Origin of the sequence: Flavobacterium hydatis (assembly GCF_000737695.1) — a bacterium.
Taxonomy (GTDB): Bacteria; Bacteroidota; Bacteroidia; order Flavobacteriales; family Flavobacteriaceae; genus Flavobacterium; species Flavobacterium hydatis.
On sequence record NZ_JPRM01000018.1, the window covers coordinates 1 to 94,684 of the forward strand.

Annotated in this window: 88 protein-coding genes; 30 read left to right on the forward strand and 58 right to left on the reverse strand. The window is 32.9% G+C overall.

The genetic code is table 11. The features are described 5' to 3' along the window. Positions 1–32: 32 nt before the first annotated feature. The 17 genes from IW20_RS12385 to IW20_RS12465 form a co-directional block, all read right to left on the reverse strand. Complete coding sequence (locus tag IW20_RS12385; protein WP_035622672.1) at positions 33–596, reverse strand: YdeI/OmpD-associated family protein; 564 nt, start codon at positions 594–596, stop codon at positions 33–35. After that, positions 597–1,052, reverse strand: a complete 456-nt coding sequence (locus IW20_RS12390) for an SRPBCC domain-containing protein (protein WP_035622675.1) — start codon at positions 1,050–1,052, stop codon at positions 597–599. A 143-nt stretch (positions 1,053–1,195) separates the two neighbouring features. Then, positions 1,196–1,891 (reverse strand): alpha/beta hydrolase, encoded by a 696-nt coding sequence (locus tag IW20_RS12395; protein ID WP_035622678.1) that lies wholly within the window; start codon positions 1,889–1,891, stop codon positions 1,196–1,198. A gap of 67 nt (positions 1,892–1,958) precedes the next feature. Next, positions 1,959–2,432 (reverse strand): hypothetical protein, encoded by a 474-nt coding sequence (locus IW20_RS12400; protein WP_035622682.1) that lies wholly within the window; start codon positions 2,430–2,432, stop codon positions 1,959–1,961. Between the two features lie 44 nt (positions 2,433–2,476). Further along, the gene (locus tag IW20_RS12405; RefSeq protein WP_035622684.1) at positions 2,477–2,986 is read right to left on the reverse strand and encodes a DinB family protein; all 510 of its coding nucleotides are present in this window, start codon (positions 2,984–2,986) and stop codon (positions 2,477–2,479) included. A gap of 25 nt (positions 2,987–3,011) precedes the next feature. Continuing rightward, positions 3,012–3,398: a VOC family protein gene (locus IW20_RS12410; protein WP_035622687.1), complete on the reverse strand. Its 387-nt coding sequence runs from the start codon at positions 3,396–3,398 to the stop codon at positions 3,012–3,014. Positions 3,399–3,491: 93 nt separating this feature from the next. Continuing rightward, the gene (locus tag IW20_RS12415; RefSeq protein WP_035622690.1) at positions 3,492–3,701 is read right to left on the reverse strand and encodes a hypothetical protein; all 210 of its coding nucleotides are present in this window, start codon (positions 3,699–3,701) and stop codon (positions 3,492–3,494) included. Positions 3,702–3,932: 231 nt separating this feature from the next. Beyond that, the gene (locus tag IW20_RS12420) at positions 3,933–4,310 is read right to left on the reverse strand and encodes a DoxX family protein (protein WP_035622693.1); all 378 of its coding nucleotides are present in this window, start codon (positions 4,308–4,310) and stop codon (positions 3,933–3,935) included. A gap of 435 nt (positions 4,311–4,745) precedes the next feature. Further along, the gene (locus IW20_RS12425; protein ID WP_035622695.1) at positions 4,746–5,480 is read right to left on the reverse strand and encodes a GNAT family N-acetyltransferase; all 735 of its coding nucleotides are present in this window, start codon (positions 5,478–5,480) and stop codon (positions 4,746–4,748) included. 74 nt (positions 5,481–5,554) lie between these two features. Further along, positions 5,555–6,160, reverse strand: a complete 606-nt coding sequence (locus tag IW20_RS12430) for a Crp/Fnr family transcriptional regulator (RefSeq protein ID WP_035622697.1) — start codon at positions 6,158–6,160, stop codon at positions 5,555–5,557. 489 nt (positions 6,161–6,649) lie between these two features. Beyond that, a complete protein-coding gene (locus tag IW20_RS25350) occupies positions 6,650–7,036 on the reverse strand; it encodes a hypothetical protein (RefSeq protein WP_051885725.1) in 387 nt (128 codons plus the stop codon). A 315-nt stretch (positions 7,037–7,351) separates the two neighbouring features. Next, positions 7,352–7,786: a hypothetical protein gene (locus tag IW20_RS12440; RefSeq protein ID WP_131494830.1), complete on the reverse strand. Its 435-nt coding sequence runs from the start codon at positions 7,784–7,786 to the stop codon at positions 7,352–7,354. A gap of 347 nt (positions 7,787–8,133) precedes the next feature. Next, positions 8,134–9,552: a TolC family protein gene (locus tag IW20_RS12445; RefSeq protein WP_035622857.1), complete on the reverse strand. Its 1,419-nt coding sequence runs from the start codon at positions 9,550–9,552 to the stop codon at positions 8,134–8,136. A 131-nt stretch (positions 9,553–9,683) separates the two neighbouring features. Continuing rightward, entirely contained in the window at positions 9,684–12,845 is a 3,162-nt protein-coding gene (locus IW20_RS12450) for an efflux RND transporter permease subunit (protein ID WP_035622700.1), read from the reverse strand. Between the two features lie 10 nt (positions 12,846–12,855). Next, a complete protein-coding gene (locus IW20_RS12455; protein WP_035622858.1) occupies positions 12,856–13,998 on the reverse strand; it encodes an efflux RND transporter periplasmic adaptor subunit in 1,143 nt (380 codons plus the stop codon). Positions 13,999–14,424: 426 nt separating this feature from the next. Next, positions 14,425–15,018 (reverse strand): TetR/AcrR family transcriptional regulator, encoded by a 594-nt coding sequence (locus tag IW20_RS12460; RefSeq protein WP_035622703.1) that lies wholly within the window; start codon positions 15,016–15,018, stop codon positions 14,425–14,427. A gap of 505 nt (positions 15,019–15,523) precedes the next feature. Further along, complete coding sequence (locus IW20_RS12465) at positions 15,524–16,441, reverse strand: ketopantoate reductase family protein (RefSeq protein WP_035622707.1); 918 nt, start codon at positions 16,439–16,441, stop codon at positions 15,524–15,526. A gap of 101 nt (positions 16,442–16,542) precedes the next feature. On the opposite strand from IW20_RS12465, the gene IW20_RS12470 reads away from it, so the two are divergent. After that, positions 16,543–17,376: a helix-turn-helix domain-containing protein gene (locus IW20_RS12470; RefSeq protein ID WP_035622710.1), complete on the forward strand. Its 834-nt coding sequence runs from the start codon at positions 16,543–16,545 to the stop codon at positions 17,374–17,376. A gap of 291 nt (positions 17,377–17,667) precedes the next feature. Here IW20_RS12470 and IW20_RS12475 read toward each other — a convergent pair whose 3' ends face one another. The 5 genes from IW20_RS12475 to IW20_RS12495 all read right to left on the reverse strand — a co-directional run bounded on the left by IW20_RS12475 (position 17,668) and on the right by IW20_RS12495 (position 25,350). Further along, positions 17,668–20,781 (reverse strand): efflux RND transporter permease subunit, encoded by a 3,114-nt coding sequence (locus tag IW20_RS12475; RefSeq protein WP_035622712.1) that lies wholly within the window; start codon positions 20,779–20,781, stop codon positions 17,668–17,670. A 38-nt stretch (positions 20,782–20,819) separates the two neighbouring features. Further along, positions 20,820–21,908, reverse strand: coding sequence for an efflux RND transporter periplasmic adaptor subunit (locus IW20_RS12480; RefSeq protein ID WP_035622714.1), 1,089 nt, complete (start codon positions 21,906–21,908; stop codon positions 20,820–20,822). A 26-nt stretch (positions 21,909–21,934) separates the two neighbouring features. Next, complete coding sequence (locus IW20_RS12485; RefSeq protein WP_035622716.1) at positions 21,935–23,221, reverse strand: TolC family protein; 1,287 nt, start codon at positions 23,219–23,221, stop codon at positions 21,935–21,937. 96 nt (positions 23,222–23,317) lie between these two features. Then, the gene (locus IW20_RS12490) at positions 23,318–24,676 is read right to left on the reverse strand and encodes a sensor histidine kinase (protein ID WP_035622718.1); all 1,359 of its coding nucleotides are present in this window, start codon (positions 24,674–24,676) and stop codon (positions 23,318–23,320) included. A gap of 2 nt (positions 24,677–24,678) precedes the next feature. Next, entirely contained in the window at positions 24,679–25,350 is a 672-nt protein-coding gene (locus tag IW20_RS12495; protein ID WP_035622722.1) for a response regulator transcription factor, read from the reverse strand. Positions 25,351–25,716: 366 nt separating this feature from the next. Here IW20_RS12495 and IW20_RS12500 point away from each other — a divergent pair, with 366 nt between their 5' ends. Beyond that, positions 25,717–26,553 carry a sulfite exporter TauE/SafE family protein gene (locus tag IW20_RS12500; RefSeq protein WP_035622725.1) on the forward strand — a complete coding sequence of 279 codons (837 nt, stop codon included), beginning with the start codon at positions 25,717–25,719 and terminating at the stop codon, positions 26,551–26,553. Beyond that, on the forward strand, positions 26,540–26,947 hold the full coding sequence (locus IW20_RS12505; protein ID WP_081912479.1) for a DUF1634 domain-containing protein: 408 nt from the start codon (positions 26,540–26,542) through the stop codon (positions 26,945–26,947). The genes IW20_RS12500 and IW20_RS12505 overlap by 14 nt, the downstream gene beginning before the upstream one ends. Before the next feature lie 41 nt (positions 26,948–26,988). Here IW20_RS12505 and IW20_RS12510 read toward each other — a convergent pair whose 3' ends face one another. From IW20_RS12510 to IW20_RS12555, 10 genes are all read right to left on the reverse strand, one after another. Continuing rightward, positions 26,989–27,501, reverse strand: a complete 513-nt coding sequence (locus IW20_RS12510; protein WP_123869562.1) for a hypothetical protein — start codon at positions 27,499–27,501, stop codon at positions 26,989–26,991. After that, the gene (locus IW20_RS12515) at positions 27,498–28,205 is read right to left on the reverse strand and encodes a DUF4328 domain-containing protein (protein ID WP_051885730.1); all 708 of its coding nucleotides are present in this window, start codon (positions 28,203–28,205) and stop codon (positions 27,498–27,500) included. The genes IW20_RS12510 and IW20_RS12515 overlap by 4 nt, the downstream gene beginning before the upstream one ends. A 388-nt stretch (positions 28,206–28,593) precedes the next feature. Next, entirely contained in the window at positions 28,594–28,986 is a 393-nt protein-coding gene (locus IW20_RS12520) for a VOC family protein (protein WP_035622730.1), read from the reverse strand. Positions 28,987–29,348: 362 nt separating this feature from the next. Next, positions 29,349–30,368 carry a TQO small subunit DoxD gene (locus tag IW20_RS12525; protein WP_035622734.1) on the reverse strand — a complete coding sequence of 340 codons (1,020 nt, stop codon included), beginning with the start codon at positions 30,366–30,368 and terminating at the stop codon, positions 29,349–29,351. Positions 30,369–30,423: 55 nt separating this feature from the next. After that, complete coding sequence (locus tag IW20_RS12530) at positions 30,424–30,804, reverse strand: hypothetical protein (RefSeq protein ID WP_035622737.1); 381 nt, start codon at positions 30,802–30,804, stop codon at positions 30,424–30,426. Between the two features lie 253 nt (positions 30,805–31,057). Further along, positions 31,058–31,468, reverse strand: a complete 411-nt coding sequence (locus IW20_RS12535; protein WP_035622738.1) for a hypothetical protein — start codon at positions 31,466–31,468, stop codon at positions 31,058–31,060. A gap of 54 nt (positions 31,469–31,522) precedes the next feature. Continuing rightward, complete coding sequence (locus tag IW20_RS12540; protein WP_035622739.1) at positions 31,523–31,978, reverse strand: hypothetical protein; 456 nt, start codon at positions 31,976–31,978, stop codon at positions 31,523–31,525. A 28-nt stretch (positions 31,979–32,006) separates the two neighbouring features. Then, on the reverse strand, positions 32,007–32,555 hold the full coding sequence (locus IW20_RS12545) for a DUF2199 domain-containing protein (protein WP_081912480.1): 549 nt from the start codon (positions 32,553–32,555) through the stop codon (positions 32,007–32,009). A gap of 37 nt (positions 32,556–32,592) precedes the next feature. After that, a complete protein-coding gene (locus tag IW20_RS12550) occupies positions 32,593–33,090 on the reverse strand; it encodes a hypothetical protein (RefSeq protein ID WP_035622740.1) in 498 nt (165 codons plus the stop codon). After that, positions 33,080–33,520 carry a hypothetical protein gene (locus tag IW20_RS12555; RefSeq protein ID WP_035622742.1) on the reverse strand — a complete coding sequence of 147 codons (441 nt, stop codon included), beginning with the start codon at positions 33,518–33,520 and terminating at the stop codon, positions 33,080–33,082. The genes IW20_RS12550 and IW20_RS12555 overlap by 11 nt, the downstream gene beginning before the upstream one ends. Before the next feature lie 212 nt (positions 33,521–33,732). Here IW20_RS12555 and IW20_RS12560 point away from each other — a divergent pair, with 212 nt between their 5' ends. From IW20_RS12560 to IW20_RS12580, 5 genes are read left to right on the forward strand one after another with little or no spacing between them, the layout of a single operon-like run. Then, entirely contained in the window at positions 33,733–34,749 is a 1,017-nt protein-coding gene (locus IW20_RS12560; protein ID WP_035622744.1) for a YncE family protein, read from the forward strand. 34 nt (positions 34,750–34,783) lie between these two features. Beyond that, the gene (locus tag IW20_RS12565) at positions 34,784–36,019 is read left to right on the forward strand and encodes a TolC family protein (RefSeq protein ID WP_051885732.1); all 1,236 of its coding nucleotides are present in this window, start codon (positions 34,784–34,786) and stop codon (positions 36,017–36,019) included. After that, positions 35,988–36,938 carry an efflux RND transporter periplasmic adaptor subunit gene (locus tag IW20_RS12570; RefSeq protein WP_051885733.1) on the forward strand — a complete coding sequence of 317 codons (951 nt, stop codon included), beginning with the start codon at positions 35,988–35,990 and terminating at the stop codon, positions 36,936–36,938. Before IW20_RS12565 ends, IW20_RS12570 begins: the two co-directional genes overlap by 32 nt. A gap of 5 nt (positions 36,939–36,943) precedes the next feature. After that, a complete protein-coding gene (locus IW20_RS12575; protein WP_035622750.1) occupies positions 36,944–39,991 on the forward strand; it encodes an efflux RND transporter permease subunit in 3,048 nt (1,015 codons plus the stop codon). A gap of 56 nt (positions 39,992–40,047) precedes the next feature. Beyond that, complete coding sequence (locus IW20_RS12580; RefSeq protein ID WP_035622751.1) at positions 40,048–40,806, forward strand: phosphatase PAP2 family protein; 759 nt, start codon at positions 40,048–40,050, stop codon at positions 40,804–40,806. A gap of 372 nt (positions 40,807–41,178) precedes the next feature. On the opposite strand, the gene IW20_RS12585 is transcribed toward IW20_RS12580, so the two are convergent. Further along, positions 41,179–42,009 (reverse strand): helix-turn-helix domain-containing protein, encoded by an 831-nt coding sequence (locus IW20_RS12585; RefSeq protein ID WP_035622754.1) that lies wholly within the window; start codon positions 42,007–42,009, stop codon positions 41,179–41,181. A gap of 152 nt (positions 42,010–42,161) precedes the next feature. Between IW20_RS12585 and IW20_RS12590 the strand changes: the two genes are divergently transcribed. The 7 genes from IW20_RS12590 (at position 42,162) to IW20_RS12620 (ending at position 48,989) form a co-directional block, all read left to right on the forward strand. Next, positions 42,162–42,764 (forward strand): TetR/AcrR family transcriptional regulator, encoded by a 603-nt coding sequence (locus tag IW20_RS12590; protein WP_035622757.1) that lies wholly within the window; start codon positions 42,162–42,164, stop codon positions 42,762–42,764. A 65-nt stretch (positions 42,765–42,829) separates the two neighbouring features. Then, a complete protein-coding gene (locus IW20_RS12595; protein ID WP_035622760.1) occupies positions 42,830–44,095 on the forward strand; it encodes a TolC family protein in 1,266 nt (421 codons plus the stop codon). Positions 44,096–44,103: 8 nt separating this feature from the next. Continuing rightward, positions 44,104–44,997: an HlyD family secretion protein gene (locus IW20_RS12600; protein WP_035622763.1), complete on the forward strand. Its 894-nt coding sequence runs from the start codon at positions 44,104–44,106 to the stop codon at positions 44,995–44,997. Beyond that, positions 44,997–45,905, forward strand: a complete 909-nt coding sequence (locus IW20_RS12605; protein ID WP_035622765.1) for an ABC transporter ATP-binding protein — start codon at positions 44,997–44,999, stop codon at positions 45,903–45,905. Before IW20_RS12600 ends, IW20_RS12605 begins: the two co-directional genes overlap by 1 nt. 75 nt (positions 45,906–45,980) lie before the next feature. Continuing rightward, a complete protein-coding gene (locus tag IW20_RS12610) occupies positions 45,981–46,721 on the forward strand; it encodes an ABC transporter ATP-binding protein (RefSeq protein ID WP_081912482.1) in 741 nt (246 codons plus the stop codon). A 46-nt stretch (positions 46,722–46,767) separates the two neighbouring features. Beyond that, positions 46,768–47,874: an ABC transporter permease gene (locus tag IW20_RS12615; RefSeq protein WP_035622768.1), complete on the forward strand. Its 1,107-nt coding sequence runs from the start codon at positions 46,768–46,770 to the stop codon at positions 47,872–47,874. After that, on the forward strand, positions 47,871–48,989 hold the full coding sequence (locus IW20_RS12620) for an ABC transporter permease (RefSeq protein ID WP_035622771.1): 1,119 nt from the start codon (positions 47,871–47,873) through the stop codon (positions 48,987–48,989). The genes IW20_RS12615 and IW20_RS12620 overlap by 4 nt, the downstream gene beginning before the upstream one ends. A gap of 88 nt (positions 48,990–49,077) precedes the next feature. Here IW20_RS12620 and IW20_RS12625 read toward each other — a convergent pair whose 3' ends face one another. The 6 genes from IW20_RS12625 to IW20_RS12650 form a co-directional block, all read right to left on the reverse strand. Continuing rightward, positions 49,078–49,959, reverse strand: coding sequence for a diacylglycerol/lipid kinase family protein (locus IW20_RS12625; protein WP_035622774.1), 882 nt, complete (start codon positions 49,957–49,959; stop codon positions 49,078–49,080). An 85-nt stretch (positions 49,960–50,044) separates the two neighbouring features. After that, a complete protein-coding gene (locus tag IW20_RS12630) occupies positions 50,045–52,459 on the reverse strand; it encodes an outer membrane beta-barrel family protein (RefSeq protein ID WP_035622777.1) in 2,415 nt (804 codons plus the stop codon). A 175-nt stretch (positions 52,460–52,634) separates the two neighbouring features. Beyond that, a complete protein-coding gene (locus tag IW20_RS12635) occupies positions 52,635–53,063 on the reverse strand; it encodes a PepSY-like domain-containing protein (protein WP_051885735.1) in 429 nt (142 codons plus the stop codon). A 71-nt stretch (positions 53,064–53,134) separates the two neighbouring features. Continuing rightward, positions 53,135–54,397: a sensor histidine kinase gene (locus tag IW20_RS12640; protein ID WP_035622780.1), complete on the reverse strand. Its 1,263-nt coding sequence runs from the start codon at positions 54,395–54,397 to the stop codon at positions 53,135–53,137. Then, positions 54,390–55,067 carry a response regulator transcription factor gene (locus IW20_RS12645; protein WP_035622782.1) on the reverse strand — a complete coding sequence of 226 codons (678 nt, stop codon included), beginning with the start codon at positions 55,065–55,067 and terminating at the stop codon, positions 54,390–54,392. Before IW20_RS12645 ends, IW20_RS12640 begins: the two co-directional genes overlap by 8 nt. Positions 55,068–55,432: 365 nt before the next feature. Next, positions 55,433–55,987 (reverse strand): hypothetical protein, encoded by a 555-nt coding sequence (locus IW20_RS12650; RefSeq protein ID WP_051885738.1) that lies wholly within the window; start codon positions 55,985–55,987, stop codon positions 55,433–55,435. 427 nt (positions 55,988–56,414) lie between these two features. Between IW20_RS12650 and IW20_RS12655 the strand changes: the two genes are divergently transcribed. The 5 genes from IW20_RS12655 to IW20_RS12675 all read left to right on the forward strand — a co-directional run bounded on the left by IW20_RS12655 (position 56,415) and on the right by IW20_RS12675 (position 64,437). After that, positions 56,415–57,032, forward strand: coding sequence for an outer membrane beta-barrel protein (locus tag IW20_RS12655; protein ID WP_035622785.1), 618 nt, complete (start codon positions 56,415–56,417; stop codon positions 57,030–57,032). Between the two features lie 242 nt (positions 57,033–57,274). After that, on the forward strand, positions 57,275–58,921 hold the full coding sequence (locus tag IW20_RS12660) for a DUF6377 domain-containing protein (RefSeq protein ID WP_051885741.1): 1,647 nt from the start codon (positions 57,275–57,277) through the stop codon (positions 58,919–58,921). Between the two features lie 209 nt (positions 58,922–59,130). Next, on the forward strand, positions 59,131–61,347 hold the full coding sequence (locus tag IW20_RS12665; protein WP_035622788.1) for a glycoside hydrolase family 3 C-terminal domain-containing protein: 2,217 nt from the start codon (positions 59,131–59,133) through the stop codon (positions 61,345–61,347). Positions 61,348–61,687: 340 nt separating this feature from the next. Next, a complete protein-coding gene (locus IW20_RS12670; RefSeq protein ID WP_051885742.1) occupies positions 61,688–63,145 on the forward strand; it encodes a DUF1254 domain-containing protein in 1,458 nt (485 codons plus the stop codon). A 32-nt stretch (positions 63,146–63,177) separates the two neighbouring features. Beyond that, a complete protein-coding gene (locus IW20_RS12675) occupies positions 63,178–64,437 on the forward strand; it encodes a BamA/TamA family outer membrane protein (protein WP_035622790.1) in 1,260 nt (419 codons plus the stop codon). A 271-nt stretch (positions 64,438–64,708) separates the two neighbouring features. Here IW20_RS12675 and IW20_RS12680 read toward each other — a convergent pair whose 3' ends face one another. Continuing rightward, positions 64,709–65,017, reverse strand: a complete 309-nt coding sequence (locus tag IW20_RS12680; RefSeq protein WP_035622793.1) for a hypothetical protein — start codon at positions 65,015–65,017, stop codon at positions 64,709–64,711. 162 nt (positions 65,018–65,179) lie between these two features. Between IW20_RS12680 and IW20_RS12685 the strand changes: the two genes are divergently transcribed. Both IW20_RS12685 and IW20_RS12690 read left to right on the forward strand, forming a co-directional pair. Next, complete coding sequence (locus IW20_RS12685; RefSeq protein ID WP_035622795.1) at positions 65,180–65,752, forward strand: Crp/Fnr family transcriptional regulator; 573 nt, start codon at positions 65,180–65,182, stop codon at positions 65,750–65,752. Positions 65,753–65,813: 61 nt separating this feature from the next. Continuing rightward, positions 65,814–66,602 carry an SDR family NAD(P)-dependent oxidoreductase gene (locus IW20_RS12690; RefSeq protein ID WP_035622797.1) on the forward strand — a complete coding sequence of 263 codons (789 nt, stop codon included), beginning with the start codon at positions 65,814–65,816 and terminating at the stop codon, positions 66,600–66,602. A 126-nt stretch (positions 66,603–66,728) separates the two neighbouring features. On the opposite strand, the gene IW20_RS12695 is transcribed toward IW20_RS12690, so the two are convergent. Continuing rightward, entirely contained in the window at positions 66,729–67,481 is a 753-nt protein-coding gene (locus IW20_RS12695) for a porin family protein (RefSeq protein ID WP_035622876.1), read from the reverse strand. Positions 67,482–67,675: 194 nt separating this feature from the next. On the opposite strand from IW20_RS12695, the gene IW20_RS12700 reads away from it, so the two are divergent. Continuing rightward, positions 67,676–69,934 (forward strand): acyl-CoA dehydrogenase family protein, encoded by a 2,259-nt coding sequence (locus tag IW20_RS12700; protein ID WP_035622798.1) that lies wholly within the window; start codon positions 67,676–67,678, stop codon positions 69,932–69,934. Between the two features lie 420 nt (positions 69,935–70,354). On the opposite strand, the gene IW20_RS12705 is transcribed toward IW20_RS12700, so the two are convergent. The 3 genes from IW20_RS12705 to IW20_RS12715 form a co-directional block, all read right to left on the reverse strand. Continuing rightward, complete coding sequence (locus tag IW20_RS12705; protein ID WP_035622800.1) at positions 70,355–70,840, reverse strand: acyl-CoA thioesterase; 486 nt, start codon at positions 70,838–70,840, stop codon at positions 70,355–70,357. 53 nt (positions 70,841–70,893) lie between these two features. Then, the gene (locus IW20_RS12710; protein ID WP_035622802.1) at positions 70,894–71,475 is read right to left on the reverse strand and encodes a TetR/AcrR family transcriptional regulator; all 582 of its coding nucleotides are present in this window, start codon (positions 71,473–71,475) and stop codon (positions 70,894–70,896) included. Positions 71,476–71,913: 438 nt separating this feature from the next. Then, entirely contained in the window at positions 71,914–73,335 is a 1,422-nt protein-coding gene (locus IW20_RS12715; RefSeq protein WP_035622805.1) for an aminotransferase-like domain-containing protein, read from the reverse strand. 106 nt (positions 73,336–73,441) lie between these two features. On the opposite strand from IW20_RS12715, the gene IW20_RS12720 reads away from it, so the two are divergent. Then, entirely contained in the window at positions 73,442–74,356 is a 915-nt protein-coding gene (locus tag IW20_RS12720) for an EamA family transporter (protein ID WP_035622807.1), read from the forward strand. A 1-nt stretch (position 74,357) separates the two neighbouring features. Here IW20_RS12720 and IW20_RS12725 read toward each other — a convergent pair whose 3' ends face one another. The 7 genes from IW20_RS12725 to IW20_RS12755 all read right to left on the reverse strand — a co-directional run bounded on the left by IW20_RS12725 (position 74,358) and on the right by IW20_RS12755 (position 81,008). Then, a complete protein-coding gene (locus IW20_RS12725; RefSeq protein WP_035622810.1) occupies positions 74,358–74,813 on the reverse strand; it encodes a DoxX family protein in 456 nt (151 codons plus the stop codon). 5 nt (positions 74,814–74,818) lie between these two features. Beyond that, positions 74,819–76,099, reverse strand: a complete 1,281-nt coding sequence (locus tag IW20_RS12730) for an acetyl-CoA C-acetyltransferase (RefSeq protein ID WP_035622813.1) — start codon at positions 76,097–76,099, stop codon at positions 74,819–74,821. Positions 76,100–76,260: 161 nt separating this feature from the next. After that, positions 76,261–76,998 carry a DsbA family oxidoreductase gene (locus IW20_RS12735; protein WP_051885743.1) on the reverse strand — a complete coding sequence of 246 codons (738 nt, stop codon included), beginning with the start codon at positions 76,996–76,998 and terminating at the stop codon, positions 76,261–76,263. Positions 76,999–77,564: 566 nt separating this feature from the next. Then, positions 77,565–78,671, reverse strand: a complete 1,107-nt coding sequence (locus IW20_RS12740) for an NADH:flavin oxidoreductase (RefSeq protein WP_035622881.1) — start codon at positions 78,669–78,671, stop codon at positions 77,565–77,567. A 13-nt stretch (positions 78,672–78,684) separates the two neighbouring features. Further along, positions 78,685–78,984 carry an ArsR/SmtB family transcription factor gene (locus IW20_RS12745; RefSeq protein WP_035622815.1) on the reverse strand — a complete coding sequence of 100 codons (300 nt, stop codon included), beginning with the start codon at positions 78,982–78,984 and terminating at the stop codon, positions 78,685–78,687. Positions 78,985–79,533: 549 nt separating this feature from the next. Further along, a complete protein-coding gene (locus IW20_RS12750) occupies positions 79,534–80,247 on the reverse strand; it encodes an AAA family ATPase (protein ID WP_035622818.1) in 714 nt (237 codons plus the stop codon). A gap of 29 nt (positions 80,248–80,276) precedes the next feature. Next, positions 80,277–81,008 (reverse strand): YggS family pyridoxal phosphate-dependent enzyme, encoded by a 732-nt coding sequence (locus IW20_RS12755; protein ID WP_035622821.1) that lies wholly within the window; start codon positions 81,006–81,008, stop codon positions 80,277–80,279. 452 nt (positions 81,009–81,460) lie between these two features. Here IW20_RS12755 and IW20_RS12760 point away from each other — a divergent pair, with 452 nt between their 5' ends. The 5 genes from IW20_RS12760 to IW20_RS12780 all read left to right on the forward strand — a co-directional run bounded on the left by IW20_RS12760 (position 81,461) and on the right by IW20_RS12780 (position 85,738). After that, positions 81,461–82,057 carry a TetR/AcrR family transcriptional regulator gene (locus IW20_RS12760; RefSeq protein WP_035622825.1) on the forward strand — a complete coding sequence of 199 codons (597 nt, stop codon included), beginning with the start codon at positions 81,461–81,463 and terminating at the stop codon, positions 82,055–82,057. A 9-nt stretch (positions 82,058–82,066) separates the two neighbouring features. Beyond that, positions 82,067–82,294, forward strand: coding sequence for a hypothetical protein (locus IW20_RS12765; protein WP_035622828.1), 228 nt, complete (start codon positions 82,067–82,069; stop codon positions 82,292–82,294). 20 nt (positions 82,295–82,314) lie between these two features. Further along, positions 82,315–83,595, forward strand: a complete 1,281-nt coding sequence (locus IW20_RS12770; RefSeq protein ID WP_035622830.1) for an MFS transporter — start codon at positions 82,315–82,317, stop codon at positions 83,593–83,595. Between the two features lie 229 nt (positions 83,596–83,824). Then, entirely contained in the window at positions 83,825–84,547 is a 723-nt protein-coding gene (locus IW20_RS12775; RefSeq protein WP_035622884.1) for a helix-turn-helix domain-containing protein, read from the forward strand. A gap of 30 nt (positions 84,548–84,577) precedes the next feature. Then, positions 84,578–85,738, forward strand: a complete 1,161-nt coding sequence (locus tag IW20_RS12780) for an FAD-dependent oxidoreductase (protein WP_035622833.1) — start codon at positions 84,578–84,580, stop codon at positions 85,736–85,738. A 240-nt stretch (positions 85,739–85,978) separates the two neighbouring features. Here IW20_RS12780 and nadB read toward each other — a convergent pair whose 3' ends face one another. The 5 genes from nadB to IW20_RS12805 all read right to left on the reverse strand — a co-directional run bounded on the left by nadB (position 85,979) and on the right by IW20_RS12805 (position 91,814). Continuing rightward, the gene (gene nadB, locus IW20_RS12785) at positions 85,979–87,502 is read right to left on the reverse strand and encodes an L-aspartate oxidase (RefSeq protein ID WP_035622836.1); all 1,524 of its coding nucleotides are present in this window, start codon (positions 87,500–87,502) and stop codon (positions 85,979–85,981) included. Between the two features lie 18 nt (positions 87,503–87,520). Continuing rightward, positions 87,521–88,453, reverse strand: a complete 933-nt coding sequence (nadA, locus tag IW20_RS12790; RefSeq protein ID WP_035622839.1) for a quinolinate synthase NadA — start codon at positions 88,451–88,453, stop codon at positions 87,521–87,523. Positions 88,454–88,889: 436 nt separating this feature from the next. Next, a complete protein-coding gene (locus tag IW20_RS12795; protein ID WP_035622841.1) occupies positions 88,890–89,516 on the reverse strand; it encodes an MCP four helix bundle domain-containing protein in 627 nt (208 codons plus the stop codon). A gap of 379 nt (positions 89,517–89,895) precedes the next feature. Continuing rightward, positions 89,896–90,651: a metallophosphoesterase family protein gene (locus IW20_RS12800; RefSeq protein WP_035622843.1), complete on the reverse strand. Its 756-nt coding sequence runs from the start codon at positions 90,649–90,651 to the stop codon at positions 89,896–89,898. After that, a complete protein-coding gene (locus tag IW20_RS12805) occupies positions 90,648–91,814 on the reverse strand; it encodes an MFS transporter (protein WP_035622845.1) in 1,167 nt (388 codons plus the stop codon). The genes IW20_RS12800 and IW20_RS12805 overlap by 4 nt, the downstream gene beginning before the upstream one ends. 83 nt (positions 91,815–91,897) lie before the next feature. Between IW20_RS12805 and IW20_RS12810 the strand changes: the two genes are divergently transcribed. After that, positions 91,898–92,737, forward strand: coding sequence for an AraC family transcriptional regulator (locus tag IW20_RS12810; protein WP_035622848.1), 840 nt, complete (start codon positions 91,898–91,900; stop codon positions 92,735–92,737). Positions 92,738–92,844: 107 nt separating this feature from the next. Here the strand turns inward: IW20_RS12810 and IW20_RS12815 are convergent, their stop codons facing one another. Both IW20_RS12815 and IW20_RS12820 read right to left on the reverse strand, forming a co-directional pair. Continuing rightward, a complete protein-coding gene (locus IW20_RS12815) occupies positions 92,845–93,405 on the reverse strand; it encodes a DUF2911 domain-containing protein (RefSeq protein WP_035622887.1) in 561 nt (186 codons plus the stop codon). A gap of 441 nt (positions 93,406–93,846) precedes the next feature. Next, on the reverse strand, positions 93,847–94,659 hold the full coding sequence (locus tag IW20_RS12820; RefSeq protein WP_035622851.1) for an SDR family oxidoreductase: 813 nt from the start codon (positions 94,657–94,659) through the stop codon (positions 93,847–93,849). Between the last annotated feature and the right edge of the window lie 25 nt (positions 94,660–94,684).

The window sequence follows — 94,684 nt, forward strand, 5'->3', positions numbered from 1 at the left end:
GTGTTATACAATTTGATAATTGTTTTTAGCAATTAATATTTCCATTTATTTTTAGATTCGGCGCTATCAGCAATAAGTTCGTTTAGGCGTTTTATTCTTGTAGCTTCTTGTTTCGCGCTCATAACCCAGTTTTTAGATACTTTTTTATAAGAAGGAGCAAGGGATTGAAAGAAATTCCATGCTTTTTCATTGGCTTTAAAAATTTTCTCAAACTCTTCGGAGAAATGAACTTCTTCAATTTCGTGCGTATAAATTCTAGATTTATCTTCTTTGCGTAATTTAAAAATGGCAATGCCTGCGGGTTGCATTAATCCTTGTTTAGTTAAATCTTCGACTTTCTTAATATTTATTGCACTCCAAATACTTGTAGTTTTTCGGGGTGTAAAACGTATAGAATAACTATCGGTATCAACAGATCTGCGAACGCCATCAATCCAGCCAAAACAAATTGCTTCATCTACAGATTGTGACCATGTCATGCTAGGTTTATTACTATTTACTTTATAAAAACCAACTAATAATTCGGTTTTGAGTTGATGATTTTGGATTAACCACTGTCTAAATTCAGATTGATTTTCAAAAAATATTGGAACCATTTAATTTTCTTCTACGAGTTTTTTTATTTCTACCAAAATCGGATTCCATCCTTCTCCATTGTTCAGAGCCTCACAATATCTTCTTTGTCCATCTGCAACTGTTGCGTAATCGCCTTGAGAAACATTCAGAATTGTTTTTCCGTTATTATCGGCTAATTCATACGTTACATTCAGGTAATTTTCTGGAATATCGGCAATAGTAGAATTCGGATCAAAAGTAGAATAAATAAGTTTCTTATTCGGTTCAATATTTAAAATATGTCCTTTTACAAAAACTAAGTCCTGACCTTCATAATTGGCTTGCCAAAGAAGTTCGCTTCCTATTTCCCAATTAGACAACGCTTCACAACCAAACATATAAATTTTTGTTTTTTCAGGATTTGTCAATGCATCCCAAACCTTACTGGCTGGAGCATTTATTTCGATACTATTGTTAACTGTTAATTGGTTTGCCATGATTATTTTGTTTTAGTTTGTTCTTTCTGTAAAAAAAAAAAAAACACATAGGAACATAAATTAAACTATGTCACTATGTGTTAATACAAATAATTAAACAGGTTACTTATTTACTTTAAGTAGAATAAAGAACCGTTATATGATTATTCAACAGCTTTTGCAGCTTCCAGAATTAGTTCTAAAACTCCTTTTGGATGTGAAGCCAAAGAAGCATGACTTGCATCTAAATGAATTATTTTTTTAGGATTCATTCTGTTAGCCATTTCTATTTGAGTTGCTGGCGGAATCATATGATCGTTATTAGATACTTGATACCAACTTGGTTTTGTTTTCCAGGCAGGTTCTCCAGATTCTGCTCCAAAGCAACTACCATGAATAGGTTTTTGTGCCAAAGCCATTGTTAATGTATCTTTTTCGTTTAAATCCTGACAGAAGCTTTTGTGATACTCGTCATATTTAATCCATAAAAAACCTTTACTATCTGGGTAAATACTTGCTCCACCTGATGGTTGCTCTCTTCGTCCGAATATACCACCTAAACTTTCGCCTTTATCTGGTGCAAATGCCGCAATATAAACTAAACCTACTACTTTATCATGATGTCCTGCACCGCTTATTACAGAACCTCCGTAAGAATGTCCTACTAATAATACTTTACCATCCTGAGCATCGATTAAATCCTTTGTTTTCTGAATATCATCATCTAGTGATGTTAATGGATTTTGTACACTTCGCACTTTATATCCTTCTTTATGCAAAGCTGGAATAATATGTTGCCAATGTGAGCCATCGCCCCAAGCACCATGAACTAATACAATGTTTAAATCTTTTGTTGCCATGATAATAATTTTAAATTAATGTTATTTGTTTTTAAAGGATAAGTTTTATTTCATTGAGGCTTTACATTTATCGATTTGCTGTGTATGAGTAGTATTTCTTTGTAATAAACGCTATAGGAATCCCGATGCAAAAAATCAATATTAGTATTGATAATAGTAACGGAAAGTCTAAATTTTTGGCGGGTAAAATAGGAAATACTATAGGAAGAACAATTAGGTTCATTATAATCCAGACAAAAATGCCATATACTACTCCAGAGAGTAAGGCATTATTTTTTAAAAACGAGATATAGGGGTAAACTTTAAAATAGATTAAAGCAAAGGTGGTAGCAATTATAAAATGAAATAGGAGTCCGTAGAATGCCATTTTTGGATCGCCCGAGTAGGCTTCTTGTTTAAATACACCACTAGCAATAGATTGTAGAATTTTAAGAGCAGTAGTTTTTTGTAAAATAACGGCATAAATAAGAATAGGGGTAATAATATCTAATGTGCCAGCAACTAAACCTGATAATAAAACTGTTCCAACTTTTGATTTCATGTAAATGACTGTTTATGTTTAGTGCTTGTAATTACTTATTAAATTTATTTTTTTGTTACCTCCTGATAAATTGTATTTAACTGTTTTATATGTCTTTCTATATGAATAAGAGAAAAATTAATCCATTCATAAATTGTGAATTTCCCAAATGTTGGAATCTCAGAATTGAGACATGTTAAAGTTAAATCATAAGTTCCGGATACATGCAATAATTCTTCTTCAATTTTTTGTAAAGATAAAGTTAGCAAATTTTTATTATATTTTTTATCCAATGGAATTATGAATTCTGGAGATTGCATTTTTATAGTAAAGTTTAGAAAAAGAGCTGCAATATCTTTTACTTTTTCATCTGGTTCCCGAGTTGTTTTTTCAGTTGGACCACTACACATTTCGGGATAACCTGAACTTGCCAGTATAAGGTGTTGTACAACTTGCCCTGCTGTCCAGCTTCCTTCATAAGGAACCGTGTTTAATTCCGTTTCAGAAAGTGACGAAATTATTTTATAGAGCTGTTCAAATGTTTCAGTGATTTTTTTTTGAAGTCTTGTTTTCATTTTTTGATTAATTTAAAGGTTGTGTTTATTGCTTATTTACAGATGTTATCCACCATATATTACCAAACGGGTCGGTTACGCCACAAGTTCTGCCATAATCCTGATTGCTTAATTCCATTAAAGATATTGCACCCTGATCTAGCGCTTTTTTATAGGTTTCGTCGGCATTGTCTACATAAACAAATAAGTTTGCTGTTTGTGGTTTCCAATCTTTGGTTGCATCAGTAAACATTATTGTGCTTCCCCCAATTGTAATCTCTGAGTGTCTTACTTTTTCTCCATCTTCATATAATTTATGCATACTTGTTATTAATTGTGCATCAAAAACATTTTTTGTAAAGTCTATAAATTGTAATGCTCCATTTAGCATTAAATAAGGCATTACAGCTTGATGTGTTATTGGGATTTCCATTTTTTCTATAATTTAAAGTTTAATAATAGAATAAAATTACAATATTTAATGTTTTTAAAATATTAAAAATCAGTTATTTATGGTATTTGTGTCTCACGGAAGTACCTCACAATGATATCCATAAGAATTGAGTAGTTCGATTATTTTTGCATTTGAAATTTTCTGATCATGAATACGCAAAATTTTATCACAATCTTCTAAATCAAAATTTATATTGCCATTAGGAAAATACTCAAGAAGTTTTGAAACAATCATCTTAGATTGCTCCACTTCTTGAACATTTGTTTTGAAAACTTCTATCATAGGTTTTCTGATTTTAAACTATAACGTATTGATTGTTAGTTTATTTTTGGACTTTATATTAAAATATTAGTCTGGTTTTAATTCTATCTAATTCTATCTAATTCTTTGCGAAAGGAACGCGGATTAAACAGATTCGCTATCGCGAAAACACAGATTAAACGGATTTTCCATTTATTATTTTTAAAAATCCGTATCATCCGCGTTCCTTTATAGACAAATAGATTTATGCATTTAATGAGATGCTTTGTAACTCAATAATTTGTGATAGCTTGTGTATGAGAGTATCAAAATTACCAAAAAGATTAATGGGAAGAATACTTGAAAGCCAATTCCGTCGACAGCATAATGACTTATCGATGCAAATATAAAGTCGAATGCGAAACCTGCATAAGCCCATTCTTTAAAACGATTAGGAATTGTTGGGATTATTAATAGCAGTACGCCACAGATTTTAAACACTACCAATGCATTCCCGAAATACTCAGGATATCCTAAATGTCTGATTCCTTCTTTGGCTAGTTCGGTTTGTGAAGTTAGGGCTGGCATAACTCCTTCAAATAAAAAAATGATAATAGTTGTGACCCAGAAAATAATTTTAGTTGATTTCATTTTGTTAGTTTTTTAAGTGGTTATTAATTACTTATACAAACTTACAGCTGTTCTTTTTGTTATTAAATACGTATTTGCGACTATTTTAGGGGCGTATGCGACAATCGTTTTTTTTATGCTATTAAGGTTTTTTACCATTAAGAGATTAAGAAAATTAACCGCAAAGGACACAAAGATTTGCGCAAAGTTCATAAAGTTTAGACAAGCTAATATTCATAATATTGTCTTTCTGAGGAACAGCAGCATCTTCACCAGAAACTCCCTAATCTTTATCGAGCTACTAGCGGAGACCCTTCCTGCGTCAGGGTGACGAAAATGAGAGTAAATGAGGGTAAAAAAGATAAAAGAATTCGTTTAAATCCGCGTTATCAGCGTGCCATTTCTTATAGCTCTTAAACTTTGTGAACTTTGCGTAAATCTTTGCGACCCTTGCGGTTAAACTAAAATGTAATTTTTTATAATAAACAAGTCTTCAAAGCCAAGTTTAGTGTAGATCCCTTTTCCCATTACAGAAGCTTGTAGTAATGCATATTCGGCTTTTAAATCTATAGCAATATTGAGTGCATATTTCATGATTTCTTCGGCAAATCCTTTTCTTCTCATTTCGGGGATTACGCCTACGCCATGAATTCCGACGTTGTCTTCGGTTTGGAATAGCATAAAAGTTCCTATTGGTTGGTTTCGGTAACTAACCAAATGAAATTGTACTTCGTTATAATTATGTATTAGAATCTCTTTACTAATTACATAACCAAATGCATTAGGATATAAATCAGACCAGATTTTTGCTTCTTCGGCTTTCCAAATACGTTTAAATTCTAGGATATTTTGTAGCTCAAATGGTTTGTCTAGTTTTAAAGACATTGCGACTTGTTCGGTTTTTTTGACCAAACCTTTGGTTTCTAGTATTTCATTAGAATTTGTTCCGTAGATATTCCAATACGGAATCACCAAATTTGGATTGGCTTTTAGCGTTTCAATTGCTTTTTCGGCACTATCTAATGTCAGGTCTTGATTAAACCACAATTTGTTTGGCCAACCTAAATTTTCTATTTTGCAATATTCGTAAGTATCTTTTTTATGGTTCGATTGAAAAGGTGTTCCTACTGTTTTCCATAAACGGGTAAGATTACTAATATTGTCTGCGATTAAGTTTGCGTTCTTTTTCATTTCGATATTATTTATAGCGGAATATTAAACAAAGATAAGTCTAGCGTTTTACTTGAATCTTTACATATGTTGATTTAGCTATTTTTATCTAAACTTTTCCGTATTCGGCTTAATTGCGTTGGTGTAATTCCTAAGTGTGATGCTATATGGAGTAGGGGAATTCGATGCGAAATATCTGGATGTTTGGCTAAAAGATCAAGGTATCTTTCGGTTGCATTTTGCATTACCAATGCTATTTCTCTTTGTTCTTTTTCGATTACCCAATTTTTTTCGAGATAAGCGATATAGTAGTTTTTTAAATCATCATTTTGGTTAATTAGTTCTCTGTATTTCTTGTAGTTTATAGCGATGAGAATACAATCTTCTAATGCTTCGATGGTAAAACTTGAAGGTGTTTGTTGTAATAACGAAACTTTTGAACCTGCAAAATAACCTTCAAGGAATATATTCTTATTATAAATGTTTCCTTCTTTATCGGTGATATAAGCTCTTAATGCTCCTTTGCATATAAAATGGATTTCTCTGGCAATCTGTCCGTTTCTTAAAAGGATTTCTCCTTTTTTTAAGAGTTGGAATTCAACGATGTTTTCTATTAATTCCCAAGATGCTCCTGTAATCGGTGCATAGCTTTGGAATTTTAATTTTAGTTCGTTGAGGTATTTATTTTTATTGATTGTCATTTTGTAATTTTTTCGACTTATCAAAAATAAGGAAATAAAATGGCTTGTGTGTAAATGGTACGCGGATGAAACTGATTCGCTATCGCGAAAGCGCGGATTTATACGGATTTTTTGTTTTTGATAATTGTATAATTAGAATGCACACCGGTTACTGAAGTTTTGAATTGCCTCCAGCTTTAGCTGGAGTTTAAAGAATTGATATTATAAAGGGCTTTAGCCAAAATAACTATTGTTTTGGCTAAAGCCACTCTATATTACCCTGTATCCCTCCAGCTAAAGCTGGAGGCAATTCAAAAATGAGATTGCAATTCGAGTAAGCTATCATTAGCAGTACGAAGTCAGGAGACTTCGTACTGCTAATGAGTAGAGTGTTATGAATCGGGATAGAAATATTTTGTTTGTCTCAATCTTGCGCGACCTTTGTCAAAGTTTTTTTAACTTTGACAAAGGTTTCATGCTGTGTGAAGTAAGGAGACTTTGAACAGTCAATTAGTATTTCGCTTTTTTTGCTTCCAGTTTTCTCCATTGTGCGATTGAAATAATATCACCAGAAACGACTTCATTTACATAGATATCATCGCAGTTTTTTTTATTTACATAAAAAATATAATAGGTTTCCCAACGCAATTCACCATTATAGCCTGTGGCTACTTCAAAAAAAGCTTTGTTTTTAATGATCTTTTCATCAGTCATATAGGAGACTCCTTTTGTGTGGTTTGAAATGGAATCTATATATTTTTGTTGTAATTGAACTTCTTTTAATTTCGAAATTGTTTGTATTGCTAAATCTTCGGTTCCGCAATTAGAAATCTTTTTATTTTGGGAAATACAGTTTATAAAAATTAAGCAAAAAAGCAAGTTGTAGATGAGTTTCATATTGGTTATTGTTTATTAATAACTACAAAAATATATTTTATTATCTGATTTAGTAGCTTTCATTTCTTTTGAATTTTGCTTTTTAGCCCTGATGGGAACGGCATCCTTTTTCTGGCTTCTTTAGCCAGGAAAAGATATAGTGTACAGCAGGTTGACCTTTGTCAAAGTTAAAAAAACTTTGACAAAGGTTTACATATTCAAAGTCATTTTGATCTCTTTAGAATGCATAGCAAAGAAATTCTTAGAAGAGATGGGATTTGTAAACATTCGCGCAATTTGTCATAAATAACTATTTGTATTTAATTATCTTAATAATTATAAATCTGAAAAATATTGAAAATATGACTTTCCAGGATTTATGACTTTACAGGTAATAATCTTATTGGATTTATCTTTTCTATAAACTTCAAGTATTTCTGCCTTTTTTACAATAATATCTCCAACTTTAATTGTTTCTTTAAGTTTATATTCATCTTCACAATAATTATTATAAAAAAAAATATTTGGACTGTAATATATTTTTGTCCCCCTCCCTTCATAAATCTTTTCTACTTCTGCAGTAAAATTTTTATTATAAAATTCGAGATGTTTCTGATAAAGTTCTTTTTTCGAATTGTAAATATTAAATCCAAATATAAAAGCTATTAATACTAATACAAAAAGAGTTATTGCTTTTTTCATGTTTTTATTTATTATACCATTTACCAGTTCCATGCTGTGTGAAGTTCCCTGACTTTGTATCTGGTCCAATTTTTATGTATTGTTGTTAATGTGAAATTGAATTCTTCGTTTCACGGGTCGACAAAAATACGGATAAAAATATCAGATAAATGTATGTGAAAAATCCGCATTAATCTGCGTTTTCGCGATAGCGAATCCGTGTCATCTGCGTACCATATAAGCATAATATTTTTTATGAAAACGAGTGCTCTAGCCCTGATGGAAACGGCATCCTTTTTCTGGCTTCTTTAGCCAGGAAAAGATATAGTGTACAGCAGGAAATAGCTCCTTATTCTGCTTAAATTTTGGATAATAAAAAAACGCTGCAAAACCTAAGTCTTACAGCGTTTCCGCCTCAAATTAATAATAAAACCTTATTATTTCCATCCTCCGCCAAGTGCGCGATATAATTCGGTATTGGCAGTTAATTGTTCGCGTTTGATGTTGGCTAGTTCTAACTCGCTTTGTAATATATTAGCTTGTGCTGTAATTACTTCGAGATAGTCTGCCATTCCGTTTTTAAACAACATAGTCGAGTTGGTTATCGCTTGTTGTAACGTTTTTACGCGTTCTTTAAGAAAGAATTGTTGTCTTTCTAATTTTTCTATTTTTACTAATGCGTCTGATACTTCGCTTACGGCAACGAGTACCGATTGGCGGAAGTTTAATACTGCTTTTTCTCTTTCGGCTTTGGCAATATTATATTGTGTTCTTATCTTTTTGCTGTTTAGTAATGGTTGTGTTAATCCGCCTATGGCTGTTCCGAATAATGAAGCTGGTATGTTGAACCAATTGCTTGTTTCGAATGAATTTAACCCCCCGTTGGCTGTAATTTTAAGCGATGGATATAGGTTTGCTTTTGTAATTCCTACGCTTGCATTTGCTTTTACCAATGCTAGTTCAGCACTTTTTACATCGGGTCTTTGTCTTACTAATGCCGACGGTATTCCTGCTGTTAAGTTTTCTTTTAGCGCAATTGAATTTAGCGTGATTGTTCTTTCTTTAGAGCTTGGGAATGTACCTGTTAATACGCTTAATGCATTTTCTTGTATTGCTATGTTTTGTTCTAACAATGGAATTAATTGTGCGGCAATTAGCTTTTGTGCTTCTGATTGCTGAATGGCTAATGAGGTTACTTGTCCTGCATCGTATTTTAACTTGATGATGAAGGTTGTGCTGTCATTTAATTTCAGGTTCTTTTTGGCAATTTCTAATTGTGAATCTAGCATTAATAGGTTGTAATATCCTTTGGAAACATTAGAAACTATTGTTGTTTGCAATGCTTTTTTTACTTCTTCGGACTGAAGATATCCTGCATAGGCGCTTTTTTTCTGACTACGGATTTTACCCCAAATATCTGCTTCCCATGATAGTCCGATTCCTGCCGAATAATCTTCGATATGGTTGGTTTGTAAGGCCTGACTTAGGTTATGCCCCATAAAACTATTTTCGGACGGACGGTTGGTACTTGCATTTACAAGCAGGTTTAGCTCTGGAATATTTCCCCATTTTGCCTGCGTTAATTGATATTGTGCTATTTCAATATTTTTGGTTGCGATTTGCAAATCATTATTTTTTGTAATGGCACTGTCTATCAGTTTTACGATGTCTTTCTCTGTAAAGAAACTTTTCCATTCCAAATTGGCAATACTTGTTGTATCGCTTGAAGCGGATGCATTCCTGAAAGTATCAGGAAATGCATCTTTTGGAACTTCGATATCCTTCGAGACTTTACAGGATATGAATGTTGTGATTAAAAGGACCGCCACAACTGTTTTGGTTATATAATTTTTCATTTTATATGGTATCATTAATTTTTTTGACATTTATCTTCTGGCGCTTCAAGTACTTTTGAAACTTTCCAGGATATTAATGCGAAGACAACAAATATTGTTATCAGAACTGATGTTATATAATTTTCCATTTTTTATTTTTCTTCGTTATGAATTACGGCTAATGATTTTCCAGAAACCTTTTCTTGTAAATGTTGGAATACGATAAATAAAACTGGGATGATTAATACCCCTAGGATTACTCCCGAAATCATTCCGCCGGCTGCACCTATACTAATCGAGTGGTTACCTTTGGCAGATGGTCCTGTGGCGCTCATCATCGGGATTAACCCTACAACAAATGCTAGTGATGTCATGATGATTGGTCGTAGTCTTAGTTTTGCTGCTTCTATCGATGCTGCTACTAATGATTTCCCTGATTTTCGTCGCTGTGAGGCAAACTCAACAATAAGAATCGCATTTTTGGCCAGTAATCCTATAAGCATGACTAGGGCAACTTGTACGTAAATATTGTTTTCGATTCCTGTTAATCCGATTGCTACAAATACTCCAAAGATCCCTACTGGTATTGATAGTATTACTGCCAATGGCAAGATGTAGCTCTCATACTGTGCAGCAAGTAGGAAGTAAATGAACACTAGACATAATAGGAATATCGTTGTGGATTGTCCTCCTGAAGAAATTTCCTCACGCGTTTGTCCTGAGAATTCATAACTATATCCTGCTGGCAATTGTTGGGCAGCAACTTCTTCGATTGCTTTAATCGCATCTCCGGAACTAAATCCTGGTTTTGGGATTGCATTTATCGAAATCGAGTTGAATAAATTATATCTCGATGCTGTTTCGGAACCATAAATACGGGTTAGTTTTACTAAGGTATTTATAGGAACCATTCCGCCATTTTTGTTTTTTACAAATACGTTATTTATAGATGATGGTTCGGCTCTGTCGGCAATATCTGCTTGTACTACAACTCTGTAATATTTACCAAATCGGTTAAAATCGGATGCTTGTGCGCTACCAAAATAGGCTTGCATGGTTTGTAAAATGTCTTTTACGTTTACGCCCAATTGGTCTGCTTTTTCATCATTAATATCCAATTGTAATTGTGGATAATCGGCTTTGAAGGTTGTAAAGGCTACTGCAATTTCTGGACGTTTCATTAACTCGCCAATAAAGGTTTGTGAAATTCCGCTAAATTTATCTAGTTTACCACCTGTTTTGTCTTGCAACATCATATCCAATGCTTCTACGTTACTGAAACCAGGAACGGTTGGGAAACTAAATACAAAGAAACTACCTGCTGAAATGGCACCTAATTTTCCTTGTACATCGGCCATAATTTGGTCAATATTCTTAATTGCTCCACGTTCTTCATTTGGTTTAAGCAATACAAATATAACTGCCGATGATGGACTTGTTGAGTTCGTTAACAAGTTAAAACCTGAAATTGCTGTTACAAATCGTGATGCGTCTAATCCTCTTAACGTATTTTCGGCTTCGGTCATTACTTTCTGAGTTCCATCTAATGATGTTCCTGATGGTGTGTTTACCGCAATGGCAATAAAACCTTGATCTTCTGTTGGGATAAATCCTGCAGGAGTAGTTTTTACCATTAATATTGTTGCTGCTGTTATTACTGCCAATCCTCCTAAACTAACCCATTTGTTGCGTATTAAGAATCTTAAACTACCTACGTAACGGTTTGTTAGGGAATTAAAACTTTTGTTGAATCCTGTAAAGAATTTTTCTTTGAATCCTTTTTTAGCTTCTGGATTATCTCCTTGTCCTGCATGGTTATCTTTTAGGAATAAGGCTGCTAGGGCAGGGCTTAATGTTAATGCATTTACTGCCGAGATTACAATTGCAATTGCCATTGTAAAGGCAAACTGACGATAGAAAACTCCTGTTGAACCCTCCATAAAACCTACAGGCAAGAAAACAGCTGCCATTACTAATGTAATAGAGATAATTGCTCCAGTGATTTCGTGCATCGCCTCGTTTGTTGCCACTTTTGGTGATAAATGTTTGTGTTCCATTTTGGCATGCACCGCCTCGACGACGACGATCGCATCATCGACAACAATACCAATGGCTAAGATTAAAGCAAATAGGGTTAATAAGTTTATCGAAAAGCCAAATAGCTGCATGAAAAAGAACGTACCTAAAATTGCCACAGGAACTGCAATTGCTGGAATTAATGTTGATCTAAAATCTTGCAAGAAGATAAATACTACAATAAATACTAGTATAAATGCCTCTATCAATGTGTGTTTTACCTGATCGATAGATTGATCTAACGAAACTTTTGTGCTATAAAAAACATTTTGTTTTATTCCGGCTGGGAAATTTTTAGCCGATTTCTCCATCAGTTTATTAATGGCTACCTGAATGTCATTAGAGTTTGAACCTGCTAACTGAATGATTCCAATTACAACTCCTTTTTTACCATTTAAACGAGTTAAACTGTTGTAGGAGTAAGCTCCAAGTTCTACTCTTGCTACATCTTTTAAACGTAGTATTGATCCATCTGCGTTTGCACGTATAGCAATATTTTCATATTCTTCGGGCTTGGTAAGTTTTCCTTTGTATTTAATTACGTATTCGAAAACTTCTTTACTTCGCTCTCCAAATTTACCTGGCGCTGCCTCTAAACTTTTGTCTTGTATGGCTTTCATTACCTCATTTGGGGTAACTTGGTAAGTAGACATTTGTGTTGGGTTTAACCAAACACGCATAGAATAATCTCTTACGCCACCAAATATACTTGCAGATCCGACTCCTGGAATACGTTTTATTTCTGGGATAATATTAATTTGGGCGTAATTGGCAACAAATGTTTGGTCATATTTAGCTTCGTCTTCGGTATATAAACCAATACCCATGATAAAACTATTTTGTTGTTTGGCAGTGGTTACACCTTGCTGAACAACTTCTGTAGGTAATTGACTTGTTGCTTGTGCAACTCTATTCTGAACGTTTACGGCTGCTTGATCTGCATCTGTACCCAACTTAAAGAAAACTGTAATGGCTAGAGTACCGTCATTACTGGCTGTTGAGCTCATGTAAGTCATGTTCTCGACACCATTTATAGACTCTTCTAGTGATGGCGCTACGGAACGCAAAACGGTTTCTGCGCTCGCTCCTGGATATACTGCCGTTACCAAAACCGATGGTGGCGCAATATCAGGAAACTGTTGTAGGGGTAATTTTGTAAGTCCAAGTACACCCAATATCACCAACAAAATGGAGATAACAGTTGCCAGTACAGGTCTTTGTATGAATATTTTGAACATTTTCGTTTAATTATTTTTTGTTAATTACTTGGGCAACTTTAGCAACCGATTTTTCTGGCTGAATCACTTGTCCTTCCTGAAGTTTGTCGATACCACTCAATACGATTTGATCACCAGATTTCACACCATCTTTAATAAGATAATCTGTTCCGGTTTTACCAATAATCGTGATTGGCATTTTGTTTACCTTGTTTCCTTTGTTTAGTGTATAAACAAAAACTTTATCCTGCATTTCGATAGTAGCAGATTGCGGAACCAGGATAGCATCGTCATGCTGAATCCCTAAACGTATTTTTCCTGTATTTCCTGAACGTAATGTTCCGTTTGCATTAGGGAAAGTTGCTCTAAGTGTGATTGCTCCTGTGTTTTTATCAAATTGTCCATCGACCATATCGATTTTTCCTAATTGGGCGTATGCATTTCCATCGGCAAGTATTAAAGAAACAGGAGGTAAGTTTTTTATCTTATCGCCAATTGTATTTCCTGAATATTGAGATTTAAAGTTGATGAAATCTGTTTCTCCTAATGAGAAATAGGCATATACTTGGTGTACATCTGAAAGTTTGGTTAATGGCTCAACATCTGTTGCAGAAACTAAACTTCCTTGTTTTTTAGGTAATCTTCCGATGTAACCATTTACAGGTGCGGTGATTGTAGTATAGCTTAAATTAATTCTGGCAGACTCTACCATTGCTTTTGCTTGCTCAATATTTGAAGCTGCAATTCTGTGAGAAGCTTTTGCCGTTTTTAATTGATAATCTGATACAACTTTGTTTTGTACAAGTGGTGTTAGTTTGTCAATTTCTAATTGAGTGTTTATTAATGCTGCTTCAGCACCGTGAAGGTTTGCTAGCGCATTGTTAAGTTGCTCGCGGAAAGGGCGTTCGTTTATTTTAAATAATGATTGTCCTTTAGAAACATAAGCACCCTCATCTACAAAAACTCGGTCTAGGTTACCGCTTACTTGTGGGCGAATTTCTACATCAATAGTTCCTTGTATTGATGCTGGATATTCAGAATCTGTGGTAGCTTCAGTATTTTTAATTGCAAGCACTGGTAATAATGGGGCTGCAGGAGCAGGTGCTTGAGCCTTATCTGCACATCCTATTGCAACTAAGGCAAGAAGGATACTGGTTAAGATTACTTTTTTCATTTTAGTTTTAATTTTAATTTGTTGGACATTTGAGTTATTTGTATTCTGATTGGGGTTTGTATTATTTTGATTCACTTTTAATAGTATTAAATTTTCTAACGTTGTTAAGTAATAAGTTGTAAAAATCCATATAATTATTCCTCCCAGTTATATGATACTATAATTGGTATTAAATTATTTATCACTGTTAAGTGAAGTGGCAAAAAAAATCAATTTATCCTTCGTCTCTTTTATGAGCGACTATTAATTGAAGATTGTGGTATTAATTACTGTATTAAATTTTCTAACGTTGTTAAGTAGAATGTTAAAAAAAACTTTATTGGTTTTTCTTTGATTCGGCTTAGAATAATAATGGAGTAATTAAATTTGGTTCAAAATTACTACATTAAATTATTTATCAGCGTTAAGTGAGCATTAAATTTTTTTTTAACGTATGGATTTTATGATTCCACCAATAGCATCTTTTAAGATTTGTGTATTGATTGTTTCTAAAACTTCACTTTTGTTAATGATATTGATTGAAATTAATCCGTGAATAACAGAAAAGAAAGTAAAATATTTTTGTTTTATTACTTCTTCAGTTGGTTTGCTATCTTTCATTATTTCGGCAATAACAGCAACAAATAATTTGTAAGGTGCTTCAGAAGCCGAACATCGTTCGTTACAACAAGTCATCTGCACTCCAAACATTAACTGATACATTTCGGTATCGGTAAATGCAAAATCCCAATATGCCATCCACATTGCTTCAAGCTGTTCTTCAGGATTATCGTATTTGTTTCTAGCTTTTTCTAGTTCAATAGTTAACTTTACAAAACCTCTACCTGTTAGTTCTTGTAATATTGCTTCTTTGTTAGAAAAGTATTCATAAATGATTGGGGCAGTATATTCAATCTTATCAGCGATTTTTCGCATACTAAGACCTTGCCAACCTTCATCTTTTACAATAGTACAGGCAGCATCCAGAATGTTCTTTCTGGTCTCTTCTTTTTGTCTTAAAATTCGATCTTTGCTTGCCATTTTTATAAAGTATTAAATTGTTTAACACCGTTAGGCAAATGTATGGCTATTTTTGAGATTACAAAATAAATCTTTCATAGTTTTTTTTTATCGTATGATAAGTAATTTTTAAAGTTGTTGTTTTTAGTGAGGAAATATGAGGGAAATGGGGGAGTTGTTTCGATAAATTTCGCAAAGGTTCACAAAGAAAAAAGTACAAAGAGGCGCAAAATCTTTTAAACGCAAAGGATACAAGGAGGTAACGCAAAGTTCGCGAAGCTTAAAAATCTGTTTTTGTCCGTGTTTTCACTTTAGTGAATCCGCTTTATCCGCGTTACATTATAGACAATCTTTGGTGAGCTACTCGTGGAGATCCTTCGACTCCGCTCAGGAAGACAAAATTGTAGATAAAAACTTTGCGTCTCTCTGTGCTTTTTTCTTTGTGTCCCTTTGTGAAATAGATTCTAATACCTACAAGGTCAAAAAAGACCTTGCAGGAAATCATTCTTCGCGAAATAACTTTACCTTACGAAATAATTTTTTCGTTTACACTTTCGTAAAAAGGCGTTAGGATTCCGTGTTTCTCGCAATTTTCGATAACGTAATCTACTAAGAATTGTTTCTCGGTTTGATTGTTGTTTTCAAAATCTAATTGTAATGATGATTTAGATTCAAACGGAAATTTAGTCAATAAGTCTTTTGAGGTTTCTATATCTTCTTTCGTCAAGCTGATATTGTTTTTGCTGGCAAGCGACTGAATTTCAATCATCATACCTTCTAGAGTATGCATTAGGTTTTTATCTTCAAGTAATTGACCAAAAGAAACATTGTAAGCTGAAGTTATTCCTGCAACAGGCGCAACAAATAGATATTTCTTCCAAAGTATCTGGTTGATGTTGTCTACATAAGTAATGTCTAAACCTCCAGTGGCTAATAAATCTATAAGCCATTTGTTTTCTTTTTCTCCTCCTACGAAAATCTTTCCTGGACCACCAACGTGCTGAACATGTCCTGTTTTTTTCACATTAGAAGCAACATAAATACAACCTTCCATGATTTGCCCAAGTTCTGGTAAAGTCTCGCGAACGATTTCTCTAGCATTTACAACATTCTGCAAAGTAATTATAATAGTATCTGCACTTATACAATCTTTGTAAGTTGCCAATATTTCGTTTACAGAGTATGATTTACTGGTGATTATCAATACATCCAGGATTCCGATTTCAGTTGGGTTATCTGATACTAAATCAGGGAATATCGTTTCTTTTGTACCTTTAGATTCAAATATTAATCCTTCATCCTGAATGGCATTTTTGGTTTCGCCTCTGCAAATGAATATAATTTTAGTATTAGTGTCTTTATATTTCTTTGCCAATGGAGCGCCTACAAATCCGCCGATTCCACCTATTCCAAGGATTCCTATTTTTATAGTATTTGATTTCATCTTTTAGTAATTTTCGTTATAAGTTAGTGATGCAAAGTAAATAGGTTCGTATTCATTAATTGATGTAAAAATATCGGTTATATTTGTATAATTTAAGGATTATGAAAGACACTTTTTTTATATATAAAGATTTCGAAATTTACTCTGTCGAAGAATTAACTTGGAAGAAAGAAGTGCACAGGCATAATTTCTTTGAACTTTTATATATCGAATATGGTACAGGAAACCACATCTTAAATTCGATTCATCATAATTATAAAGAGCACGATATTTATTTGCTTACGCCAAAGGACTATCATTCTTTTAAAACATTAGCTCCTACAAAGTTTCATTGTTTGCGTTTCTTGCCTAATTTTTTTTCGAATAAAAAAGAAATTGAAGAAATAGAGAAGTTGTTTTATTACCATAATCTACTCAACGGAAATTTGATTTTTCTGGAAGATGATAAAGCTTTCTGCGAATTGGTTATTTTAAAAATATTAGATGAAGTAGCAAAGCAAAAAGGGCAGAACGAGATTATTATCAAGAGTTTGATGATGTCGCTTATTCAGATAATACGAAGGAATGCGAGTATAAACGAAGGCAATTTAAACATCCAAGCCACCGAGGTTTTAAAGATAGATACTATTTTGAGTTACATTCGTTCGAATATTGCAAATCCGCATTTGCTAAAGAAAAAAGAAATGGCAAGTCACTTTAATGTTTCTATAAATTACATTGGTGAATATTTTAAAAATCATCTAAATATTACTTTAAGAGATTATATTGAACAAACGAAACTGAAGGTGGTAACTGAAAAATTGAGCAAAAGTAATCTGACTTTTTCCGAGATTAGTAATGATTTAGGGTTTATCGATAGTAGCCATTTTAATAAATTCATCATGCGAAGTACAGGAATTTCTCCATCTGAATTTAGGAAGAGGTTGAGTGTTTAGGGGGTAAAGGTACAAAGGTGCAGAGGAACAAAGGTTTTTTGTAGAGGCGCACCGCAGTGCGTCTTTAGCATATAGTAAAGGAACGCGGATGATACGGATTTCCTAAAGGAAAGACGCGGATAAAAACTGATTTTTAAAATAATATAACTAAAAAAATAGTTTTTATCCGCGTTTTCGCCTAAGCGAATCTGTTTCATCTGCGTTCCATTTTTAGATAATCTAGGCAACTCAAAAACGAGATAAAAAAAACACCTTTAAACATTAAGCTTAAAGGTGTTTTTGAAATTTTATTTATTCTGATTCAGATTCTGTGCTGCTAGGATCTTTTTTGCGATATACCAGATAAAATACTTGTGGTAATACGGTTAAAGATAATATCATACAGGTTATTAATCCTCCTACAATCATAATTGCTAAAGGTTTCTGTACTTCTGATCCCATTCCTGTAGACAATGCTGCAGGTAATAATCCTAGGGATCCCATAAGTGCAATCATAACAATTGGACGAATTCGGGCGTAAATACCATTTGATATTGCATCTTTTAAGTGCATCTTGGCCTTCATATTTTCCTTTATGATTCCGATGAGGACAATACTATCAATTGCGCTGACTCCAAAGAGTATAATAAAACCTATTCCTGCCGATATACCAAATACAGTTCCGGTAATCCATAATGATAAGAACCCACCAATAAAGGCATAAGGCATTGCGCTTATAGCAACCATAGTGTCTTTAAAATTACCAAAGTTGAAATACAACAGACATAAAATCAAGATTAATACAACAGGTACAATCATAGCCAATTGTTTAGAAGCTCTTTCTTTACTTTCAAATTCTCCTGCCCATTTCATTATATTTTCCTTAGGTAGTTTAACCTCAGCAGCAACTTTTTTCTGTGCTTCATCAATTGTACTTCCTAAATCTCGTCCTTCGATACTAAAACCTACAGCAATGTAACGACTGTTTCCTTCACGATAGATGAATGTTGGCCCAGTTTTATACTCTACGGTAGCGATTTCTTTTAAAGGAACTTTTTTACCATTCATAGTCGGAATCAGGATATCTTCAATTTTCTCTTTCGAGTCACGATATTCTTTTTCGAATCGTAATGTAATATCAAATATCTTTTCGTCATCATAAAACTTGGTTGCTGCTTGTCCTCCAATTGTCATTCGGATTACCGCTTGCGCATCGGCTGTTGTTATAGCATAACGCGCCATTTTTTCGTCATCAAGTTGAATTCTTAATTCTGGTAATCCTATGTTTTTGTAAACATTGATATCTTCAATTCCTCTCACATCTTTGATAGATTTGGCAACTTTTGCAGCCATTTCTTCTAGTTGGAAAAGGTCATTTCCAAAAATCTTTATTACAAGCGGACTTTTTACACCTGCAACATATTCTTCGACATTATCTTGAATTGGCTGACTAAATCCAAAACCAATTCCGGGATATACATCGAGTTCTTTCTTAATCTCGGCGATTAGCTCTTCTTTGCTAATATTACGTTTCCATTCATCTTGATGTAATAATTCTATGTGTAATTCTATATTAAAGAATCCTGTTGGATCTGTACCATCATTAGGTCGTCCTGTTTGGGTAAGTACAAATTTCACCTCTTCAAATTTCCTTATTTTGGCTTTCATTTCTTTGGTTAACCTAACAGATTCATCAAGATTGATACTATTAGGCAAAGTTGCTCTTACGTAAATCGCTCCTTCGTTTAGCTTAGGAATAAATTCTGAACCATAAAATGCAAATTTTGCACAACATACAGCAAGTAATATTAAGAAACCATATAATGTTGCTTTACGATTACGTGTACTCCATTTAAATAACTTAAATAGGTTTTCTCTAAAGAAACGCGAAATCATATTCTCTTTCTCAACTATGTTTTTGGTCAACATTACTTTGCACATTGCTGGTACATAAGTAAGTGACAAAATCAAAGATCCTAATAGCGCATAACTTAAAGTAAAGGCTAGGGGAGAGAACATTTTTCCTTCCACTTTCGTGAAAGAGAAAATAGGCAATAGTGCTACAATCAAAATAATTAGTGCAAAGAATATATAAGTAGCTACACTACCCACACTTCTTTTTATAAGCCCCATTTTGCTCATACTATTAAAGCGTTCCATTCCCACTTTATGGGCTTTCTTTTCGAGGGACACAAAGACTTGCTCGACAATTACCAACGTTCCTTCTAGCAGAAGTCCAAAATCCAGAGCTCCCATAGATATTAAGTTGGCTGGTAATCCCTGAATACGCAGCATTATAATCGCAAACAAGAATGAAAGCGGAATAACTGATGCCACAATCAATGAGGTACGCCAGTTGTAAAGGAAAATAAACACAATTAGTGATACAAGTAATATCCCCTCGATAAGGTTTTTTGTAACTGTTTTTACTGTTGTATCTACTAATTTGGTACGGTCTATAAACGGAATAATTTTTACATTATCAGGAAGTACTCTTTCATTAAGTTCAACTAAACGATCCTTAAGTCTTTTTATAACTTCACCCGGATTTTCTCCACGTAACATAACTACAATGCCTTCTACAACATCGTCATCACCATCTAAACCTACTTGTCCTAATCTAGGTTTGGCTGAGATACTTACTTCGGCTACGTGTTTTACTAATATTGGCGATGAGCCTTTGGTTTCGATAAGGATATTACCAATGTCTTCTACTTTATTAATAAGACCAACTCCACGCACTACATAAGCCTGATCACCACGTTGTATAACATCTCCACCTACGTTTACGTTACTTTTAGAAACGGCTTCGTAAACATCTAATGCTGATAGGTTGTAATTTTCTAGCTGTGTAGGGTTAATTTTTATTTCGAAGATTTTCTCTTCTCCACCAAAACTTACCACATCGGCAACACCTGGCACAGATATTAGTTCTCTTTCGATTACCCAATCCTGAATGGCTTTTATTTCCTTTATAGGTAAATCACTTTTTATAACATATCTAAATATTTCTCCTGTTGCTCCGGATGGTGGTTCGATTTCTACATCGGCTCCTTCTGGTAAATCTAATCCGTTAAGGCGATTTGAGGCATATTGTTGTGCGTAAAAATCTTCGACATCATCATCAAATAATACGGTTACAACCGATAATCCGAAAAGCGAAATAGAACGTACTTCTGCTTTTTTAGGTATCGTATTCATTTGCTTGGAAATAGGAAGTGTGATAAATTTCTCTACTTCTTCGGCACTTCTTCCTGGCCATTGGGTAATTATTCTTGCCCGAGTATTGGTTACATCAGGAAAAGCTTCTATGGGGGTATGGATATAGCTTACTATACCAGCGACTAGTAGTACTGCTGTCAGGAAAAAAACTATAAGGGAGTTTTTTAGCGAGAAAGCGACTAAGCCTTGTACAAATTTTTTCATGTCTTGTATGGGTGTTTATCCGTTTTTATGGATGGTACTTAGTTTTTTAATCTTTCGTGTATTAACAGGTGGTTTTTAGTAATAATCATTTCACCTTCTTTAACCCCTTTATCAAAATAAATCCAGTTGTTATTTTTTATAGTAGGATTGATTTCTCTGGTTTCGATTGTACAATCATCTTTATAGATTAATATATAATCACGATTATTATCAAAAATGGCTGCTTTTGCAGGAACAGCTGCCAGCATTTCGCCACCTAAACTTTTATCGATAATGATATCTGCAGTCATTCCTGGTTTTAATTTTAAGTTCTTGTTTTCCATAACAATTCTAGCTTTAAGCACATGTTCATCGGCATCGAAAACTTTGGCAAGCATGGTAATTTTTCCTTTAAAGATTTCACCAGGATACGCAGGTGTAGTAACATCTACAAGCATATTCTCAGTAACATTTTTTAGGTTACTGGTATAAACATTTACCAATACCCAAATTTCTTTTAAGTCAGATATAGTAAAAAGAGGTTCGCTTCCTTCCGTTATTTGCATTCCTGGGCTAATGTTTTTAGCCACTACATAACCTTCTGTTGGTGCTTTTATCTGAAAAACGGCTCTTTCGCTACTAGCGCTAAACATAGCAAGATTTGCTCTTACGTTTTCAAGAGATGATTTTAAAACATCCAATTCGCTTTGCGCTTGCATTAAATCTTTTTGTGAAGCAATACCATCATCAAACATTGATTTTGTAGCTTGTAGTTGGCGTTGAGCAACAGATAATTGTGATTGTAATGATTTACTTTCTGATTGCATACCGTTAAGTTCTGTACTTTTTATCTCGGCAAGTACTTGCCCTTTTTTCACATAATCCCCCAACGAAAATGTAGTTTTGGTTATAATTCCTTCTACAAGGCTATTAAACTGCACTACATGATCGTTGTTATAGGTTATGTTTCCAGTAAGATTTATGGATTCACTAACGGCACGTTTTTGTACTGGCTCGATAGTGATTTTTTCTTTTAAGTCTTTGTCAATACAAAATTTTTCTTCTTTTGTATCTTTAATTGCTTCCTTTTTGCCACATCCGTAAACGAGCATTAATCCAAGTATAGGGAGTAAAATAAGTTTTTTCATTGTTATTATCTTTAAATAATTTGGGTTTAATTAATTTCCTGTCCTGCTATATAGCGCAGTTCTTCAAGGTTTTTATTAAGGTCTTTTTTAGAGTTTAATAGTATCGATTTGTTCTCTAAATAAGCATCTACAAAATCAAGGTATTCTAGCATACTTGTGTTTCGTTGCATGAAGTTTTTGCGGTAACTTTCTAATAGCTTTTCTAAATCTCCTTCATAAGCAGCATCTACGCTATCGTGTAGTTTTTTGGTAACTATTAAATCTTCATAGGCTTGTAATACTTCGGCTTGAACGCTTATCGTTTTCTCGTCGGTAAGTAATTTACCTTGTTCGATAGCTATTTTGGCAGCTTTTATATTTCCTTGATTTCTATTAAAAAATGGAAGATCAAGTGAGAATCCAACACCAACAAAATCATTCATCAAACTGGCACCACGGTCATAGCTAACGCCAAGGGTAACATCTGGTGTGCGCATTGCTTTTTCGTATTTGTACTTATTATCGTTATACTCATTTCCTAGTTTAAGGACTTTCATATCGGGTCTATTTTCTACAGCCGACGCCATAAGATTCCCTAGGTTTATATTGTCGATGTTTTTATTATCAGGAAGAAAACCATCTTCGGTAAGTTTGATGTAACTTGTTGCAGGAAGATTCATAAGAACTTTAAGTTCTTTTTGCAATGAGTTGTTTTCTTTTTTAAGATCACTAATCTCTTTTAAGAATTGTAGTTCGGTTGCTTTTAGCCTTATATATTCGCCTTTGCCAACATTTCCTTGTGCAACTTGATTACTATAAGCCTTAAGCAATGTTTGCATAGATGAAAGTTGTTTCTGGTAAACAGCTTCTTGAGCTTGTACAAGTTGTAAATCGGTAAGATTGCCTCTAAATTCGATTTTCAGATTGCGCAAAAAGGTTTTAAAGTATTCTTTGGCGATATCTACGCCCACTTTTTCCATGGCAATTAACTTTTTTCGTTTCCCAGCCGTTTGGATAAGTTGTTCTAGCTCAGCAGTTACTTGTGATGTAGTTCCGAAATTCCCCCATAATGGTGGTAACTCTTGAGCGGTAGCATTGTTCCAAAGATTTATCTCGCCAATAGTAAGAGTAGGGTTAGGCCATAATTTTGCCTGAATAACCTGAGCATCGGCAACGTCGATGTTCAGTTTTTCAGAAATAAGAGAAATATTCTTTTCCAGAAACAAAGCCTCGGCCTGTGGTCGGGAAAGAACAATCGTATCGTTTATTGTTGCAGTTTGTGCCACACCTTTGTGCGATACAATAACGAGTAGGGTTAAAATTATACGTTTCAAATTAAGTTATTTTAAGATGATGCAAAGCTACTTGCGCCATATTAAACGATAATTTGATGTATGTTATAAAGAGATTAGAGCAACATTAGAAAACGATTAGAGTGGCGGAAATAACAATGTAACCGTTGTGCCTACGTCTTTTTTTGAAGTAATTGTAAAATGAATGTTGTTTTGCTTAAAGATAATATTAGCAAGCGAAAGCCCAACGCCGCTACCTTTTATATTATTTACATTTTTGCCTCTGTAAAAAGTTTGTTTGATAAATTTTAAGTCGTCTTCGCTAATACCAGTTCCGTGGTCCTCGATTACTATTTTTAATTGATCTTCTTGTTGTAACAAACTTATTTTTATAGGATTGCCATTTGAGTATTTCACGGCATTTTCGATAATATTGTACAGAGCGATTTTTATTTCGTTACTATTTCCTCTTATCGAAAGTAGTTTGTCATTCTCAATCTCTAGTGCAATTCGTATTTGAGAACCTTTTAATTGATATACATCTGGCAATTGGTCGTTAATATCCCAAACCAATTCATCGACTCTAAAGATTTCATTAAGCTCTGTATTATCTCTTAATCCCGAAAGCATCATAAGAGTATTCAGCGTATCTTCTATCTGATAAACATTTTCTAATACTTTTTCGGACATTTCTTTATATTCGGCACTTGTTCTTTCTTTTTGAGCAAACACTTCAAGATTTCCAGATATAGCAGTTAATGGCGTTTTAAATTCGTGAGAAACATAATTAATGAAGTTTTTCTGGATTACAAATGTATCCGATAATCGCTTAAATAAGTTATTATAGGTTTCTATAAGTTCTTGTATTTCATCCTTGGTATTAGGAGAAATAATTTGCCTGTCTAGAGATGAAGCTTCGATTTCATTTACCTGATTTACAATGTTTTTTATAGGGCTGTATGCAAGATTGGATAGTTTGCGACTTACCATATATATTATAAATAGTCCGATGATTAAAACCAAAATCATGATAATAAGTAATCGGTTTGTAATAGTCTTGAATTCGACATCGTTTTTCTTGACAAAAACAACAAAATCTCCTTGATTGTCATGGTAATAACTCCCGAAATAAAAATGATGATTTGATTTAAAACTCAGCTTTCTATTTTTTCGGATATAATCCAGTTTTTCAGTGTTTATGTTTATGTCATTTTGTTTGTCGCCGTATACAATCTGATTTTCTTTGTTATAAACACGAGTCACTATTTCCAGAGAGTTTTCTCTGAATTGCTGTCCGATAATTAAATGTTGATTTTCGGGCAATTCATCTTTCTCTAAATAGAAAATACCAGTTAGCAAACACGTTTTTTGAAGTTCATTATACATTATCTTTTCTGAATAGCTGTAAAAAGAAAGGTATGTTATAATCGAAGCAATTATAAATACAATGCTAAACGTGAAAGAGGATATTAATGTAAATCGGTTACGTATTTTCATGGTTATTCTTTAATCATATATCCCGTTCCTTTTATGGTATGGATAAATTTATGGTTTTGCTCAATTTTGTTCCTTAAATAAGAAATATATACATCGACAACATTGGTGTTATTATCATAATTAATTCCCCAAACAGCATTTAATATTTGGGTTCTGGACATTACTTTATTTCTGTTTTCTAATAAAAATAATAGTAGTTTGTATTCTCTTGGCGATAAATCGATAGGTTGGTCATTCTCGGTAACTTTATGTTCCTCGGGATTTATGGTTAAGCTCCCACAAGTATATAATGTTTCGACTTTATCGTAGTTAAATTTTGTTCTTCGCGTAAGCGCATTAACTCTCGAGATTAATTCCTGAAAATGAAAGGGTTTTACGAGATAATCATCGGCACCAGAATCTAATGCATTTACTTTATCATCGGTATTACTAAGTGCGCTAAGCATTAATATGGGAGTATGAATTTTTTTGAAACGCATTAATTTAGTCAACTGAATACCGTCAATACCCGGAAGCATAATATCCATTAAGATAATATCCCAAGTGTTGTCTTGTATCAAGTCACGGGCAATCTCGCCAGTTTCGGCAAGATGCACGGTAAAATTGTTTTCTTCTAACCCTTTTACTATAAATTCGCTTATGCGTTTATCGTCCTCAATGAGTAAAACATTCATATAATAGTAGTTTCTTGTATTTATTCTAATTACAAAGATTGCGTTAAGATGGGACGCGGATAACGCTGATTTACTAACGTAAAGACGCGGAAAAAAAACTGATTTTTTAAATTATGTAAAGATGAAAATCTGTGTTTTTCCATGTTTCCGCTTTGGCGAATCCGCGTTATCCGCGTTTCATTTTAGACAACGCTTCTCATAAGTCATTTTAAAATGATTATCAAAAATAACACTTAATTACGGGAATCTACTATTAAAACGGAAGGTTATAAAACGGAACAGGGTATTTTAATATTTTGTTATGAAACAGAAATCTGAAATAATTAATATCAATTCGTAAATTAGCGGCGATATAAATACATTCGGATGACAGTACTTACATTTACCCTGATTATGCTTTTTGGTGCTTTTTTAGCAGGTTTCATAGGTTCATTATCAGGTTTAGGCGGCGGAATAATAATTATACCATTATTAACAGTCATTCTGGGAGTCGACATACATTACGCCATTGGTGCGGCTCTTGTTTCGGTAATTGCAACTTCATCTGGTTCTGCCGCAGCTTATGTAAGGGAAGGAATTACCAATATGCGTTTGGGAATTTTCCTCGAGATAGCAACTACTATTGGGGCTGTTGGAGGCGCATTACTTTCTACAATTGCACCAACTTCTTTTATCGCCGTTTTATTCGGACTTACATTAATCTTTTCGGCTATTAATTCTTTAAGAAAAAAAGAAGAACATATTGTTTTAGAATCAAGTCCATTAGCAAAAAAACTACATCTGGAAGGAACTTATCCTTCGCACGATGGTGAGGTTATTAGCTACGGAACTAAAAACGTTGTTGGCGGATTTAGTATGATGGGAATTGCTGGTATGATGTCGGGATTGCTAGGGATAGGTTCTGGTGCTTTTAAGGTAATTGCAATGGATAATATTATGCGAATTCCGTTTAAGGTTTCTACTACAACTAGTAATTTTATGATGGGAGTTACAGCAATGGCAAGTTCTGTAATATATATCCAAAAAGGGTATATAGAACCAGGAATATGTATGCCAGTTGTTATAGGTGTATTATTTGGAGCTATGGCTGGAGCCAAAGTATTAGTAAAAACAAATCCTAAAAAGCTTCGTATCTTTTTTGCCTGTCTGATTTTTGTACTTGCAATAAATATGATTTATAACGGAATTAATGGAAAAATCTAAGGTTATGACACATGAAAAATTTGGAGAAAAAGATTTTCAGACCATTATAGGTAATTTATTGCGCTACGGAGTATGGGTTTCTTTATCGGTAGCTTTTATTGGCGGAATTGTTTATTTGATGCATCACGGCAATGATATCGAAGATTATTCGGTATTTAAAGAAAACGACAGAAATATCTTCGAAGTAATTACAGCGATTTATAACGGAGTTATTCAGGGAAACGGAGAATCGATAATATTTTTTGGAGTAATACTACTTTTTCTTACCCCAGTATTGCGTGTATTATTGTCGCTATTTTCTTTTTTACTAGAAAAAGATTATCTGTATGTAGTAATCACTTTAATTGTAATTTTTATAATTCTGGTAAGTGTTTCATTAGGGTTTTCTCATTGATGGTTGAGGTGGAGTAGATGAACTGAATATAGATATAAAACTTACTTCGCAATTTCAATTTTAAGTAATTCATTATCGATTTTTCGATATGTTATTCGAACTTTTAATCCATTTTTTATAATATCGTCATTGGTATTGCTATAGGTATTAAAACGCCCCAATAGTTGATTACTATAACTAAATTTTACGGAGTCAACGTTAAAAGATTCATAAGTAATGGAAGCAAGTTTTTTTTGTACGAATGTGCGATTAAAGTTAGAAAGCACACCTTCGACTTTTCCAACTTGTTCAGAAGCTAAACTTTCACGAATTCTCTCATCACTATTATCTATTGTATAGAGTTTTAAATAAATGAGTATAAAACTTGATAGAACAAATAAAAAACCGATTGACCATAATAGAATGGATTTTTCGTAGTCTTCATTTTGCTTTTTTAGTTTTTTTATTAGAAGCCAAACTATCATTGTGATGATTGCTATATATAGAAATACATCAAATGTTTTAATTGAGTTTGATGGTAAATCTAATACAGACCAATAGGTATAATAATTCAAGATAACTCAAGATTTGATTCAACTAAAGGTTCTGTAGTTTTAAATTGTTTCTCGTTATTTTCTACTTCAACAAGTAATGGTTCCACACTTGAATAATTTTTAATAATTTTTACAGTAATTAAAGCGAGAGAAATTCCGATAATATTTGATACTATACTTGCAATTGTGATATTAATTAACTCTCCAATACTATTTGCCGGGTATCTATAAATAATTTGTCCTAATATGTTATTTACAATCCAAAGTGTCCACCATGGAGTTAATAAACTGGTTGTAAAATTATCACTGACTTTTATCCCTTTTTCTATCAAAAAAGATTTTGTTTCTTCATACAATTCCCTCATTATTTGTACAGGTCTGTAAAGAGAAATAATTGGGACAAACCAACTTCCTGCAGCCCAACCTTCAGAATGAGATAAATATTCGACTTTTAAGTGAAGATTATAGTAGGCACGCCTAAACCATTGGATAAAAGTTACTGCAGAAATAATATAAACAATCAAATATATGTATGCAATAGTTTGTTCTGTAGTATCATTTGCAATTGCTTCATCTGTAGTTATAGAACCCCCATTTATAGCAGTTTGTAGTAAATTATATTGAAAACATTTAGAAATTAATGCTACTAATTCAATTGCCATAACAATCCATATTAATAGCATTGCATTTTTAGCTCTTTGTCCGTTAGGTCTTAATTCTTCCATTTCTCTATAATTTCCGTTTTGCTTTTTAGCGCAGCGAATATATTCTTTTTTGTACTATAATTACTAATTAAATTTATTTGATATTCAAATTTATGTTTTGGAATAGTTTGATTTTAGATAATCTTGTCATTCTGATGAAAGAAGAATCTCCGTAAGAAACTATATAACCTTTGTCGAGCTACTTGATGAGACCCTTCCTTCGTCAGGGTGACAAGTTTGAGGCTGTTTTGAGATTAATTGATATAACACATTACAAACATTGCCTACGGTTTCAACCGTAGGAGTGTAATGTATAATCGCAATTGGTATCACACGGTTGAAACCGTAAGCTATGGCCTCATGCCTTTGTGTTTATTTTTGATAAATAAGATTTCTTTGTTACTAATATCTATCCCATTGGCGTACAAACCTCAATCAAGAAACCATCGATATCTCTGATATAAGCAACAGTTTGTTCCCAAGGTTTTTGTTTTGCTTCTTGCAAAATAGTAGCGCCAGCTTCTTTAGATTTTATAAGAATTTCATTTACATTATCGGTTATAAAACCCAATTCGGTAGCAAAAGGTTTATTGGCTAAATCACTTTCGATAAAACCGTCTTTTAAATTAGAATTAGCCAATTCTTTTGAAGCAAATGAAATTGTAGTTTCTCCTGTACTAAGTTCTCCGTAATCATTTTCGGGAGTCACAAATTTTCTCGTAAAACCAAATGCATTTTCATAAAATGAAATAGATTTACTTACGTCGTTAACGTATAATATTGTATAGCCGAATTTTACCATTTTTGAGTTTGTTTAATTATTTGTTTTTATAATAACGTGTTAGTAGTATAACTCATTAAATTTTATTAAACACATAGAAACATAGGTTTCATGCGTAAAATAGAACTCAAAAAGAAATACATTTCCTTCACATAGCTAGCTCTAACTCTGTATTTTTTAAATAAGTGAAACGTTTTTTTTGAGAAAACAAAATCTATGTTTCTATGTGTTGAAATTAATTATAAATAGCAGATTTATTATTAATAATCTCAATATTTATAAAATTAAAAGGTTCGACGAAATAGAAGCAAAGTATTTTGTATTGAACGAAAATACAAATAAAAACAAGCTCCTATCTCGCCAAACCTAAAATTATTTACATATTAATTTGCTACTTTACTCGTCCATTCTGTTCCGCTAATATCGGTGAGAGTTAACGTGTAATTGGTGTTTTTTTGCAATTGATAATTCGTTAAATCAATATTCAAGATTGCTTTCGCGCCAAGCGGAATTATTAAACTGTGTTTGCCAGGTTTTACTTTGGTGACATATTTGTTGGCTATATCTTTTTTAGGGAATTTAGCTAAATTTTCGCCTTTAAAATCGAAGATTATTTCTCCTTGCTCATTTTTTAGCTGAATACCAATTAAAAACGAACCGTAAACATCAACGCCTTCTGTGCGATATATCTGGAATTGTAAAGCTTCATTTTTTATAGTTGCGTCGCTAATTTCGACTTTTGGTTTTACCGATTTGTTATGCAGTTTTCCGAATACTCCACCATGAAAATATTGGTTAGTATACAGAGTAAGCGAGAATATAAGTAGGGAAATAACAAGAACTACGGGTTTAAGATTGGTAATAGGAAGACTTCCTGAACCAAGCCAAGAGAACCATTTTGTTTTGGTGAATGCATAATTCTTGTTCATGAAATAATTGTCTAGAGAATATGAACCGCTTCCGCTTAAAAATAGCGTAAAACCACAAGCAATTCCTAATACACCAATTTGCCATTCGTCTAAACAAGTGGTGCCTATCCAACCAGAGCCTAGCAAAATACCCATGGCCAAACTAAAGACTCCAACACTCATTAATCGGGTAAAGAATCCTAACATAATTAGTAATCCTACAATGGCTTCGATAATGGTAAAACTAACCATAGACCACCAAAGGGCTTCTGGATTTGTAACTAAGTATTCGATTATAGGTTTTATTCCTAAGGCATTCGGGAGGAAATGATTGAATTTTTCGCCAATATATCCTGCTTCATCTTGAATTAATTTGTTCTCGAGAATTAATCTTCGCCAGAAAGCCGAGAAGTATGTCCAGCCAATAACTAGCCTAATAGAAAGCGTAAAAAGACCAGCCAAATTGTATGACTGATTCGAATGAATATTTTTCATAAGTGTATATTTTAATTTTAAAAAACGATTGTAAATAAAATGCGACTGTTCTGGATTATGCCAAATCGGATTTTAATCGTTTATACAAAATATACAAAGGGGGAGTGTTTACAGCAGCTACATTTATATAAATGTGTTTTTTGTGTAATGCTGTTGCTAATAAAATTTGATTTTGAGAAACAGAAACTGGTAAAACAGGAATTTGTTTCTGGAGTTTGGTAACGCTACTTTCAGACTGATTAACGCTCGATTCTTGTACTTCGCAATAAGAAACTCCTGTTTGGGTAGTTTGGTTCTTATTAAGCGTCTGGAAGTATTCTAAATCAAAAACAGAAAACAAAGAACTTTTTACCGAACACGGAGCAAGTGCAAATACTACTGCAAGTAGTATCACGACAAGTCGTATGTTTTTTCGGTAGGTTCTTTTATTTTTCATATTTTTCAAAGATATGCTTTTGTTTTGCTTTTTTATGAATAGAGGAATATTTTGTTGGATTGCTTCTTGCTAAAGCATAATATTATTAAGTAAAAAACTCTTTAAATACTGTACTGAATATATCTCTCGCAAAGACGCAAAGACACAGAGAAATTATGGGTAATTTGGCGACTTGGTGTCTTTGCGTGAAAAAAATTACTCCGAAAATTTAATGGCATTGACTTAAAACTTAAAGTAATCCAAAAGATTTTTTTTATAATTGGGTTTCATGAAAAAGTAAATATCCATTTTTTAAATCTACAAAATAAATTGAACTTATGTCATTTGGAGATGAAAAAGCAGTGAAACCTATTTTTGGTTTAAACCAAGAAGGGGCATCATTTGGTAAATCAATTTCTGAGGTGTGAACTTTTAAATCATTTATTTTGATGAATTCCTCTATCCATTCCTGAGTTGCATACAGTTCCATATACATTTTATATTCTAGTGTAAAATGAGCAGATTGCCAATATTGCCCTTTAAGAATCTTCACATCCTTTTCGGGTTCGCGCCCTGACCATAATTGATATACTTCATTTGGGTCATCGGAATTCTTCTCTATACAAGAAGTAAACAGAAAGGAGAATAGAATAATTGCAATATAAAATGAACGACTTGATTTCATGGAGCTAGTTTATATATTGTTATTTTATTGAATCGCCTTAAAATTACTTTTTGATTAATTAAATGACTTACAATTTGTGAATGTATTTTTCACTTCTAATTCCTTTCTAAACTCTGTAGGTAATATTAACTTTATTTCGCAAAAATCCTTAACCTCATACAATTGTGTATCAGGATTTAATATAATAGCTTTTGAGGAAGAATAATCAGAATTATAAAACCATACATTAGCTTGTTCATCTACGTATAAGCACCAATAATGGTAAGGACTAAAGGTTTTATTTAATTCTTGTTGAAATAATATTTTATTATGAAAGTCTGTTATTGCAAATATTATAGATTCATCCTTAAATTGCTTTAAGACTATTTTTTTAGTTTTAAGATCTCGTTGAAAAACAGAATATATTCCTGGTTTATTGATGAATCCTGATTTAATCTGTTGTCTTTTTAGTTCGGATTCATTGCATGATACAAAGAGTAGAAATATTAGAAATAAGAGGATTCTTTTCATTTATTTAATTAAAATTTTTCTCAGATAATTATAGATTATGCGATTCTCTCAATATATTCTCAACCATCTCTTTAGCTTTTTCTAATGTTATTCCGTTTTCTTGGTCGATAGTTAGCGGATGATTTTCTTCGATACATTTAATCTCAGGGATAAATCCGAGTTCTTGTTCGATGGCAATTGTTTTTAAGCTTAACGTTTCTCCGTAATTAGGAACCATGGTTTGTAACCAACCGAAATAAGGTTCTTGTTTGGTTCGGTTTTCGTCTTCCCATAAATTTATTCTGATTTCAAAATTCTCAGGGCTTATAGATGTCCAGATATCAAATGCAAAATCTTCATAATGGTCAATTATCGGAATTGTTAATCTGCCACGGTGAAAAAAATATGTATCATCGATAACACATAAACTTTCTTCGAGTTGAATTCTTTGTTCTCTTTCTTCTGGAGGAACAGAGAAATAATAGTCAGGATAATCGGAACCAAAACAAAGCGGAAGCTCATTGTAAACAACATCACAACATTCGCATTTATAAGCTGTTTTGTTTGTTTCGGGATTTAAAAAGGGGATTAATTTCAATTTGTATGCTGTTAAGTTTTATTATGTTTAAAGAATATTAGCGTTTTTCAATTGATAAAGGTTTTGGCTTTGTTTGATAATAGCTAAAAATCTCTTTTATTTCATTTTTAGTTAAAATTTTGCAATCAACTGTAGCTATAGCTTCTTTCTCATCCATCATTGAACGCATTAAGATTAATTGGAAAACTTCTGTTTTTTTATTTAGTGTAATTTCATTTCCTTCTTTTGAAATAAATTTTTCATAAGCATCCAGCATTTCCATCCAAATATTAATTTCGTTATCTGGATTTCTATCCCGTTTAAAATTTGTTATGGTTTCTTCTAAACTTATAGGCAACACATCAGCAAGGGAAGATTGAATTTTTTTTATTTTTTCAATCTGTTCTTCAGTTAATTCATTATGAACTATTGGGCCTAGTTGTATTTTACTAGGATCAATTTCCTGAACTTCATTTTCTTTTTTAGGTTTACAAGAATAAAATATCGTTGCAATTATTATTAGCGTTAATGCTAGTAGAATAAGTTTAGAATTCATATCGGGTTTTACTATTTATATTTGCTCTTAATCTTGTAACAGTATTGATCGCTCTTATCAATCCAATTGCAGCTTTTCCTGTCTCCATCTGAAAATTTTGTTCTTCACCATAAATATCTACAATTCGGAACATCGATAATTCAGGTTTATTTATTCGTCCTTTAAAATCTCCAAAAATTATATCGTCAATATCATCAAAATTAACTTCATGCAAAATTTCTCCTTCTTTTTCTAAAATTCGACGAGTTGTGATAATTGTTTTTGCTTTAGGAGTTTCAACTTCAAAAATAGGCAATTCATTATCCTCAAATGAAAAAGTATCATTTTTTAAATCGGTTGAAACTTTAGAATAAATCCACTCCTCAGGATTCATTACAGACCGATTTATTGCAGCTATTGTACGTTGTCTTATGGAGCTGTCTTTTTTCATTTTAAAAAATTACCTAATGGTACTATTATGATTAGCACTTAGCGAAGATATTAATTAAAAAGATAGGAGAGTTTCTGAAAAATACAGAATTTATTCAAAATTGAATGTGAAATTTGTAGTACATTTAAGTAAAGTTAAGATAGTCTGATAGTTAAGCAGAGTGTCTGAATTGATTAAATGGTTCTTTTTTATTCATCTAATTTTATTTAAAAATGAAAAACACCTTTCTTTTATTGATTCTGGCATTTAGTATTTCTAAAGTATGTGCTCAAAAATTCGAATTATCAAAAACAATTCCTGTTGCTGGCGATGGAGGTTGGGATTACCTTGCTGTTGATGAGGTTGCGCAACATTTGTTTGTTTCTCATGGCAATGTAGTAAATGTTATCGATTTAAAATCGGATAAAACGATTGCTACAATTCCAGATACAAAAGGTGTACACGGAATTGCAATAGCCAATAATCTGAATAAAGCTTTTATAACCGATGGTAAAGATAATGCGGTTACGATTATCAATCTTACAACATTTGAGTTTATCGAAAAAGTAAAAATTGAAGGCGTTAAACCCGATGCTGTTTTATACGACCAATTTTCTAATAAAGTTTTTGTTTATAATGCCAAAAGTAATGATGCGACAGTTCTGGATGCTACTACAAATAAAATAATCAAGACTATTCCGCTAGACGGAAATCCTGAATTTTCGGTGACAAATAACAAGGGTTTGGTTTATGTAAATATTGAAGACAAAAGCCTCATACAGGTTATCGATACCAAAACGCTTAAAGTTGTACATACATGGAATATCGCTCCAGGCGAAGAACCAACAGGATTAGCATTTGATACTGTTAATAATAGATTATTCTCTGTTTGTGCCAACAAATTATTAATTGTTACAGATGCTATTACAGGAAAAATAATAAAAAAACTTCCTATAGGAGATGGGGCCGATGGTGTTGCATTTGATGCTAATAAAAAACTCATTTTTAGCTCTAACGGCGAAGGAACGCTTACCGTTATTAAAGAAGACAGTAAAGATGCTTTTTCGGTATTAGAAACCGTTAAAACACAAAAAGGCGCCAGAACAATTGCATTGAATAAAACTACAGGACAGTTGTATATGACTACAGCCGATTATGGAAAAACTCCCGAGGCAACAAAAGAGAACCCTAATCCTCGTCCTGCAATAATGCCAGATTCTTTTAGAGTTTTGGTAATGAAACAAATATAAAAAGAACGAACCTTTTTTTTGAAACATTCAGAAGATGAAATTCAAGATTTTTTTTATACTTTTTTTGTTTTGTGTGAAATCCTTTTCGCAAGAAAAAAACTTGCAATATTTTATCGAAAAAGGGCAGAAGAATTCGCCTTTGCTTAATGATTATCAAAACCAGATAAAGTCGGCTACGATTGATAGTCTGGTAAACAGAGCAACTTATAAACCTCAATTATCAGGAAATCTTAATGCGAGTTATGCGCCAATTATTAATGGGTATGGTTATGATACAGCTTTAAGCAACGGACAAACTGTTTCGGCACTTGTTGGTTTTAACCAAAAAATAATAGGAAAGAACAGGATTAGTTCGCAAGGAGAATCATTTAAGTTAATAAAAGACGCTTTGGTTTTGAACAGAAAGATTGCTATTAAAGATTTAAACAAAGCAATTACTGCACAATATATAACAGCATCTGGTACAGCGGTGCAAATTAAGTATTACCAAAAATTAACCTCACTATTAAAAGAGGAAGAAGCGGTTCTTAAAAAACTAGCACAAAACTCGATTTACAAGCAAACGGATTATTTAATCTTTAATGCTACGGTAAAACAACAGGAATTGGCCACTTTGCAGCTTAAACAACAATATCAGAATGACTTGGCTATGCTTAATTATCTTTCGGGCGAAACAGATACTAGTTTGGTAAATCTTCAATTTCCAGTAATTACAATTAATACATTAGAGGATAAGGGAGAAGTTTTCTTTCAGCAATTTAAAACCGATAGTTTAAAAGTTCAGAATGCAAATACATTGATTGATAATAATTATAAACCATCATTATCCTTACTTGGAGATGCGGGTTATAATTCGAGTTTTGCGTATCAGGCGTATAAAAATTTTGGAGTAGGTGTTGGTTTAGGATTATCAATTCCTATTTATGATGGGAATCAGAGGGATTTGCAACACCAAAAAAATGAAGCTGCTCTGGAAACTATCAAAGGATATAAAAGCAATTTTGAAAGGCAATATACGCAACAGCTTTTTATGCTTAACCAAAAGCTTAATCAGACTATTGAAACGGCCAATGTATTACATTCTCAACTTTTGGTTGCCGAAGCATTGATAGAAGCTAATAAGAAATTATTGCTAACGGGTGATGCTCAAATAACGGAGTATATTATTGCTTTGGGTAATCTTATTGCTATTCAGGATGGGATAGCACAGAATAATGTAAGCAAGCTACAAATTATCAATGAAATTAATTACTGGAAATCTAATGAATAGAAATATGCGAAACGCCTTTATATACCTCGTATTGCTCTCGGTTGTTTTTGTTTCTTGTAACAAAAAGACTGAAACAGAAAAACCTATAGAAACTAGTGTTCCTGTAACAATAACACATATTGATACAACTGCTATAGAAAGTTTTATTGATCTGAATGCAACAACAACCTATTTGATAAAAAACACCATAAAATCGAATGCAACGGGATATATAGAGCTTGTAAACGTAGTTTCTAACGATTATGTAAAGAACGGACAGGTTTTATTCTCGCTAAAAACCCGTGAAGCAAAAGTGCTGGGAAATACCATAAATAAAATTGATGCAAGTTTAAATTTTGGAAAGGCAATAGTACTCAGAGCAACTTCTGATGGATATGTAAATGCAGTAAATGTTCAAAAAGGAGATTATGTTCAGGACGGAGATCCATTGGCAGTAATTAATGATGCAAAGAGTTTTTCGATAGAATTGAGCCTTCCGTATGAACTCATAAAGTATGTTCCGATTAATAAAGTATTAAATGCTTTTTTGCCAGACGGCACAATTATTCCGACCAGAGTAGAGAAGTTTATGCCAACTGTAGATCCCGCCTCTCAGACTCAAAACGTGATTTTGAAATGTGTTAATAAGCAAAACATTCCAGAGAATCTGATAGTAAAAATAAGAATCGATAAAACCGTTGCCAAGAAAACAATAAGCCTACCAAAATCGGCTGTTTTAAGTGATGAAACCGAAACTGATTTTTGGATTATGAAGATGATAAATAATACCACTGCCGTAAGAGTTCCTATAAAAAAAGGAATTGAAGCAGGTAATAAAATTGAGATTTTATCGCCAAATCTTGAGTCTGGTGATAAGATTTTGCTAACGGGTAATTATGGTGTTGCCGATACAATAAAGGTTAAAATCTTAAATAAATAATTATTATGCTGCCTTTTTTTGCCAGACATAAAAACGGATTAAGTACTATAATCTTCCTGATTATTTTGGGAGGGATATTTTCGTATTCTAAAATTCAAACAGGATTATTCCCTGAAATTACGTTTCCGAAAATAAAAATTATTGCAGATGCTGGACAACAACCAGTAGATAAAATGATGATTACGGTTACTAAACCACTTGAAAATGCGGTTAAAAAAGTACAGGATTTAAAAACAGTAAGAAGCACAACTAGTAGAGGAAGTTGTGAGATATCGGCATTTATGAATGGTAATACCGATATCGATTTGAGTAAAACGAGAATCGAGGCACAAATAAATCAGATAAGAAACGATTTACCGCCAGATTTACAAGTTACGGTCGAAAAAATGAATCCTTCGATACTTCCTGTAATTGGTTATGCTATCGAAAGTAAAGATCGTTCGCCTATAGATTTAAAAAAAATAGCCAATTATACCGTAAAACCTTTTCTTTCTCAGATAGAAGGAATTAGTGAAGTAAGGATTGTAGGAGGAAAAGAAAAGGAATATTGGTTATCTCTCGATTTTGATAAAATGAGCGCTTTTGGCATTACGCCAGCCATGGTAACGCAGGTAATGAGCGAAACTAATTTTATAAAATCTAATGGGTATTTGTCTGATTATCATTATTTGTACCTTACTATTACCGATGCACAACTAGACAAAAAAGATGAACTAGAGAATCTTGTTATTCGTAATAACAGTAAAGGAATTGTAACGCTCAAAGATATTTGTACGGTCGAAATAAGAGAAGCCAAAGAATATATAAAGGTGAATGCAAATGGCAAGGAAAGTATTCTTGTAGCAGTGATAAAACAGCCAGACGCAAATCTTATTACGGTTTCGGACGCTATGAACGAGAAGCTAACAGAATTAAAAAAGATTCTGCCAAAAGATGTTATCATTAAACCCTTTTATGAGCAAGCTAATTTTGTTAACGACGCTGTTAAGAGCGTAACCGATAGTTTATTAATAGGACTATTTCTTGCCATCATTGTTGCTATTTTGTTCTTGAAATCGGTAAAAGCCAGCGCAACTATTTTAATTACAATTCCCGTAACGCTCGGATTAACATTAATTGTTTTGCACATAACAGGGCAAACATTTAATATTATGACACTTGGTGCTATTGCAGCAGCTTTAGGATTAATTATAGATGATGCTATTGTGGTTGTAGAGCAAATACACCGTACACATGAGGAACATCCCGGAGAACCTACAATTACGCTATTGCAAAAAGCTATAAATTATCTATTCCCAGCAATGTTAGGTTCATCGATAAGTACGATTGTAATTTTCTTTCCATTTGTGTTAATGAGTGGTGTAGCAGGTGCATATTTTAAAGTATTAACCGATACAATGATTATCACGCTTGTATGTTCATTTCTTGTTACATGGTTATTACTGCCAGTTATTTATTTGTTATTATCCAAAAAAGAATCTGTAGGTGTAGAGTCGACGGAATCTATTCATGAAGTTAAAACTCAAAATTGGGTTTCCTATTTTATTGGTAAACCTATTATAAGTTTTGTTTTTTGTTTTATCCTTATTTTATCGGGAGTTTTAATTCTGCCTAATCTGGAAACTGGTTTCTTGCCCGAAATGGATGAGGGAAGTATAGTTATGGATTATCAATCGCCTCCGGGAACATCGCTGGAAGAAACAGACAGAATGCTTAGAGAAGTCGAGAAGATAATAATAAAGAACCCAAATGTTCAGGCTTATAGCCGCCGTACAGGAACTCAGATGGGATTTTTTATTACCGAACCCAATAATGGCGATTACTTAATTCAGCTAAAAAAAGACAGAAATAAAACTAGTAATGAAGTCATAGACGAAATAAGAGCAGATGTAGAGCTAACTCAACCAGCTTTGCGTATCGATTTTGGACAAGTGATAGGGGATATGTTAGGAGATTTAATGAGTTCAGTTTCTCCTATCGAAGTTAAAATATTTGGTAGCAACCAAAAAGATTTACAAAGAATAGCGCATCAGGTTGCCAGTATTGTAGAAAAAACAAAAGGAACTGCCGATGTCTTTGACGGAAAAATTCTTGCTGGCCCAAGTATTAATATTGTACCCAATTATTCTAAATTGGCTCAATTTGGGATTACTCCAGCCGATTTACAGTTTCAGATGCAAACGGCTTTAGAAGGTAATGTTATAGGTGGCTTGCTAGAAAATGAACAAGTAACACCAATACGATTAATCTACAAAAGCTCTGAAAAAAGAAGTCTCGATGAGGTAAAAAGAACCCAATTGTTTTTGCCAAACGGTCAGTTTGTTCCTATTACAAGTTTAGTAACAATTACTGCAGAAAAAGGAAGCTCGGAGATAGAAAGAGAAAACCTTCAGATGATGAGTGTCGTTACCGGAAGACTAGACAATAAAGACTTAGGAACTGTAATGAAAGAAATACAGAGCAAAGTAACCAATGAAGTTAAACTTCCGCAGGGATATTATATTGAGTATGGAGGTGCTTACAAAGATCAGCAACAATCGTTTAAAGAATTATTACTGATTTTAATTACATCGTCATTTTTAGTTTTTGGTGTTATTCTGTTTCTTTTCAGAGATTTCAGAGCGGCATTAGTTATCCTTTTCATTTCGGTATTAGGAATTACAGGGAGTTATTTATTGCTCTTTATATCAAATGTTCCGCTGAATGTAGGGAGCTATACAGGAATAATCATGATAGTTGGAATAATTAGCGAAAACGCCATTTTTACCTTCTTGCAATTCAAGGAAACTTATAAACTCACAAAAGATATTAATAACTCCCTTGTTTATTCTATCTCTACAAGATTACGACCCAAATTAATGACGGCTATTGGGGCTATTATTGCTTTATTACCATTAGCAATAGGTATAGGAACAGGCTCAGAGTTGCACCAACCTCTTGCAATAGCAGTTATCGGGGGCTTTATTGTAGCATTGCCTTTATTGCTAATTGTATTACCTAGTTTGCTAGCGTTGATTTATAGAAACCCTAACCATCTTAAACATTTATCATGATATAAAATTACGCTTGTTTGTTACTCGTGTATTATTAACTTATAATTTTAAAAAAAATGCTAAAAATCATTCTATTTTCATTGTTGAGCGTTATAACTCTTAAAGCTCAAAATACTGTAAAAGATACCGTAACTGTGAAAAATGATACGGTTCAGAACTTAAAATTCAATTATAAACAACTAATCATTCCAGGTGTTTTAATTGGTTATGGGCTTATAGGGCTTGAAAGTGATTACCTAAAAGGTTTTAACTCCCAAATTCATGATGAAGTCAATGAGGATATTGATAGAAGAATAACTATTGATGATTTTTCTCAATATGCTCCGGCAGTTTCTGTTTATGCATTGAATGGGTTAGGTATTAAAGGAAAGAATAATTTAAAAGACAGGACAATAATCTTAGGAACATCTTATGTTATTATGACAGCAACCGTATTGGCTTTAAAATCTATTACAAAGGTTGAAAGACCAGACGGAAGTTCGAATAATTCATTTCCTTCGGGACATACAGCAACTGCTTTTGCGGGAGCCGAATTCTTGTATCAGGAATATAAGGATAAATCAATCTGGTACGGAATTGCTGGATATGCTGTAGCAACAGGAACAGGAATATTCAGGATGGTAAACGACAGACACTGGCTTACAGACGTTGCAGCAGGAGCAGGAATAGGTATCCTGAGTACAAAAATAGCATATTGGGTAAGTCCTTATGTAACTAAGAAAATTTTTGGCGAAAGAGAAAAAAGAGTTACTTCGGTAATTACACCTTTTTATAATGGTAACCAAATAGGATTTGGGTTTGCAATGGGGTTTTAAGACATAGATTTATTTAAAGCCATATAAGTAATTTAAGGAAATATAAGTTTTTGCAAAAGCATTATTTAAATGGACTTACATAACTTATATGGTTAACTTTTTGACCTAGTTTTATGAGTTTATGATTCTTATAAAAAATTAATGCAAAAATAGCGCGGCTCTATTTTTGCATTTTTCTCAATCTACTGGTTTTCTGGTCTATTATGAGGTTAAATTTGTTTCCGTTTTTTCTAAATCAGATTTAAGATCATCCTAAATAAGACTGTAATTACTGTTACAAGCATACTGATTGGGATTATGAAATATGGGAATTATCTAACAAAAATATCTAGTTGGATCTTTCTAAAATTGTAAAAATGTAACCCTAAGTAATTATATATACAACCAATTAATATTTCCGTCTTCATGAGCCGTTATTCTGTTGAAGAATGACTTAGGAGTAAAGCCAGTTATAGATTTAAAATCTTTGATAAGATGCGATTGGTCAAAAAAATCAAGCTGATAAGTCATATCCGAAAAATTATTCTTTGTACGCATATTCATTTGTTGGTGCATTGCCTGTCGAAACCTTATAATTTTGCGGAGTTCAGATGGTGTTTTGCCAATATGTATTTCAAAATGTTTACATAATGTTTTGCGGCTTATTTTGTATTTATCGGCAAGATCTTTAATTGTATAATTCCCTTCAGTATTCTGCATATCTTTAAGGATTGACCCTAAAAAAGGGTGACTAAATCCTTTGAATTTACTAATGAAATACTGCTCTAATTTTTTTATTTTCTCTTCTGCCAAAACAGTATTCATAATATCCGACATCGATGCACTAAAATCACTAAAAGGATTAAAGTAAGAGAACGATTTTCCGTTATAAAAGTTGAGGTTTTTTTCTAAAAAAGCATTTAAACCTAATGGCTTAAAGCTAATCGTAATTTCATGAATATATCCCGGAATGTTAATTTCTATAGGTTTTGTATACCCACATATAAGCGTGGCTAATAGCGTATTATTGATATTTTTACCAACGGTTAGTTTATTCTTTTCGAATATAAATTCAGGAAATTGATTAATTGAAACTATAGAGTTTACGTAAGGAAATGTATAATAGCTTACGTTTTCTGTATCTGGACTTTTCTTGAGGATATAAAAATAATCGATATAGTTTTGCAATAATTTACTTTGAGGAATGAAAAGTTTCAGATCCATAATTGCAATGAAATAATAATTGGTTATAAGTTGATTTAGCTTTCAAATATAATGAAAAAAGCAGAGCATATTTTTTTTGTTTTTAATCATTTGATTAAATCTAATGTTTAAATAAAAAAATATTTTTATCTTTATACAACATTCGCAAAATTATGGCATCAAAAAGTAAAGACGCAAGCACAGAAGAAAAAATCAAAGAGGCAGCAAGAATAGTATTTACCCAAAAAGGATATTCGGCTACACGTACTCGTGATATAGCCGAAGAAGCAGGGATAAATCTGGCGCTTTTAAATTATTATTTTAGAAGCAAAGAGAAACTTTTTGAACTTGTAATGGCAGAAAAAGTAGGGGAGTTATTTGGCGTAATTGCTCCTATTGTAAATAACGAGAAAACATCTCTTGACGAAAAAGTTATCCTAATTGTCGATGCATATATTACAATGTTAAGTCAAAATCCTGGTTTGCCTTTATTTGTTTTAAGTGAGATAAGAAACAATCCAGAGCATTTTGGAAACAGAATGCAAGGGGGAAGATTACTGACAGAATCTTTCTTTGTAAAGCAACTTGTTGAAAAAAAAGCAGACATACATCCTTTACATTTTGTTGTAAACATCTTATCGATGTCGATTTTTCCGTTTATAGCAAAACCAGTTTTGGAGTCAGCAGGAGTTATGACAGTTAACGAATTAAGAGATTTTACAGAAGAAAGAAAAATATTGATCGTAAAATGGTTTAAAGCTATGATAGATTCGTAGCTATTTTTTTGACTCAATTTTAATAAGATGAATAGAATGAAATAATAAATATTAAAATTTTGAATATGAAAAGGTTAATTATAGTTATACTGGTTTTTTTTCCTGTATTTCATTTTTATGCACAGCAAAACGATAAGTTATTACGACTTCAGGATTGTTATGCATTGGCAGAAGAAAATTATCCATTATCCAAAAAAAGAGATTTGATTGCAAAAAGCAGCGAATTTACGATTGATAATATTGCTAAAGGATATTATCCTCGATTTGATGTTTTTGGTCAGGCAACCTACCAATCAGATGTTACAAAACTCCCCATTAGTTTGCCGGGTATTGATGCTCCAATTTTAAATAAAGATCAATATCGCGCTTACGCAGAAGTAAATCAGCTAGTTTATGATGGCGGAGCTTTAAAACAACAAAAAGAAATTGTCGAGAAACAAACTAAAGTTTCAGAACAACAGCTCAAAGTCGATTTATATGCTGTAAAGCAACGTATAACCGAACTTTATTTTGGAATATTAGTTTTTGATGAACAATTGAACCAGAATGATTTACTCAAGAACGATATTAATATAGGTATTAAAACTGTACAGGCACAACTTGTTAACGGAACAGCTTACAGAAGTAGTCTTGATTTGCTTAAAGCAGAATATTTAAAAGTAGATCAAATGGCAATAGGGATTCGCAATTACAAAAAAGCCTATCTCGATATGCTCGGACTTTTTATCAATTTAGCATTAACTCCAAACACACAATTAGAAACTCCCGAAAACATTGTGAATTCAATCGAAATAAATCGACCTGAACTTGAACTTTTTAAATACAGAAACGAAAGTTTAGAGTTAGGAAAAAAGACAATTGAGATTGGAAATTTACCTAAGTTTAATTTTTTCCTACAAGGAGGTTATGGTAATCCGGGACTTAATATGCTGCAAGTGGGTTGGGAATCGTATTATATTGGCGGTGTACGACTCAATTGGTCTTTGACAGGTTTATATACAGATAAAAAGCAAAAACAAATTATAGATATTAATAAAGAACAACTAGAAGTAGATAAAGAAGTTTTCCTTTTTAATACCAATCAATCCATTAAACAACAAAGCGCAGAGATAACCAAGTTAGAAGAATATCTAGTTTCGGATAATGAGATTATAAGGCTTAGAAATAATGTAAAAAAAGCAGCTTTGGCTCAATTAGATAATGGAGTAATTGATTCCAGCGATTATTTGCGTGAGGTAAATGAAGAAAATGCTGCAACGCAAAATAAAATTATTCATGAAACAGATTTGCTTTTGGCAAAATACAGACAAAAATTAATAACTGGTAATTAATCATAAAGATGAAAAAAATAGTATTTATAATAATAGCAGCCTTCTCAATTTCATGTTCTAGTACTAAAGATGAATTTGATGCAACAGGAACTTTTGAAGCCGTAGAAACTATTATTCCTGCCGAAGCTACAGGAATAATCAAAGATTTAAAAGTCGAAGAAGGAAATGCTCTAAAAGAAGGTCAGGTTGTAGGTTATATCGATACCATACAACTTTCGCTTAAGCGAGAACAATTAATAGCACAAATTAAAGCAACACAAAGCAAAAAGCCAGATATTAATTCGCAATTAGATGTATATAGAGAACAACTAAAACAAGCTAAGATAGACGAACAGCGTATGCAGAATTTGGTTAAAGCAGATGCTGCAACACGTAAACAACTAGATGATGCAACGACCAAAGTAGCAGTAATTCAGAAACAAATTAATGCATTACAAAAACAATTGGATATTAATACCACAGGAATTGATGATGAAACTCAGACGTTAAAAGTTCAGGTGAGCCAGATAAAAGACCAATTAGCCAAATCTAAAATTGTAAACAAAACCAACGGAACTGTATTAACAAAATATGCCGAGATAGGAGAGATGGCAACTATTGGTAAACCATTGTATAAAATTGCAGATTTATCTACAATAATTCTGAGAGTTTATATTACGGGAGATCAATTGCCAGGTGTAAAACTAAATGATAAAGTAAAAGTTTTTGTAGATGCAACAAATAAAACCTATAAAGAATATAGCGGTATTATAGAATGGATTAGTGATAAAGCCGAGTTTACACCAAAAACAATCCAGACTAAAGACGAACGTGCTAATCTTGTTTATGCTGTAAAGGTGAGAGTGAAGAATGACGGATATCTAAAAATAGGCATGTATGGCGAAATAAAACTTTCAAAATAATGGAATCTGTAATTGTAAAAAATATTACAAAAACGTACGGAAAAGAAAAAAAAATAGCCGTAGATAATGTTTCATTTTCTGTAAACAAAGGGGAACTTTTTGGATTAATAGGACCTGATGGTGCCGGAAAAACCAGTATTTTCAGAATCATGACTACGCTTTTATTGGCAGATAATGGTTCCGTTTCTATTGATGGGCTTGATGTGGTAAAAGATTTTAAATCAATAAGAAATACAATTGGTTATATGCCCGGAAAATTCTCTTTATATCAGGATTTAACCGTTGAGGAAAACCTAAATTTTTTCGCCACATTATTCGGAACCACGATTCAGGAAAATTATGATCTGATAAAAGAGATTTATGTTCAAATCGAACCTTTTAAAACCCGAAGAGCAGGGAAATTATCAGGCGGAATGAAACAAAAGCTGGCTTTGTGCTGTGCTTTAATTCATAAACCAAATGTTTTGTTTCTGGATGAACCCACAACAGGAGTTGATCCCGTATCTAGAAAAGAATTTTGGGAAATGCTGAAAAAATTAAAACAACAGGATATAACGATAATAGTTTCTACGCCTTATATGGACGAAGCTAATCTTTGCGATCGCATTGCTTTGATTCAGGACGGAAAAATACTTTCTATCGATACCCCAGAGAAAATAATCGAGAATTATCCTGATGCGCTTTTTGCCATTAAAGCTGATAAAATGTATCCGCTTTTGCAAGCTTTGGCATTATATCCTAACCGATTAACAAGTTATGCTTTTGGAGAATTTGCTCATTTTTCTTTTCAGGGAAAACCAAATCAATCAGATTTATTGCAGTTTCTGGAAAACAAAGGAATTAAAAACATAGAGATAAAAGAAGCAGCCGTAACGATTGAAGATAGTTTTATTAAATTATTGAGTTGAGAATTTGCCTAACGTCAAGCTTTGTCAAAGTTCAAAACTTTGACAAAGCTTAATCCAACGGTTAAAAAACATTTTATGAGCGAAAAAGTAATTTCATGTAAAGGATTAACCAAGCGATTTGGAGATTTTATCGCCGTAGATTCAATCACTTTTGAGGTTGAAAAAGGGGAAATTTTCGGTTTTTTGGGTGCAAATGGAGCAGGGAAAACTACAGCGATGCGAATGTTGTGTGGTTTGTCTATTCCAACATCTGGCGAAGCAAAAATTGCTGGTTTTGATGTATATAAAGAAACCGAGAAAATAAAGAAAAGTATAGGATATATGAGCCAGAAATTCTCCTTGTATGATGATTTAACCGTACAGGAAAATATTACTTTTTTTGCTGGAATTTATGGGTTGGGCGACAAAGCCATTAAAGAGAATAGTGCTGCACTTTTAAAACAATTAGGCATGGAAGATCAGGCTAACAAAAGAGTTAGTTCGCTCCCGTTAGGATGGAAACAAAAACTAGCATTTTCGACAGCTATAATCCATAAACCCGAAATTGTATTTCTTGATGAACCAACTGGAGGTGTAGATCCTGTAACGCGCAGACAATTCTGGGATTTAATTTATGAAGCATCAGGAAACGGAATCACCATTTTTGTAACCACACATTATATGGACGAAGCCGAATATTGTAATCGGGTTTCGATCATGGTCGATGGCAGGGTAGAAGCACTAGACACGCCAACTAATTTAAAAAAGCAATTTGGTGTAGAAACGATGGATGAGGTGTTTTATCATCTTGCCAGAGAAGCAAAACGAGGAGAATAGAATACCTGTTAGGATAACAATAGTTTTAAGAAAATATAATCTGAATATGAAACAGTTTTTAACATTCGTAAAAAAGGAATTTTTGCACGTACTGCGTGACAGGAAAACATTACTGATTCTATTTGGGATGCCAGTTGTACAGATTCTTATTTTTGGTTTTGCATTGACAAATGAAGTGAAAAACTCCAAAATTGTAGTGGTAGATTATGCTAAAGATATTGCTTCGCAGAAAATAATTGCTAAAATAGAAGCCAGTCGATATTTTGAAATTACAAAAAGCCTTGCAGGAAGTAAGGAACTCGAAGCAGCATTTAAAAGTGGCGATATAAAAATGGCAATTGTATTTCCAGAAGGATTTAACAATCAATTATTACATCAGAATAAAGCACAAATTCAGGTTATAGCAGATGCATCAGACCCAAATAATGCCACAACATTAACCAATTATGTTTCGTCGATTATAAACGATTATCAGGCACAATTAAATCAAACAAATCCTATTCCGTATCAAATTAAACCCGAAGTAAAAATGCTGTATAATCCGCAGCTAAAAGGAGCTCCAAATTTTGTTCCAGGAGTTATGGCTTTGGTTTTAATGTTGGTTTGCGTTATGATGACTGCAATTTCTATAGTAAAAGAAAAAGAAATGGGTACAATGGAAATTCTTTTGGTTTCGCCATTTAAACCCATTATGGTAATACTTTCTAAAGCAGTTCCTTATTTGTTACTTTCGATGATAAATGTAGTTTCTATTTTGTTGTTAAGCGTCTTTGTTCTCGATTTACCAATTGCGGGAAGTATACTTTTGCTTTTTGCCGAGAGCACTTTATTCATTATAACCTGCTTGACATTAGGAATTTTTATTTCGGTTAAAACCGATTCACAACAAACCGCAATGCTCATTTCGTTATTAGGAATGCTTTTGCCAACATTACTTTTTAGCGGATTTATGTTTCCTATAGAGAATATGCCACTTCCGTTGCAATGGTTTTCAAATATTGTACCTTCTAAATGGTATTATATCATCGTAAAGGGAATTATGATAAAAGGATTGGGATTTTCGTATGTATGGAAAGAGACTTTAATTCTTCTCGGAATTACTGTTTTCTTATTGATAATAAGCCTAAAAAGCTTTAAAATACGTTTGTCATGAGAATCATCAAATTTTTGCTCATAAAAGAGTTCAAACAGATATTTCGTAATCGTGCTATTTTAGCTGTTATTATGGTAATGCCCGTTATGCAACTTATTATTTTGCCACTTGCCGCTAATTATGAAATTAAAAATATTAATCTGGCAGTTGTCGATAATGATCGTTCGGACTATTCCAGAGATTTAATTAATCATGTAGTTGCTTCGGGATATTTTAAATTAAGAAGCTATAATGATTCCTATAAACAGGCTTTTACACAAATAGAAGATGACAATGCCGATTTAATTCTGGAAATTCCTCGTGGATTTGAGCAGGATTTAATACGCGAGAATAAACAACAGCTTTTTATTGGCGTAAATGCCATAAACGGAACAAAAGCGGGTTTAGGAGCTGGATATATTAATGATATTATAAGAGAATATAATAACGGAATACGAAAAAAGTTGAATGTTCCTGGAAGTTTTAATGCCATTCCTGTAATAGAAATTACATCATCAAACTGGTACAATGTGCATTTAAATTACAGACTATTTATGGTTCCCGGAATCTTAGCTATTCTTGTTACGCTTGTAGGAGGTTTTCTTTCGGCATTAAATATCGTAAAAGAAAAAGAAGCTGGAACTATTGAGCAAATCAATGTTTCTCCTGTCAAAAAATATCATTTTATTTTAGGAAAATTAATTCCGTTCTGGATTTTGGGTAATGTAGTTTTTACGCTGGGATTATTGGTAGGTTGGATTTTTTACGGAATTGTTCCTTTAGGAAATATAGCTGTTTTGTATGCTTTTGTATCGGTTTATCTTTTGGCCATTTTAGGTTTTGGTTTATTAATTTCGACTATATGCGAAACCCAGCAACAAGCTATGTTAATCATGTTCTTTTTTGTAATGATATTTGTTTTAATGGGAGGATTATTTACACCAATAGATAGTATGCCAGATTGGGCAAAAACAGCTTCGAAGTTTAACCCGATAAGTTATTTTATCGATGTAATGCGAATGGTTATTATAAAAGGAAGCGGGTTTAGAGATATCCAGAAACACATTTTAATTATAATCGGGTTTGCCGTTGTACTAAACACTGCAGCTATTTTTAATTATAGAAAAACTTCTTAAAGCAAAAAAAATCTATTACAAAGTCTTAAACTTTATAATAGATTTTATTGAGATAATATAAGCTATTTTAGTGTTTATACTTAATTTTCTAGTCAGTAATAACAGTAAGCCCGTTTTTAATGATAGATACTTTAATACTATTGGTTTTAATAGTATAAGATTCACCATCTATTTGCGCATCCAGAGATGTTGCCGTAGGAACCTCTATAGTTAAGTCTTGTATTAATGTATGTTGGGCTTTTTTAAATTTTTCGACAGTATTACGTAATACATGATATCCAAGTGTCATTTTTTCTAGAAATGATAATTGCGGAACCACAATCATATCCAACCAGCCGTCATTAAGACTTGCCTTTGGCGTTAAGCTCATATTATAACCCATCTCGTTAGAGTTTGAAATAAATAGTAAAAACGGGTTGGCAATTATCTCTTTATTATCAAAAGATAGTTTTGTTTCCTGTGTTTTAAATTCAAAACTAGACGATAATGCCGCTTTTACATAAGCAATAAGCGTACGTTTTCCTGATTGCTCATATTTTTTTATAATCATCGAATCTATTCCGATTCCTGTATTACTAAAGAAATAATGCTCATTTATTTTACCTACATCTATAGTCGAAACGGTTCCTTTGCGAATGATTTCGATTGCTTTTTCAAATTTTCTTGGAATATTTAAGTTAGATGCCAAGCCATTTCCTGAACCAACAGGTATAATTCCTAATTTTATAGTAGTACCAATAAGGCAAGAAGCAACTTCGTTTATAGTACCATCACCACCACAAGCCACAATATAGTTTGGATTATTGGCTACAGCCGCTTTCGTTAGTTCGATAGCATGTTTCTTGCGGTTTGTATAATCAATTTCGATTTTAAATTCAGAAGCAGGGAAAGAATTTCTTAAAAAAGCTTCTGTAATATTGTGTTTACCATTGCCTGAAATTGGGTTAACTATAAAGTGGATATATGTCATTATTTATTTTAATTTTTTTGTAAAAAAACAGTCTGCAATCTAGCATTTTTATATAAAATGGTAAATCAAATTTTGAATTATAATTTTAAAATTTATAGCTGTAACCAAATCGTACTACTTGTGTTTCGTAGTAGTCCCTGCTGTTATAACTAAAACCATCACCTTGAATCTCTTTTTTGATTACAAGCGTATTTAAGATATCTGTTGCATTAAGAAAAACTTCGCCTTTTCCTTTTTGAACCGTCTTTTTAACTCCTAAATCTATAGAGAAACGAGAATTTATCTTTCCTTGCGGAATGATATCAGGGGCCAAATATACGGCAGATAATTGACCACTCATGGTTTTATTTAACTGAAAAGTATTATTCCACTTTACATTTCCAGAAATAATCTGTTGTCTTTTGCCAAAATAGGTCGTTGGTACAGGATATAAATTGGTTACAGTAAATGCTTCAATATCGTTTTGATAAGCGTTTCCGTTTAAGTTAAAAGTATACCAAGAGTTAACTTCTTTAGAATATACTACTTCAATTCCTGTTGATGAACTTCTGCCTGCATTCTGGAAAACATTATAAATAAGGTTACTATCTGGCACAGTGGTGGCAATACGGCTAATAGTACCGTTTACAAAACGATGATAAAGTGATGTAAACAAGTAACCTTTATTAATGGTTGCTTTATATCCTAGCTCAAAAGCACTTGTAAATTGTGGTTTTAGCGCAGGATTCCCCACTTTTATAATTTCGGCATCGTCGTATTTAGGAAAAATTCTAATATCTACTTCACTTGGTCTGTCGACTCTACGATTATAAAAAGCGGTTAATTTATTCTTGTCATTTATTTTATAACCAAATCGTAGGCTAGGGAAGGGTTGTGTATAATCGTATCCATCGCTTTTGTAAGTAGGATGATTGGGGTTTACGTCATATTGTAACTTAACGTATTCTACACGAAGACCAACTTCGGCTTCAATTTTATTATTCTCGAATATATAGTTTCCGTACAATGCAGGAATAATTTCTTTGTACGTTGCCCAGCCACCAGCATCTGGATCTAGTGGAGAATTTACACCAGGATAAAATTGCATATTGGTAGGGATTTCTCTGTTTCGGAATTTTAGTCCAGTTTCAAAACGACCATATTTTAATGGCTGAATATAATCAACATTAATATCGATTACTTTTTCATCAGATAAGAGTTTAAAAGAATCTTTTCCTGTAAAGGTGGGCATAATATTATCAAAGAAATATTTCTCGTCTTCTCTATGATAAGTATAATTTATTCCTGCGTTTAATTTATGACCAGCTTCTTTAAACTTATGTTGGTAAGATGCCGATACCATTGCGGTTGTTTTTAACTCATCTTCTAGAAATTGCCATAGGCGTAAACGTTGCGAATAGTCTTGGTTAAAAAAAGGTTCATCGCCATTATCGATAATCTTTTCGCTCCCAAACATACCCGATATAGCAAATGTATTTTGCTCATTATAGTTCCAGTCCAATCCTATTTTAATAGTGGTAAAATGAGTATCACGATTTCTTTTTGTTTGCTGGTTTATAACTGTACCATCATCATAAGTTCGGGTTACAAACTCATTTTTATTAAGTGTTTCGGTATATAAATAATCAGCTTGCAAATAAGCGTTTATTTTGTTCTTTCGATAGTTTAGCGATAGCGAAGGATTAATCTTTGGCGTAACCTGGTATTGAGGCCTTATGGTTGGCAAATTGGCTTTGCGTTCCCATAAAGAACCATATCCAGATGCAATACCTACTTTACCATTAAAACCTTCTTGTTTATTTTTTTTGTAAATGATATTAATGATTCCTCCATTACCATTTGCATCAAATTTAGCCGAAGGATTATTTATAATCTCTATTTTTTCGATTGCCGATGCAGGAATGTTATCCAATCCCGATTGATTACCAAAACCAGTTAATGCCGTTTGCTTCCCATCTATAAGAACCATTACTTTGTCATTACCTCTCAATTGTACTTTTCCGTCTTGTACTGTAACACCGGGAAGACTTTGCATAGATTGCAAAACCGAACCACCACTTTGGGTAATATTATCGGCTACCGAGAATACTTTTTTATCCATCTTAGCTGATACTTCATCCGTTTTAGATGTGGCAATAATCACCTCATTAAGCGTGTTTATATCTTCTTCGAGTTCAATATTTGGCACAACCAAAAATTCCGATAACGAGCCTACAAATAAAGATTGTGTTTTGGTTTTATATCCTATAAAAGTAATTTCTAGTGTATAATTGCCAGAGGAAACATTCGAAAACGTAAAACGACCTTCGTCATTACTAACTGTTCCTGCAACGAACGCCTGATTTTTGGATGATTTTAAAACAATATTTACATAAGGAATAGATGTTTTTAAACCCTTATCCTTGATTATTCCAGATATGGTGACCGTCTTGGTCTGTGCAGTTGCCTTTGAAACTATAAGCATAGCCAAAGTAAGTAACATAATTATTCTTGCTTTCATATTATATTTTGTTCAGTGATTTGTTGCCTAAAAAATAGGCAAATGGATTCCTTTGCTAGTTATAGGCGATTACACTATATAGCATTTGTAAATTCTTTTTAAAATGTGTTTCAGCTAAAAAAATGTATCTGTATTTTGGGATTTTGATACAATCTTTATATGAAAGGTGTAGGGTTTATTCGTCGATTTCTTTTACAAAATTTCCTTTATGATCAAAGATTATATCCTTTTTATAAATTTCGACTTCAAAATATACTTTTCCGTTAGGTTCAGTGATTTTGGAGAAGTCTCTAATTTTTTTACGACGGTAATTAACCTTAACGTATGGTAAAATGCTATCAGGTAATTCGTCTTCAGAGATTTGAGTTTCGGTTTGAAGTAAATTTCCAGAACTATCTATTAAGGCTGATTGTTCCTTATTATCGATAATAAATGAAACTTCGTAATTTTCCTTTTCTTTTTCCCATTTCAGATTTTTTGCATCTGGGAATTTAATTATAGCAGTCGATTTTACAATTCCAGGAACATCTTTTATGTCTAAATCCTGTGCTATTGCAAAAGCCGAAATTAGTAGTGCAAATAGCGTTAGTACTGAGGTTTTCATATTTTTTTGTTTTTAGATTGATGAATATCTAGGGCAAAATTAGTCGTGGAATCTGTAGGAAGTTTGAATTTTTAGAATTTAACGGTAAAACTGTGTAAATTATTTTCGAATGCATAATCTATTTTCCAACGGCTTATCTCGGTAATTTTTTTTATAATTGCCATTCCTAGTCCGTTACCTTGCGAAGAAGGATTAGATTTAGAAAAGCGATTGAATAATTTATCTACAACCAATGGGGTTTCCTGACCTGTATTTAAAAACGTTATAGAATCGCCAGTAATTATAATACTGATTTCACCATTTTTTATATTGTGTCTAATTGCGTTAAGAAACAAATTATTAATAAGTACTTCAGTTAGCGATGGATTTCCTTCAATTTTTAGTTTTTCGGTATATTCGATAACAATGTTGAGGTTTTTGGCTTTAGCTTGTTCTGTAAAAAAATCAAGATGTTTTTTTAAATACTCATTTATAACGATGGGTTGTTTGTCGAGATAATTTCCGTTTTCAATTTTAGATAATAACAAAAGATTTTTATTTAGACGATTAAGTCTGGAAACATCTTTGTTTAGAGAACTTAAAACCCTTGATTGTTCTTCGGTTACGTCAAGCTGAAAAAGAGTGTCAATTTTTGTCTGAAAAAGAGCCAAAGGTGTTTGTAACTCATGTGCAGCATTCTCTACAAATTCTCTCTGGTTGTTATAAATATCGATGTTTTTTTCGATAAGACGATTAAGACTTTTATTAAGACGGTTAAATTCCTCTACGTCGGTATCCATAAAATGAGGCGTCTTATTTTTATCTATTTCAAATCCCTGAATTTGGTCTAATGTATCATAAAATGGTTTCCAAAGCTTTCTTGACGAAATTTTAGTGATAATTAATATGCCTAGAAGTAAAATGATAATTACTACCAAAAATAACATGGCGATACTTACAATTAAATCTTCTTTTTCTATTAGGTTAATTCTGCCTACATAAGTATACGGTTTGCCTTTTATTAATATTGGAGTATTTAATTCTCTATAAGGTTCGTTTTCGTCTTCGAGTTCATCAAAGTACACTTTTTCAAAAATAGTGTCTTTAGGAACGATATGATTAGAGAAAATCTGTACGTTTCGGTTGTATTTATTCCATAAAGCGATGTCTTTAGCATCAAATTTAGGCAATTCGTTTTTTAAGAATTCATCTCTGTGTAAAACCAGAGTTTCGTCGGTTTCTTCGATATACAATCGCTCTGTAATGTAGTAAAAAACAGGAACAGATATTAACAGCACAAAAACTGAAAATATCAAAAAAGTGGTCGTTGTTTTATTTAAAAGTTTCTTATTCATTGTCCCATTTATATCCTAAACCATACACCGTTTTTATATAATCGCCACTTCCTGCGTTGTTTAGTTTCTTTTTTAAGTTTTTTATATGAGCATAAACAAAATCATGATTATCAAGCATATCTGCCATATCTCCCGAAAGATGTTCAGCAATAGCACCTTTAGATAATACCTTGGTTTCATTACCAATTAAAAACAGTAACAAGTCAATTTCTTTTTTTGTAATGTCTAGTTTAGTATTGTTTACAGTGACAGTTTTAGAGAGAATATCAATAACAATTTCATTAAAGATAACATTATTGTTTCCCTTAAAGTTTTTACGTCTAATAAGTGCCTGAATTCGAACTAGTAATTCTGATAAATGAAATGGTTTTGTCAAATAATCATCCGCTCCAAGGTTAAAACCTTCAATTCGTGTATCCAATGTTTCTTTGGCAGAAATAATGATAACACCTTCGGTTTTATTTCTTTTTTTTAACTCTTTTAAAATGTCAAATCCATCGCCATCAGGAAGCATCAAGTCTAATAATACACAATCGTAATCATAAGAATTGATTTTATCAAGAGCATCTTTATAAGTTCCAGAGGATTCACAATGAATACCATTGGGCTTAAAGTAGCTTTTAATACTAGCTGCTATTTCTAATTCGTCTTCTATTATCAAAATTTTCATACCGCAATTTACTAATTCAATTTTGAATGAAATCTGAATTTATGAATATGCTTGATTTTTAATAATGAAAACAACTCTGAATTTTAAGAAAATATCGAGTTGGATTTTATTAATTATTTAGAATATATAAAGTATTTATGAGATATAAATCTATTAAAGTTTTAGTTTCAATAAATTCATTTAATATAATTAATTTAGTATTGCATTAAAAGTTTAAGTAATTACTGATAAAAGGTAGTCTGATAGCTTTTTGTGCTAAAAAATATATCTTTAATTTATTTAAAACAAACATAGATTAGAATCCAGAAAAATATATTTTTAGCTAAATAATAATCTATGTTTATTTGTATAAAATGTATTGTTATTTAATATTCTTTTACATCGGCTATTAAAAAAGATTTGCCTGATTGAATCACTTTTATATCTCTTTTATAACTTGTTTTAAAAGTAAGATCTTTAATTATGGTCTCAAATACATAGCCTTTATCTTTGGATATATATAATAATTTGCAGCTAGATACTTTTATTTTTCCATAATCCTGTGTTGGTATAAGAAAACCATTCATACCGACATATTTAGTATCGAATTTATTTTTCCATTTTTTCTTAAATGACTCTTCTGTTAGCCCATTATCATACTCGATATTTATGGCATCACTTTTATACTGAGCATAAGTTTTGGTTGTCATATCACTCATTTCATAAGTATCTTTATTAAAATTAGTTTCAATGGTTTTTATCAACCAATTTTTAGCATTTTCCTGATTTTGATTTTCTGTTTTTTGCTTATTAGCCGCATTATTTATTGTGGCATTTGATGGAGATATTAAGCCTTTATTAGACTGTGCATTCCCATTTTGAATTATTGCTAATGTTGATGCTAAGATGAAAGAAAATTTTAGCGCATTAAATTTGTGCATTATGTAGTTGTTTTTAGATTGTTGTAACGGTTTTATTAAAAAAAGTATTCTTTTTATTATTTATTTTTCTGTAATGTTCTGCAATAGATTCCAAAAAATTCTGAAAGTTAAATTCTCTTCATCTACTGCAAATATTGACTTGAGCGGATTAATATCGAGTCAAAAAAACTAAGTTATAAATTAATAAGACTTTTTGGGATAAAACAAGAATTATATTTCTGTTTAATTAATCAGAAAGAAATAATTATTTAAAGCGAATGTTTTTAGTTGTTATTTTTAAATTTGATACGAACTACGTTCCATTTTTAAAAATGAAACATACTTATTTGAGAAAAATAGGCTAAATGAAAAAGTAAGATTAATTTTAGATTTACAATTTTAATTGTCCCCAACGGATTTACATTTAATAATCAAAAAATCAAAAATTATGAAACATTTCAGTCTATTGTTTGTTGTCTTTTTAGTATCAATGGGGGTGAAAGCCCAGGATGCAAACTCTCTTTCTCTTAACTTATACGGAGGATATACTTTCTCTGATAAGGTATCGTATTATAATACCTCCGGAGATGTAGGAGATGGATTTGAATATGGAGCTGGTTTGGAGTATTTTGTTACAAAGAACGCTTCTATCGAATTAAAATATTTAAGACAAGAGGTTGATTTACCTATATATTATTTAGGAAATCAAATTAATGCTGGTGATGATAAAAGTTCTTTTAACTTTATTATTGGTGAAGGAACTTATTATTTCGACACTGGTTCTTCTAATGTTTCCCCTTATTTAGGAGGAGGTCTTGGAGTTGGTATCGTTAACATACCGCGAAATGGTAGTGATACTAATTTTGCATGGGATATTAAAGCTGGTGTAAAACTAAGAACAAGTTCATTGTTATCAGTAAACCTAAATGCCTACTTACAATCTATGAGTGCTGCCGTAGGAAATAGTTATTATTGGACGTATTATTTTGGACCAGTAGGTGTAACTGATTATGTAGCTACTTATCAGTTCGGGTTAGGAGCTGTATTTAGCTTTAACTTCAAATAAGGAACTTTACTTTTATAAGATAAGTCAAAAGCATCCATGATTGGATGCTTTTTTTGTTTATAGATTAGACTTAACCGCAAAGTGAGCAAAGATTTACGCTAAGCTCGCAAAGTTTCTCAGTACCTTAGAACCTTAGTTTCTTAGAACCTTATAAAGAATGAGCCTTATAAAGAAAGAACCTTTAAATTTAATTACACTTTACTATCTTTGGCTATCATAATTATTTATATCTAAAAACGGTTTTGAAAAATACTCTTCTGTTTCTTTTCTTTATTATTGTATGCTATCCTGCTTATGCAGGAAACAAAGCCGATTCGGTGTTTGTAAAATTAAATTTAGCATTAAAGAACAAGCAGAAATATGTTGAGTTAAAAGAAGAGCGAATAGCTAATTTCAAAAAGATAAAATCGACTGATTTAACCGATTATCAAGAGTATAATTATAACAAAAGTTTATATAAAGAGTACCAGAAATTCAACTCAGATTCGGCTATTTTTTATGTAAAAAAGAATCTTAAGATTGCCAGCGAACTACACAAAAAAGATTTAGAAGAAACGGCTCAATTGCAATTAGCAAATTTATATTCCTCTTCGGGAAGATATCGCGAGTCTGAAGAAATCTTAAAAAGTATAAACAAAAAGCAATTATCACCACAATTACTTCCGGATTACTATGAAGGATATCGAGAGTTTTTCTCGCATTATTCGACCAATAGTTATAACCCGATGTATGTAGAACAGGTTGTAAAGTATCGCGATTCGTTATTAGCAATACTAGATCCACAATCGCTGAAATACAAAATCAATCTGGCAGAAAAGAATATTTCTGAAGGAAAAATTGATAGTACAGAGAAAGATTTGATAAAATTATTGCAAGAAACAAATGATGACAATCCGCAATATGCCATGATTGCTTATCTTTTGGGAAGCATCAATAAAAAGAAAGAGAATCTAGAATTAAAGAAAATATACTACGCAATTTCTGCTACTGCAGATTTAAAAAACTCTATAAAAGACAACGCTTCTATACAAGAATTGGCATTGGTTTATTATGAATTAGGCGATGTAGATACCGCTTATAAATTAACAAGATCAGCTATCGAAGATGCTATTTTTTGTAATGTACAATTTCGAACCTTACAAATGTCCGAAGTATATTCGATTATCAATACTGCCTATTTAGAGAAAGAAGCCAAAAGCAAAAACCAATTGCAATTGTATCTTTTATTTATAAGTCTGCTTTCTATTTTTCTTGTTGTGGCAGTTATCTATGTTTACAAACAGATGAAAAGAGTTTCCAGAATTAAAGAAGAACTTTCTAAAACAAGCGAAGAACTGGTTAAACTAAACGCAGATATTAGTAAAACGAATAACCAACTACAAGAAAGAAACGCTCAATTATCTGAATCTAATCATATTAAAGAAGAATATATTGCACATTTTTTTAGCCTTTGTTCTACTTACATTAATAAATTAGAGAACTATCGTATTACCTTAAACAAGAAGGCTACCGCCAAACAGTTTGATGAGTTGTATAAAATTTTAAAATCAACCACTTTGGTCGATAATGAACTCGAGGAGTTATACAAAAACTTTGATACTATCTTTTTAAATCTATATCCCACTTTCGTGAAAGACTTTAATTCTTTGCTTATAAAGGAAGAACAGATTGTACTTAAACAAGGTGAATTATTAAATACCGAACTACGAATTTTTGCATTAATACGTTTAGGAATTAATGATAGTGTAAAAATTGCTGCCTTCCTACGCTACTCTTTAAGCACGATTTATAATTACCGAACAAGAGCAAGAAATAAGGCTGCTGTTTCTCGTAATGAATTCGAAGAAATGGTTATGAAAATCGGTCTAATTGCGATTAAAACACAATAATTCATTTCAAATTCACTACTTTTTTTGCTGGGTTTTAATTATTAATCTTTTGATTAATAATAACTTATATTTTTAAGGAACTACTTTTGCATAATAAGACTTCTGATGTATACTATAACGTTTTAGTTTTACAATATTAATTATAGGAATCTTATTTAAGATTAACTAGAATTTAAGTTTAGTCTTTATATTAAAATAAATAAGTAGTTATGTTTAGAAACATTAAAGCAGTTGTTGTTTTGCTTTTATTAGGTTCATTCGGAATGAATGCACAAAATAAAGTGCCAGTTTATCTAGATGATAAAAAGCCAATTCAGGAACGTGTAGAAGATGCGCTTGCAAGAATGACCGTTGAAGAAAAAGTAGCAATGGTTCATGCACAATCAAAATTTAGTTCGCCTGGAGTAGCACGTTTAGGAATTCCTGATTTCTGGATGACCGATGGACCTCATGGTATTCGTCCAGAAGTTTTATGGGATGAATGGGATCAAGCAGGATGGACAAACGATTCTTGTATTGCATTTCCTGCGCTTACAGCTCTTGCTGCAACATGGAACAAAGAAATGTCTGCATTATACGGAAAATCAATAGGAGAGGAAGCACGTTACCGCAACAAAACAGTTTTGTTAGGACCAGGAGTAAATATTTACAGATCTCCTCTTAATGGACGTAACTTTGAATACATGGGCGAAGACCCGTTCTTGGCTTCAAAAATGGTTGTACCTTACATAAAAGGAGTTCAGCAAAACGGAGTTGCAGCTTGTGTAAAACATTTTGCATTAAACAATCAGGAAACAAATCGCCATACAGTAAACGTAAATGTTGATGATCGTGCTTTGTACGAAATCTATTTGCCAGCATTTAAAGCAGCAGTTCAAGAAGGTGATGCTTGGACAATTATGGGATCTTATAATAAATACAAAGGTCAACCTAACTGTCATAATGAGTATTTGCTAAACGATATTCTTAGAGGAGAATGGGGCTTTAAAGGAGCTGTAGTTGCCGATTGGGGAGGAGTTAGCGATACACGTCAGGCAATTACAAATGGTTTGGACATGGAATTCGGAACTTGGACAAATGGTTTATCTGCAGGAACAAGTAATGCTTATGATAACTATTATTTGGCAAAACCATACCTTAATTTAATCAAATCTGGACAAGTAGGAACTAAAGAATTAGATCAAAAAGTACGTAACATACTTAGATTAGCTTTCCTTACTACAATGGATAGAAACAAACCTTATGGATCTTTTGGTACTGAAGAGCACGGTCTTGCAGGTCGTAAAATTGCCGAAGAAGGAATTGTTTTATTGCAAAACAAAAACAATATATTGCCAATAAACCTTAACAAAACTAAGAAAATTGCAGTTATTGGAGAGAATGCTATTAAGATGATGACAGTAGGTGGTGGAAGTTCATCACTTAAAGCAAAATATGAAATTTCTCCATTAGATGGTTTAAAGAAAAGAGTTGGAACTCAAGCTGAAGTTATTTATGCTCGTGGATATGTAGGCGATGCCGAAAGTAGTTATAACGGAGTTGCTTCTGGACAAGATTTATCAGAAAAACGTTCGGCAGAACAATTATTAGCAGAAGCTATAGATGTAGCTAAAAAAGCCGATATTGTATTGTTTATTGGTGGATTAAACAAAAGTAATCATCAAGACGCAGAAGGTGTAGATCGTTTATCTTTAGATCTTCCGTATAACCAAGATAAAATTGTAACCGAGTTACTTAAAGCAAATAAAAACCTTGTGTTTGTAAATATTTCAGGAAACGCAGTAGCAATGCCATGGGTAAATGAAGTACCAGGAATTGTACAAGGATGGTTTTTAGGTTCTGAAACAGGAAATGCTTTAGCATCAATTTTAGTTGGAGATACTAATCCATCTGGAAAATTACCATTTACTTTCCCAGTAAAATTAAAAGATAATGGAGCGCACGCTTTAGGAGAATTTCCTGGAGGACCAGAAGTTACTTATAACGAAAGCATTTTTGTAGGATATCGTTGGGCAGACAAACAAAAGGTAAAACCACTTTTCAGCTTTGGTCACGGATTGAGTTATACTACTTTTCAATACGGAAATGTTACCGCTAGCGCGAAAGAAATAACGGCTGCCGATAAAATTACATTTACTGTAAAAGTGAAAAATACTGGAACTAAAGATGGTTCAGAAACAGTTCAGTTATACATAAGTGATTTAAAATCTTCTTTACCACGTCCTATCAAAGAATTGAAAGGATTTGAGAAAGTAAGCTTAAAAGCTGGAGAAGAAAAAATAGTTTCAATTACAGTAGATAAAGCAGCTTTAAGCTTTTTCGACCCTGTTAAACATGACTGGGTTGCAGAACCTGGTGATTTTGAAGCATTAATTGGAGCTTCTTCTACAGATATTAAAACGAAAGTGAAATTTAAATTAAAATAGTTCACTAAAGATGCTTTTGAAGCTTAATAGTTAGGGCTTCAATGGTTGGTTAGTTAGTTTGCATGATCCCGATTACTTTATGTAATCGGGATTTTTTTATGTCTAAATTCACTAAGTCTGTTTCATATTTTAAAATGCAACACAGTTCGCAAGTTTAAATAGGATAGGTTAAAAAGTAAAATTAATTTTAAGGTTTGAGAATTTAATTATAAAACGTAACTTGTAAGAAAATTTTTAATTTGTTTTGGTTGACTCCAAAATTTATTTAATAATTGATGTTTCGAGAATATTTATTAATTACAAAGTATATAATTTTGCTTTGTATTAAATTCCAAAACGTATGAAAAACTTTACTATTGCCTTTTTTACAATTTGTCTATTTATAGGATGTAAAAAAGAGGAAAAAAAAGAAAACAAAGCAAAAGAAACAGTTGCTGTTGCTGACGATAATACTATTATTGAAGCAGCCGAAGCAGCCTATTTATATGGCTTACCATTAGTTATAATGGATCTTACCCGCAGACAATCAACCAATACAGAACTACCCACTAGTACAGGAGCACCGATGAACCAGTTTAGCCATAAATCAGTATTTCCTGATGCATCTCTTAAAAGTGGTTTATATCCTAATGCCGACACGTATTCATCATCGGCTTGGATAGATTTGCGCAAAGAACCTTTGGTGCTTTCAGTTCCAGATACATACGGGAGATATTATCAACTTTCGATGGAGGATGCTTACACAAATATTTTTTCGTCATTGGGCAAAAGAACTACAGGAACAAATGCAGCAAATTATTTAATTACAGGTCCAAAATCTAATGAACCAGTTCCAATAGGAATGCAGGAAATTAAATCACCGACCAATATGGTTCGCATTATTAGCAAAATCCAGATGAATAGTTATGCCGACGGGCTAAAGGTTTACAAACTACAACGCCAATACAAGCTTATACCTTTAAGCAGTTGGGCTACAGATTATATTGTACCAATGGGAAAAATTGATTCATCGGTACCAAAAGGAGCACCAAATGAAATTGTTTCGAAATTTCCTATCGGAGAGTTTTTTAATTATGTAAACCAGTTAATGGCTAATAACCCACCAAAAGATATAGATGCCGAAACAATAAAAAGATTTGCTATTATAGGAATTAAACCCGGAGCCAAATTCAATTTAAGTTCTTTTAATAGTTCAGTACAAGCTGCATTAAGAGGAATTCCAGACAAAATACTCGGCGAACTTAATAAAGCTGTAACTACGCCTCCAAAATTAGAAAATGGATGGAGTGTTATAGATACAAAAATAGGCGCATTTGGAACCGATTATAAGCGTAGAGCAGAGGTTTCATATTCAGGATTAGAAATTACGCTTCCACAAGATTTAATTTATTCTTTTTCTGCAATTGATGAGGAAGGCGAAAAACTCAATGGTGCTAATAAATACACCATTCATTTTAACAAAGATCAAATTCCGCCAACAAATGCTTTCTGGTCATTAACAGCTTATGATGCTAAAGGAGCATTTGCAACTGGTAATCCTATGAATCGCTTTACGATAGGAAATCGTGATCAGTTAATTAGGAATGCAGATGGTTCAATAGATATCTATTTTCAGAGATCCTATCCAGGCAAAATAAGAGAAAGTAATTGGCTGCCAGTATCATCAGGAGATTTTAATATCGTATTACGCGTATATTCTCCAAACGAACAAATGCTAAAAGGAAATTGGGAAATACCAGCAATTAAAAAAATAGTACCAATTGCACCAGCAGTTGAAACAGTAGCAATGATAGAATAAATTAGTTTTTACGAACAAAACAATAATTTTATATGTATCAATACTTTAGCAAGAAAAATTACTTTACTAAAGCTGCAATAATATTGTTGGTTATGTTCATGCAAAATAATGTGATTGCTCAAAACGAAAAAGCTATTTGCGAACCCAAAACATTCTTTGATTTATTTGCAAAGAAAGATACACTTAAGGCTCCAAAGCCTGCTAAAAACAGTTTTTTTATAATCCTTCCAGTAATTGGCTCACAGCCAGCTACTGGATTTGTGTTTGGGGGAGTTGCCCAATATACATTTAAAGGTAAAGAGGCACAGGATAAGTATTCGGTTGTGAATTTAGGAGTAACCTATACCACAAAAAAACAATTACTTATTAATGCAAAAAATAGTGTTTTATTAAAAGAGAATAAAATATATCTAAGCGGGGATTATAGATTATACCTATTTTCTCAACCCAATTACGGATTAGGAACGTCAATTATTCCTGGTAATAATCAAGATCCTGATTTTGATATTGATGCAATAGCGCAACCAATGGATTACAATTATTTTAAATTCCATCAGGCAATGTCATGGGAAGTAAAAAAGAATTTTTATGTAGGTGCAGGAATCGATATTGATTGGTATGCCGCAATAAAAGATAAAGATTTAGATGTTGCCAATGAACAATATACTTATCACTATAATTATAATCTAAAAAATGGTTTTGATGATTTAGAATATTTTGTAAATGGTTTTAGTTTAAATCTTGTGTATGATTCCAGAGATAATCAGGTTAATGCAACGCATGGAATATTTGCTAATTTAAATTATCGAATGAATCCTGATTTATTCAATAATCAGCGAAATAGTACAGTTTTATATACAGAGTACAGACAATTTATCCCATTAAGTAAAACAAATGAACGCTATGTTTTGGCCTTTTGGACATATGGTCAATTTGTAACAAGCGGAAAAGTTCCATACCTAAATTTACCCGCAATAGGTTGGGATCAGCGTAACCGAAGTGGGGAAGGATATACACAAGGATTATTCAGAGGATCTAACTTAGTGTATTTATCAACCGAGTTTAGGTTCCCTCTTTCCTGCAACCAAATGTTTAGTGGAACTGTATTTACAAATTTTACAACAGCAAGTAATTCAGAGACTAATGAAAAGCTTTTTCAATACGTACAACCAGCTGTAGGCATTGGTTTACGCATTTTGATAGATAAAGCAACCCGCACAAACCTTATCGTCGATTATGCTTGGGGACGAAAATCAAAAGGATTTTATCTTAATGCAGGAGAAACGTTTTAATTGATAATTGACAATTAATAGTTGACAATTGATAATTTAGGATTGCCTGCGCTAGTGCGAGCGTCCCGCTCGTACCCATTAAGAAATAATCTAAATTTGATTGTGTTCACGAGCGGGACGCTCGCGCTAGCTTTGGAAAGAAAGGAGCACGGCAACTTCCACAAAGCATTTCCCTCAAAACCTTAGCAACTTAGTATCTTAGAATCTTAGTATCTTAGAAAAAACCTTAGTACCTCAGAGCCTTTGTAACTTTGAACCTAAGAAAAAAAAACTACTTTATCTTCACAGGAATTGGTCCGCCACTAGAAACATAACCACCACCAACTTTATCAATATTTACATCGACCTTATTGTTAACATTCACGTTTAAATTTGGAGCGCAGGATTTAATATTTACATCAATAGTTCCATTTGCATTTACAGGAACTAATCCATAATTTTTGGTAGATAGTACATTAAGATTATCATTTTTCTCAACAGCATAAGCTTTAGGAATTAGGTCTACATTTTGTAAAGTTAAAATAGTCAGACATACAGCAATTACAGTTAAAATGAATTTAGTATAAAAATCAGTTTTCATAATTTTAAGGTTTAATTGATTTAGTGATACTAAGATATTCTATTTTCTGGTTGAAAGAAATTATTTTATATCAATCAATTTATTCTTGTTAGGCAGGATAATCCTTTAACTCAGAAAGAGTTTGTAGCTTTGCATAAACTCATTAAACTAACAAAATTTACAATGCATACTAAACTACTTGAACTTGTGGAGACTATTATTACCATCGACAAATCAGATGAGATATTGGTCGAAAGTTTTTTTGAGTCTATAAGTTGCAGTAAAGGTGAAATCTTAGAAAAAGAGAACAAGGTTGCTCAATATCTATATTTTATTAATTCAGGTTTTATCAGAGTTTTTTATAACCAAAATGGAGATCAGGTTACGACACATATTAATTGTCCTTCAGGGTTTATTACTTCCTTTAATAGTTTTGTAACAGGAATTACAGCATTAGATAATATTGAATGTATTACTGCATGCGAAGTGCTACGAATTACCAAAAAAGATTTCGATATATTATGTCATAAAAGCCAAAATTGGGCAGATTTTGCCAGAATCATTTATGAAAAATCTTTGGTTTACAATGAGCAAAGAACCAATGACATTATTGCTTTATCGGCAGAACAGCGGTATCTAAAAATACTAAAAGATTATCCTGCTATGATACAGAATGTTCCACTACAATATATAGCGTCGTTTATAGGGATAAAACCAGAGAGTTTAAGCCGTATTAGGAAGCAAATAATTTCCTAACATACATCAAGTAGAATACTTTGATTATCACTGAATTTTGTATCAGATAATAATTAAAGATATGAAAACAGTAAAAAATAAAACAGCACTTATTACCGGAGCGTCATCTGGAATCGGCGAAGCATTTGCTTATGAATTAGCAAAACAAGGAGCAAATCTTATATTAACAGCTCGATCTGAAGATAAATTACAAACTCTAGCCAGTAAAATCTCAAAAGAATACAATGTAAAAGTATCCGTATTTACTGGAGACCTTTTGCAAAAAGATACACCGCAGAATTTATACAATCAGATTAAAAAAGCGGGTTTATCGGTCGATTTATTGGTAAACAATGCAGGATTTGGTAAATGGGTAAATTTTCTTGACGAAAGCACGAAAGGTTACGATGAAATGATTGAGATCAACATTAATGCACTTGTAAAATTATGCCATCTTGTATTACCAGAAATGCTGCAAAAAGGAGATTGCGGAATCATAAATGTAGCTTCGACAGGAGCATTACAACCCTGTCCGTACGTGGCAACATATTGCGCGAGTAAATCATTTGTATTAGATTTTTCAGAAGCATTATATGGTGAATATTCTAAAAGAGGAGTTACGATTACAGCACTTTGCCCTGGGAATACCACTACAGGTTTTCAATCGGTCGCAAAAGCAAATACAAAAGGGATGACAGCAGATACTCCAGAAACAGTTGCGAAACAAGGAATTTCGGCATTGCTAAAAGACAAAAGTTTCAAAATAGTTGGAACAGCCAACTACTTACAATCCTTTTTACCAAGGTTATTACCTAGAAAAACAGTAATTAATATTGTTAGCAAAATGATGAATGCTAAAGTAAATGGATAAATAAAAAACGTAAGTCTAATTAATTCTTAAATATAAATTCCACAAATTCTCACTAATTTATTCGTGTTAATCTGTGGAATTCGTGTTTGTTATCATAGTTTAGTTTTATCTCTTTTTCTAATAAAATTATTTAGCAGCGGCAGCATTTTTTTCTTCGAGTGCTTTTTTCTCCGCAGCTCTTTTTGCAGCTTTACCTTTTCCTATTGGCAATGCAGCAGTTAAATAAATAGAGCGATTATATTGGTTAGGTCCATCACCTTTCATTACAGGAACTAAGCCATAATAATATTGCAGCCCTACATTTATGCCATTACCAGCTGTTATACGATATCCTAAACCAAGAGCAACACCAGCATCTATAACTCGTATTTGATCTTTAATATCGTTTTTGTAAATTACATTTTCACCGTCAATTTTGTTTCTAAACCTATCAAAAGCTTTGCTTAGTAATCCAAATTGAGGCCCAGCTTTGACATAAATATTATTGTCGAATTTATATTTAAGTAAAATAGGTACATTAAAATAACGAATTTCTCTATCAACATATCCACCAGAAAAAGTATTGTCTAAGGTTTCGTTTTCTAGAGAATAAACAGGTAAACCATGCGCTCCCATTGGAGATTTTACAATAACTCCTGTATTCACCATCCAATTTAAACTTTTTTTCAAATGAATATCAAAGTAAAAACCAAGGTTAAATCCTATGTTCGAGCCAGTCGTTTCCTGATTAGAAATGGTTGATAAATTGACACCACCTTCCAGACCAAATTCAAGAAAAGGAGAGTTGAGTTTGTCACCAAAGACCATAGAAATTAAAACTTGAGAATAGGAGGTAGATACGAAAAAGAATGTGAGAAGTAATAGTATATTTTTTTTCATAAAATCTTTGTTGAAGTTTAAAATAGTACTGAGCATCACTTGATTAACGAAGATACAAAATAAAGTTTTTCTCTCGTTAATTTATTTCTTTAACATTTCATTTAAATCACTATATAAAATTAATTATGACATCCTTAACGTACTTTAGTTAGCAAAATTCTTTAATTTAACAAAAGTTAAAAATTAAGATTGCTATGGAAAACTCAAGACTCAAATCCTTTATACCTCTTTTTTACCTTGTTTGGTCAGATGATCTTTTAACCCAAAAAGAGTTTATTACGCTGCAAGAATTTATTCGTTCTCAAAACTGGCTCACCAAAGAAGAGCAAGAAGAATTACTTTCTAAAATAGACATTTCTGTACCACCATCAAGAGAACAGCTTACTAGTTGGAAGCTTGAAATCGAGAAAAGTATTCAGGAAAAAAAGTCAGTTAAATCTATATACGATATTGTTGTTGCCCTTTCGGGAGATGATAAAAGTCTTACAGAGCTTGAACCTGTTTTTGCAAAACTGGAAAATGATCTTGGTGTTTTTGGACAGGAAGCCATTGGAACTTTCAAAAAAACGGCAACTTCGCTTACTTCAAATTATAAAACCGAAAGTAGTTTTGACACCAAAATATTAACTGAGATTTTAGACGGAGAAGAAGCCGCAATTATAAAAAGAGTAAAATCGGTTATTAGTAAGCCTGAATTTGCTTACGAAACCTCTACAGATATTAATGTATATCGTGTAAAAGTATTTGAATGGTGTAAAATCCTCGCCAAAGAAAATTTTGGAAACATGGCGTATCCAAAGCAATATGGCGGAGGAGATAATATAGCCGATTATTTTGCGATTATGGAAACATTAAGTTACCACGATTTAAGTTTAGTGATAAAATTTGGTGTGCAATTCGGACTTTGGGGAATGAGTGTGCAATCTTTAGGGACTGAAAAACATTACAGTAAATATTTAAAAGATATCGGTTCTCTTAAATTACCGGGTTGTTTTGCCATGACCGAAACACATCACGGTTCGAATGTTAAAGGGCTTGAAACAACGGCTACTTATAATCACGAGAATCAAACATTTACCATTCATACTCCGAATAAAAATGCACAAAAGGAATACATAGGTAATGCAGCGGTACATGGACAAATGGCGACCGTATTTGCAAAGCTAATCATCAATGATGTTGATTATGGTGTAAACGCATTTGTTGTGCCTTTAAGAGATACAAATGGCGTAAATATAAAAGGTGTTACTATTGGTGATTGCGGTCATAAAATGGGATTAAATGGAGTGGATAACGGAACAATTAGTTTTGATAATGTGGTTATTCCAAAAGAAAATATGCTGGACAGGTTTGCTTCTGTAAATGATAAAGGAGAATTTGAGAGTCCGATTCCGAGTGATAACCGACGTTTCTTTACGATGCTAGGAACATTAGTTGGCGGGCGTATCGGGATTCCGCGTTCGGCTTTGGCTGCAGCCAAATCAGGACTCGCAATAACAATTAGATATAGTGATCAACGCAGACAATTTGGACCAGAAGGAGGTTCGGAAGTTCCGATTTTAAACTACCGCATGCATCAACGCCGACTGATTCCACAACTAGCAAAAACCTATGCAGTACATTTTGCTTTGCAATACTTGACAAATCGTTTCCTGAATAAGAAAGAATCCGAAATGCAGGAAATCGAGGCACTAGCAGCTGGAATGAAATCATACTCGACTTGGAGCACAAGAGATATTTTGCAAGAATGCCGTGAAGCTTGCGGAGGAAAAGGATATTTGTCTGAAAATAGAATCGATGCTTTAAAAAATGATACCGAAATTTATACCACTTTCGAAGGTGATAATACGGTATTGATGCAATTAGTAGCCAAAAATCGCTTATCAGAATTCAGGAAATCATTTGGAGAAATGGGAGCAGTAGGAATCATAAATTATGTTTATGAAAATGCTAAAACTGCTATTTCTGAAAAAAATCCTATTGCAACACGTAAAACAGAAGATGCTCATTTGCTTGACAATGAATTTCATTTATTAGCTTTTCAGCACAGAGAGAAAACAACTTTGGCATCTGCTGCAAAGCGAATAAAAAAACTTATCGATAGCGGACTCGAGCCTTACGATGCATTTAATGTAGTACAACACCAAATGATAGATGTTGCTCAAGCCTACTTAGAACGAATCGTTTTAGAGCAGTTTCAAATTGCTATAGAAACAGTTAAAGATGTAAACGTTAAAGAGATTCTATCGAAATTATGTCATTTATATGCGCTTGCTCAAATCGAGAAAAACAAAGGTTGGTATCTAGAAGATGGCTATATGGAAGCTGTAAAAACAAAAGCAATCCGTAAAATGGTTAATCAGCTTTGTTGGGATATAAGACCTGATGCTGTTGCTTTGGTAAATGCATTTGATATTCCGGAAAGTTGTCTTGCTGCGCCAATAATAGAGTAATTATTAATTGTTAGTTGTTAATTATTGATTATAGCTGTGTATAATAACACCTATATTTTTTTTCAATCTTGTCACCTTGAGTGGAGTCGAAGGGCTGCAATATATTTCACAAAGACTTACAAATATCGTAGACACTTAGTGAACACATGCAATGTAGAGACGCACCGCAGTGCGCCTCCGCAATATATTCCACAAACAGAATCCTAAAACCAAATCAAAGAAAAAATATACATGAAAAAATAACGCAACGCACAGGATAGTATTATGGAATATATTATGTTAGACGCACTGCGGTGCGTCTCTACAGACGTGGCGTGTGAATAATGGCGAACAAAAAAATAAACCATTAGGAGATTAAAATATAGACTTAACTTTTCTTAATCTCTTAATGGTTTAAAAAAACAAATGTTTTAAGTAATCTTACGCCGTTTCTTTTAGCTTTTTTATAATCTCCATATAACGGTTTTCAAAAACAGTTTGTTCAACAGGAACTACAACAGCTTGAAATAAACGCATTAAATCATCGGCATGATTTGCTACTTTTTTTGATTGAAAACTGTAATGAATAAATTTAATCCAAAGCACTGCTTTCAGTTCCGTTTCGTCTTCGTTCCACATTTTCATTTCCACCAATAATACATTATCAGTATATTGAATTAATTGAGAATCGATAACAACGGTTTCCATTGTAAATGCAGGTCTCATGTAGCTTATTTGGTTTGATGCAACCACCCAGCTTAAAGCCGAAGTTTTCATGAGTTTAAATATATCCAAACCGTAATATTCTGCCAATTGATCCTCACGGGCATTAATGAAATATTCTAGGTATTTTGAGTTATTCAAATGATTGAATGGGTCACAATCCTGAAATCTGATTTTTCTTTTTGTCTTTAATACTTTTTCCATTTTTTGTTAAATTACACTACATACCAATTGGTATATAGGGAGTTAAATTTTTTTTACTTTTTAATAGTTTCTATTATTATGTCATCAATACAATCCATTGCATTGTTTATGTAGGTTTCGTCATTATGGGTAAATGATAAAAGGGAACTTCCTTCGATAAGAGATAAAATTATCTGAGCATATTTTTTTACGTCAATATCAGGTTTGATTTCATCCAACTCAATTCCTTCTTTTAGGATTTCAGTTAATCCGCTAATAAATGTTTGTGATAGTTTCTCTGCTGCCTTAAATAATAATGGGTTAACAAATTTTGTATCAATACCAACTCTTAGCATAGGGCAGCCTCCTCTGTCTTTTACCAGATCATAATAACTACGATGATAATTGGTTATTGTGTGCAATTTATTAATACTTCCTTCTTTGGTCGCAATTAGTTTAAATAATGGTATTATGGCTACACTTACATTAAGTTGAAAAGCTTTTAGAGCCAAATCTTCTTTATTTGCAAAATTACAATAAATAGCTCCTTTTGTTAGTCCGGTTGCATTAGTAATATCCGATAAACTCGTACCAATATATCCCTGTTTGTTAAAAATAGGAGCAACTTTATCTAGTATAAATTCCGAAGTATTCATGGGGCTGATTGATTTTCGAATAAATTATAGAGCAAAAATAATAAATAAATACCAATCGGTATGTGAGAAATTATTTTTTTTAATAAAAGTTTTAGAAATATTATTTTCCGAAGTTTCTCTGTGGGAAATATTGTCAAAAAAGAAACGCAGATGACACGGATTTGCTAAAGCAAAGAGGCGGACAAAAACAGATTTTTAAAACCTTTGTAACCTTTTCAGTTAATCTTTTTGCCACAGATTAAAATACAAACTTGTCTTTTCGACGAAGGAGAAATCTCCACAGGAAACTCCGCAACGAGAGCCTTAACTTTGTAGAGTTACTCACGAAGATTTCTCCTTCGTCGAAAAGACAAAATTGAGGAAAAACTTAGCGGGCTTTGCGTAAACCCTTGCGACCTTTGCGGTTAAATTGTCGTAAACTTTGCGGTTAAATTCTCATTACATTTTACTAACCAACATACCCAATGTTTGTATTGATTGTCGTAGTTCATTACTCCATGGCAATCCGAAACTTAATCGCATGCAGTTACAAAACTGATCCTGAAAAGTAAAGATACGCCCAGGTGCGATGCTAATATTATGACTCATGGCTATTTGGTAAAATACTGCGGTATCGATTTTTTTATCCAATTCTAACCAAAGAAAAAAGCCTCCTTGTGGCTGACTCACTTTGGTTCCTGCTGGAAAAGATTCCAGAATGGTATTGATGTAATTAATACTGTTGTGATGTAAAATTTGACGTATTTTACGTAGGTGATTTTCATAGCGACCATTTTTAAGAAAATCGGCAACAACTTCGTGTGTTATAGTCGTAGAAGATACAGTGTGATAAAGCTTGGTGCGTAAGATTTCTTTTTTAAATTTTCCAGGTGAAACCCAACCTACACGATAACCAGGAGCTAGAGATTTAGATACAGAGTTGCAGCAAAGCACGATACCACTTTCGTCATAGGTTTTACAATTAGTAGGTCTGCTTGTTCCAAAATACATGTCCCCATAAATATCATCTTCTATAAGTGGTACATTGTAATGCTCCATTAACCGAACCACTTCTTTTTTATGCTCTACAGGCATCATGCTTCCCGATGGATTACTAAAGTTGCTCATTAACAAACAAAGCGTAATTTTTTTGGTTGCAAGCGCTTTTTTTAGCGCATCGAGTTCTATTCCTGTGGTCATGTTGGTCGGCAATTCCATTATGTATAGACCCAATGATTTTGCCAGTTGTAAAATTCCAAAATATACAGGACTTTCCGTGATTATAGTATCACCAGGTTTTGTTAGAGTCATTAAACAATGCGATATTGCTCCTATGCAACCCGATGTTGTAATAACATCGTCTTCGGTTAATGTACCACCCCAAGTAAAGGACCATCTGGCAATTTCTTTTCTAAGGTTTAGATTTCCTTGCATTTCATCATAGCAAGTCCCGCTATTAGGAGACTGACGCATAGCTTGTATCATTCCTTTGTTTAATTTGGTAATAGGAAGAAGCTCATTAGATGGAAAACCGAGAGAAAGCATGGTTACATTTTTATCCATCATGCTACCATAAACAAGATCTATTAAATCCTCTCGTTCAATATTAGCACAACTTGTTATTGGTCTACTAGGTGTAGGTTCAGCAATTATTCTTGCCGAAACATTACTTACATAATAACCAGATTGTGGTCTGGATTCTATAAGGGAACGACTCTCCATTTCGTAATATGCTTTACTTACAGTGCTCATACTGTATCCCGTTTCGGCACATACTTCTCGTATCGATGGCAGTTTATCGCCTACATTAAAAAGACCTGATTTTATCTGTCTTTCAATACGATCGGCAAATTGCAAATATAAATAGTTGGTATTTTTCATTATTAAAAACGATAACTGTTGCGCTGCAATTTAATAAAACTGTATCTGTATTGCTATTTTATTTTCTAGAAATTTGCTGTATTACAAAATGTAAACAAAAACTCCGATGAAAAGCACAAAATATTACTTGGCAGCTATTACAGCATATACAATTTGGGGCTTTTTTAGTCTGGTATTAAAACCAATACATTCTTATGCTTCTCTAGACATTTTGTTCTATCGTGTTTTTAGCTGTAGTATATTATTGTTACTAATAACTTTTGTTTTTAAACGCAAAAGAGTAAAAGATGCAATTGAAACTTTTAAAGCATTATCACTTGAGAAAAAACGTAAAACCATTTTGTTAAACATTGGCGGAAGTATCTTTTTAACAGCTAATTGGTTTACTTTTATTTATGTAATGAATCATGTGAGCGTGAAGGCAACATCGCTTGCGTATTTGGTTTGCCCGATATTGACAACATTATTGGCTTATTTTATTTTACATGAAAAACTTTCTAAAACCCAATGGATATCGGTAGGGTTAAGCGTTACAGGTTGTTTGCTTTTATCGTATGCTAATATTATGGATATGGTTTTTAGTATCGTAATAGGTTTAACTTATGCAAGTTATTTGGTTAGTCAGCGTGTGAATGTGGGGTTTGATAAATTTATCGTGCTTACTTTTCATATCACTTTATCAGCTTTGTTTTTATTGCCGTTTTTCCCTGCATACAGCGGACCAGTTCCGACTGAATTTAAGTTTTACTTATGTATCGAAATAATAGCTTTGGGCTTTACAATTTTTCCATTATTACTAAATTTATTTGCACTTACTGGTCTTAACTCATCTACAGTAGGAATGTTGCTGAATATTAATCCTATGATTGCTTTTGGGTTGGCAACTTTTGTATATCATGAAGAAAGCGGACCATTGCAAATTTTATCATACGGAATCATTTTTATTTCGGTACTTGTTTTTAATTCGCATCATCTTTTTAAAAACAAACAAAAAGAGATTCCAATGACAAAGTGTAGCTGATTTACAAAACGATTAATTTCATTTTAGATAATAATTTGTCAATACTCCAATTATAATATGGAATTGTCGCCAATAGTAAGGACGCAGCACTTGCAGTAAATACTGAATAATTAAAAGGCGCTCTGTATCCTGCAAAAATAAGCATGCTTAAAGCAAAAGATAAGGTTAAGGCAAAGCTGCCATAGGCGGATAATCGGGTCTTAAAACCAATAATTAATAATACACCAAATAGTACTTCTGCCAGCGTTGCAATTATTCCCATAACGTTGGCGATGTCATGGTTGAGATAAGGCATTAACGAATTGGTATAATCAACAAAATTAGTCCAGTTTCCCCAACCTACGTTTGGTTCTCCCGGAGCTCCAAGCATTCCTAAACGATCCATTACGGGTAATATAAAACCAATTCCTAAAGCCAATCTTAAGAATATTTGTGCAAATTGTTGTGTGTTTTTCATTTGTTTTATTTTTCTATAATCATTGTAATTCCTTGTCCACCGGCTGCGCAAATAGATATAAAACCTCTTCCAGAACCTTTCTCGTTAAGTAGTTTTGCCATTACACCAATTATCCTTCCGCCAGTAGCTGCAAAAGGATGTGCAGCCGCCAGACTGCTTCCTTTTACGTTAAGCTTATTTCTGTCGATTGTACCAAGAGGTTTTTTTAATCCTAACTCTTTGCTTAGTTCAGGACTTTCCCAAATTTTTAATGTTGCCAAAACTTGGGCTGCAAAAGCTTCGTGAATTTCATAATAATCAAAATCTTGTAGTGTAATTCCAGCTTTATCGAGCATTCTGCTTGCAGCAAATAACGGAGCTAATAAAAGATTCTGTTGATTTTTTACATATTCAATAGCAGCAACTTCAGCAAAAGTGATATAGGCAAGAATAGGTAGTCCTTGTTCTTTTGCCCATTCTTCACTTGCCAAAAGTATGCAAGATGCACCATCGGTAAGAGGAGTAGAGTTACCAGCCGTAAGAGTTCCATTTACTTTATCAAAAGCAGGAGGGAGCTTAGCTAGTTTTTCGATTGTACTATCTCTTCTTAAATTATTGTCTTTTTCGAGTCCTTGAAAAGGAGTTATCATATCATCAAAGAAACCTTCATCGTAAGCTTTTGCCATGTTTAAATGACTTTTGAGAGCTAGATTATCTTGATCTTCTCTAGATATTTTATAATATTTGGCTGTAATTTCGGTATGTCCGCCCATAGAAAGTCCTGTTTGGGATTCTTCGTTTCTAGGAACTAAAGGTGTAAAATCTTTTGGACGAAGTTTAAAAAACTGCTTTATTTTACCTCCTAATGATTTTTCTTGTCGAGCATTAAGCAATATTTTTCTCAAATTCTCGCTTACTGCCATTGGTATATCGCTAATAGAGTCAACACCGCCAGCAATTCCAGATTCAATTTGTCCGAGCGCTATTTTATTGGCGATATAAATGGCACTTTCTATCCCAGTATCACATGCTTGTTGCAAATCGCAAGCAGGAGTAGCAGGGTCAAGAGTCGTTTTCATCACACATTCTCTTATAAGATTACTGTCATAGGTATGTTTGATAACCGCGCCGCCAGCAACTTCACCAAGTAGTTTTCCTTTTAGTTTATGCTTTTCTATAAGTCCGTTAAGGGCTGCAATCATCATATCTTGATTTCCTACTTTTGCGTAAGCGGTATTTGCTCTTGCAAAAGGAATTCTGTTGTACCCTACAATAGCTACTTTTCTTATTTTATCGTGATTATTCATATTCAGAATTTTATTAGATGAAAATCTTAAAGCAGAAGTTTACTTTAGGGTTTTAAATTTAATGAATTAGATTTAAATGCATTGACTTATCTATAAAATAATAAGTCTCCAGCTTTAATTTAAAAACTGAAGACTTATTTATATGATTTTAGCTAAATTTTTTAGATACAATTCCCGTCAGGAGTGCAAGACTGACCATCGATGATATCCAATTTTGTAGCAGGATTATCTTTTCTCCATTCAGCAAATGATTTTTCTAATGTTTGCAAGAATGTTTCAGGAGCTTGTGCGCCATTAATAGCATATTTACGATTAAAGACGAAAAACGGAACTCCATTTATCCCAATTTCTTGAGCTTCCTGAATATCACCTTTTACTTTATCTGCATATTGATTATCAGTTAAAGATTGTTTTACATCTTCGGGAGTTAAATCAATATCTTTTCCTAATTCTTCTAGAACTTTTGGATCTCCAAAGTTTTTTCCTTCGGTAAAATAAGCATAAAACAAACGTTCTTCGGCTTGATCACCTAATCCTTTTGTTTTTGCTAATTGAATCATTCGGTGTGCGTTGAAAGAGTTTGCTACAACTGCATTATCAAAGTTATATTCTAATCCTGCATTTTTTGCAGTTTGAACAACTCCTTGGTGCATTCTTACTGAATCTTCGTAACTAATCCCTTTTCTGTTAGCAAGATATTCGTAAACATTTTCTTTTTTATCAAATTGTTCTGGAATGTTTGGATCAAGCTGAAAACTTTTCCAAACAATCTCGATGTCTTTATTATCTGCAAATTTGTCAAGAGCTGTTTCATAATTTCGTTTTCCAATGTAGCAAAACGGACACATAATGTCGCTCCAAACTTCTACTTTCATTTTAGGTGTTCCTATTATTTCCATGGTATTTTATTTTAATATTTTGTGTTAGGTTTAACCGCAAAGAGCGCAATGATTTACGTAAAGTTCGCAAAGTTTTATAATCTGTAGGTTAAAAAAGTTTTACCATTAAGGTATTAAGTTTCATTAAGGATAAAGTCTAATTTTTAATGTTTAAATTTAACCGCAAAGGTCACAAAGGTTTACGCAAAGGTCACAAAGTTAAAAGCAGTAATAAAAAAATCTAACCATTAAGGTCTCAAAGTTTTTAAAATCCGTTTTTATCAGCGTCTTTGCTTTAGCAAATCCGTGCCATCCGTGTTCCTTTATAGACAATACAAGAAATCCATTTAATCTTTTAATCCGTGGCAAAAAAAATTAGCCGCTAAGACATCAAGGATTAAGCTTAATTTTTCTTTATTTCTTAATGGTGAAAAATCATTTAATCTATGGTTAAATAAGATTTCTATACTCAACTTCTTAGTTCCTTAGAACCTTAGTCTCTCAGTATCTCAAAAAAGATAAAAGCTGATTACTTAAATGGGTGAAAGTAATCAGCTTTCTTAAGAAACGTGTACAGGTTTCTATAATTATTCAATAACCAATTGACCTAATGCTTCTTTGCTAAAGCCTTTTAGTTCGTCGGTTTTTCCTGTTTTAATTTTAGCAACCCAATTAGGGTCAGAAAGTAATGGTCTTCCAACGGCTACAAGGTCAAAATCTCCTCTGTCCATACGTCTTGTTAATTCATCTAAAGATGTTGGTTGAGAGCTTTCGCCTGCAAATGCACCAAAGAAATCACTAGAAAGACCTACAGAACCTACAGTAATTGTTGGCATACCTGTAATTTTTTTGGCCCATCCAGCAAAGTTTAAGTCGCTACCTTCGAATTCTGGTTCCCAAAAACGACGTTGTGAACAGTGTAAAATATCTACACCAGCATCTACTAAAGGAGCAAGCCAAGCTTCCATCTCTAGTGCGTTTTTAGCTAACTTATAAGTGTAATCTGCTGGTTTAAATTGTGAAAGTCTGATGATAATTGCAAAATCTTCACCAACTTGTTTTCTAACTTCTTTAATTACTTCTACTGCAAAACGAGTACGTTCGGCAAGAGTTTTTCCACCGTAAACGTCAGTTCTTTGGTTTGTAGCATCCCAGAAAAACTGGTCGATAAGGTAATCATGAGCACCGTGAATTTCGACACAGTCAAAACCTAATCTTTTAGCATCTGCGGCAGCCTGACCATAAGCAAGAATTGTATCTTCGATATCTTTTGTAGTCATGGTATTACCATTACTAAAACCCGGACGGTTTAATCCTGATGGCCCTTCAAAAGGTACTGGCGGAACCCAACCTGAGTGGTGATTATCCATGATACCCATATGCCAAATTTGTGGCCCCATTTTCCCGCCAACGGTATGAACACCATCAATTACTTTTTTCCATCCTGTAAGTGCTTCCTCACCATGAAAGTGAGGTACATTAGCATCATTAGATGATGAAGGTCTGTTTATAACAGTTCCTTCAGATAAAATTAAACCTACTTCGCCTTCAGCTCTTTTTTGGTAATATTTTGCTACATCATCTGTAGGTATTCCGTTAGGAGAAAATGAACGCGTCATAGGCGCCATTACGATTCTATTTTTAAGGTCTAGCGTCTTTAATTTAAAAGGCGCAAATAAACTAGCTGTACTCATATTCAATGTTTTTTTATAAATTAAATTCAATTATTTTACTTAATGCTATAAATGTTTTTTCGTTACGTTTATAATAAGTCCATTGTCCAACACGTGTAGATTCTATAAATCCGGCACGTTGCAAAATGGCTAAATATTCTGAAACAGTCGATTGCGTAAGTCCTGCTTTGGCTTGTATTTGTCCCACGCATACACCATGCTCAAAACCATAAGGTTCTTGACCAGGAAAGTTTAACTCGGGTTCTTTTAGCCATTCCAACATTTGCAGTCTGGACTTATTAGATAATGCTTTAAAAATTTCGATATGTTCCATAGCGCAAAGATATCGACTTTTTCCGATATTCCAATGTTAGGAATTATTTTTAGCAAATTTTTAAGACAGGAAGAGGAGTAGGAACTGTTTATTATTCAGTGCTATAATAAGGAATTATGGGCTTTTTGGGAGTTTTATAGAAGCTTTAAAACACCAACGTGCTAATGAATTTTCTTAAGAAAATTTATATTTTTTTAATTGAACAGGAGATAATCTTGTTTTTTTCTGTGAAGAAATTCAAACAATATTGAATAGAGAATTCAAATAAAACCCAAAATACGGATTACAAAGCCCAAATGATATTTTATAAGCATTGCCAACGGTTTCAACCGTTGGAGCGCAATGTATTTTGGCAATCTGTACCCCACGGTTGAAACCGTGGGCAATGATTAAAATAGGATAGAATAAGAGACGAAAGGAATAATTGCCTTTATTCTGTAGCGATATTTTATACCTACAAGGTCTGGAAAAGACCTTGCAGGATATTAATAATGCGAGTTAATAAACAAATTAGTATGAATTTATATTAACTTACTATCGCTTATATGTTTAAAATAATTTCTGAAGTTCTAATTCTTCAATGATTTGTTTTTTCATTGTAGTATTGATGTAATCTTTGGTTTCGGCATAAGATATTTTATACTTACGTTCAATTTCCTGCAGATGCGATGGGAAAGTAGCCAATAGTTTATCGTAGTAAATATCCAATTCGTTTTCATTTGGCATTTCAAATTTCAGTCGTATCTGAAACCTTCTTAATAAAGCCGTATCGATTATATTATAATGGTTTGTAGCACAAATTAGTAAACTATCATCTGGAAAATAATCTATTAGCTGGATAATTGTGTTTACCAAACGACGCATTTCGCCTACATCTTTATCATCGCTTTCTCGACTTTTTCCTATTTGGTCAAATTCATCTAGGAATAAAACAGCTTTTTCACGAATGGCTTTATCAAATATTGCCTTTATGTTCTTAGAAGTTTCTCCAATTCGAGCATTAATTAATGTGCTCAGATTTATGATAACAATATTTTTGTTCAGAGCTGTTGCAATAGCTTTGGCAGTGGTTGTTTTACCACAACCTGAGTGTCCGTATAAGAAAATCTTATTGTCTACTTTAAGATTGTATTTTTTTAATTCGTCAAGATATTGATGCTCTTTAATGGTTTGTGTCAAAGCAGTTTTATTTTCTTCGCTGAAAAGCAAATCATTCAAAGCTATTTTTTCGGTATCGTTTACGGTAAGTTCGTATAGATTCATCTCATTTTTATTTGATGCAAAAATAAGTCTTATTCTGCAATATTCTCATTCCAAATTTCTTTTCCTAAAAAACGATTTCCGAAGATAGATGTTCCAACTCGTACCATATTAGAACCTTCGGCTATAGCCAATTCTAAATCTTGAGACATTCCCATAGAAAGTTTTAATTCGGTTATGCCTTCAATTCCTTCAGCATAAATTTCATCTCTGATTTGTCTGAGTAAACTAAGTGAAGGTTGCATTTTCTCTTTTTCTACATCAAGTAATCCGATAGTCATCAAACCCTTAATATTTAAGGTGTCATATTTCTTTATTTCTCTGATAAACGAAAGAACCTCATTTGGCGGAAGCCCAAATTTACTTTCTTCGTATGAGGTATTTACTTGTATAAAAACATCTAAATTTCTTCCTTGATTTAGCAATTGTTTGTTTAGTTCTTCAGCTAAACTTATTCTGTCCAAAGACTGAATGCAAGTAACATATTTCAGAACATCTTTTATTTTGTTGGTTTGTAAATGACCAATAAAATGACGCTCAACATTTAGTCCTTTTAAACCTGAGTCTTTATCTCGTAGTTCTTGCATTTTGTTCTCGCCCATAAGAGTCTCGCCAGCCTCAATAGCTATACGTATTTTGTCGGCAGGAACGGTTTTGGTTGCTAATAATAACTGAACATCCGATATATTTCTACCAGATAGTCTACAGGCATTCTCGATGCGCTCATGAACCTGTTTTAAATTGGAAATTATCATCTCTTTCATAAGTGCAAAGGTAAGTATATGTGAATCATGGGAATAATCCAGTTTTGAGTTTTGCTTATGGTCCAGATTTTTTTTTAAGGCTCTAAGTGACAAAGATTCTGAGGTGCTAAGAAATTTAGATTTGAAGTTTTATTTAACCATGAGTTAAATAATTTTTTACCATTAAGAAATAAAGAAAAATTAAGTTTAGTCCTTGTTTTTTTGCCACAGATTAAAAAGATTAGAAAGAAAGATTTTTTTCACCATTAAGAGATTAATAAAAGTTAAGTTTTACCCTTAATGGAACTTAATGTCTTAATGGTGAAAACTTTTTAGCATAGCTTCTAAACTTTGTGCTCTTTGCGTAAATCATTGCGCCCTTTGCGTTTAATTTTTAAACATAAATGAAAAAATAATTAATAAAAGAGCGTTCATTCATTTAATGTTTTATATTTGCTAAAAAAATTCCTATTATGAGAGTAAGAGATATAGATAAAGAGAAGTTAGTTGTAACTAATGCGATAGAGTTAATTGTTCTGGATGGCTTTCAGGGCTTTAGTATGAATAAGCTAGCGAAGGCTTGTAATATATCTGTGGCTACTCTCTATATTTATTACAAAGACAAGGATGATTTGATTAAAAAAATTGGGGCAGAAATTGCGATAGAATTCTTTACATCCACCATAGAGAATTTTTCGCCAGATATGCCATTTGAGGAAGGTTTATGGATACAATGGCAAAATCGAGCTGCATTTACATTTAAGTATCCAAAGAAGGTTGCATTCTTTGAAGTAATTAAACAATCCCCACATGCTGAGGATATATTAAACTCTACAACCAAATTCTCTGATTTTAGGATAATCATGAAACAATTTATTGAAAATTCATTGCATAATAAGGAACTAGTGCCAATGCAATTTGAAGTTTTTTGGAGTATCGCTTACGGGCCTTTATATACTTTGTTGAATTTTCATAATGAAGGAAAAAGCATGGGAGGAAAGCCATTTAAGCTTACTCAGGACATGATGAAAGAAGCCTTTGGGGCTGCTATAAAAGCGTTAAAACCATAAAATAATACTATGGAAACAGATTTAGATAAAATCTATATTTTTAAAACTAACATAGAACAACTACGTACCGATTGTGAGGTGACAAAAACACTAAACAATCACGTAGATATTCTGCAATGGAGTGTTGATACCGATGATGTTGATTATGTGCTGCGCATTGTTTCGGAAACACTTAAAGTTGAAACAATTATTAACATTATTAATGATCTTGGACATGAATGCCAAGAATTAAATTAATCAAAAATACAATTACTATAATGGAAAAAACAAAATTAGAAATTCCTCCATTTTCTTCTTATCAAAAATATATTATCGCCTTATTGGCACTTTTACAATTTACAGTTATACTCGATTTTATGGTTCTTTCTCCACTTGGGGATATCCTAATGAAAAATCTAGATATGACTACTGCAAACTTTGGATTTACAGTTTCGGCTTATGCATTTAGTGCAGGTATATCGGGATTGCTTGCAGCAGGTTTCGCCGACAAGTTTGACCGAAAAAAACTCCTTGTTTTCTTTTACACAGGATTTATTATTGGTACTGTTTGTTGTGCCTTGGCAACTAATTATGCATTGTTACTTTCTGCAAGAATTGTAACGGGGCTTTTTGGCGGTGTTATTGGATCGGTTTCTTTGGCAATTGTAACCGATTTATTCGTGATTCATCAGCGTGGTCGTGTGATGGGATTTATCCAAATGGCATTTGCATCTAGCCAAATTTTAGGGATTCCGGTAGGTCTTTATTTTGCAAATCACTGGGGTTGGCATTCAGCTTTCTTGATGATTGCAGGACTAGGAGTTCTTATACTTGTTACAATTGTAATCAAGATGAAACCAGTTGCAGAACACCTCAAATTACAGTCGGATAAAAACCCTTTTTTACATTTATGGCATACTTTAAGTAATAAGAATTATCAGGTTGGTTTTGCGGCAATTGCATTCTTATCTATAGGTGGTTTTATGTTGCAGCCTTTTGGAAGTTCTTTCTTAGTAAACAACATCCATATTAGCCAATTAGAGTTACCAATGGTCTTTTTCTTTACAGGTCTTTCGGTACTTTTTATAATGCCACTTGTTGGAAAATTAAGTGATAGAGTTAGCAAGTTTTGGTTGTTTACAGCAGGGTCAATCTTATCGATTATTATGATATTAATTTATACTAATCTTGGACCAATTCTGCTTTGGGAACTTGTTGTCATAAACATGATTTTGTTTATGGGTATCATGAGTCGTATGATTCCATCGACAACACTTAATACTGGAATTCCGGATATGAAAGATCGTGGAGCATATATGTCAATCACTTCATCGATGCAACAAATTGCAGGAGGTATTGCAGCAGTTTGCGCTGGATTTATCGTGCACCAGGAAACCAAAACATCACCGCTAGAGAATTACGACATTCTTGGATATGTTATTTCGGCGGTAACACTTTGTTCGATATTCTTTATTTGGAGAGTTAATCAATTGGTGAAATCAAAAGGTAAAGCTGTAGATGCTGGAGTGAAGGTTGAAATTGAAGCACAAAGTGTTTAAGTTAGATTTAACCATTAAAATTTAACCGCAAAGAGCGCAAAGTTTAGCTGCTTTGGTTAAAAAGTTTTACCATTAAGAGATTAAGAAAAATTAAGCTTAAAACTTAATGGTGAAACTTTGCGTCCTTTGCGTAAACCCTTGCGCGCTTTGCGGTTAAATCTTAATCCCTTAATGGTGAATAAAATTGAATAAAACTAATCAAGAAATACAAGAGATAGACTTTCGGGAAATGAAACCCAGTTTTCCGTTGTCTAACTATGTTGAAAGTTTTTGGATGCTTTCGAATGTTTCTGATCACGAAAAACAAATTGTTATTTTGCCAGATGGGAGGATAGATCTTATATTCTCTTTTGAAGATAGAAATGAGATTACGCTTTTAGGAGTCGATTCTGAGCCTTCTTGGGCTGTGCTTGCGCCAAAGACTTCTATGTTTGCGGTTAGTTTTAAATTACTTGCAATCGAATATCTTTTTGAAGATAAATTTCCCGTTTTAATAGATACTGCTTATAATTTGCCTTCGGATTATTTTGGAATTTCAATTGAGAATTTCGAGAATTTTGAAGGATTTTGTGATTTACTTTCTTCGAAGTTTCTAAGCATTCTCAGTCATGAAATCGACGAACGTAAGAGAAAACTATTTGATTTAATATATAATTCAAATGGTGAAATTACGATTGCCGAAATTGCCGAAACAATTCATTGGAATAGCCGACAAATTAATCGATACTTTAGCCAAAGGTTTGGAATTTCATTAAAAGCCTATTGTACCATTCTTCGGTTTAGATCGACATTTGAACAAATAAAAGAAGGAAAACTTTTTCCTGAACAAAATTTTACTGATCAGGCTCACTTTATAAAAAACATCAAGAAATTCTCTGGTGTAACTCCTAAGGAACTGAACAAGAATATAAACGACCGATTTATACAATTATCAACCCTCAAGAAGAAATAATTTTGTCTTATAAAATTAAATGATTGAGTTATGTTGATTAAAAATAAAAAAATAGCAATTGTAGGAGGAGGGCCTGGAGGTTTAACACTTGCAAGACTTTTGCAACTCAAGGGAGCAGAAGTAAAAGTATATGAGAGAGATTTTAATTCGGAAGTAAGAGTTCAGGGCGCTACTTTGGATCTTCATGAAGAATCAGGATTAGAAGCGCTTCGCAGAGCAGGATTAATAGACGCTTTTTATGCCAATCATCGTCCTGAAGCAGGCAAATTACGTATTCTGGATAAAAACCTAAATATTGCCATGGACACACATTCTGCGGATGATTACGAAGAGAACCGTCCAGAAATAGATCGTGGACCATTACGAAATATACTTCTAGATTCTTTACAACCAGAAACTGTAGTTTGGGACAGTCAGTTTCTTTCCATATCTCCAAAAAATGAAGGTTGGGAGTTAACATTCAAAAACGAATCAAAAGCAGAAGCTGATATTGTAATCGCTGCTGATGGAGCCAATTCCAAAATAAGACCTCGTATTAACTCCATAAAACCAATATACTCAGGTGTTACAATTGTAGAAGGAAATGTTTATAATGCTGAAAAGAATGCTCCTAAGTTATATGAGCTTGTAAATGGCGGAAAAGTATTTGCTTTTGGGGATGAAAAAACATTGATTTTGAGTATGAAAGGAGATGGAACACTTTCTTTTTATACAGGTTGTAAAGCTGATGAATTTTGGGTTCGTGATAGTAATATTGATTTCTCCAACAAAGAACAAGTTTTTGAATGGTTTAAAAGCGAATTCGGCTCTTGGGACCCTATTTGGCAGGAATTGTTTAATAGTGATGATATGTCGATTATTCCACGCCCACAATATCATTTTCCGCTAGATCAGCAATGGGATGCTTTACCAAATCTAACTATGCTTGGTGATGCGGCTCATCGTATGCCGCCTTACGCAGGAGAAGGGGTGAATATGGCAATGCAAGATGCTTTTGAATTAGCAGAAGCGCTTTCTGATGATAACTTCCCTGATGTACAAACTGCGATTGCGACTTATGAAAAGCAAATGTGCAAAAGAGCTTCGGAGATTACAAAAATCACTCTGGATTCTACTGAAATGATGCATTCTAACGATCCTATCACTAAACTGATTAATATGTTTAATGGTGTTGATGAAGTGGAGCATTAATTAGTGAATAGTTTAAATAGTGAAGCCTCTTGTGATTTTTACAAGAGGCTTCTTTTTTGAGTTATTAATTTAACACATAGAAACATAGATTTTATGTGTAAAAAAGAGAGCAAAAAGAAATACATTTCTTTCACATAGCTAGAACTATATGTTTTTAAAATAAGTGAAACGTCTTATTTTGATAATCTAAAATCTATGTTTCTATGTGTTAAAAAAAATTAAGGTGTTATTGTAGCTACTTTAATAGCTCGCACTATTCTTCAAAACTTCATGTTTATTATCCTCAATAACAATTTTCGCAACGGTAAGCATATTTGTGAATTCCACTAGTTGGGTTGTTATTTTTTGTTTTTTGAATAATAATGCTACAGTTTTCATTTTCATGGATTCAATCTTGTCTATTATTTTATCAAAATCAGCATCCTTGGTAGCGTAAAAATGAGTCATCATAGCCTGAAGTTCTTTTTTTAGCTTTGTAAAATTTTTAGAATTGGTTTTAACCAAAGGCTCATTAAAGCCTAGCATAGACTTTTTTTGAGTGAAAGCTATTTCATCAATAATACTATCAATATGTTCTGAGGCTTGATGCGCAAAAACTAAAGCTTCTAATAATGAATTTGAAGCTAATCTGTTTTTTCCATGTAATCCCGTTCTTGAACATTCGCCTATGGCGTACAAGTTTTTTATATTTGTTTCAGAGTTTTTATCAACATTTATTCCTCCACATTGGTAATGTGCTACGGGAACAATAGGAATTAAATCTGTTTTAGGATGTAATCCTAGTGTCTTACAGTAATCAGTAATAGACGGGAAATGTTTATAAAAGTCTTCTAGATGCAAATGCCTGCAATCTAAGTAAACATAAGGTTTTCCAGAGATTTCAATCTCTTTGCTTATGGCTTGAGAAACGATATCTCTTGTGGCTAATTCTCCGCGAATATCATCTTTAAAGATAAAACGCTTTTGATCTTCATTAACGATATGTGCTCCAAATCCTCTTACAGCTTCTGAAATTAAAAAGAACGGATTTTTGTCTTCTTCATATAAAGCCGTTGGATGAAACTGGATATATTGCATATCCTTTATTAAGGCGCCTGCTCGAGATGCAATTGCGATTCCGTCACCAGTTGCAATTTCTGGATTTGTTGTGTTTTTAAAAAGCTGTCCACATCCTCCAGTGCTTAAAACGACGGTTTTAGCTCGTATGTATTTTATTCTGCCATTAACTTTGTCACAATAAAAAGCACCCGTGCAATAAGGGTTTCCTTTGTTTTTTTTTGCATTTACATCTATAACCAAATGATTTTCTAATACAGTAATATTAGGTAACTGATTTATGGTATTAATCAGTTTTTTTTCGATTTCTGCACCCGATATGTCTTTATGATGCAAAATGCGATGCTGAGAATGTCCGCCTTCTAAACCTAAATTCCAGATTCCAGATTTATTTTTATCAAAAGAAACACCAATATCGATAAGTTCATCTAACCTTTTTGGTGCCTGATGTACTACCATTTTTACAATCTCTTCATCACATGAACCTCCACCAGATTTTAAAGTATCTTGGATATGTTGCTCAAAACTATCTTCGATACTATCGGTAACAACTGCTATTCCTCCTTGTGCTAATTGCGTATTAGAGTTTTTGGCCTTTTCTTTGGTCATGATTGTAATCGATAATTTGGGACGTTTTTTTGCCATTTTTATTGCAAAAAATAAACCAGCTACTCCAGAACCAATTATAAGTATATCCGTTTTTTTCATGATGATAAGCTTAGGTGTTTAAGACAAATTGAGCATTCTATTTATGGGTTTTATGGCTTCTAGTCGTAATTCTTCATTAATGTTAATTTCGGGACTTTCATTCTTTAAACATAAATAAAGCTTCTCTAATGTATTTATTTTCATAAAGGCACATTCGCTACAAGCGCAAGTATTGTCTTCGTGAGAAGGAGCTGGAATAATCGTTTTGGTTGGAGCATCTTTTGCTAATTGATGCAATATTCCTGCTTCGGTTGCTACGATAAATGTTGTAGCCGAATCGTTTTTGATAAAATTGAGCATTCCAGATGTTGACCCAATATAATGTGCTGTTTCCAGAATATGTCTTTCAGATTCTGGATGTGCAACAATCTTAGCAGTTGGGTTTGTATTGTAAATTTCGATAAGTTTATCTAATGAAAAAGCTTCATGTACAATACAGGAACCATCCCAAAGGAGTAAATCGCGGTTAGTTTCTTTTTTTAAGTAGGTTCCTAAGTTTTTGTCTGGGGCAAAAATGATTTCTTGATCTTGAGGAATCGCTTCTATTATTTTTTTAGCATTAGATGAGGTACATACCCAATCGCTTAATGCTTTTATCTCTGCCGAAGAATTGATGTAGGTTACAACAACATGTTTCGGGAAAAGTTCTTTTAGTTTTTTAAAATTAACAGGATCGCATCCATCAGCTAGAGAACAACCAGCATTAAGATCTGGCAAAAGCACTTTTTTATTTGGGTTGATAATTTTGGCGGTTTCAGCCATAAAATAAACTCCTGCAAAAACAATTGTATCTGCGTTTGTAGTGGCTGCTTTTTTTGATAATTCTAGACTGTCGCCAACAAAATCAGCAATATCCTGTATGTCTTTTTCTTGATAATAATGAGCGAGAATAATCGCGTTTTTTTCTTGCTTTAATCGGTTTATTTCAGAAATTAAGAATAATTTATCCATGAATTTATTTTTATCGATACTCTTACATTTCATGTTCAGAATATCTAAATTATAGTAGTTACTTTTTTTAGAAAACAGATTTTTAAATTAAAAAAACTCCCAAACCGAAAACGTATTCTATATATAATTGCCCTGTCTTTTATGAAGGCTATTGCATATCATTGCAATTTTTGTATTCGGCCTAGGAGGAACCTAATTCCATAATTTTACTACAAATGTTTTATAACTTTTTGGATTATAATTATTTAATTATGGGTTTTAGCGTTGTAAAGATATTGTTGAGGTTAATCTTATTTCATGATTAAAGTCATGAAATGCATTTTTTATATTTTAATATTTAGCAGCGAGTAAACAGAAATAGATAAAATACAAGAAAGCCCGTTAATGCAATATTTACATTAATAGGCTTTATATATTAAAAGATATAATTTTTAAACTAATTTAGGCTAGGACCTTCAGGAATTTTAATTGTTCGTTTGTGTCTTTTTGTGAGCAATAAATAGATAATTGCAATACCAAGAACGATTAATAATGCAATTTCTAGTTGTGCTAACATATTATATTGGTTGTATGTTTTATTGGCATTTTCTAGTTGTAATTTAGCTTCGTCAACCTGAATTTTAGAAAGTGATTCTAAAGTAACCAAGGCTTCATCTGCCGATTTTTCGACTTCTTGCCATTGTTTGTCTTGAGCTTGTTTGTTTATTTTAGAACAAATTGCTACAAAATTATTAAAGTCATCCTTTTCTTTTGGAGTTAAAACCGTTTTGTGGTACAATAAATTTATTGCTTTGATATTTTGGATAGAGGTAATAACAGCCTCATTTTTATCAGCCTCATTATTAGTTTTAACAGCATTTGCTTTAACAATGTTTAATTCATTGGCATAATGAAAAATATAGGTCGAAACAACTAAGCGATCTTTATAAATTGCATTGATATTCTCATTGGTGGTTTCGGCGTTTCGTAGTGTATTAAAAGTACTTAGTATTATAATTAACATTACAATTGCCAGTATAAAAGCGGCTTTTGTTTTCTTGCTACTATTTTTTAACCCCATCATATTGAATTGATTTGTATCGCAATATAATTATTTATTTGAAACAAACTTGCTATTTCTAGGCTAAATATATCATCCGATGGATGTAATTTCTTAACACATAGAAACATAGAAGATTTACTCTTAAAAAAGACGTTTCACTTATTTTAAAAACACAGAGCAAGCCTAGCGTGATATTTATGTTTATAGAAATTTGTTTTTTAAAGAATCCACCGTAGAGGATATTTTATAATCATAATATTTCTGAATATTAATGTATATATCACCTAATAAATCTCTCGCAAAGACGCAAAATCGCAAAGAAATTATATCTAAATTTTGCGACTTGGTGTCTTTGCGAGAAAAGTGATAGTTCAAAAAACTTAACTTGGCTAAATATAGATTAAGCGATTAAGTCTTTCTTCAGAAATTTTGCATAAAAATCAGGAATTTCGCTTTCCTCGATAGCGCTTATAACTTCATTAATAGGGTATTGTAACTTAATAATTTCGGGAGTTATGTTTTCGTCAGAAATATGTAATATAAGATATGCTGCCAATGGGTTTTCTTCTCTAGATCGCCCTACAGAACCAGAATTTATTAATGTTCCTGCAGGAGATTCTGTGGTTGCTTCTATATGCCTAACGTATGGTTTATGAGTATGTCCCATAATGATGATGTCGGCTTTTTCCTGAGCAAGCATCGACTGAACATCTTCAAGATCATGATTCTCATAAATGTATTCATTATTGCTTCGCGTACTGCCGTGAACGAATAGTACTTTAGTTTCTTTTCCAGAAATGGTAAAATTAAGTAAGAACCTTTCAGGAAGAGTTTTTAAGAATGCTTTGTTCTCTGGTTTTATAGTTTGTTTAGTATAATTAATTCCGTTAACACGCGCGGCTCTTTCTTCGGGATTGTGTTTTGGCAATGGAGTTACTTCATGATCAAATGCAATGCGTTCGTCATGATTTCCCATTAAGCAAGGAATTTCTAATATTTTAATTAGTTCGATAACTTCATTGTGCCAAGGCGCAAAATCGACTAAATCACCTAAGCAATATATCGTATCAATACCCCTTTGTTTTATATCTTCGAGTACGACTTTTAGCGCTGGTAAATTACCATGTATATCACTAATTATTGCTATGTTTTTCATGGTCTGCGTCTGTTTGAAAAAATTACTATTATTAATGCAATAATACTCCATAAAAGCATTTGCGAGGTAGCCATATCCCATTTTCCTAACTTCCAACTCAAAAGTCCGAAGTAAGTTCCTACTGCGGCACCTATAAAATAAGTAGTCATGTATATGGTATTCAGTCTGCTATGAGCTTCTTCGTGTAAACTATATATACGAGTAAAATTGGTAATTTGGGTTGCTTGTACACCAATATCTAAGAAAAAAACACTAAGAATTAACACCGGAATAGAATACGGGAAGATTTTTATAAGGATAATGCTGCCTATAATCATCGAGACAGTCGTTAATAAAGAGCTTCGTACATTGCCTTTATCGGCTAGTTTGCCAAAATACGGCGCGACCAATGCACCACCAATGGCGATTAACCCAAAGAGTCCGATTATGCCCGAATGATAGTTTAAAGGCGCACTGCTAAGATGAAAAGTAAGCGTTGTCCAGAAAGAACAAAACACACCAAATGTAAAGGAACCTAAAAGTGCTGTTTGGCGCAAAACGGGATATTTAGGTATGAGAGCCAAAGTAGATTTTATGAGATGAAAATAACTCCCTTTAAATTTAGACGGTACTTCTGGTAGATACAACTTTAGCATAAGCGTAACCACAAGAACCATTAATCCTGATATCCCAAAAACATAACGCCAGCCCAGTAATTCGGTTATAAAACCACTAAGAACCCGCGCTCCTAATATCCCAACCAATATTCCGCTGAAAACGACACCCACATTTTTACCTCTATTTTCTTTACCTAAAGTTGCTGCCATTGGCAATATAATTTGAGCAGGAGTAGAGAATAGACCAACAAAAAAACTGAGTATATATAAGGCTGTTAATGGTGATGTCAGGGTTATAAAAAACAAAGTAAGAACCAGCAAGCTACATAATAAAAGAATAAGATTCTTACGATTTACTTTATCGCCAAGCGGAAGCAAAAAGAACATTCCGAGTCCATAGCCTAACTGAGAAAGCATCGAGATTTTCCCGATTTGGGTTTCGGTAACTTTAAGCGATAAAGCAATTGTTTGTAATATGGGTTGATTGTAATATATATTAGCAACGATTACTCCGGCTGATACTGCCATAAGCGGAATCACCGCTGGTTTAAAACTGGTTTTATTCATAAACTTTTTTTGCAAAGCTATTGTACTCCTAAAAGTAAAAATTGTACATTTAAACTCTATTTTTGTAAAAAAACAACAGTCATTTGGAACGTTTTATCCAGCATACACCTTTATTTATTCGGCATTTTACGACCGAAACCTGGCCATTTCCGGTACACAATCACAATCATTTTGAGTTGGTTTTTATTCATTCGGGTAGTGGTTTACACCAATTAAATGGCGGAGAAGTTACGTACAAAGGACCTTGTGTATTTTTGTTATGCCCATCCGATTATCATCTTTTTATAATTGATAAAGAAACAGAGTTTAGTGTATTAAAATTTAACAATCGTTATCTCGACGGAACTTCATCTGATACCGCCAAAAACGAATGGAATAAAGTACTGGATCAGCTGCTTGGAATAAGCAATAGTTCAGACGGTAAACTAGTTGATTCACCTCTAGAATTAGATAAAATAAGCTATCTTATGCGACTCATTGTTAGCGAGTGGGATGGAGGAAGCCAAAACGGATCTAATGAGGTGCTGCTTTATTTAATACGAAGTGTGTTTGCCTTAATTAAGAAAAATGCTTTTCAATCATTAGGAACAAATATGGTTCTGAATGAAGGTTTATTGGTCGGAATTATGAATTATATCCATAAGGAAATTCGTGTGCCTTCTAATTTAAATCTAATGGTTTTGTCGGGCTATTTTAATATGGCACCAAATCATTTAAGCAGCTTGTTTAAGCGACAAACAGGTGGCTCTATAAAGAAATATATAGATGATTATAAATACAAATTAATAGAAAATCGCCTTAAACATAGCACTGCTTTAATGAAAGAAATAAGCAATGAATTTGGCTTTTCGGACGTAAGTCATTTTAATAAATTCTTAAAAAAACAAACAGGATTAAATCCAAAGGAAGTTAGACGACTTTAGTTTTTAGTATTCAGTTTCAGTATTGAGTATTTACTCTCCGTTTCAATAAAAAAAGAGATACTCAATTTTTAAGTATCTCTTTTATATTTTGTTATAATGACAAATAATTATTTAATAGTAATCGGAACTTCTACAGTTGTTTTGTCCCAACCAATTACCAAATTTGCTACAGCACCTTTATTAGTAAAAGCAATTGATAAAGCTTCTATAGGAGTCGAAACTGCCTTAACAGGAACCGATACTCTGGCAATATCTTTAGTCTCATCATACGCATAAGCTCCCCAAAGATCTATTTCTTTATTAATAATAATTGTCCATTTATCTTTTTCAGGAATGGCAAACAAACTATATGTTCCAGCCGGAATGTTTTTACCACCTATTGTTACAGGTTTGTAGAATTTGATTTCGGTGTTTTCGTTAGCACCAACACGCCAAACTTCACCAAACGGAATTAGTTCTCCAAAAATAGCACGCCCTTTTGCCGAAGGTCTAGAATAAATAACCTTAATAACAGCTGTTGGAGTATCTGTTTTTTTAGACTTAACCGCTTTATTTGGGTAATAACTAATGTCTAGCGGACTTGCATCCAGAGGGGCGAATTTAACATCTTGGGCATTAACCGAAAAAGTAGCCAATAAGATGATTACGAGTAAATTAAATTTTTTCATGGTTGTAATGATTTTTAATAGTTTACACAAAGTAAGAGAATATCCAGTAGAAATCATATAAATCATTTTTGTTTTTTTACATAAATTATACATGATATAAAACGCTTTCTTTTTTTGTGTATTATTAGTTATCAGTCCTTTATAGTTGCCCTTATTCTTAATACCTAGAAGTAGCATTTTAGATAATCTAAACTATTTAGGAGCTATTCCCGCTATCCGTTTCAATCTTTTGTGGCGAACCCCGCCACAAAAGGATTTCCACTACTATCGGGGCTAGGACATTCATTTTCACAAGAACTATTTTCTTTTATCGTTTTTTCAATGAGATCTTTAATTTTTCACAATCCCTTTGCGATCTCAAAGCAAAGCGAAATAAAGACAAAGCTTTGCGAACTTTGCGTAAACCTTTGTGCACTTTGCGGTAAATGTCATTACAAAAAATTAAATACTCGAAGCCGAAAACCCACCATCAACTTTAATGATAGTTCCTGTAACAAACTTAGACATATCGCTGCATAAAAATAAAAGCGCACCATTAATATCTTCTGGCGTTCCAAACCTTCCCATTGGGGTATGTTCTATGATTTTTTCGCCTCTCGGAGTCAATTTCCCATCAGGATTTAGTAACAAAGCCCTGTTTTGTTCCCCAATAAAAAAGCCTGGAGAAATTGCGTTTACACGAATGCCCTCACCATATTTAGACGCTAATTCTACCGCCATCCATTGCGTGAAATTATCAATCGCAGCTTTTGATGCCGAATAACCAACAACTCTCGTTAAGGGTCTTTGTGCCGATGCCGACGAGATATTGATAATAATTCCTTGTTTTTGTTTAGCAAAAAGCTCCGAAAACACCTGTGATGGTAACATAGTACCAATTATATTCAAGTCTACTACCTTTTGCAAATCATCCACATTCATATCATATATCGCCTGATCAGGACTTATAGTTGCTCCTGGCATATTTCCTCCAGCTGCATTAATCAGGATATCCAGACGACCGTATTTTTCTACGATAAAATCTTTGGCATTCTCAAGTTCCTCTTTCTTTAAAACGTTTGCTTGTATCGCAAAAGCTTCTCCGCCATTGTTTTGTATTAGAGTTACAATTTTATTGGCTTTTTCAATAGATTGAGAAACAATACCTGTAATAACACCTTGTTTGGCCAAAACAGCAGCAAAATTGCTCCCCAATACGCCAGCACCGCCCGTTATTAGAGCAATTTTTCCTTTTAGATTAAATATCGAATTCATATTTATTATTTTATGTTAATTAGTT

Coding starts and splice junctions, on each gene's coding strand:
- IW20_RS12535 (WP_035622738.1), bottom strand. CDS start 31,468: ATGAAATCAAGTCGTTCATTTTATATTGCAATTATTCTATTCTCCTTT.
- IW20_RS12635 (WP_051885735.1), bottom strand. CDS start 53,063: ATGAAAACCTCAGTACTAACGCTATTTGCACTACTAATTTCGGCTTTT.
- nadB (WP_035622836.1), bottom strand. CDS start 87,502: ATGAAAAAAACGGATATACTTATAATTGGTTCTGGAGTAGCTGGTTTA.
- IW20_RS12400 (WP_035622682.1), bottom strand. CDS start 2,432: ATGAAATCAAAAGTTGGAACAGTTTTATTATCAGGTTTAGTTGCTGGC.
- IW20_RS12670 (WP_051885742.1), top strand. CDS start 61,688: ATGAAAAACTTTACTATTGCCTTTTTTACAATTTGTCTATTTATAGGA.
- IW20_RS12600 (WP_035622763.1), top strand. CDS start 44,104: ATGAAAAAAATAGTATTTATAATAATAGCAGCCTTCTCAATTTCATGT.
- IW20_RS12645 (WP_035622782.1), bottom strand. CDS start 55,067: ATGAAAATTTTGATAATAGAAGACGAATTAGAAATAGCAGCTAGTATT.
- IW20_RS12590 (WP_035622757.1), top strand. CDS start 42,162: ATGGCATCAAAAAGTAAAGACGCAAGCACAGAAGAAAAAATCAAAGAG.
- IW20_RS12770 (WP_035622830.1), top strand. CDS start 82,315: ATGGAAAAAACAAAATTAGAAATTCCTCCATTTTCTTCTTATCAAAAA.
- IW20_RS12720 (WP_035622807.1), top strand. CDS start 73,442: ATGAAAAGCACAAAATATTACTTGGCAGCTATTACAGCATATACAATT.
- IW20_RS12525 (WP_035622734.1), bottom strand. CDS start 30,368: ATGAAAAATATTCATTCGAATCAGTCATACAATTTGGCTGGTCTTTTT.
- IW20_RS25350 (WP_051885725.1), bottom strand. CDS start 7,036: ATGAAACTCATCTACAACTTGCTTTTTTGCTTAATTTTTATAAACTGT.
- IW20_RS12700 (WP_035622798.1), top strand. CDS start 67,676: ATGGAAAACTCAAGACTCAAATCCTTTATACCTCTTTTTTACCTTGTT.
- IW20_RS12630 (WP_035622777.1), bottom strand. CDS start 52,459: ATGAAAGCAAGAATAATTATGTTACTTACTTTGGCTATGCTTATAGTT.
- IW20_RS12800 (WP_035622843.1), bottom strand. CDS start 90,651: ATGAAAAACATAGCAATAATTAGTGATATACATGGTAATTTACCAGCG.
- IW20_RS12665 (WP_035622788.1), top strand. CDS start 59,131: ATGTTTAGAAACATTAAAGCAGTTGTTGTTTTGCTTTTATTAGGTTCA.
- IW20_RS12470 (WP_035622710.1), top strand. CDS start 16,543: ATGAAAGACACTTTTTTTATATATAAAGATTTCGAAATTTACTCTGTC.
- IW20_RS12780 (WP_035622833.1), top strand. CDS start 84,578: ATGTTGATTAAAAATAAAAAAATAGCAATTGTAGGAGGAGGGCCTGGA.
- IW20_RS12550 (WP_035622740.1), bottom strand. CDS start 33,090: ATGAATTCTAAACTTATTCTACTAGCATTAACGCTAATAATAATTGCA.
- IW20_RS12820 (WP_035622851.1), bottom strand. CDS start 94,659: ATGAATTCGATATTTAATCTAAAAGGAAAAATTGCTCTAATAACGGGC.
- IW20_RS12685 (WP_035622795.1), top strand. CDS start 65,180: ATGCATACTAAACTACTTGAACTTGTGGAGACTATTATTACCATCGAC.
- IW20_RS12460 (WP_035622703.1), bottom strand. CDS start 15,018: ATGGCAAGCAAAGATCGAATTTTAAGACAAAAAGAAGAGACCAGAAAG.
- IW20_RS12775 (WP_035622884.1), top strand. CDS start 83,825: ATGAAACCCAGTTTTCCGTTGTCTAACTATGTTGAAAGTTTTTGGATG.
- IW20_RS12565 (WP_051885732.1), top strand. CDS start 34,784: ATGAAATTCAAGATTTTTTTTATACTTTTTTTGTTTTGTGTGAAATCC.
- IW20_RS12390 (WP_035622675.1), bottom strand. CDS start 1,052: ATGGCAAACCAATTAACAGTTAACAATAGTATCGAAATAAATGCTCCA.
- IW20_RS12505 (WP_081912479.1), top strand. CDS start 26,540: ATGGAAAAATCTAAGGTTATGACACATGAAAAATTTGGAGAAAAAGAT.
- IW20_RS12490 (WP_035622718.1), bottom strand. CDS start 24,676: ATGAAAATACGTAACCGATTTACATTAATATCCTCTTTCACGTTTAGC.
- IW20_RS12730 (WP_035622813.1), bottom strand. CDS start 76,099: ATGAATAATCACGATAAAATAAGAAAAGTAGCTATTGTAGGGTACAAC.
- IW20_RS12735 (WP_051885743.1), bottom strand. CDS start 76,998: ATGGAAATAATAGGAACACCTAAAATGAAAGTAGAAGTTTGGAGCGAC.
- IW20_RS12570 (WP_051885733.1), top strand. CDS start 35,988: ATGAAATTAATTACTGGAAATCTAATGAATAGAAATATGCGAAACGCC.
- nadA (WP_035622839.1), bottom strand. CDS start 88,453: ATGGATAAATTATTCTTAATTTCTGAAATAAACCGATTAAAGCAAGAA.
- IW20_RS12465 (WP_035622707.1), bottom strand. CDS start 16,441: ATGAAATCAAATACTATAAAAATAGGAATCCTTGGAATAGGTGGAATC.
- IW20_RS12560 (WP_035622744.1), top strand. CDS start 33,733: ATGAAAAACACCTTTCTTTTATTGATTCTGGCATTTAGTATTTCTAAA.
- IW20_RS12385 (WP_035622672.1), bottom strand. CDS start 596: ATGGTTCCAATATTTTTTGAAAATCAATCTGAATTTAGACAGTGGTTA.
- IW20_RS12520 (WP_035622730.1), bottom strand. CDS start 28,986: ATGGTAAAATTCGGCTATACAATATTATACGTTAACGACGTAAGTAAA.
- IW20_RS12475 (WP_035622712.1), bottom strand. CDS start 20,781: ATGAAAAAATTTGTACAAGGCTTAGTCGCTTTCTCGCTAAAAAACTCC.
- IW20_RS12610 (WP_081912482.1), top strand. CDS start 45,981: ATGAGCGAAAAAGTAATTTCATGTAAAGGATTAACCAAGCGATTTGGA.
- IW20_RS12755 (WP_035622821.1), bottom strand. CDS start 81,008: ATGAAAGAGATGATAATTTCCAATTTAAAACAGGTTCATGAGCGCATC.
- IW20_RS12815 (WP_035622887.1), bottom strand. CDS start 93,405: ATGAAAAAATTTAATTTACTCGTAATCATCTTATTGGCTACTTTTTCG.
- IW20_RS12395 (WP_035622678.1), bottom strand. CDS start 1,891: ATGGCAACAAAAGATTTAAACATTGTATTAGTTCATGGTGCTTGGGGC.
- IW20_RS12555 (WP_035622742.1), bottom strand. CDS start 33,520: ATGAAAAAAGACAGCTCCATAAGACAACGTACAATAGCTGCAATAAAT.
- IW20_RS12705 (WP_035622800.1), bottom strand. CDS start 70,840: ATGGAAAAAGTATTAAAGACAAAAAGAAAAATCAGATTTCAGGATTGT.
- IW20_RS12585 (WP_035622754.1), bottom strand. CDS start 42,009: ATGGATCTGAAACTTTTCATTCCTCAAAGTAAATTATTGCAAAACTAT.
- IW20_RS12650 (WP_051885738.1), bottom strand. CDS start 55,987: ATGCACAAATTTAATGCGCTAAAATTTTCTTTCATCTTAGCATCAACA.
- IW20_RS12540 (WP_035622739.1), bottom strand. CDS start 31,978: ATGAAAAGAATCCTCTTATTTCTAATATTTCTACTCTTTGTATCATGC.
- IW20_RS12625 (WP_035622774.1), bottom strand. CDS start 49,959: ATGACATATATCCACTTTATAGTTAACCCAATTTCAGGCAATGGTAAA.
- IW20_RS12715 (WP_035622805.1), bottom strand. CDS start 73,335: ATGAAAAATACCAACTATTTATATTTGCAATTTGCCGATCGTATTGAA.
- IW20_RS12615 (WP_035622768.1), top strand. CDS start 46,768: ATGAAACAGTTTTTAACATTCGTAAAAAAGGAATTTTTGCACGTACTG.
- IW20_RS12710 (WP_035622802.1), bottom strand. CDS start 71,475: ATGAATACTTCGGAATTTATACTAGATAAAGTTGCTCCTATTTTTAAC.
- IW20_RS12415 (WP_035622690.1), bottom strand. CDS start 3,701: ATGATAGAAGTTTTCAAAACAAATGTTCAAGAAGTGGAGCAATCTAAG.
- IW20_RS12455 (WP_035622858.1), bottom strand. CDS start 13,998: ATGAAAAAAGTAATCTTAACCAGTATCCTTCTTGCCTTAGTTGCAATA.
- IW20_RS12750 (WP_035622818.1), bottom strand. CDS start 80,247: ATGAATCTATACGAACTTACCGTAAACGATACCGAAAAAATAGCTTTG.
- IW20_RS12445 (WP_035622857.1), bottom strand. CDS start 9,552: ATGAAAAATTATATAACCAAAACAGTTGTGGCGGTCCTTTTAATCACA.
- IW20_RS12410 (WP_035622687.1), bottom strand. CDS start 3,398: ATGGAAATCCCAATAACACATCAAGCTGTAATGCCTTATTTAATGCTA.
- IW20_RS12530 (WP_035622737.1), bottom strand. CDS start 30,804: ATGAAAAATAAAAGAACCTACCGAAAAAACATACGACTTGTCGTGATA.
- IW20_RS12515 (WP_051885730.1), bottom strand. CDS start 28,205: ATGGAAGAATTAAGACCTAACGGACAAAGAGCTAAAAATGCAATGCTA.
- IW20_RS12640 (WP_035622780.1), bottom strand. CDS start 54,397: ATGAATAAGAAACTTTTAAATAAAACAACGACCACTTTTTTGATATTT.
- IW20_RS12575 (WP_035622750.1), top strand. CDS start 36,944: ATGCTGCCTTTTTTTGCCAGACATAAAAACGGATTAAGTACTATAATC.
- IW20_RS12690 (WP_035622797.1), top strand. CDS start 65,814: ATGAAAACAGTAAAAAATAAAACAGCACTTATTACCGGAGCGTCATCT.
- IW20_RS12480 (WP_035622714.1), bottom strand. CDS start 21,908: ATGAAAAAACTTATTTTACTCCCTATACTTGGATTAATGCTCGTTTAC.
- IW20_RS12405 (WP_035622684.1), bottom strand. CDS start 2,986: ATGAAAACAAGACTTCAAAAAAAAATCACTGAAACATTTGAACAGCTC.
- IW20_RS12495 (WP_035622722.1), bottom strand. CDS start 25,350: ATGAATGTTTTACTCATTGAGGACGATAAACGCATAAGCGAATTTATA.
- IW20_RS12605 (WP_035622765.1), top strand. CDS start 44,997: ATGGAATCTGTAATTGTAAAAAATATTACAAAAACGTACGGAAAAGAA.
- IW20_RS12795 (WP_035622841.1), bottom strand. CDS start 89,516: ATGATGGGGTTAAAAAATAGTAGCAAGAAAACAAAAGCCGCTTTTATA.
- IW20_RS12595 (WP_035622760.1), top strand. CDS start 42,830: ATGAAAAGGTTAATTATAGTTATACTGGTTTTTTTTCCTGTATTTCAT.
- IW20_RS12430 (WP_035622697.1), bottom strand. CDS start 6,160: ATGACAATCAATAAAAATAAATACCTCAACGAACTAAAATTAAAATTC.
- IW20_RS12760 (WP_035622825.1), top strand. CDS start 81,461: ATGAGAGTAAGAGATATAGATAAAGAGAAGTTAGTTGTAACTAATGCG.
- IW20_RS12450 (WP_035622700.1), bottom strand. CDS start 12,845: ATGTTCAAAATATTCATACAAAGACCTGTACTGGCAACTGTTATCTCC.
- IW20_RS12420 (WP_035622693.1), bottom strand. CDS start 4,310: ATGAAATCAACTAAAATTATTTTCTGGGTCACAACTATTATCATTTTT.
- IW20_RS12580 (WP_035622751.1), top strand. CDS start 40,048: ATGCTAAAAATCATTCTATTTTCATTGTTGAGCGTTATAACTCTTAAA.
- IW20_RS12695 (WP_035622876.1), bottom strand. CDS start 67,481: ATGAAAAAAAATATACTATTACTTCTCACATTCTTTTTCGTATCTACC.
- IW20_RS12655 (WP_035622785.1), top strand. CDS start 56,415: ATGAAACATTTCAGTCTATTGTTTGTTGTCTTTTTAGTATCAATGGGG.
- IW20_RS12675 (WP_035622790.1), top strand. CDS start 63,178: ATGTATCAATACTTTAGCAAGAAAAATTACTTTACTAAAGCTGCAATA.
- IW20_RS12680 (WP_035622793.1), bottom strand. CDS start 65,017: ATGAAAACTGATTTTTATACTAAATTCATTTTAACTGTAATTGCTGTA.
- IW20_RS12620 (WP_035622771.1), top strand. CDS start 47,871: ATGAGAATCATCAAATTTTTGCTCATAAAAGAGTTCAAACAGATATTT.
- IW20_RS12740 (WP_035622881.1), bottom strand. CDS start 78,671: ATGAGTACAGCTAGTTTATTTGCGCCTTTTAAATTAAAGACGCTAGAC.
- IW20_RS12725 (WP_035622810.1), bottom strand. CDS start 74,813: ATGAAAAACACACAACAATTTGCACAAATATTCTTAAGATTGGCTTTA.
- IW20_RS12805 (WP_035622845.1), bottom strand. CDS start 91,814: ATGAATAAAACCAGTTTTAAACCAGCGGTGATTCCGCTTATGGCAGTA.
- IW20_RS12500 (WP_035622725.1), top strand. CDS start 25,717: ATGACAGTACTTACATTTACCCTGATTATGCTTTTTGGTGCTTTTTTA.
- IW20_RS12765 (WP_035622828.1), top strand. CDS start 82,067: ATGGAAACAGATTTAGATAAAATCTATATTTTTAAAACTAACATAGAA.
- IW20_RS12425 (WP_035622695.1), bottom strand. CDS start 5,480: ATGAAAAAGAACGCAAACTTAATCGCAGACAATATTAGTAATCTTACC.
- IW20_RS12745 (WP_035622815.1), bottom strand. CDS start 78,984: ATGGAACATATCGAAATTTTTAAAGCATTATCTAATAAGTCCAGACTG.